At 64.4% G+C, this 110020-nt stretch carries 108 protein-coding genes, 2 tRNA genes and 1 riboswitch (2 of these 111 only partly in view); of the genes, 60 read left to right on the top strand and 50 right to left on the bottom strand.

Annotated elements, in window-relative coordinates:
• Positions 1-646, bottom strand: the 5' portion of a protein-coding gene (locus AC1DUN_RS18870) for an MFS transporter (protein ID WP_477715297.1). It extends 551 nt beyond the left edge of the window; 646 of the gene's 1197 nt are visible here — the first part of the coding sequence; the start codon lies at positions 644-646; its stop codon lies off the left edge, out of view.
• A 124-nt stretch (positions 647-770) separates the two neighbouring features.
• On the opposite strand from AC1DUN_RS18870, the gene AC1DUN_RS18865 reads away from it, so the two are divergent.
• On the top strand, positions 771-1715 hold the full coding sequence (locus tag AC1DUN_RS18865; RefSeq protein ID WP_477715296.1) for a LysR substrate-binding domain-containing protein: 945 nt from the start codon (positions 771-773) through the stop codon (positions 1713-1715).
• A 137-nt stretch (positions 1716-1852) separates the two neighbouring features.
• Positions 1853-2341 carry an Lcl C-terminal domain-containing protein gene (locus tag AC1DUN_RS18860; protein WP_477715295.1) on the top strand — a complete coding sequence of 163 codons (489 nt, stop codon included), beginning with the start codon at positions 1853-1855 and terminating at the stop codon, positions 2339-2341.
• 3 nt (positions 2342-2344) lie between these two features.
• Here AC1DUN_RS18860 and AC1DUN_RS18855 read toward each other — a convergent pair whose 3' ends face one another.
• Complete coding sequence (locus tag AC1DUN_RS18855) at positions 2345-3379, bottom strand: NADP-dependent oxidoreductase (protein WP_477715294.1); 1035 nt, start codon at positions 3377-3379, stop codon at positions 2345-2347.
• Between the two features lie 226 nt (positions 3380-3605).
• On the opposite strand from AC1DUN_RS18855, the gene maiA reads away from it, so the two are divergent.
• Both maiA and pgeF read left to right on the top strand, forming a co-directional pair.
• The gene (gene maiA / locus AC1DUN_RS18850; protein WP_477715293.1) at positions 3606-4244 is read left to right on the top strand and encodes a maleylacetoacetate isomerase; all 639 of its coding nucleotides are present in this window, start codon (positions 3606-3608) and stop codon (positions 4242-4244) included.
• Positions 4245-4251: 7 nt separating this feature from the next.
• Complete coding sequence (gene pgeF, locus AC1DUN_RS18845; RefSeq protein ID WP_477715292.1) at positions 4252-5028, top strand: peptidoglycan editing factor PgeF; 777 nt, start codon at positions 4252-4254, stop codon at positions 5026-5028.
• Positions 5029-5038: 10 nt separating this feature from the next.
• Here the strand turns inward: pgeF and AC1DUN_RS18840 are convergent, their stop codons facing one another.
• Positions 5039-5305 (bottom strand): hypothetical protein, encoded by a 267-nt coding sequence (locus tag AC1DUN_RS18840; protein ID WP_477715291.1) that lies wholly within the window; start codon positions 5303-5305, stop codon positions 5039-5041.
• Between the two features lie 106 nt (positions 5306-5411).
• Between AC1DUN_RS18840 and phaC the strand changes: the two genes are divergently transcribed.
• The 3 genes from phaC to phbB all read left to right on the top strand — a co-directional run bounded on the left by phaC (position 5412) and on the right by phbB (position 9287).
• On the top strand, positions 5412-7160 hold the full coding sequence (gene phaC, locus AC1DUN_RS18835) for a class I poly(R)-hydroxyalkanoic acid synthase (RefSeq protein ID WP_477715290.1): 1749 nt from the start codon (positions 5412-5414) through the stop codon (positions 7158-7160).
• A 70-nt stretch (positions 7161-7230) separates the two neighbouring features.
• Positions 7231-8409, top strand: a complete 1179-nt coding sequence (locus tag AC1DUN_RS18830; protein WP_477715289.1) for an acetyl-CoA C-acetyltransferase — start codon at positions 7231-7233, stop codon at positions 8407-8409.
• A gap of 140 nt (positions 8410-8549) precedes the next feature.
• Complete coding sequence (phbB, locus tag AC1DUN_RS18825; RefSeq protein ID WP_007866947.1) at positions 8550-9287, top strand: acetoacetyl-CoA reductase; 738 nt, start codon at positions 8550-8552, stop codon at positions 9285-9287.
• A gap of 82 nt (positions 9288-9369) precedes the next feature.
• Here the strand turns inward: phbB and AC1DUN_RS18820 are convergent, their stop codons facing one another.
• On the bottom strand, positions 9370-10212 hold the full coding sequence (locus tag AC1DUN_RS18820; protein ID WP_477715288.1) for a hypothetical protein: 843 nt from the start codon (positions 10210-10212) through the stop codon (positions 9370-9372).
• Positions 10213-10478: 266 nt separating this feature from the next.
• Between AC1DUN_RS18820 and AC1DUN_RS18815 the strand changes: the two genes are divergently transcribed.
• Complete coding sequence (locus AC1DUN_RS18815) at positions 10479-12188, top strand: cation:proton antiporter domain-containing protein (RefSeq protein ID WP_477715287.1); 1710 nt, start codon at positions 10479-10481, stop codon at positions 12186-12188.
• A 4-nt stretch (positions 12189-12192) separates the two neighbouring features.
• Here the strand turns inward: AC1DUN_RS18815 and AC1DUN_RS18810 are convergent, their stop codons facing one another.
• The 6 genes from AC1DUN_RS18810 to AC1DUN_RS18785 all read right to left on the bottom strand — a co-directional run bounded on the left by AC1DUN_RS18810 (position 12193) and on the right by AC1DUN_RS18785 (position 17364).
• Positions 12193-12810 carry a DJ-1/PfpI family protein gene (locus AC1DUN_RS18810; protein WP_477715286.1) on the bottom strand — a complete coding sequence of 206 codons (618 nt, stop codon included), beginning with the start codon at positions 12808-12810 and terminating at the stop codon, positions 12193-12195.
• Between the two features lie 35 nt (positions 12811-12845).
• The gene (locus AC1DUN_RS18805; RefSeq protein ID WP_477715285.1) at positions 12846-13472 is read right to left on the bottom strand and encodes a DsbA family protein; all 627 of its coding nucleotides are present in this window, start codon (positions 13470-13472) and stop codon (positions 12846-12848) included.
• A gap of 37 nt (positions 13473-13509) precedes the next feature.
• On the bottom strand, positions 13510-14229 hold the full coding sequence (locus tag AC1DUN_RS18800) for a glutathione binding-like protein (protein WP_477715284.1): 720 nt from the start codon (positions 14227-14229) through the stop codon (positions 13510-13512).
• 24 nt (positions 14230-14253) lie between these two features.
• A complete protein-coding gene (locus AC1DUN_RS18795; RefSeq protein WP_477715283.1) occupies positions 14254-14763 on the bottom strand; it encodes a cupin domain-containing protein in 510 nt (169 codons plus the stop codon).
• A gap of 75 nt (positions 14764-14838) precedes the next feature.
• Entirely contained in the window at positions 14839-15234 is a 396-nt protein-coding gene (locus tag AC1DUN_RS18790; protein ID WP_477715282.1) for an RNA-binding protein, read from the bottom strand.
• 339 nt (positions 15235-15573) lie between these two features.
• The gene (locus AC1DUN_RS18785; protein ID WP_477715281.1) at positions 15574-17364 is read right to left on the bottom strand and encodes a M14 family metallopeptidase; all 1791 of its coding nucleotides are present in this window, start codon (positions 17362-17364) and stop codon (positions 15574-15576) included.
• Between the two features lie 219 nt (positions 17365-17583).
• Between AC1DUN_RS18785 and dusA the strand changes: the two genes are divergently transcribed.
• From dusA to AC1DUN_RS18760, 5 genes are all read left to right on the top strand, one after another.
• Entirely contained in the window at positions 17584-18642 is a 1059-nt protein-coding gene (gene dusA / locus AC1DUN_RS18780) for a tRNA dihydrouridine(20/20a) synthase DusA (RefSeq protein WP_477715280.1), read from the top strand.
• Positions 18635-19582 carry a DMT family transporter gene (locus AC1DUN_RS18775; protein WP_477715279.1) on the top strand — a complete coding sequence of 316 codons (948 nt, stop codon included), beginning with the start codon at positions 18635-18637 and terminating at the stop codon, positions 19580-19582. Before dusA ends, AC1DUN_RS18775 begins: the two co-directional genes overlap by 8 nt.
• 452 nt (positions 19583-20034) lie before the next feature.
• A complete protein-coding gene (locus tag AC1DUN_RS18770; RefSeq protein WP_477662973.1) occupies positions 20035-21957 on the top strand; it encodes a PrkA family serine protein kinase in 1923 nt (640 codons plus the stop codon).
• Positions 21958-22010: 53 nt separating this feature from the next.
• Positions 22011-23285 carry a YeaH/YhbH family protein gene (locus tag AC1DUN_RS18765; RefSeq protein ID WP_477715332.1) on the top strand — a complete coding sequence of 425 codons (1275 nt, stop codon included), beginning with the start codon at positions 22011-22013 and terminating at the stop codon, positions 23283-23285.
• A complete protein-coding gene (locus AC1DUN_RS18760; RefSeq protein ID WP_477715278.1) occupies positions 23282-24853 on the top strand; it encodes a SpoVR family protein in 1572 nt (523 codons plus the stop codon). The genes AC1DUN_RS18765 and AC1DUN_RS18760 overlap by 4 nt, the downstream gene beginning before the upstream one ends.
• Positions 24854-24870: 17 nt before the next feature.
• Here the strand turns inward: AC1DUN_RS18760 and AC1DUN_RS18755 are convergent, their stop codons facing one another.
• Entirely contained in the window at positions 24871-25506 is a 636-nt protein-coding gene (locus AC1DUN_RS18755) for a GntR family transcriptional regulator (RefSeq protein ID WP_477715331.1), read from the bottom strand.
• Between the two features lie 207 nt (positions 25507-25713).
• Between AC1DUN_RS18755 and scpA the strand changes: the two genes are divergently transcribed.
• The 8 genes from scpA (at position 25714) to AC1DUN_RS18715 (ending at position 35647) form a co-directional block, all read left to right on the top strand.
• Positions 25714-27879 (top strand): methylmalonyl-CoA mutase, encoded by a 2166-nt coding sequence (gene scpA, locus AC1DUN_RS18750; RefSeq protein ID WP_477662975.1) that lies wholly within the window; start codon positions 25714-25716, stop codon positions 27877-27879.
• On the top strand, positions 27842-28363 hold the full coding sequence (locus AC1DUN_RS18745) for a GNAT family N-acetyltransferase (protein WP_477715277.1): 522 nt from the start codon (positions 27842-27844) through the stop codon (positions 28361-28363). Before scpA ends, AC1DUN_RS18745 begins: the two co-directional genes overlap by 38 nt.
• Positions 28363-29391 (top strand): methylmalonyl Co-A mutase-associated GTPase MeaB, encoded by a 1029-nt coding sequence (gene meaB, locus AC1DUN_RS18740; protein WP_477715276.1) that lies wholly within the window; start codon positions 28363-28365, stop codon positions 29389-29391. Before AC1DUN_RS18745 ends, meaB begins: the two co-directional genes overlap by 1 nt.
• Entirely contained in the window at positions 29388-30260 is an 873-nt protein-coding gene (locus tag AC1DUN_RS18735; protein ID WP_477715275.1) for an alpha/beta hydrolase family protein, read from the top strand. The genes meaB and AC1DUN_RS18735 overlap by 4 nt, the downstream gene beginning before the upstream one ends.
• Before the next feature lie 29 nt (positions 30261-30289).
• A complete protein-coding gene (locus tag AC1DUN_RS18730) occupies positions 30290-31822 on the top strand; it encodes an acyl-CoA carboxylase subunit beta (protein WP_007866994.1) in 1533 nt (510 codons plus the stop codon).
• Positions 31823-31829: 7 nt separating this feature from the next.
• Positions 31830-32996: a serine hydrolase domain-containing protein gene (locus tag AC1DUN_RS18725; RefSeq protein ID WP_477715274.1), complete on the top strand. Its 1167-nt coding sequence runs from the start codon at positions 31830-31832 to the stop codon at positions 32994-32996.
• A gap of 120 nt (positions 32997-33116) precedes the next feature.
• Positions 33117-35168 (top strand): acetyl-CoA carboxylase biotin carboxylase subunit, encoded by a 2052-nt coding sequence (locus AC1DUN_RS18720; RefSeq protein ID WP_477715330.1) that lies wholly within the window; start codon positions 33117-33119, stop codon positions 35166-35168.
• Entirely contained in the window at positions 35165-35647 is a 483-nt protein-coding gene (locus tag AC1DUN_RS18715) for a VOC family protein (RefSeq protein ID WP_477715273.1), read from the top strand. The genes AC1DUN_RS18720 and AC1DUN_RS18715 overlap by 4 nt, the downstream gene beginning before the upstream one ends.
• A 16-nt stretch (positions 35648-35663) precedes the next feature.
• On the opposite strand, the gene rsxB is transcribed toward AC1DUN_RS18715, so the two are convergent.
• Both rsxB and AC1DUN_RS18705 read right to left on the bottom strand, forming a co-directional pair.
• Positions 35664-36347, bottom strand: a complete 684-nt coding sequence (rsxB, locus tag AC1DUN_RS18710; RefSeq protein WP_477715272.1) for an electron transport complex subunit RsxB — start codon at positions 36345-36347, stop codon at positions 35664-35666.
• 50 nt (positions 36348-36397) lie between these two features.
• Positions 36398-37771, bottom strand: coding sequence for a polyhydroxyalkanoate depolymerase (locus AC1DUN_RS18705; RefSeq protein ID WP_477715271.1), 1374 nt, complete (start codon positions 37769-37771; stop codon positions 36398-36400).
• Between the two features lie 283 nt (positions 37772-38054).
• Between AC1DUN_RS18705 and ygiD the strand changes: the two genes are divergently transcribed.
• Positions 38055-38909: a 4,5-DOPA-extradiol-dioxygenase gene (ygiD, locus tag AC1DUN_RS18700; RefSeq protein ID WP_477715270.1), complete on the top strand. Its 855-nt coding sequence runs from the start codon at positions 38055-38057 to the stop codon at positions 38907-38909.
• Positions 38910-38919: 10 nt separating this feature from the next.
• Here the strand turns inward: ygiD and AC1DUN_RS18695 are convergent, their stop codons facing one another.
• Together AC1DUN_RS18695 and AC1DUN_RS18690 are read right to left on the bottom strand one after the other, a co-directional pair.
• Complete coding sequence (locus AC1DUN_RS18695) at positions 38920-39498, bottom strand: nucleotidyltransferase family protein (RefSeq protein WP_477715329.1); 579 nt, start codon at positions 39496-39498, stop codon at positions 38920-38922.
• 5 nt (positions 39499-39503) lie between these two features.
• Positions 39504-40700: an amino acid aminotransferase gene (locus AC1DUN_RS18690; protein WP_477715269.1), complete on the bottom strand. Its 1197-nt coding sequence runs from the start codon at positions 40698-40700 to the stop codon at positions 39504-39506.
• 197 nt (positions 40701-40897) lie between these two features.
• Here AC1DUN_RS18690 and uvrB point away from each other — a divergent pair, with 197 nt between their 5' ends.
• The 11 genes from uvrB (at position 40898) to AC1DUN_RS18635 (ending at position 51094) form a co-directional block, all read left to right on the top strand.
• Complete coding sequence (gene uvrB, locus AC1DUN_RS18685; RefSeq protein ID WP_477715268.1) at positions 40898-43021, top strand: excinuclease ABC subunit UvrB; 2124 nt, start codon at positions 40898-40900, stop codon at positions 43019-43021.
• A 265-nt stretch (positions 43022-43286) separates the two neighbouring features.
• Positions 43287-43823 (top strand): Fe-S cluster assembly transcriptional regulator IscR, encoded by a 537-nt coding sequence (gene iscR / locus AC1DUN_RS18680; RefSeq protein ID WP_007867011.1) that lies wholly within the window; start codon positions 43287-43289, stop codon positions 43821-43823.
• Between the two features lie 101 nt (positions 43824-43924).
• Complete coding sequence (locus tag AC1DUN_RS18675; RefSeq protein ID WP_007867012.1) at positions 43925-45142, top strand: IscS subfamily cysteine desulfurase; 1218 nt, start codon at positions 43925-43927, stop codon at positions 45140-45142.
• 33 nt (positions 45143-45175) lie between these two features.
• The gene (iscU, locus tag AC1DUN_RS18670; protein WP_007867013.1) at positions 45176-45562 is read left to right on the top strand and encodes a Fe-S cluster assembly scaffold IscU; all 387 of its coding nucleotides are present in this window, start codon (positions 45176-45178) and stop codon (positions 45560-45562) included.
• 50 nt (positions 45563-45612) lie between these two features.
• Entirely contained in the window at positions 45613-45936 is a 324-nt protein-coding gene (gene iscA / locus AC1DUN_RS18665) for an iron-sulfur cluster assembly protein IscA (RefSeq protein ID WP_074575253.1), read from the top strand.
• Between the two features lie 76 nt (positions 45937-46012).
• Complete coding sequence (hscB, locus tag AC1DUN_RS18660; RefSeq protein WP_477715267.1) at positions 46013-46531, top strand: Fe-S protein assembly co-chaperone HscB; 519 nt, start codon at positions 46013-46015, stop codon at positions 46529-46531.
• A 30-nt stretch (positions 46532-46561) separates the two neighbouring features.
• Entirely contained in the window at positions 46562-48424 is a 1863-nt protein-coding gene (hscA, locus tag AC1DUN_RS18655) for a Fe-S protein assembly chaperone HscA (protein ID WP_477715266.1), read from the top strand.
• Positions 48425-48444: 20 nt separating this feature from the next.
• Positions 48445-48783, top strand: a complete 339-nt coding sequence (gene fdx / locus AC1DUN_RS18650) for an ISC system 2Fe-2S type ferredoxin (protein ID WP_007867024.1) — start codon at positions 48445-48447, stop codon at positions 48781-48783.
• Positions 48784-48894: 111 nt separating this feature from the next.
• Positions 48895-49602, top strand: a complete 708-nt coding sequence (gene dnaQ / locus AC1DUN_RS18645) for a DNA polymerase III subunit epsilon (RefSeq protein ID WP_477715265.1) — start codon at positions 48895-48897, stop codon at positions 49600-49602.
• Positions 49603-49673: 71 nt separating this feature from the next.
• Positions 49674-49748 (top strand) — tRNA-Val (locus AC1DUN_RS18640).
• A gap of 275 nt (positions 49749-50023) precedes the next feature.
• Positions 50024-51094 (top strand): acyltransferase family protein, encoded by a 1071-nt coding sequence (locus AC1DUN_RS18635; RefSeq protein ID WP_477715264.1) that lies wholly within the window; start codon positions 50024-50026, stop codon positions 51092-51094.
• A gap of 120 nt (positions 51095-51214) precedes the next feature.
• Here AC1DUN_RS18635 and AC1DUN_RS18630 read toward each other — a convergent pair whose 3' ends face one another.
• The 3 genes from AC1DUN_RS18630 to AC1DUN_RS18620 form a co-directional block, all read right to left on the bottom strand.
• Positions 51215-52894, bottom strand: a complete 1680-nt coding sequence (locus AC1DUN_RS18630) for a PhoH family protein (protein ID WP_477715263.1) — start codon at positions 52892-52894, stop codon at positions 51215-51217.
• A 168-nt stretch (positions 52895-53062) separates the two neighbouring features.
• Positions 53063-53539 carry a peroxiredoxin gene (locus tag AC1DUN_RS18625; RefSeq protein WP_007867029.1) on the bottom strand — a complete coding sequence of 159 codons (477 nt, stop codon included), beginning with the start codon at positions 53537-53539 and terminating at the stop codon, positions 53063-53065.
• A gap of 123 nt (positions 53540-53662) precedes the next feature.
• Positions 53663-54061 (bottom strand): Mth938-like domain-containing protein, encoded by a 399-nt coding sequence (locus AC1DUN_RS18620; RefSeq protein WP_477715262.1) that lies wholly within the window; start codon positions 54059-54061, stop codon positions 53663-53665.
• Between the two features lie 200 nt (positions 54062-54261).
• On the opposite strand from AC1DUN_RS18620, the gene AC1DUN_RS18615 reads away from it, so the two are divergent.
• From AC1DUN_RS18615 to AC1DUN_RS18590, 6 genes are all read left to right on the top strand, one after another.
• Complete coding sequence (locus tag AC1DUN_RS18615; protein ID WP_477715261.1) at positions 54262-55485, top strand: pyridoxal phosphate-dependent aminotransferase; 1224 nt, start codon at positions 54262-54264, stop codon at positions 55483-55485.
• A 98-nt stretch (positions 55486-55583) separates the two neighbouring features.
• Complete coding sequence (locus tag AC1DUN_RS18610; RefSeq protein ID WP_477715328.1) at positions 55584-56906, top strand: homoserine dehydrogenase; 1323 nt, start codon at positions 55584-55586, stop codon at positions 56904-56906.
• Complete coding sequence (gene thrC / locus AC1DUN_RS18605; protein ID WP_477715260.1) at positions 56906-58321, top strand: threonine synthase; 1416 nt, start codon at positions 56906-56908, stop codon at positions 58319-58321. Before AC1DUN_RS18610 ends, thrC begins: the two co-directional genes overlap by 1 nt.
• Before the next feature lie 33 nt (positions 58322-58354).
• Positions 58355-58903 carry a molybdopterin-guanine dinucleotide biosynthesis protein B gene (mobB, locus tag AC1DUN_RS18600; RefSeq protein ID WP_413330109.1) on the top strand — a complete coding sequence of 183 codons (549 nt, stop codon included), beginning with the start codon at positions 58355-58357 and terminating at the stop codon, positions 58901-58903.
• 71 nt (positions 58904-58974) lie between these two features.
• The gene (locus AC1DUN_RS18595; RefSeq protein WP_477715259.1) at positions 58975-60237 is read left to right on the top strand and encodes a molybdopterin molybdotransferase MoeA; all 1263 of its coding nucleotides are present in this window, start codon (positions 58975-58977) and stop codon (positions 60235-60237) included.
• Between the two features lie 22 nt (positions 60238-60259).
• Complete coding sequence (locus tag AC1DUN_RS18590; RefSeq protein ID WP_074575242.1) at positions 60260-60511, top strand: MoaD/ThiS family protein; 252 nt, start codon at positions 60260-60262, stop codon at positions 60509-60511.
• 9 nt (positions 60512-60520) lie between these two features.
• Here the strand turns inward: AC1DUN_RS18590 and dapA are convergent, their stop codons facing one another.
• On the bottom strand, positions 60521-61417 hold the full coding sequence (gene dapA / locus AC1DUN_RS18585) for a 4-hydroxy-tetrahydrodipicolinate synthase (protein WP_477715258.1): 897 nt from the start codon (positions 61415-61417) through the stop codon (positions 60521-60523).
• A 287-nt stretch (positions 61418-61704) separates the two neighbouring features.
• Between dapA and AC1DUN_RS18580 the strand changes: the two genes are divergently transcribed.
• Positions 61705-62181 carry a molybdenum cofactor biosynthesis protein MoaE gene (locus AC1DUN_RS18580; RefSeq protein ID WP_477715257.1) on the top strand — a complete coding sequence of 159 codons (477 nt, stop codon included), beginning with the start codon at positions 61705-61707 and terminating at the stop codon, positions 62179-62181.
• A gap of 3 nt (positions 62182-62184) precedes the next feature.
• Here the strand turns inward: AC1DUN_RS18580 and AC1DUN_RS18575 are convergent, their stop codons facing one another.
• Positions 62185-63090 carry an aminotransferase class IV gene (locus tag AC1DUN_RS18575; RefSeq protein ID WP_477715256.1) on the bottom strand — a complete coding sequence of 302 codons (906 nt, stop codon included), beginning with the start codon at positions 63088-63090 and terminating at the stop codon, positions 62185-62187.
• Between the two features lie 130 nt (positions 63091-63220).
• On the opposite strand from AC1DUN_RS18575, the gene AC1DUN_RS18570 reads away from it, so the two are divergent.
• Complete coding sequence (locus AC1DUN_RS18570) at positions 63221-63997, top strand: TetR/AcrR family transcriptional regulator (RefSeq protein ID WP_477715255.1); 777 nt, start codon at positions 63221-63223, stop codon at positions 63995-63997.
• A gap of 24 nt (positions 63998-64021) precedes the next feature.
• Here AC1DUN_RS18570 and AC1DUN_RS18565 read toward each other — a convergent pair whose 3' ends face one another.
• A complete protein-coding gene (locus AC1DUN_RS18565) occupies positions 64022-64594 on the bottom strand; it encodes a hypothetical protein (RefSeq protein WP_477715254.1) in 573 nt (190 codons plus the stop codon).
• A gap of 121 nt (positions 64595-64715) precedes the next feature.
• Between AC1DUN_RS18565 and clpB the strand changes: the two genes are divergently transcribed.
• From clpB to AC1DUN_RS18550, 3 genes are all read left to right on the top strand, one after another.
• Positions 64716-67316, top strand: a complete 2601-nt coding sequence (clpB, locus tag AC1DUN_RS18560; protein WP_477715253.1) for an ATP-dependent chaperone ClpB — start codon at positions 64716-64718, stop codon at positions 67314-67316.
• Positions 67317-67489: 173 nt separating this feature from the next.
• Complete coding sequence (locus tag AC1DUN_RS18555) at positions 67490-68332, top strand: hypothetical protein (RefSeq protein ID WP_477715252.1); 843 nt, start codon at positions 67490-67492, stop codon at positions 68330-68332.
• Positions 68329-68670, top strand: coding sequence for a hypothetical protein (locus AC1DUN_RS18550; protein WP_477715251.1), 342 nt, complete (start codon positions 68329-68331; stop codon positions 68668-68670). Before AC1DUN_RS18555 ends, AC1DUN_RS18550 begins: the two co-directional genes overlap by 4 nt.
• Before the next feature lie 5 nt (positions 68671-68675).
• Here AC1DUN_RS18550 and AC1DUN_RS18545 read toward each other — a convergent pair whose 3' ends face one another.
• The 5 genes from AC1DUN_RS18545 to AC1DUN_RS18525 all read right to left on the bottom strand — a co-directional run bounded on the left by AC1DUN_RS18545 (position 68676) and on the right by AC1DUN_RS18525 (position 72601).
• On the bottom strand, positions 68676-69389 hold the full coding sequence (locus AC1DUN_RS18545; RefSeq protein WP_007867079.1) for a YebC/PmpR family DNA-binding transcriptional regulator: 714 nt from the start codon (positions 69387-69389) through the stop codon (positions 68676-68678).
• Between the two features lie 144 nt (positions 69390-69533).
• Complete coding sequence (locus tag AC1DUN_RS18540) at positions 69534-70037, bottom strand: CreA family protein (protein ID WP_477663007.1); 504 nt, start codon at positions 70035-70037, stop codon at positions 69534-69536.
• A 121-nt stretch (positions 70038-70158) separates the two neighbouring features.
• Positions 70159-71259: a DNA alkylation repair protein gene (locus tag AC1DUN_RS18535; RefSeq protein ID WP_477715250.1), complete on the bottom strand. Its 1101-nt coding sequence runs from the start codon at positions 71257-71259 to the stop codon at positions 70159-70161.
• Between the two features lie 35 nt (positions 71260-71294).
• Positions 71295-71609, bottom strand: coding sequence for a chaperone modulator CbpM (locus tag AC1DUN_RS18530; RefSeq protein WP_477715249.1), 315 nt, complete (start codon positions 71607-71609; stop codon positions 71295-71297).
• Positions 71606-72601: a DnaJ C-terminal domain-containing protein gene (locus AC1DUN_RS18525; RefSeq protein ID WP_477715248.1), complete on the bottom strand. Its 996-nt coding sequence runs from the start codon at positions 72599-72601 to the stop codon at positions 71606-71608. Before AC1DUN_RS18525 ends, AC1DUN_RS18530 begins: the two co-directional genes overlap by 4 nt.
• Positions 72602-72787: 186 nt before the next feature.
• Here AC1DUN_RS18525 and AC1DUN_RS18520 point away from each other — a divergent pair, with 186 nt between their 5' ends.
• Positions 72788-74212, top strand: a complete 1425-nt coding sequence (locus AC1DUN_RS18520) for a coniferyl aldehyde dehydrogenase (RefSeq protein ID WP_477715247.1) — start codon at positions 72788-72790, stop codon at positions 74210-74212.
• A gap of 10 nt (positions 74213-74222) precedes the next feature.
• Here AC1DUN_RS18520 and AC1DUN_RS18515 read toward each other — a convergent pair whose 3' ends face one another.
• Positions 74223-75101: a CAP domain-containing protein gene (locus tag AC1DUN_RS18515; RefSeq protein WP_477715246.1), complete on the bottom strand. Its 879-nt coding sequence runs from the start codon at positions 75099-75101 to the stop codon at positions 74223-74225.
• Positions 75102-75264: 163 nt separating this feature from the next.
• Here AC1DUN_RS18515 and AC1DUN_RS18510 point away from each other — a divergent pair, with 163 nt between their 5' ends.
• Positions 75265-75483 (top strand): YgaP-like transmembrane domain, encoded by a 219-nt coding sequence (locus AC1DUN_RS18510; protein WP_477715245.1) that lies wholly within the window; start codon positions 75265-75267, stop codon positions 75481-75483.
• Positions 75480-76034 (top strand): RNA polymerase sigma factor, encoded by a 555-nt coding sequence (locus AC1DUN_RS18505; protein ID WP_477715244.1) that lies wholly within the window; start codon positions 75480-75482, stop codon positions 76032-76034. Before AC1DUN_RS18510 ends, AC1DUN_RS18505 begins: the two co-directional genes overlap by 4 nt.
• Before the next feature lie 638 nt (positions 76035-76672).
• On the opposite strand, the gene AC1DUN_RS18500 is transcribed toward AC1DUN_RS18505, so the two are convergent.
• Positions 76673-76755: transfer RNA gene (locus tag AC1DUN_RS18500), tRNA-OTHER, on the bottom strand.
• Between AC1DUN_RS18500 and AC1DUN_RS18495 the strand changes: the two genes are divergently transcribed.
• Positions 76756-76890, top strand: a complete 135-nt coding sequence (locus tag AC1DUN_RS18495) for a hypothetical protein (protein WP_477715243.1) — start codon at positions 76756-76758, stop codon at positions 76888-76890.
• Positions 76868-77227, top strand: coding sequence for a low molecular weight protein tyrosine phosphatase family protein (locus tag AC1DUN_RS18490; RefSeq protein ID WP_477715242.1), 360 nt, complete (start codon positions 76868-76870; stop codon positions 77225-77227). The genes AC1DUN_RS18495 and AC1DUN_RS18490 overlap by 23 nt, the downstream gene beginning before the upstream one ends.
• 44 nt (positions 77228-77271) lie before the next feature.
• Here AC1DUN_RS18490 and AC1DUN_RS18485 read toward each other — a convergent pair whose 3' ends face one another.
• Positions 77272-78099 (bottom strand): AraC family transcriptional regulator, encoded by an 828-nt coding sequence (locus AC1DUN_RS18485; RefSeq protein WP_477715241.1) that lies wholly within the window; start codon positions 78097-78099, stop codon positions 77272-77274.
• A gap of 103 nt (positions 78100-78202) precedes the next feature.
• On the opposite strand from AC1DUN_RS18485, the gene AC1DUN_RS18480 reads away from it, so the two are divergent.
• A complete protein-coding gene (locus AC1DUN_RS18480) occupies positions 78203-79462 on the top strand; it encodes an MFS transporter (protein WP_477715240.1) in 1260 nt (419 codons plus the stop codon).
• A 105-nt stretch (positions 79463-79567) separates the two neighbouring features.
• The gene (locus tag AC1DUN_RS18475; protein ID WP_477715239.1) at positions 79568-80344 is read left to right on the top strand and encodes a MipA/OmpV family protein; all 777 of its coding nucleotides are present in this window, start codon (positions 79568-79570) and stop codon (positions 80342-80344) included.
• 20 nt (positions 80345-80364) lie between these two features.
• Here the strand turns inward: AC1DUN_RS18475 and AC1DUN_RS18470 are convergent, their stop codons facing one another.
• The 11 genes from AC1DUN_RS18470 to AC1DUN_RS18420 all read right to left on the bottom strand — a co-directional run bounded on the left by AC1DUN_RS18470 (position 80365) and on the right by AC1DUN_RS18420 (position 91195).
• A complete protein-coding gene (locus tag AC1DUN_RS18470; RefSeq protein ID WP_477715238.1) occupies positions 80365-81243 on the bottom strand; it encodes a sugar phosphate isomerase/epimerase family protein in 879 nt (292 codons plus the stop codon).
• Positions 81240-82154, bottom strand: a complete 915-nt coding sequence (locus tag AC1DUN_RS18465) for an NAD(P)-dependent oxidoreductase (protein ID WP_477715237.1) — start codon at positions 82152-82154, stop codon at positions 81240-81242. Before AC1DUN_RS18465 ends, AC1DUN_RS18470 begins: the two co-directional genes overlap by 4 nt.
• A gap of 4 nt (positions 82155-82158) precedes the next feature.
• Positions 82159-82860: an SDR family NAD(P)-dependent oxidoreductase gene (locus tag AC1DUN_RS18460; protein ID WP_477715236.1), complete on the bottom strand. Its 702-nt coding sequence runs from the start codon at positions 82858-82860 to the stop codon at positions 82159-82161.
• An 11-nt stretch (positions 82861-82871) separates the two neighbouring features.
• Positions 82872-83837, bottom strand: coding sequence for a Bug family tripartite tricarboxylate transporter substrate binding protein (locus tag AC1DUN_RS18455; RefSeq protein ID WP_477715235.1), 966 nt, complete (start codon positions 83835-83837; stop codon positions 82872-82874).
• A 59-nt stretch (positions 83838-83896) separates the two neighbouring features.
• Positions 83897-85087, bottom strand: coding sequence for a dihydrodipicolinate synthase family protein (locus tag AC1DUN_RS18450; RefSeq protein ID WP_477715234.1), 1191 nt, complete (start codon positions 85085-85087; stop codon positions 83897-83899).
• 10 nt (positions 85088-85097) lie between these two features.
• Complete coding sequence (locus tag AC1DUN_RS18445) at positions 85098-86261, bottom strand: Gfo/Idh/MocA family protein (protein WP_477715233.1); 1164 nt, start codon at positions 86259-86261, stop codon at positions 85098-85100.
• Between the two features lie 21 nt (positions 86262-86282).
• Positions 86283-87713, bottom strand: coding sequence for an enolase C-terminal domain-like protein (locus tag AC1DUN_RS18440; protein WP_477715232.1), 1431 nt, complete (start codon positions 87711-87713; stop codon positions 86283-86285).
• Positions 87714-87736: 23 nt separating this feature from the next.
• Positions 87737-88516, bottom strand: coding sequence for an ABC transporter ATP-binding protein (locus tag AC1DUN_RS18435; protein WP_413330143.1), 780 nt, complete (start codon positions 88514-88516; stop codon positions 87737-87739).
• Positions 88517-88534: 18 nt separating this feature from the next.
• Positions 88535-89551 (bottom strand): ABC transporter substrate-binding protein, encoded by a 1017-nt coding sequence (locus tag AC1DUN_RS18430; RefSeq protein WP_477715231.1) that lies wholly within the window; start codon positions 89549-89551, stop codon positions 88535-88537.
• Positions 89552-89625: 74 nt separating this feature from the next.
• Entirely contained in the window at positions 89626-90399 is a 774-nt protein-coding gene (locus AC1DUN_RS18425) for an ABC transporter permease (protein ID WP_477715230.1), read from the bottom strand.
• 148 nt (positions 90400-90547) lie between these two features.
• A complete protein-coding gene (locus AC1DUN_RS18420; protein ID WP_477715229.1) occupies positions 90548-91195 on the bottom strand; it encodes a TetR/AcrR family transcriptional regulator in 648 nt (215 codons plus the stop codon).
• Positions 91196-91368: 173 nt separating this feature from the next.
• On the opposite strand from AC1DUN_RS18420, the gene AC1DUN_RS18415 reads away from it, so the two are divergent.
• Positions 91369-91677, top strand: a complete 309-nt coding sequence (locus AC1DUN_RS18415) for a hypothetical protein (protein WP_477715228.1) — start codon at positions 91369-91371, stop codon at positions 91675-91677.
• 99 nt (positions 91678-91776) lie between these two features.
• On the top strand, positions 91777-93486 hold the full coding sequence (locus AC1DUN_RS18410) for a thiamine pyrophosphate-binding protein (RefSeq protein ID WP_477715227.1): 1710 nt from the start codon (positions 91777-91779) through the stop codon (positions 93484-93486).
• A gap of 90 nt (positions 93487-93576) precedes the next feature.
• On the opposite strand, the gene AC1DUN_RS18405 is transcribed toward AC1DUN_RS18410, so the two are convergent.
• The 7 genes from AC1DUN_RS18405 to yedA all read right to left on the bottom strand — a co-directional run bounded on the left by AC1DUN_RS18405 (position 93577) and on the right by yedA (position 101214).
• Complete coding sequence (locus AC1DUN_RS18405) at positions 93577-95214, bottom strand: ABC transporter substrate-binding protein (protein WP_477715226.1); 1638 nt, start codon at positions 95212-95214, stop codon at positions 93577-93579.
• A 135-nt stretch (positions 95215-95349) separates the two neighbouring features.
• Positions 95350-96369, bottom strand: coding sequence for a peptide ABC transporter ATP-binding protein (locus tag AC1DUN_RS18400; protein WP_477715225.1), 1020 nt, complete (start codon positions 96367-96369; stop codon positions 95350-95352).
• Positions 96366-97382, bottom strand: coding sequence for an ABC transporter ATP-binding protein (locus AC1DUN_RS18395; protein ID WP_477715224.1), 1017 nt, complete (start codon positions 97380-97382; stop codon positions 96366-96368). The genes AC1DUN_RS18400 and AC1DUN_RS18395 overlap by 4 nt, the downstream gene beginning before the upstream one ends.
• A 10-nt stretch (positions 97383-97392) precedes the next feature.
• Positions 97393-98292 carry an ABC transporter permease subunit gene (locus AC1DUN_RS18390; RefSeq protein WP_007873180.1) on the bottom strand — a complete coding sequence of 300 codons (900 nt, stop codon included), beginning with the start codon at positions 98290-98292 and terminating at the stop codon, positions 97393-97395.
• On the bottom strand, positions 98289-99299 hold the full coding sequence (locus AC1DUN_RS18385; RefSeq protein ID WP_477715223.1) for an ABC transporter permease subunit: 1011 nt from the start codon (positions 99297-99299) through the stop codon (positions 98289-98291). Before AC1DUN_RS18385 ends, AC1DUN_RS18390 begins: the two co-directional genes overlap by 4 nt.
• 424 nt (positions 99300-99723) lie before the next feature.
• A complete protein-coding gene (locus tag AC1DUN_RS18380) occupies positions 99724-100182 on the bottom strand; it encodes an SWIB/MDM2 domain-containing protein (RefSeq protein ID WP_036840065.1) in 459 nt (152 codons plus the stop codon).
• A 108-nt stretch (positions 100183-100290) separates the two neighbouring features.
• On the bottom strand, positions 100291-101214 hold the full coding sequence (gene yedA, locus AC1DUN_RS18375) for a drug/metabolite exporter YedA (protein ID WP_477663187.1): 924 nt from the start codon (positions 101212-101214) through the stop codon (positions 100291-100293).
• Positions 101215-101306: 92 nt separating this feature from the next.
• Between yedA and AC1DUN_RS18370 the strand changes: the two genes are divergently transcribed.
• Entirely contained in the window at positions 101307-101798 is a 492-nt protein-coding gene (locus AC1DUN_RS18370; protein ID WP_007873193.1) for an Lrp/AsnC family transcriptional regulator, read from the top strand.
• A gap of 129 nt (positions 101799-101927) precedes the next feature.
• Here the strand turns inward: AC1DUN_RS18370 and AC1DUN_RS18365 are convergent, their stop codons facing one another.
• The 3 genes from AC1DUN_RS18365 to AC1DUN_RS18355 all read right to left on the bottom strand — a co-directional run bounded on the left by AC1DUN_RS18365 (position 101928) and on the right by AC1DUN_RS18355 (position 103677).
• The gene (locus AC1DUN_RS18365) at positions 101928-102743 is read right to left on the bottom strand and encodes a sulfite exporter TauE/SafE family protein (protein WP_007872126.1); all 816 of its coding nucleotides are present in this window, start codon (positions 102741-102743) and stop codon (positions 101928-101930) included.
• Between the two features lie 365 nt (positions 102744-103108).
• Positions 103109-103441, bottom strand: a complete 333-nt coding sequence (locus tag AC1DUN_RS18360; protein ID WP_477715222.1) for a cell division protein ZapA — start codon at positions 103439-103441, stop codon at positions 103109-103111.
• On the bottom strand, positions 103438-103677 hold the full coding sequence (locus tag AC1DUN_RS18355) for a DUF904 domain-containing protein (protein ID WP_074575200.1): 240 nt from the start codon (positions 103675-103677) through the stop codon (positions 103438-103440). The genes AC1DUN_RS18360 and AC1DUN_RS18355 overlap by 4 nt, the downstream gene beginning before the upstream one ends.
• A gap of 46 nt (positions 103678-103723) precedes the next feature.
• Positions 103724-104012: riboswitch (cobalamin riboswitch) on the top strand.
• A gap of 83 nt (positions 104013-104095) precedes the next feature.
• Between AC1DUN_RS18355 and AC1DUN_RS18350 the strand changes: the two genes are divergently transcribed.
• The 6 genes from AC1DUN_RS18350 to AC1DUN_RS18325 all read left to right on the top strand — a co-directional run.
• The gene (locus AC1DUN_RS18350) at positions 104096-106036 is read left to right on the top strand and encodes a TonB-dependent receptor domain-containing protein (protein ID WP_477715221.1); all 1941 of its coding nucleotides are present in this window, start codon (positions 104096-104098) and stop codon (positions 106034-106036) included.
• An 18-nt stretch (positions 106037-106054) separates the two neighbouring features.
• Positions 106055-107395, top strand: coding sequence for a cobyrinate a,c-diamide synthase (locus tag AC1DUN_RS18345; protein ID WP_477715220.1), 1341 nt, complete (start codon positions 106055-106057; stop codon positions 107393-107395).
• A complete protein-coding gene (locus tag AC1DUN_RS18340; protein ID WP_477715219.1) occupies positions 107392-108243 on the top strand; it encodes an ABC transporter substrate-binding protein in 852 nt (283 codons plus the stop codon). The genes AC1DUN_RS18345 and AC1DUN_RS18340 overlap by 4 nt, the downstream gene beginning before the upstream one ends.
• The gene (gene cobU, locus AC1DUN_RS18335; RefSeq protein ID WP_477715218.1) at positions 108240-108824 is read left to right on the top strand and encodes a bifunctional adenosylcobinamide kinase/adenosylcobinamide-phosphate guanylyltransferase; all 585 of its coding nucleotides are present in this window, start codon (positions 108240-108242) and stop codon (positions 108822-108824) included. Before AC1DUN_RS18340 ends, cobU begins: the two co-directional genes overlap by 4 nt.
• Before the next feature lie 137 nt (positions 108825-108961).
• Positions 108962-109819 carry an ABC transporter substrate-binding protein gene (locus AC1DUN_RS18330; protein ID WP_477715327.1) on the top strand — a complete coding sequence of 286 codons (858 nt, stop codon included), beginning with the start codon at positions 108962-108964 and terminating at the stop codon, positions 109817-109819.
• Positions 109816-110020: the 5' portion of a FecCD family ABC transporter permease gene (locus AC1DUN_RS18325; protein ID WP_477715217.1), read on the top strand. The gene runs 887 nt beyond the window's last position; only the first 205 of its 1092 coding nucleotides appear in the window; its start codon is at positions 109816-109818; the stop codon falls past the right edge of the window. Before AC1DUN_RS18330 ends, AC1DUN_RS18325 begins: the two co-directional genes overlap by 4 nt.

Here is a 110020-nt window from a genome sequence, read left to right as displayed (position 1 = left end):
TCATCAACAGGCCCAGCATGACTTGCGGGCGGGCCAGCCCGGCCAGTTCCTGGCGCAGCGAGGCGCCGCCGTTTTCCGCCGCGCTGCGCGGCACAAACACCGCCAGCACCAGGAAGGCCAGCAGGCCTATCAGCGCCACCACCCAGAAGGTGGCGCGCCAGCCATGGTGCAGGCCCAGCCAGGCGCCGGCCGGCACGCCCAGCAGGGTGGCCAGCGACAGGCCGCTGAACATGATGGCAATCGCCGAGGCCTTGCGCTCGGGCGCGACCAGGCCGGTGGCAACGATGGAGCCCACGCCGAAGAAAGTGCCGTGCGCCAGCGAGGTGATCACGCGCGCCGCCATCAAGCTGGCGTAGTCGGGCGCCAGCGCGCAGGCCAGGTTGCCCAGCGTGAAGATGGCCATCAGCGCCAGCAGCACGGTTTTGCGCGGCAACTTGCGCGTGGCCAGCGTCAGCACCGGCGCGCCCACCGCCACGCCCAGCGCATAGCCGGAAATCAGCAGCCCGGCCGAAGCGATGCTGACGCCGAGGTCGGCGGAGACCTGCAGCAGCAGGCCCATGATGACAAACTCGGTCGTGCCTATGCCGAAGGAGCCGACGGTGAGGGCCAGCAGGCCTAGAGGAAGTGAAGGTGATTTTTGCGCCATGAACGTCGCCAGAAAAAGTGGGGATGCGGCTAGTGTGGAGACGCAGCGGCATCTTGACTAGAATGGCCTGGAGACAATCATTTGTGAATTCAATTCACAATAATCCAGTCAAAATAGCCCCACCATGCCCCGCATAGACGTCAACCGCTCCGGCGAAATGGAGGCCTTTGTCCAGGTGGTGGACAAAGGCGGGTTTTCAGCCGCCGCGCGCCAGCTGTGCATGACGCCCTCGGCCGTCAGCAAGCTGGTGACCCGGCTGGAGGCGCGCCTGGGCACGCGCCTGGTCAACCGCTCCACCCGCAAGCTGCAGCTCACGCCCGAGGGCACGACGTTTTACGAACAAAGCACACGCGTGCTGGCCGACATGGACGAGGCCGAGCGCGGCGCGGCCGCCGGCGCCATGCCACGCGGGCGCGTCAGCGTCAACGCCAGCATGCCGACCGCGCACTGCCTGCTGCTGCCGCTGGTCCCAGCCTTCCACGAGCGCTATCCCGACATCACGCTGGACATCACGCTGACCGACCGCGTGGTCGACCTGCTGGACGAACGCACCGACGTGGCGATACGCTGGGGCGCGCTCGCCTCGTCCCAGCTGGTGGCGCGGCACCTGGGCGATACGGCGCAGCACATCGTCGGCAGCCCGGCCTACCTGGCGCGCCACGGCACGCCGCGCACGCTGCAAGACCTGGAGGCGCACCAGCGCCTGGCCCATACCTTCAAGCGCAACATGCATTACTGGCCGGTGCGCGTGGACGGCCAGATCCAGCAATTGCCCATCACCGGCTATGCGCGCGCCAGCGACGGCGAGGCGCTGCGCCACCTGGTGCTGGCCGGCGCGGGCCTGGCCCGCATGTCGCTGTTCCATATACGCCGCGACCTGGACGCGGGCCGCCTGGTGGCCGTGGCCGAAGACCTCAACCCGGGCGAGCGCGAACCCATCCATGCGGTGTTTGTCGGCCGCGGCGGCCGCCTGCCGGCGCGTGTGCGCGTGCTGCTGGATTTCCTGGTGGAGCAGGTCACCCAGGAAGTGCTCGATGCCGGCGGCGTGGGGCCGGATTACCTGCCCTGACCGCCCCGGTGGCGGGTAGCTGGCGCCAGGTAATACTCCGCTAGGTACAAGCCACTAGATAGCTTTCCCTATGGTTGCCTGCCCTGGACCTGCCTAGTATTCCCATATGGGGCCGCTCCCGGCCATGGAGAATTGCTATGCACCGCCTTTCGTTTCGCACCCTGGGATTTGCCTTGTTGCTGCTGTCATCAGCCGGCGCCAGCCTGGCGCAGGATCGCTTCACGCCCTCCGCCGACGGCCAGGAAGTCACCGACAGCCGCACCGGCCTGATCTGGAAGCGTTGCGCCGAAGGCATGGTCTTCAAGGGTAAAACCTGCACCGGTCAGGCGGTTTTCATGAACCATCCCGATGCGGCCGCGCGCGCCAAGGCAGCTTCGGCGCCGGATGCCGAATGGCGCATGCCCATCCTCAAGGAGCTCTCCAGCATTGTTTCGGCGCGCGAGGCGGAGGAAAACAAGGCCGCGATAGATCCCAATGCCTTCCCCGCCACGCCGGTGGCACGCTTCTGGACTTCCAGCAGCACCGGCCCGGGCTATTTCACCTTTGTCGGTTTCAGCGACGGCAGCGCCGGTGAAGCCCCGCGCGCCACCTCCGCCGCGGTGCGCCTGGTACGCGGCGGGAAGTAAGAACTACTCTTTCGCCACCTGCAGCACCAGCTTGCCGAAGTTCTCGCCGTTAAAGAGCTTGAGCAGGGTTTCGGGGAAGGTGTCCAGGCCGACGACCACGTCTTCCTTGCTTTTCATGGTGCCGGCCTTGAGGTAGCCCGCCATCTCGGCCACACCGACGTGGTAGCGGTCGGCATAGTCGAACACCACAATGCCTTCCATGCGGGCGCGGTTCACCAGCAGCGACAGGTAGTTGGCCGGGCCCTTTACCGGCGTGGTGTTGTTGTACTGGCTGATCGCGCCGCAGATGATGATGCGGGCGCCGCGCGCCAGGCGGGCCAGCACCATGTCCAGGATCTCGCCGCCCACGTTGTCGAAATAGATGTCTATGCCCTTGGGGCAGTGTTCCTTGAGCCCGGCGCGCACGTCGCCGTTTTTGTAGTCGATGCAGGCGTCGAAGCCCAGCTCATTGACCACCCAGTCGCACTTGGCCTTGCCGCCGGCGATGCCGACCACGCGGCAGCCCTTGAGCTTGGCGATCTGGCCCACGGTCTGGCCCACGGCGCCGGCTGCGCCCGACACCACCACGGTTTCACCGGCCTTGGGCAGGCCCACTTCCAGCAGGCCGAAATAGCCCGTCATGCCGGGCAGGCCCAGCACATTGAGCCAGGACGTGAGGCCCAGGCGCGGGTCTATCTTGAACATGCCGCTGCGCTTGACCTGGTCGGCCGGGATCAGGCAGTACTCCTGCACGTCGAGCGCGGCATTCACATAGTCGCCCACGGCAAATGCCGGGTTTTGCGAGGCGATCACCTTGCCCACGCCGCCGGCGCGCATCACCGCGCCGATTTCCACCGGCGGGATATAGCTCTTGGCGTCGTTCATCCAGCCGCGCATGGCCGGGTCCAGCGACAGGTACAGGGTTTTGACGAGCACGCCGCCCGGGCCGGGTTCGGCCACGGGTTCGGTGGTGAAGCTCCAGTTGTCGCGTGTGGGCAGGCCGACGGGGCGGCTGGCCAGGCGAATCTGGTGGTTGCTCAGGCTGGTGATGGCGCTCATGGGGTGTCTCCGCTGGATCTGTTGAGAGGGGTGTCGCAGGCATGGTAGCGGCGGGCCGGCCTCGCGTCAGTCGCGCAGGCGATTGAAGTGAGCGACGGCGGGGATGTATTTAACCCAGCCGGGGCCGCGGAACCGGCTTTGCCGGGCCGCAGGCGCAGCGGCCCCCTCGGGGGGCAGCGAAGTACACGAAGTGACGAGCGTGGGGGCCATCGTTTATGCTTTAGAGATGAAACTCCACAACTATTTCCGCTCGTCCGCATCGTTTCGTGTACGCATCGCGATGGAGCTCAAGGGCCTGCGCTACGACTACATTCCCGTGCACATCGCCAAGGGCGAACACAAGCAGCCTCCCTATGCCGGCCTGTCCGCAGACACCCTGGTGCCGCTGCTCGAGGTCGATGGCGAAAAACTCTCGCAATCCATGGCCATCATCGAATACCTGGACGAAAAACACCCCACACCGGCCCTGCTGCCGGCCGATGCGCTGGGTCGCGCCAAGGTGCGCGCGCTGGCCCAGTCGATTGCCTGTGAAATCCACCCTGTCAACAACCTGCGCATCCTCAAATACCTGGTCAAGGAACTCAAGCTCGACGAGGCGGCCAAAAACGCCTGGTACGTCCACTGGTGCCGCGAAGGGCTGGAGGCCTTCGAGCGCCAGCTGGCGCAGTTGCCGGCATCGACCTATTGCTACGGCAACACCCCCACGCTGGCCGACTGCTGCCTGGTGCCGCAAATCTTCAATGCCAAGCGCTTTAATGTGAGCTTTGACGGCCTGCCGCGCACCATGGCCGCGTTTGACGCCTGCATGGCGCTGCCGGCCTTCCAGAAGGCCCAGCCTTCGGCTTGTCCCGACAACGAGGCTTGATCTGCCTGTGCATGCGGATTGGCTGATTCCCGACTGGCCGGCGCCAGCCGGCGTGCGCGCGGTGTTTACCACCCGGGCCGGCGGCCTGTCGGCCGCGCCTTATGACAGCCTGAACCTGGGCGACCATGTCGGCGACTTGCCGGCCAGGGTCGCGGCCAACCGCGCCCTGCTGCGCCAGGCCCTGGGCAGCCGCGCGGTCTTCCTGCAGCAGGTGCATGGCAGCGAGGTGCTCGCGCTGGACGCCGCCGCGGAAGACGGCCTGCAGGCCGATGCCTGCGTGACGAAAGAGGCCGGTGTGGCTTGCACCATCATGGTGGCAGACTGCCTGCCGGTGCTGCTGGCATCAGCGGACGGCGCCATGGTGGCCGCCGCGCACGCGGGCTGGCGCGGACTGGCGGGGCAGGGCGGGCAAGGCGTGCTGGAAGCGGTTCATGCCGCCATGAAGGCCGACGCCCGCACCCTCGCATGGCTGGGGCCTTGCATTGGGCCCTCGGCCTTCGAGGTCGGCGCCGAAGTCAAGGCCGCCTTCGAAGCCGCCCAGCCTGAAGCCGCCCGCCTGTTTGTACCCACCGGCGCCGGCAAATACCTGGCCGACCTTCCGGGCCTGGCGCGGCTGCGTTTGCAGGCGCTGGGCATTACCCGCATCTATGGCAATGACGGCAGCGATGCCTGGTGCACCGTGCGAAACCCCTCGCGGTTTTTCTCGCACAGGCGCGACGCCGGGCCGGCGGGCAACGGCTTTGGCACGACCGGGCGCATGGCCGCCTGCATCTGGCGCGCCTGAAGCGCTGCGGTCAGGGGCTCTTGGGGGGGTCTTGCGCCGCTTTCTCGCGGGCTGCGTCCTCGGCTGCAGTTTGCTGCAGGAGTTCCTGCGCCGCGCGCTTTTTGAGGGCCTTGCTGCGCGCGGGTGCGCCCATCAGGTAAACCACCAATGCCACAGGCCCCAGTCCATAGAGTACAAAGGTAAACACCGCCCCGAGGACCGTGCCGTTGCTGTTTGTCGCTTCGGCAACGCTCATCATGAGCACAACGTAAATCCAGGCGATGACAACCAAATACATAAATACTTGAAACTGGGCGTGCAGTCGGAAATTTTTAAAGCAAATCCTACGATACTGGTGGTGTGCTCAAAAGAGTCACCGAGACTCAACATGATCGGGGATATAAATGGATTCTGACGCAAACCGGGCCCAGGCGGCCCGTCAGATGCAAGAGACTTTTGCCGCGGGCCTGCAACAGGCCATGGGGGCCATGGCAAGCGGCATGCCGGCGGGCTTTGGTTTTCCCAACGGCGTGAGTGGCGCGAACGGTGCCCAGGGCCAGCCCCTGCTGCAGTTCGACCCGGCCAAGCTCCAGGAACTGCAGCAGCGCTACATCGCGGATGCCTCGGCCCTGTGGAACCAGGGCCTGCAGGACGGTGACTACACCCTGGTGGCCTCGGACCGCCGCTTTTCCAATGAGGCCTGGAAAGCCAACCCGGTCTCGAAATTCTCCGCCTCCACCTATTTGCTCAATGCCCGCACCCTGATGGAGCTGGCCGAGGCGGTGCAGGCCGACACCAAGACGCGCGCGCGCGTGCGTTTTGCCGTCGAACAATGGATGGCGGCCACCGCGCCCAGCAATTTTCTGGCGCTCAATGCCGAGGCCCAGCAAAAAGCCATCCAGAGCCAGGGTGAAAGCATTGCCCAGGGCATCACCAACCTGCTGCACGACATGAAGCAGGGCCATGTGTCCATGACCGACGAGCGTGTGTTCGAGGTCGGCAAGAATGTCGCCACCACCGAAGGCGCGGTGGTATTTGAAAACGAATTCTTCCAGCTGCTCGAATACAAGCCGCTCACGGCCAAGGTCTACGAAAAGCCCTTTTTGCTGGTGCCGCCCTGCATCAACAAGTTCTACATCCTGGACCTGCAGCCCGAGAACTCGCTGATCCGCTATGCGGTCAGCCAGGGCCACCGCACTTTTGTGGTCAGCTGGCGCAACCCCGACGAGTCCATGGCCGGCAAGACCTGGGACGACTACATCGAGCATGCCGCCATCAAGGCCATCGAGGTAGTGCAGGACATCACCGGTGCCAAGACGCTGAACGCCCTGGGTTTTTGTGTGGGCGGCACCATCCTGGGCACGGCGCTGTCGGTGCTGGCAGCGCGCGGCAAAAAACCGGTGGCCAGCGCCACCTTGCTCACTTCCTTCCTGGACTTCACCGACACCGGCATCCTGGACATCTTCATCGACGAGACCTCGGTCAAGTACCGCGAGGCCGAGATGGGGCAGGGCGGTTTGCTCAAGGGCCAGGACCTGGCTTCGACCTTCAGCTTTTTGCGGCCCAACGACCTGGTCTGGAATTACGTGGTGGGCAACTACCTCAAGGGCGAAACGCCGCCGCCCTTTGACCTGCTCTACTGGAACAGCGATTCCACCAACCTGCCCGGGCCTTTTTACGCCTGGTACCTGCGCAACACCTATTTCGAGAACAACCTGATCAAACCCGGCAAGGCCGTGGTCTGCGGGCAGAAGGTCGACCTGCGCAAGGTCGACATCCCGGTCTACCTCTACGGCTCGCGCGAAGACCACATCGTGCCGATTGGCGGCGCCTACGCCTCCACCCAGCACCTGCCGGGCCCCAAGCGTTTTGTGATGGGGGCCTCGGGCCACATCGCCGGCGTGATCAACCCGCCGGCCAAGAAAAAACGCAGCTACTGGACCCGCGACAAGCTGCCGCAGGGCAAATTTCCGGCCACCCAGGCCGAATGGCTCAAGGGCGCGACCGAGCATCCCGGCAGCTGGTGGACCGACTGGTCGGACTGGCTCAAAGGCCATGCCGGCAAGCAGGTCGCCGCGCCCAAGGCCTACGGCAGCCGCAAATACCCCGTCATAGAGCCCGCGCCTGGCCGCTACGTCAAGGCCAAGGCCTGAGCGCCGGCACGCGCGGTCCTGTCATCACAGTTTAAAAACCACTCCAGAAACTTCAAAAAGGGAACACACCATGGAAGACATCGTTATCGTTGCAGCCGGCCGCACCGCGGTGGGCAAATTCGGCGGCTCGCTGGCCAAGATCCCCGCGACCGAACTCGGCGCGGCCGTCATCAAGGGCGTGCTGGAGCGCTCCGGCCTGAGCGCTGACCAGCTTGGCGAAGTCATCATGGGCCAGGTGCTCACGGCCGGCGTCGGCCAGAACCCGGCGCGCCAGTCCGTCATCAAGGCCGGTTTCCCCAACGGCATCCCGGGCCTGACCATCAACGCGGTCTGCGGCTCGGGCCTCAAGTCGGTCATGCTCGCCGCCCAGGCCGTGGCCACCGGCGACAGCGAAATCGTGATCGCCGGCGGCCAGGAAAACATGAGTGCGGCGCCGCACGTGCTCAACGGCTCGCGCGACGGCCAGCGCATGGGCGACTGGAAGATGGTCGACTCCATGATCGTCGACGGCCTGTGGGACGTCTACAACCAGTACCACATGGGCATCACCGCCGAGAACGTCGCCAAAAAATACGGCATTGACCGCGCCGCGCAGGACGCGCTGGCCCTGGCCAGCCAGACCAAGGCGGCCGCCGCCCAGGACGCCGGCAAGTTCAAGGATGAAATCATCTCCATCACCATTCCGCAGAAGAAGGGCGACCCGGTGGTGTTCGCCGCCGACGAATTCATCAACCGCAAGACCAGCGCCGAAGGCCTGGCCGGCCTGCGCCCGGCCTTCGACAAGGCCGGCGGCGTGACGGCGGGCAATGCCTCGGGCCTTAACGACGGCGCCGCCGCCGTGATGGTCATGACGGCCAAGAAGGCCGCCGCGCTGGGCCTCAAGCCCCTGGCGCGCATCGCCAGCTATGCCACCACCGGCCTGGACCCGGCCTACATGGGCATGGGCCCGGTGCCGGCCTCGACCAAGGCGCTGCAGCGCGCGGGCTGGAAGGCCCAGGACCTGGACCTGCTCGAGATCAACGAAGCCTTCGCGGCCCAGGCCTGTGCGGTCAACAAGGAAATGGGCTGGGACACCAGCAAGGTCAACGTCAACGGCGGCGCCATCGCCATCGGCCACCCGATTGGTGCGTCCGGTTGCCGCATTCTGGTGACGCTGCTGCACGAGATGGCGCGCCGCGACGCGAAAAAAGGCATTGCCAGCCTGTGCATAGGCGGCGGCATGGGGGTAGCCCTTACCCTGGAGCGCTGAACCAGGGATCACAATGTTCCAACCGGCACACATCGTGCATATGCTGTGACAGGCGTTGTGGCACGCGTTGGGACATTCAACGGTATTCAGACAGTTAAAAAAGTCAAAGACAGTTCACAAAATCAATCAAGGAGATCGCAATGGCAAAAAAAGTAGCGTACGTCACGGGCGGCATGGGCGGCATTGGAACCGCCATCTGCCAGCGCCTGGCTAAAGACGGTTTCACGGTGATCGCGGGCTGCGGCCCCACGCGCGACTATGCCAAGTGGCTCGATGAGCAGAAGGCGCTGGGCCACACCTTTTATGCCTCGGTGGGCAATGTCGGCGACTGGGACTCCACCGTCGCGGCCTTCGACAAGGTCAAGGCCGAACACGGCCCGGTGTCGGTGCTGGTCAACAACGCCGGCATCACGCGCGACGGCCAGTTCCGCAAGATGAGCAAGGCCGACTGGGATGCGGTGATTTCCACCAACCTCAACAGCATGTTCAACGTGACCAAGCAGGTCATTGAGGGCATGATAGAAGCGGGCTTCGGCCGCATCATCAACATCTCCTCGGTCAACGGCCAGAAGGGCCAGTTTGGCCAGGTCAACTACTCCACCGCCAAGGCCGGCCTGCACGGCTTCACCATGGCGCTGGCGCAGGAGGTCGCGGCCAAGGGCGTGACGGTCAACACGGTCAGCCCGGGCTACATCGGCACCGACATGGTGAAAGCCATCCGCCCCGATGTGCTGGAAAAAATCGTCGCGGGTGTGCCAGCCAAGCGCCTGGGCCAGCCCGAAGAAATCGCCTCCATCATTGCGTGGATTGCGTCCGAAGAAGGCGGCTATGCGACCGGCGCCGACTTCTCGCTCAACGGCGGCCTGCACATGGGCTGACCGCCTTCTGGGCGCTTGGTAAAAAACCCGCCTCGGCGGGTTTTTTTATGGCTCAGCGCAAAGAGGTAAGGACGCGAAAAACTCAGGGCAGGGGCTCGAAAGAAACATAACGTCCCTTCACGTCCAGCACGGTGCCGGGCTTCTCGGCCGCTTCCCCCGCCTGCTGGAATCCCAGCGACAGGAAGATGCCGTGCTCCGGCAGCCAGACATAGTCCGAGCGGCGCTCGGCGGACTGCTCGCTGGTATGGCTGGTGCAGCTGACCTTGGCATAGGAGCCGGTGAAGCCGGTGCCTATCGCCGCACCGTCCAGCTGACCGGAGCGTTCGCAGTGCCGGCTGCTCTGGTAGCGCGTGGTCTGCAGCGTCAGGCTCTTGCCGTCGGTGTCGGACAGCCGGTCCATGGTGAGGTCCAGCTTCCATGCGGCTGCGTCGGGCGCTCCGCCTTCCTGCGTGCTTTTGAGGGTTTGCACCGAATCGTTGTACCAGCCGACCCGGCCCATCAGGTCGTGCACCAGTGGCGCGACCTCGCGGCTGCGCGTGTGCACCGAAAACAGGTTGCGAAACAGCACATAGCGCTCCTGGTAGACCACGCTGCGGCCCCCCAGGTCGAACCAGTCGTCCTGGCGCATGACCAGGCCGCTGCCCATGGGTTGCAGGGTCACGCGAATTTCCACCTCCAGCTGGCCGGACGGTGAGGAATAGCTGCGCCGGGTGGCGTACTTGAATGAGCGCGTGACGGGTTTGCCGAACGAAGCGTCCAGCGCGGCCGCGTTGGCGACCACCTGGGGCGAAAGATCCGAGAGCGCCAGAGGCTGGTAGGGATGCAGGTAGGCGATCACCGCCAGCGCCAGGGCGACCAGCGTCAAGGGTGCCCACCAGTAGCCAATCCACCGGTTTCGTTTGACGGAAGAGGTGGGGTTCGGCATGCGGCCATTGTAGGCAGGGGGCCTGCGGCCGTGCCCCTGGTTTTACCCTCAATGCAAGCGGCTCAAGGTGGCCGCCCAGGGCCTGCCAGGAGCCAGGCCTCGCAAACATCCTGCGGGCGCGTGGGGATTTGGCGGGTGGGCGCCCAGGCAACTGTAGTAAATTAAACCAACGTGTTCTACGGGGACAGCCCGCCTGCCGGGCTGCGTCGCAGGCCTTCCTTGGAGTCAGAACGGCTCTTAACCCTCTCTGAAGGAATCCCTCTCGCATGCCCCATAGCGTCTCCCTGATCAGCACCATCGCCGCCGGCCTGGGCCTGGCCCTTGTTTTTGGTTTTCTTGCGGTGCGGCTGCGTTTGCCCGCACTGGTGGGCTATCTGCTGGCGGGCGTGATCATCGGGCCCTTCACGCCCGGCTTTGTGGCCGACGCGGAGATCGCCAGCCAGCTCGCTGAAATCGGCGTGATGCTGCTGATGTTCGGCGTGGGCCTGCATTTTTCGCTCGACGACCTGCTGGCGGTGCGCAAGATCGCCGTGCCCGGTGCCGTTGTGCAGATGACGGTGGCCACCGCGCTGGGCATGGGCCTGGCGCACTGGTGGGGCTGGAACCTGGGCGGCGCGCTGGTGTTCGGCCTCTCGCTTTCCGTGGCCAGCACCGTGGTGCTGCTGCGCGCGCTGGAAAGCCGCGGCATCCTCGATTCGGTCAACGGGCGCATTGCCGTGGGCTGGCTGGTGGTCGAAGACCTGGCCATGGTGCTGGTGCTGGTGCTGCTGCCGCCGCTGGGCGGCTGGCTGTCGGGCAAGGTCGATGCCGACGTCAACGCGCTGTGGAAAACGCTGGGCATCACCTTGCTGCAGGTCGGCGGCTTTGTGGCCTTGATGCTGGTGGTGGGGCGCCGTTTCTTCCCCTGGGTGCTGTGGCAGGTGCAGCGCACCGGCTCGCGCGAGTTGTTCACGCTGTGCGTGGTGGCGGCCGCCGTGAGCATCGCTTTCGGCGCCACGGCGCTGTTCGGCGTGTCTTTCGCGCTGGGCGCCTTCTTTGCCGGCATGGTGATGCGCGAGTCCGAGTTCAGCCACAGGGCCGCCGAGGAGTCGCTGCCCCTGCGCGACGCTTTCGCCGTGCTGTTCTTCGTGTCGGTGGGCATGCTGTTCGACCCCTGGGTGCTGCTGGAGCGGCCGCTGCAGGTGCTGGCCGTGGTGGCCATCATCATTGTCGGCAAGACGCTCGCGGCCGGCGTGCTGGTGCTGGCCTTTCGTTACCCGCTCAACACGGCGCTCACGGTCTCGGCCAGCCTGGCGCAGATCGGCGAGTTCTCCTTCATCCTGGTCGGCCTGGGTGCCTCGCTGGGCCTGCTGCCGCCCGAGGGGCAAAGCCTGGTGCTGGCCGGCGCCCTGATCTCCATTGCGCTCAACCAGCTGGTGTTCAAGGCGGTGCAGCCGCTGCAGCAATGGATACTGGCGAAGTCGCCGCTGGCGCGCAAGCTTGAGGCGCGCGACGACCCGACCGCCGAACTGCCGGCCAGCACCGACGAAAAATATCTGTCCAACCACGTGGTGCTGGTGGGTTATGGGCGGGTGGGGCGGCGCATTGCCGAGGCGCTCAAGGCGCACCACGTCCCCTTTGTGGTGGCCGAGCAGAACCGCGAGGCGGTGGAGCGGCTGCGGGCTGAGGGCATGGCCGCCGTGTCAGGCGACGCGGTGGAGGCCGAAGTGATGGTGCAGGCCCATATCGCGCAGGCGCGCATGCTGGTGATCGCCACGCCCGACACCCTGGACGTGCGGCAGATGGTGGCGACGGCGCGCACGCTCAACCCCGCCATTGAAATCGTGGTGCGCACCCATAACGAGGCCGAAGCGCGATTGCTCGACAGCGAGAAGGCCGGCAAGGTCTTCCTTGGCGAGCAGGAGCTGGCGCAGTCCATGACGCGCCATGTGCTGGAGCGCTCCGGCGCGGCCGCAGCGCCGGGCGCAAGCCACTAGTGCCTCAGGCCGTGGCGAGCGGCGTGTCGATGAAGGGCCTGATATTGCGCATCGCGCGCGCGACGTAGTCTTCCTTTTCTCCCACGGGTGCGACGTAATGCATCGCGCCGTGCGCCTCCGCCAGGCCCACCAGGCGGGCAATGACCCAGGCGGCCAGGTATTGCGAGGCCAGGCAGCCGCCCGCTGTCGCCACATTGCCCTTTGCCACAAAAGGCTGGTTCAGCACGGTGACACCGGCTTCCTCGACCCAGGGTTTGGTCGTCAGGTCGGTGCAGGCCGGCACACCGGCAAGCAGCCCGAGTTTTGCCAGCACCAGCGTGCCCGAGCACTGCGCGCCCAGCAACTGCCGCGAAGGGTCCAGCCGCAATTGCGCCATCAAGGCCGAATCGGCCACCACCTCGCGCGTACGCATGCCGCTGCCGACGATGACCGCGTCGGCGGCGCTCGCGTCGGCCAACGATGCTTGCGCTTCAAGCACCACGCCGTTCATGGACTTCACGCGCGCGGTGGGGCTGGCAATCGACACCCGCCAACCCGGCTTCTTGACGCGGTTGAGGATGCCGAGCGCGATCAGCGAGTCAAGTTCATTAAAGCCTTCAAAAGTGAGGATGGCGATGTGCATGGTGGTGGTTTCTCCGTGCCGGGTTGAGGTTCAGTTCAGCCAATCGCAGTCGCCCTGGCCCGCAGCACGGCCGAGCGCACCAGCGCCAGCCTGTCGTTGCCGAAGTACATGTCCTCCCCCACAAAAAAGGTGGGCGAGCCGAAGGCGCCGCGGCGTATGGCTTCGTCGGTGTTGGCCTTGAGCTGCTCCTTGATGTCGGGCCTGGCGATGCCGGCGAGAAACGCTTCGGCATCAATGCCCACCTGCCGGCCAATCGCGGCCAGTACCTCGTCCTGCGAGATGTCTTCCTCACGCGTGAAATAGGCCGCGAAAGTGGCTTCGATGAACGCCAGGTAGTGCGGCTGCGCCGCGGCATCCTGCGCAATCCACAGGCAGCCGCGCATGGCCTTGACGCTGTTGACCGGGAATATTTTGGGCGGGAAGGCGATCTTCAGGCCGGCTTCGCGCGCGTTGTCGCGCACATCCTTGAGCATGTAGCGGTTCTTGGGCGTGTCCATGTCTTCGCGCGCCGCGTAAATGCCTTTGTTGACGCTGTTGAAGATGCCGCCCACCAGCACGGGCTTCCAGTTGATGGTCTCCTGGAGTTCGGCCGCCAGCGGCTGGATGTTGCGAAAGGCGATATAGGTCCAGGGGCTGGAGCAGTCGAAGAAAAATTCAATCATGGTGTGTCTCTTGGGGGCTGTTCTTTTTTGGGGGAAGTCAGGACATCTTGTGCGCGCCCTCGCGCACGCTTTGCGCGGTCTGGCCGAACAGGGCTTTGCGCGCCTCTTCGGTCAGGGCCGGCGCGCGCAGCTCCTTGCCCAGGTCCAGCCCGCGTTTGACGGCCAGCCTCTCGAACAAGGCGTCGTACCAGCGCTGCACATGCGGAAACTTTTGCAGCTCCACCTGCTGCGCCTTGTGGGTGCGCACCCAGGGGAAGATGGCCATGTCGGCAATGGAGTAATCGGCGCCGGCCACAAACGCGCCCGTGCGCGCCAGCTGCGCATCGAGCACGCCGTAAAGCCGGTCTACTTCCTTGCCGTAGCGGTCTATGGCATAAGGGATTTTCTCGGGCGCGTACAAAAGAAAGTGGCCGTTCTGCCCGGCCATGGGGCCCAGCCCGCCCATCTGCCACATCAGCCACTGCAGGGCCTGGTAGCGCTCGCGCAATTCCGTGGGCAGGAAGCGGCCGCTTTTTTCGGCCAGGTAAAGCAGGATGGCGCCGCTTTCAAATACCGCCACGGGTGCGCCGCCGCCGGCGGGTGCGTGGTCGACGATGGCCGGCATGCGGTTGTTGGGGCTGATGGCCAGGAAGTCTGGCGCGAACTGCTCGCCCTTGCCGATGTTGACGGGGTGCAGGCGGTAGGGCAGGCCGCATTCCTCCAGCATGATGGAGATTTTCCATCCGTTGGGCGTGGGCCAGTAATGCAGGTCAATCATGGGAATCCTCAAAAGTGAAGTGCGTCAGATCAGGTGCGCCAGCTGCGGGTGGCCGGCGGCGAGACGCCGGGCTTCGCTGCCGCCCGGCGCCATCATGCTGAAGTCCGAAAAATCAAAGCCCGGCCCGACCATGCAGGCCACCAGTGTGTAGCCCGCGGCATCAGCGGCCCGGGGCCTGGCGGCTTGCCACAAGCCGGCCGCCACGACATGTTGGGGCAGGGTGGCGGTGCCCACGGGGCCCAGGATGGCGCTGTGCAGGCGGCTGTCCGCCGCGTCCCAGGTCCAGAGCTCCAGCGGCGTGCCTTCCAGGTGCACCCACACCTCGTCGGACAGCACGCGGTGCCAGCGCGAGTGCTGCGCGGCTTCGAGTAAAAAGTAAATGGAGGTCAGGGCGCTGCGCGCGGGCCTGCCGTCCTGCGGCATGACCTGGCCCGCGGAGCGGAACACCTCGCGGTACCAGCCGCCTTCCGGGTGGGGCTGCAGCCGCAGCTGTTCGATCAGTTGCCGGATGCGGGGCGTCGGTGTGGATGGCATGAGGCGCAGTGTGCCTCAAAGCCGGGCTGGTTTTCAATCGCCGGCGATTGCCCCTTGACCCCCGTGGGACAGGCCTTATTCCAGGTCTTCGATCGCCAGGCTGTGGTACTTCTGTGCGTAAGAGAACGGCACCTTGCGCACCACCTCCATGATGCGCTCCGTGGCGTCCTTGTTGGGCACGGGAATCATCAGCGCATGGTGGCCTTCGCGGGCCAGGTCCACATACTTGTGGACGGTGGCGCCTTCGGTGCCGACGCGCGGCAGGCGCACGTCCGAATGGCCGTCGGCGCGGCTGATGTCGGCGATGATGTCTTCGGGCGTCAGCAGCATGACGCCGTCGCTGGCCACTTCCAGCTCATGCGCCACATGTCTGGCGTCGTCGGCGTCCGGGAACATGATGAAGGCGTATCCGGTGGGGTAAAACACACCGCCCATACTGAGCATTTTTTTGGTCAGCTCAAAGTGCTTCATGGCGAGTCCTTTCATGCATTGCGTTGCAACAACGAATCATTAAGGCGCGGAAACTGGGTATTTCCGGTCAGCGCTTACATCCTCTTCCTGTAAGACGTGAACGTCAATCCCCCCGTCCAGGCTCACTGCGTGTAGCCTGTTCCCCCTCAAGGGGCGGCGCCTGGGGCCGGCAAAGCCGGACCCGTGGCCCCCGCTGGCAAGACACTCCATCGCCGATCGCGATCAAAGAACTCTTCAACTCAGCATGAGCCGCGGGACTGGCTTTGCCAGACCGCAGGCGGGCGGCCCCCTCGGGGGGCAGGGAGCTACACGCAGTGAGCGACCGTGGGGGCCTGATTCCTAGTTCAGCTCTTCAAGCTTGACACTGGGCTCGGCCATCACGCGCACCGTGCTTTGCAGCCCTTGCAGGAGCTGGTTGGCGAAAAAGCTGCTCTGGGTGTCGGGCTCCAGCGCCGCGATCACGAGATTGGCCATGGGCTGGTTGAGCGGCACGTAGTAGCTGCCGCGCGGCACGTCGACCACGCCGCGCGCCAGGCTGACCTGCACCTTGATGATGGCGTTGCCGTCGGCGATGGTACCGCGCACGTCCTGGCGTTCGCCCGAGGTGCTGGCCGTTTCGCGGTAGCTGTCGCCCAGCATGGAGCCCTGCTCGGCCACACGCATGACCTGCACGCCGTGCAGACGCAGCCTGTCGACGGCCACGGTGGACGCGGCCGACAGCCAGTAGCCGCAGGGACGGGCCCGGGCTTTCAGCGTGCGCAGCGCGAGCGCGGAATCCCAGTCCACGCTGAGGGCCTTGTCGACGCCGGTGACAGGGTCCAGCATCAGCAGTTCGTACTGGGCGGCGGTGGGGGCGGCTTCGACGATGGCCTGCTCTTTGCAGGCCTGAGCGCTGACTTCCTTGTCGAGGTAGGGGCGCAGCTGCTGCAATTCATTGGCGCGCTGGGCGGTGCTGGCCAGCACGCTGGTGATGGCCGTGACCTGGGTGTGCACGCGCCGCTGGATGTGCAGCCGGCCTATGCCGACGCCGCGCGTCTCGACCAGCAGGCTGATGGCGTTTTTCAGCCCGTTCACGTTGCGGCCGGTGTCGGGCTGCGTGCCGCCCATGGAGATTTTTTTGTCGGCCAGGTCGCCGGAGGTGGTGTAGTACCACTCGCTGCTGAGGTTCTGGCCCTTGAGCGCGGCCAGCAGCGGGCGGCGGTACCACTCTTCGGCGGCCTTGGTCAAAAACTCGGGCAGGTTGGCGGTGGTGGCGTACTGGAACAGCGCGTCGAACTTCTGCACCGCGCCGAATTTCTGCAGGTAGCGGCCCACCACCGTGTATTCATGGGCATCGACCACCACGGTCGGCTTGTAGTCGCGGGCCAGCCGGGCCAATGCCTGGGCTTCGGGTGTGTTCAGCAGCAGGTGGTCGCGGTTCATGTCCAGGCCGCCGCTGGTGGCGCGCTGGTCGATGGCGGCGCCGTCGGGATTGCCGCGCGGAACGATGACCACGTTGATGCGCTCGAGCGCCGGCTGTAGCAGGCCCTGCGCGAGTTCGCGCGCAATCACCAGCAGCGCCTCGCTGCCGGCCGGCTCGTCGCCGTGCTGCTGGCCGACCAGCAGCACCGTGGGCTTGCCGGCAGCCTGCATGACGGCCGGGTCCGTGCCGCCGGCGCGCGTCAGGACCAGCGCCTCCAGCGTTTCGCCGCGTTGCGAGCGGCCTATCGGCAGCACGCTGGCCCGCAAGCCCGGGGTGCGCGTGGCGGCGGCCGCCTGTTCGCGCAGCCAGGCCTGGATTTCGGCCTGGGTGGTGAAGCTGCTGCGGCCTGCCTGCAGGCCGGGCGTGTTGTAAGTCACCGAAGGCGCCGGGAAGCGGGCGGCAACGGCGGCGCTGTAAGGGGCGGGCGCCTCGCCCTGGGCGGCGGGCGAGGAGGGCTGCGCGGCCGGGGCTGCCGGTACGGGCGTTACCTGCACGGCAGCCGGCGGGGCAGGGCGCGACGCGGCAGGAGCCGGAGCGACAACGGCGGGCTGTGCCGAAGGCGGTGTCCACGGCGGCAGCGGAACCGAGGTGCAGGCTGCCAGCAGGGCCAGCGGCGCGAGCAGGGCCAGTGGGCGCAGGCGGTGAAGGTAGGGGGCGGGGCGGGGCATTGTCTGGGTTCGCGGCATGGTGGTCGTCATGGATTTTTGCGTCTCAAGCATGGCCTGTTGCTACAAAGAATGGAGCGCTCATATATTACCCGGCTTGCCGCCCCGGCCGCACGGCGGTTTGACGAAAACGGCGGAGTGTTCGCACATGTAACGGTGGTGCCGGCTGCGCCGCAAAACCCTTGCCGCCGCGGGCCGCGGCCTTTCTGGGAAAATGTCGCCATGCCTCTTGCGGTTTCCACCCCTTCTTTCTCGCACTCTCCGGACGCCGGACATCCCTGGCGCCTGAGCGTGGCCCCCATGATGGACTGGACCGACAGGCATTGCCGCCACTTCCACCGGCTGTTGTCGCGCCATGCCCTGCTTTACACCGAGATGGTGACCACGGGCGCGTTGATCCACGGCGACGTGGAGCGCCACCTGCGCTTCAATGCCGAAGAGCATCCCGTGGCCTTGCAGCTGGGCGGCAGCGAACCGGCCGACCTGGCGCAGTGCGCCAGGCTGGGCGAGCAATGGGGTTATGACGAAATCAACCTGAACTGCGGCTGCCCCAGTGAACGCGTGCAGCGCGGCGCCTTCGGCGCCTGCCTGATGGCCGAGCCGCAATTGGTGGCCGATTGCGTGAAAGCCATGGTCGACGTGGTAGCCGTGCCGGTCACGGTGAAGCACCGCATCGGCATCGACAAGGGCGAGAGCTACGAATTTGTGCGCGACTTTGTGGGCACGGTCAGCGAGGCCGGCTGCAAGGTCTTTATCGTGCATGCCCGCAACGCCTGGCTCAAGGGGCTGTCGCCCAAGGAAAACCGCGAGGTACCGCCGCTGCGTTATGAACTCGTGCACCGCCTCAAACGGGAATTCCCGCACTTGGGGATCTGCATCAACGGCGGCATCAACACCGAGGAAGAGGTGGCCGGGCACCTGGCCGCGCTTGACGGCGTGATGATTGGCCGCGAGGCCTACCACAACCCCTGGTGGCTGGCTTCCTGGGACAGCGCCTTCTTCGGCGCCGCCGAATCCCCGCTGAGCCGCGAGGCCGTGGAGTCGCAGATGTGCGACTACATGGTGCGCGAGGCCGCCGAGCACGGCACGCCCAAGAGCGCCATCGCGCGCCACATGCTGAGCCTGCGCAACGGCCTGCCAGGCGCGCGGCGCTGGCGCCAGGTCTGGAGCGACCATCGCCTGCGCGACATGCCGCCGCATGCCGTGATGGCGCTGGCGCATGAAATGCCGGCTGTATCGCCATCGGCGCTGGCCGATGCCACCACCATGGCCCATGCCTGATTCCGCGCAAAAACAGGCGCGCCGGGCGCTGGCCTTGCTCTGGCTGGTGCCGGCGCTCTGGACGGTCAACTACATTGTGGCGCGCAAGGCGCCGGGCGTGATAGGCCCTTATCTGCTGGCCTTTGGCCGCTGGGGCCTGGCGGCGCTGCTTCTGCTGTTGCTGACCCGGTCCGAGCTGTGGCGCCAGCGGGAGCACATCGCCAAGGTCTGGTGGCAGTACCTGGTCTTGGGCACCCTGGGCATGGTGATTTGCGGCGCCTGGGTTTACCAGGGGGCGCGTTCCACGGGCGCGATGAACATCGCACTGATTTATTCGGCCTCGCCGGTGCTGATAGGCCTGGGCGCGGTGGTCTGGCTGGGCGAGCGCCTGAGCCTGCGCCAGGGCCTGGGCGTGGTGCTGGCCATCGCCGGCGTGGTGCACGTGGTGGTCAAGGGCCAGTGGACCGCGCTGGCTGCAGTGCAGTTCTCGGCCGGAGACCTGTGGATCGTGGCCGCCACGGTGTCCTGGGCGGCTTATGCCTTGCTGCAAAAGCAGTGGCCCAGCCCGCTGGGCGCCACGGCCCGCCTGGCTGCCATCTGCATAGGCGGCACGCTGGTGCTGCTTCCCTTGACGGTGTGGGAAATGTCGCGAGCCGAGGCCTTGCCCTTGAGCGGCTACGGCCTGTGGCTGATTGTGGTCGCCGCGATTGTGCCGGGACTGGGCGCTTACTGGATTTACGGCTGGGCGCAAAAAATCCTGGGCGCCAGCCGCGTGGCGGTGTCGCTGTATCTCGGGCCTTTGTATGCAGGGCTGGCCGCCTGGGGTGTGTTGGGCGAACCGTTGGGCTGGCACCACGCAGTGGGTGCCGCATTGATCTTGCCCGGCGTATTTTTTGTAACGGGCGCCGGCAAGGGGCTGACGAAAAAACATTCAAGGCCCATACTGACAGAAGGAACTTGAAATTCCTGACACGCGTTGGCGACTTCGGCTTGCGTCCTGCAGTTTGTTCGCGCAACGTGTGTGCATGAGTTTTGTCTTTTGAATGCGGCCGCATCTTGAAATGGATAGCGGCAAGCAAATCGCGTTCTCAACAAAACCTCCCGGAGCTGTCTGATCACCTGCATGATCAGCTATTGAAAATATAGCAAGCTCAACGGCCGGCATGACAAGCACACACCGTTGCCGGCATGTGCACAGAAGCACACACATCATTCGCATTCGTTAAAAAATACGCTGTACCTATTCGCACATTTGGAAAATAATGGAGTCGATAGTTCGTTGGAACTTTCCATTGAAGTCGCGATCTATCAGTCACCTGGTGTGAGACAAAAGTTCGATGCATAGCGCGGAATCTGGAGCAGGTTTCCATCTCGAGTCGGGGTTCTTCGGTACCCGCGCGCATAGGAGGATTTATGGATGTCGTCCGTAATTTTCTGACGCGTTATGAACAGACGCGAGAAGAGGAACTGTCCATCGAGGACTACCTCGATGCCTGCAAGCGAGATCCTCTCGTCTATGCCACCGCGGCCGAGCGCATGCTCGCCGCCATCGGCGAGCCGGAGCTGCTGGACACCCGGCATGACCAGCGCCTGTCGCGCGTGTTCGGCAACAAGGTCATCAAGATCTACCCGGCATTCAAGGACTTCTACGGCCTGGAGGATCCCATCGAGCAGGTGGTTTCCTACTTCCGCCACGCCGCGCAGGGCCTGGAAGAGAAAAAACAAATCCTGTACTTGCTGGGCCCCGTGGGCGGCGGCAAGTCGTCGATCGCCGAGCGGCTCAAACAGCTGATGGAGCAGGTGCCTTTTTATGCGCTGAAAGGCTCGCCGGTCAATGAGTCGCCGCTCAGCCTGTTCAACAATACCGAGGACGCTCCCCTGCTGGAAGCGCAGTACGGCATCGCGCCGCGCTACCTGCAGCGGGTGATGTCGCCGTGGGCGGTCAAGCGCCTCGAGGAATACGGCGGCGACATCCGGCGCTTTCGCGTGGTCAAGCGCTTTCCTTCCATCCTGAAGCAATGCGCCATTTCCAAGACCGAGCCCGGCGACGAGAACAACCAGGACATTTCTTCGCTGGTCGGCAAGATCGATATCCGCAAACTGGAAACCTATGCCCAGGACGACCCCGACGCCTACAGCTATTCCGGCGGCCTGTGCCTGGCCAACCAGGGTTTGCTGGAATTTGTCGAGATGTTCAAGGCACCCATCAAGGTGCTGCACCCCTTGCTGACCGCCACCCAGGAGGGCAACTTCAAGGGAACGGAAGGCTTCGGCGCCATTCCCTTCGACGGCATCGTGATGGCGCACTCCAACGAAAGCGAGTGGAAGGCCTTCAAGAACAACAGGAACAACGAGGCTTTCCTGGACCGGATTTACATCGTCAAGATTCCGTACTGCCTGCGCGTGTCGGAGGAAATCCGGATCTATGAAAAACTGATCCACAACTCCTCGCTGCGCGAGGCCATCTGTGCGCCCGGCACCTTGAAGATGATGGCGCAGTTTGCCGTGCTGACGCGCCTGAAGGAGCCCGAGAGTTCCAGCATCTTCAGCAAGCTGCAGGTGTACGACGGCGAAAACCTCAAGGACACCGACCCGAAAGCCAAGAGCTACCAGGAGTACCGCGACTATGCGGGCGTCGACGAGGGCATGAACGGCATCTCGACGCGATTCGCTTTCAAGATTTTGTCCAAGGTGTTCAACTTCGACTCCACCGAGATCGCGGCCAACCCGGTGCACCTGATGTATGTGTTGGAGCAGCAGATAGAGCGCGAGCAGTTCCCGCCGGAGACCGAGCAGAAGTACCTGGCCTACATCAAGGAAATCCTGGCCATGCGTTATGCCGAGTTCATCGGCAAGGAAATCCAGACGGCCTACCTGGAGTCCTATTCGGAATACGGCCAGAATATTTTCGACCGTTACGTGACCTACGCCGACTTCTGGATCCAGGACCAGGAATACCGCGACACCGATACCGGGGAAATTTTCGACCGCTCGGCGCTCAATGCCGAACTCGAAAAAATCGAGAAACCGGCCGGCATCAGCAACCCGAAAGACTTCCGCAACGAGATTGTCAATTTTGTGCTGCGCGCGCGCGCCAACAACGCCGGCAAGAATCCGCTGTGGACCAGCTATGAAAAGCTGCGGACCGTGATCGAGAAGAAAATGTTCTCGAATACCGAGGACCTGCTGCCGGTGATTTCCTTCAATGCCAAGGCCAGCGCGGACGAGCAGCAAAAGCACGAGGACTTCGTCAACCGCATGGTCGCCAAGGGCTACACCACGCGCCAGGTCCGCCTGCTGTGCGACTGGTACCTGCGGGTGCGCAAGAGTTCCTGAGTCCATGGCGCGCCGCGGCGGACGCGCCATGTGTCATGTGTATCTGACCGGAGATCACCGTGCTCCAGCAAGTCATTGACAGGCGGTTGTCGGGCAAGAACAAGTCCATAGGCAACCGCGAGCGTTTCCTGCGGCGCTTTCGCGAGCAGATACGCGATACCGTGCGCCGCGCCGTCGCCGGCCGCAGCATCCACGACATCGAACAGGGCGAAGACGTCACCCTGCCGCGGCGCGACGTTTACCAGCCGGTGTTTGAGCACACCGGCGGCACGCGCGAGAGCGTGCATCCCGGCAACCGTGAATACGTGCGCGGCGACCGCATTGCCAAGCCGCAGGGCGGCCGCGGCGGCGGCTCGGGCGGCGAGGCCAGCCCCGACGGCGTGGGCGAAGACGACTTTGTCTTTCGCATCACGCGCGAAGAGTTCATGCAGTACTTCTTTGACGACCTCGCGCTGCCCGACCTGATTCGCACCCAGCTTCTGCCCGATGCGCCGGAATGGAAGTCACGCCGCGCCGGTTTCATCTCGGACGGAACGCCGACCAACCTGCACGTTGTGCGCTCGCTGCGGGTGGCGCTGAGCCGGCGCATCGCCATAGGCGGGGAAACCCGGCGGCAATTGCATGAGATGGAAGCGCAACTGGCGCTGGCCGAGCGCGGGGCGCCCGGCTTGCCGGGCGAGATTCTGGCCCTGAAAACACAGATCGAGGCGCTTCGCCGGCGGCTCAAGACCATCCCGTTTTTTGATCCCTTCGACCTGCGCTACCGCAACCGGGTCAGGGTGCCGCAGCCCAGCGCCAAGGCGGTCATGTTCTGCCTGATGGATGTCTCAGGTTCCATGGATGAAACACGCAAGGACATCGCCAAACGGTTTTTTATCCTGCTGTACCTTTTCCTCAAAAAGCATTACGAGAGGACCGACGTCATCTTCATCCGCCACCACACCCAGGCGACCGAGGTGTCCGAAGAAGAGTTTTTCCAGTCGACCGAGACAGGCGGCACCGTGGTGTCCAGCGCCCTGGCCTTGATGCACCAGATCATCCAAGAGCGCTACCCGCCCGGCGACTGGAACATATACGGCGCCCAGGCTTCGGACGGCGACAACTGGCACCAGGATTCGGCCCGCTGCCGCGAACTGCTGGTCGGCAAGCTGCTGCCGGTGTCGCGCTATTTCGCCTATGTCCAGGTCGGGGAAGAAGACCAGAACCTCTGGGAGGAGTACACCCAGGTGCAGGAGGAGCACCGGAACTTCGCGATGCGCAAAGTCGCCGCCGCCGACGAGATCTTTCCGGTGTTCAGGGAACTGTTCAAAAAAGGCGTCAAGCCATGACAAAGACCAGTGCGAAAAAGCCTGCCGAAGTCGCGGCCCCGAGCTTGTCCGGTGTATCCGGTACAGGGCGCCGACGCGCCTGCCTGCCCAGCCCGTCCGACTGGTCCTTCGAGTTGATCGAGCTCTACCACGGCGAGATTGCGCGGACGGCGAAGTCCTTCGGCCTGGACACTTACCCGGTGCAGCTCGAAGTCATCACCGCGGAGCAGATGATTGATGCCTATGCGTCCGTGGGCATGCCGGTCAATTACCGGCACTGGTCCTTCGGCAAGCAGTTCATCTCGACGGAAAAAAATTACCGCCGCGGCCAGATGGGGCTGGCTTACGAAGTCGTGATCAATTCCAACCCCTGCATCGCCTACCTGATGGAAGAAAACACCATGCCCATGCAGGCGCTGGTGATGGCCCATGCCTGTTACGGCCACAACTCTTTCTTCAAGGGCAACTACCTGTTCCAGATGTGGACCGATGCCGCCGCCATCATCGATTACCTGGTCTACGCGCGGGCCTACATCAGCGAATGCGAGGAGCGCCACGGCTGGGAGCCCGTCGAGCAGTTGCTGGACTCCTGCCATGCACTGATGAGCCATGGCGTGGACCGCTACCAGCGCTCGCAGAAGCTGTCGCTCGCGGAGGAAGAGAGCAGGCGCAAGGACCGCGAGGCCTATTTGCAGCAGCAGCTCAACGACCTCTGGCGCACGGTGCCCAAGCCCGCCGACAAGCCGGCCGAAAAACCCAATCGCCGCTTCCCGCCGGAGCCGCAGGAAAACATCCTGTATTTCATCGAGAAAAACGCGCCCCTGCTGGAGCCCTGGCAACGCGAGGTGATCCGCATCGTGCGCAAGATAGGCCAGTACTTTTACCCGCAGCGCCAGACCCAGATCATGAACGAAGGCTGGGCCACGTTCTGGCATTACACGCTGCTCAACAGCATGTATGAAGAGGGCTTGCTGACCGACGGCTTCATGATCGAATGCCTGCGCTCCCACACCAATGTGATTTACCAGCCGCCGGTGACGCACCCGGCCTATAGCGGCGTCAATCCCTATGCGCTGGGTTTTGCCATGTTCACCGACCTCAAGCGCATTTGCGAGTCCCCCACGGATGAAGACCGGCTGTGGCTGCCGGATGTCGCGGGCTCCGATTGGCGGGAGACGCTGGATTACGCGATGCGGCATTTCCGCGATGAGAGTTTCATCGGGCAATACCTGTCGCCCCATTTGATACGCGAGTTCCGCCTTTTTTCAGTGGTGGACGATGCCGGCCAGCCCGAGCTGGAGGTGGCGGCCATCCACGACGCCGACGGCTACCGGCATGTGCGCGAGGCGCTGTCGCGCCAGCACGACCTGAACTACCGCGAACCCAACATCCAGGTCTGGGACGTGGATGTGCGCGGGAACCGCTCACTGACGCTGCGCCACAGCCGCCACAACGACAGGACGCTCACCGACGACGTCCAGGAAGTCATCAAGCATGTCGCGCGCCTCTGGGGTTTTCGCGTGCTGCTTGAAAGCGTGGACAAACACGGCAAGGTGGTGCAGCACTGGGAGGCGCAGCCGCACGCCTGACACCAGCCATGGGCTTGTCAGGCTGCCGCTTCCAGCCCGTTCTTGAAGTGTTCGCGCATGCGCTGCGCGGTGGCCTCGGCGTCGCGCGCGGCCAGGGCCTGCATGATGGCGCGGTGTTCGGCCAGCGACTCTTCGATGCGGCCGCTCTTGAGCAGCGAGTTGTGGCGGTTGAGCTTCATCACCTTGCGCAGGTCGGCCACCATCTGGTCGCGCCAGCGGTTGTTGGCGATTTCCAGCAGCCGCATGTGAAAAGCCTCGTTGATCTCGAAAAAGCGCTCGCGGTTGCCGGCGGCTTTTTCAAGTTCCTCGTGCAGGCCCTGCAGCTCCTTGAGCTGGGATGGCGTCGCCTGGGCGGCCACCACGCCGGCCGCGTCACTCTCGAGCAGGGCCAGCAGGTGGTAGACGTCGGCCAGGTCGCGCTCGGACACTTCCGTCACATAAGCGCCGCGCCGCACCTTCATGGTGACCAGGCCCTCGGTGGCCAGCACTTTCAGGGCCTCGCGCAGCGGCGTGCGGCTGATGCCGTATTCCTCGGCCAGCTTGAGCTCGTCTATCCAGCTGCCCGGCGCCAGCTCGCGGCTGAATATGCGCTGGCGCAAGAGCTCGGCGACTTCTTCATAAAGCGCTCGGGGAGTCAGGGACACGGCGGCCATGGGCATAGGTGTTTTTTGGAGAGGCAAGAAGCTTCAGGCGGGCGCTGCTTCCTGTCAGCGCTGGCGCTATCTTAACTGAAACTGAATTTTGCATCAATAATTATAAATGATGTAAACTTGGCTTCGATTCATGTATTCACCTCGGCTTGAGCCTATGCTGCTTGCATCGCAGCCCCGGCCTGAAGCCTTGTACGGTAACAACATCCCATGTCCAAGCCCCATCCCGAACCTGAATTTCCCGCCGCCAGCCTGGAGGCCTGGGCCAAGGCAGCCGCCAAGTCGGCGCCCGGCGGCGATCTGGGCGCGCTCAACTGGCAAACGCCGGACGGCATCAGCGTCAAGCCGCTTTACACCGCCGAGGATGTCAAAGACCTTCCCCATACCAACACGCTGCCGGGCTTTGAGCCTTTCATACGCGGCCCGCAGGCCACCATGTATGCGGTGCGGCCCTGGACGATTCGCCAGTACGCGGGCTTTTCCACGGCCGAAGAGTCCAACGCCTTCTATCGCAAGGCGCTGGCCGCCGGCGGCCAGGGTGTCTCGGTGGCCTTTGACCTGGCCACGCACCGCGGCTACGACAGCGACCACCCGCGCGTGACCGGCGACGTGGGCAAGGCCGGCGTGGCCATCGATTCAGTCGAGGATATGAAGATATTGTTCGACCAGATCCCGCTGGACAAGGTCAGCGTCTCCATGACCATGAACGGCGCGGTGCTGCCGGTGCTGGCCGGTTATGTGGTGGCGGCCGAAGAGCAGGGCGTGAGCCAGGACAAGCTGAGCGGGACCATACAGAACGACATTCTCAAGGAGTTCATGGTCCGCAACACCTATATCTTCCCGCCCCAGCCCAGCATACGCATCATCGGCGACATCATTGAATACACGGCGCAGAACATGCCCAAGTTCAACTCGATCTCGATTTCGGGCTACCACATGCAGGAAGCCGGTGCCAACCAGGCGCTGGAGCTGGCCTTCACCCTGGCCGACGGCAAAGAGTACGTGAAGACCGCGCTGGGCAAGGGCCTGGATGTGGATGAGTTCGCCGGGCGCCTGAGCTTCTTCTGGGCCATAGGCATGAACTTCTACCTGGAAGTCGCCAAGATGCGCGCCGCGCGCCTGCTGTGGTGCCGCATCATGAAGGGCTTCAACGCCAAGAGCCCGAAAAGCCTGATGCTGCGCACGCACTGCCAGACCTCGGGCTGGAGCCTGACCGAGCAGGATCCCTACAACAACGTGGTGCGCACCACCATAGAGGCCATGGCCGCGGTTTTCGGCGGCACGCAAAGCCTGCACACCAATTCCTTTGACGAGGCGATTGCCCTGCCCACCGAGTTCAGCGCCCGCATCGCCCGCAACACCCAGCTCATCATCCAGGAAGAAACCCACATCCCCCAGGTGATAGACCCCTGGGCCGGCAGCTACATGATGGAAAAGCTGACCCAGGACATGGCCGACGCCGCCTGGGCCATCATCGAGGAAGTCGAGGCCATGGGCGGCATGACCAAGGCCGTGGACAGCGGCTGGGCCAAGCTCAAGATCGAGGCCGCGGCGGCTGAAAAGCAGGCGCGCATCGACAGCGGCAAGGACGTCATCGTCGGCGTCAACAAATACAAGCTCAAGACCGAAGACGCCATCGAGGCGCGCGACATCGACAACGTGGCCGTGCGCGAGGGCCAGATCAAGAGGCTCAAGGCCATCAAGGCCGGCCGCGACAATACGGCGGTGCAGGCCGCGCTGGACGCCCTGACGGCGGCCGCCGAGAATAACAACGGCAACCTGCTGGACCTCAGCATCAAGGCCGTGCGCCTGCGCGCCACGGTGGGCGAAGTCAGCGATGCCCTCGAGAAAGTCTACGGGCGCCACCGCGCCGATACACAAAAGGTGACCGGTGTGTACGCTGCCGCTTATGACTCGGCCGAAGGCTGGGAAACCCTGAAGACCGAAATCAATGCCTTTGCCGAAGAGCAGGGCCGCCGACCGCGCGTGATGATCTCCAAGCTGGGTCAGGACGGCCATGACCGCGGCGCCAAGGTGGTGGCCACGGCCTTCGCCGACCTGGGCTTTGACGTGGACATGGGGCCGCTGTTCCAGACGCCCGAGGAGTGCGCGCGCCAGGCGATTGAAAACGACGTGCATGCCGTGGGCGTTTCTACGCTGGCAGCCGGCCACAAGACGCTGGTGCCGGCCATCATCGCCGAGCTCAAGAAGCAGGGCGCCGACGACATCATCGTGTTTGTGGGCGGTGTGATCCCGCGCCAGGACTACGACATGCTTTACGAAGCCGGCGTCAAGGGCATTTACGGCCCGGGCACGCCGATCCCGGCCAGCGCCAAGGATGTGCTGGAACAAATCCGCGCCGCTGTTGCGAAGTGAGCCGGTGGTGACCGACATCAGTGTGCGCCTGTCCCTGCAGCCGGTGCTTGCCGGTGACTTTGAGGACATGCTGGCCTTGCGCATAGACGCGATGCGGCCCAGCCTGGAACGCGTCGGCCGGTTTGACCTCGCACGCTCGCGCGAGCGCTTGTCTGCAGGATTTTTCCCGCAGTACATGCAACACATCCTGCTCGACGGCGAGCGCATCGGTTTTTTCACGCTCAAGCCCGAAGGCGCTGAAGGTGAAATGGCCCTGCGGCTTGACCACCTTTACCTGCGCAGCAGCGCCAGCGGCCAGGGCATAGGCTCCTGGGTGCTGCGCCAGGTGCTGGCCCAGGCGCGTGAACGCGGCCTGGCCGTGAAGCTGACCGCGCTCAAGGAAAGCGACGCCAACCGCTTCTACCTGCGCCACGGTTTTGTGCTGCAAGGCGAAGAAGGTGTGGACCTGCACTATGAATGGCCCGCGGTGGAGCGCGTGGCGTGATGGCCGCGCCTGACTTCCTCCAGGCTATCCTGGGCCCGGACGCGATGGTGCAGCGCCGCGCCATCGCCAAGGCCATCACGCTGCTGGAGTCCACGCGTGCCGACCACCGCGCCCAGGGCGACGAGCTGCTCACGGCCCTGCTGCCCCACACCAGCAAAGCCCTGCGGCTGGGCATCAGCGGCGTGCCCGGCGTCGGAAAGTCCACCTTTATCGAGGTGCTGGGCCTGTACCTGATTGCGCAGGGCCATCGCGTCGCGGTGCTCACCGTCGATCCTTCTTCCTCCGTCTCGGGCGGCTCCATCCTGGGAGACAAGACCCGCATGGAAAAGCTCTCGGTACATGAGCGCGCCTACATACGGCCCAGCCCATCGAGCGGCAACCTGGGCGGTGTGGCCGAAAAAACGCGCGAAGCCATGCTGGTCTGCGAAGCCGCCGGCTACGACGTGGTGATCGTGGAAACCGTGGGTGTGGGCCAGAGCGAAACCGCTGTGGCCAACATGACCGACATGTTTGTGCTGATGCAGCTGCCCAATGCCGGCGACGACCTGCAGGCCATCAAAAAGGGCGTGATGGAGCTGGCCGACCTGGTCATCATCAACAAGGCCGACATTGACGCCGACGCGGCCATGCGGGCCGAAGCCCAGATTACCTCGGCCATGCGCCTGTTCGGCCTGGTCAACAACGCCATGAGCAGCGAGCAGGCCGCCAACTTCGACAAAAACTGGCATCCGCAGGTGATACAGCTCAGCGCGCTGCACAACAAGGGTGTGGACGTGTTCTGGAAAGCGGTGACGCGGTTCAAGGACTTGCAGACCGCCAACGGCCAGTTCGCCGAGCGGCGCAGGCAGCAGTCGCTGGCCTGGATGTGGGAGCGTATAGATGCGGGCCTCAAGCAGGCCTTCCGCCAGGACCCGCAGGTGCGCGAGCGCCTTCCCGGCCTCATCGCCGAAGTGGCGCGCGGCGAAGTCGCGGCCTCTACCGCCGCACGCAGCTTGCTGGCCCTGGCTGCCAAAGGAGGGAAGCCATGAAAAAGACAATCGTTCTTTGCGCGCTGCTTCTACAGGCCTGCATGGCCTGGGCCGGCGGCCTGGCGGCCGGCGAGCCGGGCAGCTTTGTCTTCACCGACAAAGGCTTTTTCGCGGACAAGCCCGTCACCGTGTATTACTACAAGGCGCGCAGCGCCGGGCCCGATGCCAGGGTCATGATGGTGATCCACGGCGCCGAGCGACAGGGCTCGCGCATGCGCGACAACTGGCTGCCTTTTGCCGAGAAAAACAAGCTCATCGTGCTGGCCCCGGAATTTGACGAGGCGCGGTTTTCCTCGCGGCTGTTCAACATGGGCGGCATTGAAAGCCGCGACCGCAGCCAGTGGTCCTTCCAGATCGTCGAGCACCTGTTTGATTTTGTCCGCGCCGATGAGGGGTTGTCGGCCACCGACTACCTGCTGTTCGGCCATTCTGCGGGCGGGCAGTTTGTGCACCGCTTCATGCTGCTGGCGGAGGCGCCGCGCGTGTCCGTCGCAGTGGCGGCCAATGCCGGCAGCTACACCATGGCCAGCTACCCCGGCCTCATGGAGGATAAGTTTCCTTATGCGCTCAACGAGAGCATCGTCAGCCCCGACAAGCTCAAGCAGGTTTTTGCGCGCAAGCTGATCGTGCTGCTCGGCGAGGCCGATATCCAGACCGACGCGGCCAACCTGCCCAAGGCCAGACAGGCCACGGCGCAGGGCGTGAACCGGTTCGAGCGTGGTACCAATTTCTTTATGCAGGCACAGATGCAGGCGCAAAAGCTGGGCACACCGCTGGCCTGGGAGCGCGTCACCGTGCCGGGCGTGGGGCACGACTCGCGCCGCATGAGCCAGGCCGCCGCGCGGCTTTTGTTTGAACCAGCCCGGTAAATTTTTTCGTCCAAATAGCGGAACACACCATGCAAGAAATCCTTGAACAACTCGAAAAAAAACGCGCAGCGGCCCGCCTGGGCGGCGGCCAGAAGCGCATAGACGCGCAGCACGGCAAAGGCAAGCTCACGGCGCGCGAGCGGCTGGAGCTGCTGCTGGACGAGGGCACGTTTGAAGAGTGGGACATGTTTGTCGAGCACCGCTGCACCGACTTCGGCATGCAGGACAACAAGATCCCCGGCGACGGCGTGGTCACCGGCTACGGCATGATCAACGGCCGCCTTGTGTTTGTCTTCAGCCAGGATTTCACGGTGTTCGGCGGCGCCTTGAGCGAAGCCCATGCCGAGAAAATCTGCAAGGTGATGGACCAGGCCATGAAGGTCGGTGCGCCCGTCATAGGCCTGAACGATTCGGGCGGTGCCCGCATCCAGGAGGGCGTGGCTTCGCTGGGCGGTTACGCCGACGTGTTCCAGCGCAATGTGATGGCCAGCGGCGTGATTCCGCAGATCAGCATGATCATGGGGCCCAGCGCCGGCGGCGCGGTGTATTCGCCGGCCATGACCGACTTCATCTTCATGGTCAAGGACAGCTCCTATATGTTTGTCACGGGCCCCGAGGTCGTCAAGACCGTGACGCATGAAGAAGTCACGGCCGAGGAACTGGGCGGCGCCACCACCCACACCACGCGCAGCGGCGTGGCCGACCTGGCCTTCGAGAACGACGTCGAGGCGCTGCTGATGCTGCGCCGCCTCTACAACTACCTGCCGCTGAACAACCGCGAAAAAGCCCCGGTGCGCCCCAGCGCCGACCCGGCCGGCCGCATGGACCTGAGCCTGGACACCCTGGTGCCCGAGAACCCGAATAAGCCGTACGACATGAAGGAGCTCATCGTCAAGACGGTGGACGACGGCGACTTCTTTGAGATACAGCCCGAATACGCAAAAAACATCATCATCGGCTTCGCGCGCATGGAAGGGCAGACCGTGGGCATCGTCGCCAACCAGCCGCTGGTGCTGGCCGGCTGCCTGGACATCAAGAGTTCCATCAAGGCCGCGCGTTTTGTGCGCTTTTGCGATGCCTTCAACATCCCGGTGATCACCTTTGTCGACGTGCCCGGCTTCATGCCCGGCACCAGCCAGGAATACGGCGGCATCATCAAGCACGGCGCCAAGCTGCTGTACGCATATGCCGAATGCACCGTGCCCAAGATCACCGTGATCACACGCAAGGCCTACGGCGGCGCCTACGACGTGATGGCCTCCAAGCATTTGCGCGGCGACGTCAACTTTGCCTGGCCCAACGCCGAGATCGCCGTGATGGGCGCCAAGGGTGCGGTGGAAATCATCTTCCGCGAAGACAAGGGCGACCCGGCCAAGCTGGCCGCCAAGGAAGCCGAATACAAGGCCCGCTTCGCCAACCCCTTTGTGGCCGGCGCGCGCGGTTTTATCGACGACGTGATCCTGCCGCATGAAACACGCAAACGCATCTGCCGCTCGCTGGTGATGCTGCGCGACAAGAAGATTGAGAACCCGTGGCGCAAGCACGGGAATATCCCCCTGTGAAAACACCATGAAAAGCAAAGTGCGTATGGCCAGTTTGGCGCTGGTCTTGTTGGTGTTTGTTTCTGCGGCGCAAGCGGCAGATGGCGCTTGCGATACCCCCGTCGGCAAAGACTTCACAAGTGCACCACCCAGCCAGGTCGCCTTGTCTGCCACACGCCTGGACGGCATGCTCGATTCATTGGACGAGTCGAAACTGGAAGTGCGGGCCTTGTTGGTGCTGCGCGACTGCAAGCTCTCGCTCGAACGCTACAAAGACGGGCTGAGCCGCCAGTACAACCATTCGATGTGGTCGGTCACCAAATCCTTCTCTTCCACACTGGTCGGGGCCTTGTTGTATCAAGGAAAGCTCAAGTCGGTGGATCTGCCTATCGCAGATCTTGTGCCCCAACCCTCGCGCCTCAACGACAAGGATTGGGACAAGGCAAAGGAGATCAGCTTGAAGAACGTGATGCAGATGAGCTCGGGCTTGAACTACAAGCACGATCCTTGCTGTCATCCCATCTACGACCCTCTGAACGACCGCCTGGCTTTCGCGCTTTCGCCCTCGTTCGTCGCATCGCCGGGCACCCGGTTCAACTATTCCGATGCCGATGTGTCGATGACGGGCGCGGTCATCGCCGCCGTAGCGGGCAATGACTTGCTGAGCTTTGGCAAGGCCACGCTGTTCGAGCCTTTGCAGATGAGCAACTACGACTGGATGTTTAGGGACCGCGCAGGCCGCTATCCCGGTGGTTGGGGTTTGCGCGTTCGACCGATGGACATGCTGAAGCTGGGGCAGCTCTATGTGCAACAGGGCGAGTGGAACGGCAAGAGAATCTTCGATGCAAGTTATGTGCAAGACGCGACTCAGCCTGGGCCCAACAAGAGCTATGCCCTGCACTGGTGGATCGGAGATGCCAAGTTTGCTGGCACGCCTTATTTCTATGCCAGCGGCTTCAAGGGGCAGCGCATTTTTGTCTTTCCCGCGTGGCATCTGGTCGTCGCATTGGTGGCCAGTGTTGACGACGAAAGAACCTTGGTCGGCATTGTGGTGCGTGGTGTCATCGATGCGGTCGCCAAGGGGGCGGATGCGGATTCCGGGAGCGATGCGGTGTTGAAAAAAAAGGAAGCTGTGGGCTTTCACGGCAGCATCCAGGCCAAGCAAGCCAATCAGGATGCACCTCGGCGATTCTGATGAACTTCTCTCTTCAACTGTCCTATGTGCACTCCATGAACGGTGGTGCCGTCAAGCCCTGGTGGGCTTTTAATGAGCAGTACAAGCTGCTCCTCGTCGATAACCAATGAGAGCTTCATGATGTTCAAAAAAATACTGATTGCCAACCGCGGTGAAATCGCCTGCCGCGTCATCAAGACCGCCCGCAAGATGGGCATCCAGACCGTTGCCGTGTATTCCGATGCCGACAAGGACGCACGCCATGTCGAGCTTGCCGATGAGGCCGTCAACATAGGCCCGGCGCCCAGCCGCGACAGCTATTTGCAGGCCGACAAGATCATCGCGGCCTGCAAGCAGACGGGCGCGCAGGCGGTGCACCCCGGCTACGGCTTCCTGAGCGAGAACGCGGGTTTTGCCAAGCGGGTGGAGGAAGAGGGCATCATCTTCATAGGCCCCAAGCATTATTCGATTGCCGCCATGGGCGACAAGATCGAGTCCAAAAAGCTGGCCGGCGCGGCGGGCGTCAACTGCATCCCGGGCGTGAACGACGCGATTGAGAGCGCCGAGAAAGCCGTGGAGATCGCCAAAGGCATTGGCTACCCGGTGATGATCAAGGCCAGCGCGGGCGGCGGCGGCAAGGGCTTGCGCGTGGCTTTCAACGACAAGGAGGCCCTGGAAGGTTTTACCTCCTGCCGCAACGAGGCGCGCAACAGCTTTGGCGACGACCGCGTCTTTATCGAGAAGTTTGTCGAGGAACCGCGCCACATCGAAATCCAGCTGCTGGGCGACAGCCACGGCAACGTGGTGTACCTCAACGAACGCGAATGCTCGATACAGCGGCGCCACCAGAAGGTAATTGAAGAGGCGCCGTCGCCTTTTATCAGCGACGCGACCCGCAAGGCCATGGGCGAGCAGGCGGTGGCATTGGCCAAGGCCGTGAAGTACCAGAGCGCCGGCACGGTGGAATTTGTGGTCGGCAAGGACCAGAGTTTTTATTTCCTCGAAATGAACACCCGGCTGCAGGTCGAGCACCCGGTGACGGAGTGCATCACCGGGCTGGACCTGGTGGAACTGATGATCCGCGTGGCTGCCGGCGAGAAGCTGCCGATTGCGCAGAAAGACGTGCAGCGCAATGGCTGRGCCATCGAATGCCGCATCAACGCCGAGGACCCGTTCCGCAGCTTCCTGCCGTCCACCGGCCGGCTGGTGCGTTTCCAGCCGCCCAAGGAGACCATGTTCGCGGCCGACACCTCGCAGCTGTACGGCGTGCGTGTCGATACCGGCGTGGAGGACGGCGGCGAGATCCCGATGTTTTACGACTCGATGATCGCCAAGCTCATCGTGCACGGCAAGGACCGCAAGGAGGCGATTGCCAAAATGCGCGAGGCGCTCAATGGTTTTGTGATCCGCGGCATCTCGAGCAACATTCCCTTCCAGGCGGCTTTGCTGGCGCATCCCAAATTCGTTTCGGGCGATTTCAACACCGGCTTTATCGCCGAGAACTACGCCAAGGGTTTTCATGCCGAAGATGTGCCGCATGAGGACCCGTCCTTTTTGCTGGCGCTGGCGGCTTACGTGAATCGCCGCATGCTGGGCCGCGCGGCCGGCATCAGCGGCCAGCTGCCGGGCCATGGCGTCACGGTGGGCGAGGAGTTCGTTGTCGTCAGCCTGGGCACGGCGGGACAGAACACGCCGCACCCGGTGACGGTAGGCAACTACCAGGCGCAAACCGGTTCGGGCACGGTGGAGGTGGGCGCAAAGCGTTATGAAATTTGCAGCAACTGGCACCTGGGCGGCGCGCGCATACGCGGCACCGTCAACGGCCAGCCTTTTGCCGCGCAGGTGGAGCGCGGCGTCGGACGCAATCCGCTCGCGATCCGCATCGCCCACAACGGTACCCGGCTTGATGCCTTGGTGCTGACGCCGCGCGCAGCGCAGCTCCATGCCCTGATGCCTTACAAGGCGCCGCCCGATATGAGCCGCTATGTGCTCTCGCCCATGCCGGGCCTGCTGGTGGACGTGGCGGTGCAGGTGGGCCAGAAGGTGCAGGCCGGCGAGCGCGTGGCGGTGATTGAGGCCATGAAGATGGAGAACGTACTGTTCGCTGTGGCCGACGGTGTGGTCGGCAAGGTGCTAGCCACCAAGGGCGAATCGTTAAGCGTGGACCAGCCGATTGTGGAGTTCCAGGCATGAACGCGAACCCTGGCCGGCCTTTCAAGGTGCTGGGCATCCAGCAGATCGCCATTGGCGCCACCAGCAAGGATCGCCTGCGCACGCTGTGGGTGGACATGCTGGGCCTGGAAGTGACCGGCAATTTCGTCAGCGAACGCGAGAACGTGGACGAAGACATCTGCGCCATGGGCAGCGGCCCCTTCAAGGTCGAGGTCGACTTGATGCAGCCGCTCGACATGGACAAGAAGCCCGCGGTGCACACCACGCCGCTCAACCATGTGGGCCTGTGGATAGACGACCTGCCCAAAGCCGTGGAATGGCTGACGGCCAAAGGCGTGCGCTTTGCGCCTGGCGGCATACGCAAGGGCGCGGCGGGTTTTGACATCTGCTTTCTGCACCCCAAGGCCAGCGAGGAGTTTCCGATCGCGGGTGAGGGCGTGCTGATCGAGCTGGTGCAGGCGCCGCCCGAAGTGGTCAAGGCGTTTTCCGCCCTGGGCTGAAAGCCGGCTACCCGGTTTACTCTTTTGTGCGCTGTGCCCGGGCCCGGGCCAGCGCGGCTTCGATCACGGCGCGTTTGCGGTCCGCCACGGCGGGGTCGGTTTCAGGGCGTGCGGCTGAGGCTACCGGCGCCACGGATGTTGACCCGGCGGGCTTGCCGGCATCCATGCCGCCGGGAGGCTTGCCTTCTTCTCTCTTGTTCCGGGCCTTATGGCCTTCATAGCGCGCCTTGGCCGTGTCGGCCTCTTGCTGCGACCAGGCTTGCCAGCCGGTGCGCGCGCCGGTGACGTTTTCCAGGCTGATGCAATCGACTGGGCATACCGGGATGCACAGCTCGCAGCCCGTGCACCAGGGCTCGATCACGGTGTGCATCATCTTGTTGCTGCCCATGATGGCGTCGGTCGGGCAGGCCTTGAGGCACAGGGTGCAGCCTATGCACCAGTTCTCGTCGATGACGGCCAGGGCGCGCGGGCCTTCGGTACCGTTGGCGGGATTCAGCGGCAGGGCGGGCAGGCCGGTGATGGCCGAAAGGCGCTGTACACCTTCGGCGCCGCCCGGCGGGCATTGGTTGATGGCGGCCTCGCCCGAGGCCATGGCCTGCGCGTAGGCCGCGCAGTCAGGGTAGCCGCAGCGGGTGCACTGGGTTTGGGGCAGGGCGGTGTTGAGGCGCTCGAAAAGGCGCAAGTCGGTGGGGGAGCTCACCGGCCTATTGTCCTACCAGTCACGGCCTGCCGGCCGTGACGCGCAGGCCTTCAGGCTTGCTTGCCGCGCGCCGTCTTTTTGGCCGCAGGCTTTGCACTGGATTTGGCCGTGGATTTTGCGGTGGTTTTTGCCGCCGCTGCCCGTTTGGCCGGAGCCGAAGGCCGGTTGTTCGCCTGGATAAAGGCCTTGACCTGCGGGTAGACGATCTCACGCCAGCGGCGGCCGCTGAAGATGCCGTAGTGGCCCGCGCCCTTGACTTCCAGGTGCTTTTGCAAGGCCTTGGGGATGTTGTGGCAAAGGCTGTGGGCGGCCTCGGTCTGGCCTGAGCCGGAGATGTCGTCCAGTTCGCCTTCGACGGTGAAGTGGGCGGTGGTCTTGATGTCCTGGGGCCGCACGCGCTCCAGTTCCCCGTCCACGTTCTTGACGTCCCAGGTGCCGTTGACGAGCTTGAACTCCTGGAACACCGTCTTGATGGTGTCCAGGTAGTAATCGGCGTCCATGTCGAGCACCGCGTTGTATTCGTCGTAGAACTTGCGGTGCGCCTCGGCGCTGGCGTCGTCGCCCTTGATCAAGTCCTTGAAGTAGTCGTAGTGGCTGCTGGCGTGGCGGTCGGGGTTCATCGCGACGAAGCCGGTGTGCTGCAAAAAGCCGGGGTAGACGCGGCGCCCGGCGCCCGGGAAGTTGCTGGGCACGCGGTAGATCACATTGTTCTCAAACCACTCGTAGCTCTTGTTCATGGCCAGGTTGTTGACGGCGGTCGGCGACTTGCGCGCGTCGATGGGGCCGCCCATCATGGTCATGCTCAGCGGTGTGGTCTCGCCGCGCGAGGCCATCAGCGACACCGCCGCGAGCACCGGCACGGTGGGCTGGCACACGCTGATGACGTGGCAGTTGCCGTAAATGCCCTGGATGTGGCGGATGAATTCCTGCACGTAGTTGACGTAGTCGTCCAGGTGGAAGGAGCCGTCGGACAGCGGCACGGTGCGCGCGTTTTTCCAGTCGGTGATGTAGACCTTGTGGTCTTTGAGCATGGTGCGCACGGTGTCGCGCAGCAAGGTGGCGTAGTGGCCGGACAGCGGGGCGACGATCAGCACCGCGGGTTCGCCCTTCAGGCCCGTCAGCGTGGCCGGGTCGTCGGTGAAACGCTTGAAGCGGCGCAGCTCGCAAAAGGGTTTGTCGATTTCCACGCGTTCGTGGATGCTGACCTCGGTGCCGTTGACGTCAACGGTGCGGATGTCGAAGGCCGGTTTTTCGTAATCCTTGCCCAGCCGGTAGATCAGGCTGTAGCCGGCGGCCACGCGCTGGGCAAAGGGGTTTTGCCCGAGGGGCGACAGGGGGTTGCCGTAGAGCTTGGCGGCGGCCTGCGCGAAGTCGACAAAGGGCTCCATCAAGGTGCGCTGGGTTTCATAGACTTGGTACAGCATCGGGGGTCAACCTTGGGTTATGTCGTTGTGATGTCGTTATGACAGGTAAATCGTAGTATGTTGCAGTGCAATATAACAGGGGCTGGCCGCACTGTTTTGAGGAAAACCACCAATTCCGGGCTCTTTTCACGGCTTTGGTGCCAAAGCACCACGAGGCGGCGGCCGGGCTTGTTTTGGCGATTAACCGCCGCCACCTGCGGAATTGAAGGAACACTTACCATTTTGCCTTCCGGCCGGCGGGTTTGCCCGCCCTGGTGCCGCTCCCCGAACAGGAAACAACACTATGCTCCCGACTATCGACGCCTCCGCACTGGACCGAATCGCCTCCCTGAAGAAATCCGACAGGATGCCGGTGGTTTTTGTGGGCCACGGCAGTCCCATGAACGCCATAGGCGACAACGAATACCGGCGCAGCTGGCAGGCGCTGGGCGCCGAATTTGGGGCCAAATACCCCAGGCCGCAGCTGATTTTGTGTATTTCGGCGCACTGGCTGACCGAAGGCTGGTGGCTGACCGCCATGGACAAGCCCAAAACCATCTACGATTTCGGCGGCTTTCCGCAGGAACTGTTCGACCAGCAGTACCCGGCGCCCGGCGATCCGGCCGCCGCGCAGGCCATCAGCCAGCTGGTACGCCAGCGGGCCTCGGCGCCGCTGGGGCTGGATGAGTCCGAGTGGGGCTTGGACCATGGCGCCTGGTCAGTGCTCAAGCCCATGTTCCCGGATGCGGACATCCCGGTGATCCAGCTCAGCATGGACTACGGCCGCGCGCCTGAGGACCACTATGCGCTGGCCAGGCAGCTCAAGGCCTTGCGCGAGCGCGGGGTGCTGGTCGTCGCCAGCGGCAATATCGTGCACAACTTGCGCCAGATGCAGCGCGGCGCGACCGGCAGCCAGGCCTATGACTGGGCGCTGGAATTCGACCAGATCACGGGCGGCTATATGCAGCAGGGCAACCTCGATGCGCTGCAGAACTTCCAGAAGCTGGGCCAGGTCGCCAAAATGGCGCACCCCACTTATGAGCACTACCTGCCCTTGCTGTATGCGGCCGGCGCCGCCGACGGCAAGGAGGCCATGCGCTTTTTCAACACCAGCTTCCAGGCCGGTTCGATTTCGATGCGCTCCGCGGTCTGGGGCTGATCAGCCCGGATCAAGCCTGGATTTGCAGCCAGGGCCAGCGCTCCTGGTAGGCGCTGGCTTTTTTCTCAAACAGCGGCCGATGCGGGCACAGCGGGTTCGGGCTGAGCCGGCCCTGGTAGAGCGCGTCCAGGCCGTTGGGTGCGTAAAGCGCCAGGCCTGAAGCGCCGGCTTGCAGTCCCACGCAGGTGCTGGTGACCAGGAAACGGTCTATGCCGTCCCGGGAACTGCGCAGGGCAGAGTAGGGAAAGCCGAAGTAGTCCTGGTACCAGGTGTGGACGCGAGCCTGGTTTTTGGCTTCCACCGTGATGCCCAGGCCGGCAAAGGCGGACTGGACCCGCGCATGGACCCGGGCCTCGGCCGCCTCCGAAAGATCGGCGGGGTCGAAGTAGAACAGGTCATAGTCCTTGATATGGGCTTCGGGCGGATTGCCCGAACGCACATTCCAGACCGTCTGGAAGAGGCAACCCGCGACCAGCCAGGCATCCGGCAGGCCCAGGGTGGGCAATTGCTGCAGGATGCGCTGGTTGTGGCGGTTTTGCAGGGCGTCCCGGATGAAACCATCCGGGCTGGGAGGCAGAGAGATCGACAGGGAAATCAGACGACCTTGGCGATAGACGCGCAGACGTAGTCGATGTTCTTGCTGTTGAGCGCGGCCACGCACATGCGGCCGGTGTCGGTGCCGTAGACGCCGAACTCATTGCGCAGGCGCACCATCTGGTCCTTGCTGAGGCCGGAATAGCTGAACATGCCGATCTGGGCGGTGATGAAGCTCATGTCCTGCTTGACGCCGGCGGCCTTCAGGCCGTCCACGAGCTTTTGGCGCATGGCCTTGATGCGCACGCGCATTTCCGCCAGTTCCTGCTCCCACTGGGCGCGCAGTGCCGGTGTGTTGAGCACCGTGGCCACCACCATGCCGCCGTGGATCTGCGGGTTGCTGTAGTTGGTGCGAATGACCAGCTTGAGCTGCGACAGCACGCGGTCGGCTTCTTCCTTGGATTCGCAGAGCACCGACAGGGCGCCCACGCGCTCGCCATAGAGGCTGAAGCTCTTGGAAAACGAGGTCGACACAAAAAAGCTCAGGCCGGCAGCCACAAATTTGCCGATGACGGCGCCGTCTTCGGCAATGCCGTGGCCGAAGCCCTGGTAAGCCATGTCGAGGAAAGGCGTGAGCTTGCGCGCCTTGACGGCGGCGATCACCTGGTCCCATTGGGCCGCGGTGATGTCGTAGCCGGTCGGGTTGTGGCAGCAGGCGTGCAGCACGACGATGGTGCCTTCGGCTGCGGCGTTCAGGGCGGCGAGCATGCCGTCGAAGTTGACGCCGCGCTTGGCGGCATCGTAGTAAGGATAGCTTTCAACGGCAAAACCGGCCTGGCTGAACAGCGCGCGGTGGTTTTCCCAGCTTGGGTCGGAAATCAGCACCTTGGCGTTGGGGCTGAGCTTTTTGAGGAAGTCGGCGCCCACCTTGAGGCCGCCCGTGCCGCCTATGCCTTGCACGGTGGCGACGCGGCCGCTCTTGACGGGCTCGCTGTCGGCGCCGAAGACCAGGCCCTTGACGGCCGCGTCGTAGGCGGCGATGCCGTCAATCGGCAGGTAGCCGCGGGCCTTGGGCGATTCCATCATGATCTTTTCGGCCGCCTGCACGCATTGCAGCAGGGGCAGCTTGCCGTTGTCGTCGTAGTACACGCCCACGCCCAGGTTGACCTTGTTGGGATTGGTGTCGGCATTGAACTGCTCATTCAGGCCCAGGATGGGGTCACGCGGGGCCATTTCGACAGCGGTAAACAAAGACATGAAATATCCTCAGAAAAAGTGAAAAAAGGCGAAAGCGAGGCTAGGAAAATTTAGGTCACAAGTTGACCGGAAAAAAGGCTACAAGAGGTATCAACACGGCGGTCGAAGGGCGATGGGGGATTGCAATTCCCATTTTCGGCCGAATGTCGTATTCTGTTTGGTTGCCCCGAATTTTAACGGGGCTTGATCGAGGTTTTATGCCAGAAGCTATTGAAGTCATAACCGAGGTGGTGGATCCGGCCCCGCGTGAGGGCCAGTTTGTCCGTTTCCCGGATTCGCCGTTCGAGTTGTTCCAGCCCTATCCGCCGGCGGGCGACCAGCCGGTGGCGATCGAGCAACTGGTCGAGGGCGTCAGGGACGGCGAGGTGTTCCAGACCCTGCTGGGCGTGACCGGCTCGGGCAAGACCTTCACCATGGCCAATGTGATCGCCCGCCTGGGCCGCCCGGCCATCGTGTTCGCGCCCAACAAGACGCTGGCGGCGCAGCTGTACAGCGAATTCCGCGAGTTTTTCCCGAAGAACGCGGTCGAATATTTCGTCAGCTATTACGACTACTACCAGCCCGAGGCCTACGTGCCGCAGCGCGACCTTTTCATCGAAAAGGACTCGGCCATCAACGAGCATATCGAGCAGATGCGCCTGTCGGCCACCAAGAGCGTGCTGGAGCGGCGCGACACCATCATCGTCGGCACCGTCAGCGCGATTTACGGCATAGGTGCGCCCGAGGATTACACGCAGATGCGTTTTATCGCCCGCATAGGCGACAAGATGGGCCAGCGCGACGTGATCGCGCGGCTGATCCGCATGCAGTACACGCGCAACGAGCAGGATTTCGCGCGCGGCACCTTCCGGGTGCGTGGCGACGTGATCGACGTCTTCCCGGCCGAGCATTCCGAACTCGCCATACGCATAGAGCTGTTCGACGACGAGATCGAGTCGCTGCAGCTGTTCGACCCGCTGACCGGCCGCATCCGCCAGAAAATCCCGCGTTTTGTGGTCTACCCCAAGAGCCACTACGTCACGCCGCGCGACAAGGTCATGGCGGCGGTGGAGACCATCAAGCTGGAGCTGTCCGAGCGGGTGGCCCAGTTCGTGGCCGACGGCAAGCTGGTGGAGGCCCAGCGCATAGAGCAGCGCACCCGCTTCGACCTGGAGATGCTCAGCGAAATCGGCCACTGCAAGGGCATCGAGAACTATACCCGCCACCTGAGCGGCTCGCCGGCGGGATCGCCGCCCTCGACGCTGTGCGACTACCTGCCCAAGGACGCGCTGATGTTCCTGGACGAAAGCCACGTCATGATCGGCCAGCTCAACGCCATGTACAACGGCGACCGGGCACGCAAGACCACGCTGGTGGAGTACGGCTTTCGCCTTCCCAGCGCGCTGGACAACCGGCCGCTCAAGTTCGAGGAGTTCGAGTCCAAGATGCGGCAGGCCATCTTCGTGTCGGCCACGCCGGCGGCTTACGAGCAGGAGCATGCCGGCCAGGTGGTGGAGCAGGTGGTCAGGCCCACGGGTCTGGTCGACCCGCAGGTCGAGGTGCGGCCGGCCACCCATCAGGTCGACGACGTGCTGCAGGAAATCCGCATTCGGGTCGAGAAGAACGAACGAGTGCTGATCACCACGCTGACCAAGCGCATGGCCGAACAACTGACCGATTACCTGAGCGACAACGGCGTCAAGGTGCGCTACCTGCACAGCGACGTGGACACCGTCGAGCGCGTGGAAATCCTGCGCGACCTGCGGCTGGGCGCTTTTGATGTGCTGGTGGGCATTAACTTGCTGCGTGAGGGCCTGGACATTCCCGAGGTCTCGCTGGTGGCCATCCTGGATGCCGACAAGGAGGGCTTTTTGCGCGCCGAGCGCAGCCTGATCCAGACGATAGGCCGGGCCGCCCGAAACCTCAACGGCCGCGCCATCCTGTATGCCGACCGCATCACCGACTCCATGAAAAAAGCCATGGGCGAGACCGAGCGGCGGCGCAACAAGCAGATCGCCTTCAACCTCGAGCACGGCATCACGCCGCGCAGCGTGGTCAAGCGCATCCGCGACCTGATCGACGGCGTCTATAGTGAGAAATCCGGCAAGGAAGCCGAAAAGCTCGAGATGCAAAAGGCGCTGGTCGAGGACATGAGCGAAAAAGACATTGCCCGCGAAATCAAGCGCCTGGAAAAGCAGATGATCGAACACGCCAAGAACCTGGAGTTCGAAAAAGCCGCCCGGGTGCGGGACCAACTGCACAGCCTCAAGGAACAGGCTTTCGGCGCCCCCGGCGTCGACAACGTGCTGCCTCTGCCCGCTGCGGGCCAAGCCCGGGCTTGAGTTGAAATGTCCCTCATTCGTCAAGTGCACCATATCGGTGCATTTGACGACCAGGGCTACGGGTTAGTCCTCATGTTTTTGGGGCGCCCAGCGGGAAAACCCCTGTCTGTGTTAAACTTGACGAAAACAGTCAAGAACAATACCAGAACAACAAAAAGCCCCCGCGATACCGGTTGACTGACCTGGGCGGCTGGAGGAAGAGTTCCCTGTAAGCCACAAGTTTTCAGGGTGAAAACGACAGTCAAGCCATTTAAAGGAGCTTGTTATGCGCCTCACAACCAAAGGCCGCTTTGCGGTCACTGCGATGATTGATTTGGGACTGCGCCAGAACAACGGCCCGGTCACCTTGGCCGCTATCAGCCAGCGCCAGCAGATTTCCCTATCCTATCTCGAACAGCTGTTCGGCAAGCTGCGCCGCCATGAGCTGGTGGAGTCCACCCGTGGTCCCGGCGGCGGTTATACCCTGGGCCGCAAGGCTTCGGAGATCACCGTGGCCGACATCATTGTTTCGGTGGACGAGCCGATCGACGCGACCCAGTGCGGCGGCAAGGAAAACTGCCTGGGCGAGGGCGGCCGCTGCATGACGCACGAACTGTGGGCATCGCTGAACAGCCGCATGGTGGAGTTCCTGGATTCCGTGACCCTGCAAAAGCTGGTGGAAGACCAGCTTGCCAAGGGCGTGGTGATCGAAAACACCCCGCAGGTCAAGAAGGCCATCTTCACGGCGCCGGCCGTCAAGCCGGTACGCGTGAATGCGCCCAACTCGGTCTTCGCACTGGGCAATGCGTTCTCCAAATCCTGATGGAACCGGGCCGGCATTTGCCCGGCCCATCCCTTTGCGAACTGATTGCATGACCCTGGATCGCGCTGCCAGCCAGCCCGTGAATAAAAAGAGCTAGCCACATGGACACCCCACACTTTCCCATCTACATGGACTACAGCGCCACGAACCCCTGCGACCCGCGGGTGGTGGACGCCATGATCCCCTGGTTGCGCGAACATTTCGGCAACCCCGCTTCGCGCAGCCACGCCTGGGGCTGGGAGGCGGAAGCCGCGGTCGAAAAGGCGCGCGGGCAGATTGCCGACCTGATTGGCGCCGACCCGCGCGAGATCGTCTGGACCAGCGGCGCGACCGAGTCCAACAACCTGGCGCTCAAGGGGGCAGCCCATTTCTACAAGACCAAGGGCAAGCACATCATCACGGTCAAGACCGAGCACAAGGCCGTGCTGGACACCTGCCGCGAGCTGGAGCGCCAGGGTTTTGAGGTGACTTATATGGATGTGCAGGCCGACGGCCTGCTGGACCTCGAAGCGCTCAAGGCCGCCATCCGTCCCGACACCATTCTGGTCAGCGTCATGTTCGTCAACAACGAAATCGGCGTCATCCAGGACATCCCGGCCATTGGCGCCCTGTGCCGTGAAAAAGGCATCATCTTCCATGTGGACGCCGCCCAGGCGACCGGCCGCATCGATATCGACCTGGCTACCTTGCCGGTCGACCTGATGAGCTTGACCTCGCACAAGACCTACGGTCCCAAGGGCATAGGCGCCCTGTACGTGCGCCGCAAGCCGCGCGTGCGGCTGGAAGCGCAGATGCACGGCGGCGGCCACGAGCGCGGCATGCGCTCGGGCACGCTGCCCACCCACCAGTGCGTGGGCATGGGCGAGGCTTACCGCATCGCCAAAGCCGAGATGCACGAAGAGAACAAGCGCATACGCGCCCTGCACGAGCGCATGCTCAACGGCCTCAAGGACGTCGAAGAGGTGTTCCTCAACGGCCACGCCGACAAGCGCGTGCCGCACAACCTGAACATGAGCTTCAACTTCGTCGAGGGCGAGTCGCTGATCATGGGTATCAAGGGCCTGGCGGTTTCCAGTGGTTCGGCCTGCACCTCGGCCAGCCTGGAACCCAGCTATGTGCTGCGCGCCCTGGGCCGCAGCGACGAACTGGCGCACAGCAGCCTTCGCATGACGATTGGCCGCTGGAGCACCGAAGAAGAAATTGACTACGCGGTCGCCACCATCAAGGAAAACGTGGCGAAACTGCGCGAACTGTCTCCCCTGTGGGAGATGTTCAAGGATGGTGTCGACTTGTCCACCATCCAGTGGGCTGCACACTGAGCAGCGCCCCGACAGCTTAAAGAGGTAAACAAAATGGCATACAGCGAAAAAGTGGTGGACCACTACGAAAACCCCCGTAACGTCGGCTCTTTTGAAAAAGGTGACGAATCGGTAGGCACCGGCATGGTCGGCGCGCCGGCTTGCGGCGACGTGATGAAGCTGCAGATCAAGGTCAACCCGGTGACGGGCGTGATCGAAGATGCGCGTTTCAAGACTTATGGCTGCGGTTCCGCGATCGCTTCCAGCTCGCTCGTGACCGAATGGGTCAAGGGCAAGACGCTGGACGAAGCGGCCAGCATCAAGAACAGCGCCATCGCCGAAGAACTGGCCTTGCCGCCGGTCAAGATTCACTGCTCCATCCTGGCGGAAGACGCCATCAAGGCCGCCGTGAACGATTACAAACAAAAGCACGCGCACTGATCAAGCTCAACCGCATTACCCGTCACCTGTTTCATTTCCGAGTGATTTAAATGTCCGTAACCCTCACTGATGCAGCCGCAAGGCACGTGACCCGCTACATGACCAAGCGCGGCAAAGGTGTTGGCGTGCGCCTGGGTGTCAAGACCACCGGCTGCTCCGGCCTGGCTTACAAGCTGGAATACGCCGACGAGATCGCGCCGGAAGACGTCGTGTTTGAAGACAACGGCGTCAAGGTGCTGGTCGACCCGAAAAGCATGGCTTACATCGACGGCACCAAGCTGGACTTTGTGCGTGAAGGCTTGAACGAGGGCTTCAAGTTCATCAACCCCAACGAGCGTGACCGTTGCGGCTGCGGCGAAAGTTTCCGGGTTTGACGGGCCGGCGGTCTTACGCGCGCCGCACCCTGACCCAAGCCGCCTCCACTGATGGTGCTGGCGGCTTTTTCTCGGCATGAATCTTCAATCCACTGATTTCGAGCTTTTCGGCGTGCCCCAGCGCTTCGCGCAGGATCGCGCCGCGCTGGACGCGCGCTGGAAGGACCTGCAGCGCGAGGCGCATCCCGACAAGTTCGCGGCCCAGGGCCCGGCGGCGCAGCGTGTGGCCATGCAGTGGTCGGTGCGCATCAATGAGGCCTACCAGCGCCTGAAGGACCCGCTGAAGCGGGCGAGCTATCTGTGCGAGCTCAATGGCGCGCCCATCGACGCCGAGAAAAACACCGCCATGCCGCACGATTTCCTGGTGCAGCAGATGCAATGGCGCGAAGCGCTCGACGACGCTGAGACCACAGAGGATTTCGAGGAAATAGTCTCGCAGTCCCTGTCCAGCATGAAAAAGCAGTTATCCAAAATAGAGCACCTGCTGGACGTGGACAAAGACTTTTCCGCAGCGGCCCAGCAGGTCAGAAGCCTTATGTTTATTGAGCGCTTTGCCAGTGAGGTTGATGCCCGCATCGACCAACTGGGACAATAAAGCATTACAGAAAAAGTACGACACCCGCGCATGGCACTCCTGCAAATCTCCGAACCCGGCCAGACGCCCGACCCGCACCAGCGGCGCATCGCGATCGGCATTGACCTGGGCACCACGCACTCGCTGGTCGCCAGCGTGCGCAACGGCGTGTCCGAATGCCTGCCGGACGAGCAGGGAAGGGTGCTGCTGCCCAGCGTGGTGCGCTATCTTGAGGGCGACAAGCGCCAGATCGGTTATGAGGCCCTGGCGGCGCAGGTCGAAGACCCGCGCAACACCATTTCTTCGGTCAAGCGCCTCATGGGCCGCGGCATTGACGATATCGGTAGCCGCACCCAGTTGCCTTACGAGCTCAACGACAAGCCGGGCATGGTCACGCTGCAGACCGTTGCCGGCGAGAAAAGCCCGGTCGAGATCAGCGCCGAGATCCTGGCCACCTTGCGCTACCGCGCCGAAGATACTTTCAACGACGACATCTACGGCGCCGTGATTACCGTGCCGGCCTACTTCGACGACGCCCAGCGCCAGGCCACCAAGGACGCCGCGCAACTGGCGGGCCTCAATGTGCTGCGCCTGCTCAACGAACCCACGGCGGCCGCGATTGCCTACGGCCTGGACAACGCCAGCGAAGGCGTTTACGCCGTCTACGACCTGGGCGGCGGCACTTTCGACATTTCCATCCTGCGCCTGACGCAAGGCGTTTTTGAGGTGGTGGCGACCGGCGGTGATTCGGCGCTCGGCGGTGACGATTACGACCGCGCGCTGGTCGATTGGGTGCTGGCCAAGGCGGGCCTGGCGGCCGACACCCTCGCGCCGACAGACAAAGCCGCCCTGCAGCGCACCGCGCGAAACTGCAAGGAAGCGCTGTCGGCCGCCGACCTCGTGCCTTTTTCGGTGCAACTGGCCAAGGCCCTCGTCAATTTCGAGATGAAGGCCGAAGACTTCGAAACCGCGACGGCCCACCTGACCCAGCGCACATTGACGGCCGTTCGCAAGGCGCTGCGCGATGCCAGACTCGCCAAGGAGGATATCCAGGGCGCGGTGCTGGTGGGGGGCTCCACGCGCATGCCCCAGGTGCGCAAGGCGGTGGCCAGTTTCTTCGGCCGTGAGCCGCTGGTCAACCTCAACCCCGACGAAGTGGTGGCGTTGGGCGCGGCCATTTCCGCCAACCAGCTGGCCGGCAACAACAGCGGCGATGAGTTGCTCTTGCTGGACGTGATCCCGCTGTCGCTGGGCATAGAGACCATGGGCGGGCTGGTCGAGCGCATCGTGCCGCGCAACCAGACCATTCCCACGGCGATGGCGCAGGACTTCACCACCTACCAGGACGGCCAGACCGCCCTGGCCCTGCATGTGGTGCAGGGCGAGCGCGATCTGGTCGCCGACTGCCGCAGTCTGGCCCGTTTCGAATTGCGCGGCATTCCGCCCATGGTGGCCGGCGCCGCGCGCATCCGCGTGACTTTTACGGTCGATGCCGACGGCTTGCTCAGCGTCAACGCGAAAGAGCAGGTCAGTGGCGTCGAGGCGCGCATTGACGTGAAGCCTTCCTACGGCCTGTCCGACGAAGACATCGCGCGCATGCTGCAGGACAGTTTTTCGACCGCCCAGCAGGACATGAATGCCCGCGCCCTGGCCGAGGCCAAGGTCGACGCGGACCGCATGATCCTGGCCACGCAAAGCGCGCTGGCCGCGGACGCCGACCTGCTGAGCCCCGATGAACGCGCACAGATCGACAGCCTGATCGCCGGCCTGGCCGACACGCGCGCGCACGGCGACGCAGCCGCGATAGAGGCGGCCACCCAGGCCCTGGCCAAGGGTACGGAAGCCTTCGCCGCCCAGCGTATGAACCGGGGTATCAAACAGGCCCTGGCCGGTAAAAACATCGAGGCGGTTTGAGCCGACCGACTGAGACAACCATGCCCATCATCAAAATACTGCCTCACCCCGAATACTGCCCGCAGGGCGCCGAAATCAGCGCGCCGGCCGGCACCTCGATTTGCGAAGCCCTGCTCGACAACAAGATCAACATCGAGCACGCCTGCGACCTGAGCTGCGCCTGCACCACCTGCCACGTTGTCGTGCGCGAGGGTTTCAACTCGCTCAACGAGCTCGACGAAAGCGAAGAAGACCTGCTGGACCGCGCCTGGGGCCTGGAGCCCAATTCGCGCCTGAGCTGCCAGGCCGTGCTGGCCCAGACCGACGTGACGGTGGAAATACCTAAGTATTCGATCAACCACGCCAAGGAGAATCATTAGCCCCCACGCTTGCCACTGCGTGTGCTGCGCTGCCCCCCGAGGGGGCGCATTTTTCCTTGGGGCGGCCCGGCGGAAAAACATCCACTGACCCAGCGAAGCGATAATCGAGCCATGCGCCAAATCGTTCTTGACACCGAAACCACCGGTCTTTCCGCCGAAAACGGCGACCGCATCATCGAAATCGGCTGCGTGGAGCTGGTGGCCCGCAAGCTCACCGGCAACAACCGCCACTTCTACCTGAACCCTGAGCGCGACAGCCATGAGGACGCGCTCAAGGTCCACGGCATCAGCAACGAGTTCCTGAAGGACAAGCCCAAGTTCGCCGCCGTGGCCGACGAGCTGCTGGAATACCTGCAGGACGCCGAGATCATCATCCACAACGCGCCCTTTGACGTGAGCTTCCTCAACAAGGAGCTCGAACTCATAGGCCGCCCGCCCCTCAAGCACTGCGTGGCCAAGGTCACCGACAGCCTGATGATGGCCAAGGAGCTGTTTCCGGGCAAGCGCAACTCGCTGGACGCGCTGTGCGACCGGCTGGAAGTCGACAATTCGGGCCGTACCCTGCACGGCGCCTTGCTGGATGCGGAACTGCTGGCCGACGTCTACATCAACCTGACTCGCGGGCAGAACGCGCTGGTCATGGATGTGGGCGACACGGCCCAGGAAGGCGACAACAACGCACCGCAGATAGACCTGAGCGTGTTTGAACTGCCTTTGCTCGCGGCCAATGAGCAGGAAGCCGCCGAACATGAAAAATTGCTGGCCGGAATCGACAAGGCCAGCAAGGGAAAAACGGTCTGGCGCGCCCTGGCGGCTTGAACTGAAACGCAATTCCGGGCATGGGCCGGAAAATCGGCCCAAAACAGCTTATAATCGTAGGCTGACCGATAGGGCGGTTAGCTCAGGGGTAGAGCACTGCATTCACACTGCAGGGGTCGCAAGTTCGAAACTTGCACCGCCCACCATTACAGGTAATGGTTTTTTTGCTATTAATTCTGTAGCAAAGCGGATTCCGGTGTAAATCCTGGTGCAATGCCAGGCAGCCGATGAACCACATCACGAATATTTTCAAGGCTTCCGGCCGCTGATGCTCTATTGGTGGGTGTAGCGCTGCATGGTCTGGGTATTGCTGCGGCTCAATATCCTGGACGCTGTGTGCGGATTACACCCAAGCCCACCGGGATGCTGGCGGTGGCCCCGCTGATTAAGTGAACCCTGCTTTCGTACTGTAGCATTCGGCATGATCGGAAATCTTCAACTCCTGCGCGGCATCGCTGCTTTGGCCGTTGTTTTCTATCATACGAACTACCTAATCTTCGGTGGAGTTCACACTGATTTCCAGGGGGTAGCGCTTTTTTTTGTAATCAGTGGGTTCATCATGACCCTGATTTCCAGGAAGAGCGCTGACCTGTTCATGGTTCGACGGATCATAAGAATCGTGCCGATCTATTGGTTCGCAACGCTCGCTTTCTTTTTCATCGAAATTTGTACCTTTTCTGGGTCACACGCCGTTGCTTGGTGGAACTATCAAGACAACTCCACGGCGCTACTCAAGAGCCTGCTGTTCATCCCTTACTTGAATGACGCCGGCAACATGCACCCGTTGCTACCGGTGGGCTGGACATTAAACCTGGAGATGTTTTACTACCTGTTGTTCTATATAGCACTCAAAATCCATGAGAAATATGCCCCAATCCTGACGCTGGCGGCTTTAACGGCGCTCTGGACCGCCACGCCAAACAGCCCTACGCTGGCGTTCTATGCCGGCTCTTACACCCTGCATTTTTGCTTTGGCATCATTGCTTATTACCTGTGCGATTTTCTGAGCGGCAGAATGTCGGCAAAGTGGGCGGTACCGCTTGCAGTCATCACTATCGGGTACGCGGTGTTTTATGTCGCCTACCACGTCGATCCAAGCGTGAGCGCGGCCCTCAATCGGGTGGTTGCATGGCTGCTACCGGCCGGGTTGATTGTTCTGGCGTTGCTGCTGCATAGCGCATCCTTGCGACTCATATGGCGGCCGCTGCTGGCGTTGGGGGATGCCTCTTATTCCCTTTATCTTGTGCACCTGATTGTGCTTCAGCAGTGGGCTATGCTGTTTGCCGGCGTTCCGTTGCTGGATTTCAAGCAAAGCCTATTTGGGGCGGCTGCAGCCTGTGCGGCGGCGGTCGGCGTTTCTTTGGCGATGTTCTATTTGCTCGAGCGCCCGGTAACTAAATCGCTCAATCACTGGCTTCACCGCAGCTTCGGCGGCAATGGCGCTCAGGCAGCGCGTCTGACCCGGAACGGAATACAAAGCCGCTCCCGCTGACAGCTCCACTGCAGGGCTCGCAAGTTCGAAACTTGCGCCGCCCACCAGAATTTGACGAAGAAAAAGGCCAAGTCTTGCGACTTGGCCTTTTTTCATTGGGGGCGCTGTTTTTTCGCGGACTTAGAGCACTTCGCTCGCGAAATCAGCCAGGCGCGAACGCTCGCCGCGTGCCAGCGTGATGTGCCCGCCATGCGGCCAGCCCTTGAAGCGGTCGACGGCAAAGGTCATGCCCGAGGAGCCTTCGGTCAGGTAGGGTGTGTCAATCTGCGCCAGGTTGCCCATGCAGATGATCTTGGTGCCCGGGCCGGCCCGTGTGATCAGCGTTTTCATCTGTTTGGGTGTCAGGTTTTGCGCCTCGTCGATGATGACGTACTTGTTCAGGAAGGTGCGGCCGCGCATGAAGTTCATGCTCTTGACCTTGATGCGCGAGCGGATCAGCTCATTGGTGGCGGCGCGGCCCCATTCGCCCGAGCCGCTGTCGGTCTTGCCCAGTACTTCCAGGTTGTCGTCCAGCGCGCCCATCCAGGGGCCCATTTTTTCCTCTTCGGTGCCCGGCAGGAAGCCGATGTCCTCCCCGACGCTGACCGTGGCCCGCGTCATGATGATTTCGGTGTAGCGCCGGTCGTCAAGCACCTGCGTGAGGCCGCTGGCCAGCGCCATCAGCGTTTTGCCGGTGCCCGCCGTGCCGGCCAGCGTGACGAAGTCGACTTCCGGATCCATCAGCAGGTTCATCGCGAAATTCTGCTCGCGGTTGCGCGTGGTGACGCCCCAGACGGCGTTTTTGAGGTGGTTGTAGTCCTTCAGGGTCTTGAGCACCGCGGTTTTGGCCCGGATTTCCGTCACACGGGCATACAGCGGCGGCTCACCGGGGGCCTCAAAGAACACGAACTGATTGATCAGCAGGCTGCCCACGATGGGGCCGGTGATGCGGTAGAAGGTATGGCTGCCCTGTTGCCAGCTCTCGATGGTCTTGCTTTGGCGCGTCCAGAAATCCGCCGGCAGGGCGAGCGAGCCGGAATACAGCAGGTCGCCGTCCTCCAGGGTTTTGTCGTTCTGGTAGTCGTCGGTCGCCAGGCCCAGGGCGCGGGCCTTGACGCGCATGTTGATGTCCTTGGACACCAGGACCACCTCGCGCGGCGCATATTCCTTGCGCAGGGCCTCGACCACGCCCAGGATCTGGTTGTCGGCCTTGCCCTGCGGCAGGCTCATGGGCAGCGTGTAATCGAGCGGCTTGGTCTGGAAAAACAGGCTGCCGCCCGCTTCGGGGTGGCCGGTGGTGTCCAGCTTCAAGCCCTTGCCGATATCGGCGCCCTGGGCGCCCGCCAGCGCGTCCAGCGTGCGGCTGGTCTGGCGGGCGTTGCGCGCCACCTCGGTCATGCCCTTTTTGTGGCCGTCGAGCTCTTCGAGCACGATCATGGGCAGGAAGATGTCATGTTCCTCGAAGCGGAACAGGCACATCGGGTCGTGCATCAGCACATTGGTGTCCAGCACGAACAGCTTGGCCGGGCCCGTGCGCTTGGGTTTTTTCGGCTTGGCCGGCTCAGGCAGGACGATGCTTTCTTTTTTACGGCTGTTCGCGGGGGTTCTGTCCGGGTTGGCGGGCTCTTTGCCTTTGAAGGCCACCGGGTGGCTGCCTTCTCCTGCCGCGCGGCTGTCAAACAGGTCCATTACCGGGGGTTTCTGGGCGGATTCGGTGCGCTCCGTTTTCCGGGCGACTTTCGAAGGCGAGCGGGCAGGCGCGTCGAGCGCATCAGGCGAGAGCAGGGCGGCACGTTTGGTCGGGGCGGGGGGGAGGGGCATAGTGCTTAAAACTCTCTAAAAAAGAGGGATTCCAGAAGCGAAAAAGCCGCCTTGAAACCAGGGCGGCTTTTTCTTTTGGCGCAGTTGCGAAGGTCAACAGCATGAGTTCATTATGCACAACTCAAGTGACAGGGCAATCCTTTGTTGCTAACTGGCCTCAGTGGGGTTTCAGGCGGCTTTTTTGAGGGCTTTGACGGCCTTGAGCACGTCGTCCACATGGCCTGGCACTTTCAGGCCGCGCCATTCCTCTTTGAGCAGGCCATCGGCGCCCACCAGGAAGGTGCTGCGCTCAATGCCTTTGACCTTTTTGCCGTACATGATCTTGTTCTTGACCACGCCGAACATATGGCACATTTTTTCCTCGGTGTCCGCGATCAGCTCGAACGGCAGCTCAAGCTTGGACTTGAACTCGTCGTGGGATTTCATGTTGTCGCGGGAGACGCCGAAGACCGTCGCGCCGGCCTTCACGAAGTCCTTGTAGCGGTCACGGAACTGCATGGCTTCGGTGGTGCAGCCAGGCGTGTTGTCCTTGGGATAGAAGTACAGCACCACGACTTTGCCGAGGTGGGACTGGTTGGAAACCTTGATGCCGCCGGTGGCGATCGCTTCAAATTCGGGGAGTGGTTTATTGACGACGACTGCCATACTGAGTAGACCCTGACGAAAGTAGTTGTAATTGGCCGCGCCTTTTGACAACCGACCCGGGACGTCATCCCGGGATGTGGTGCCAAGTGCAACCCTAGATTTTACCCTGAAAGAGAGGTCATTTCAGGCTTCTGTTCCTTCTGTTTCAATCAGCAAGGCGGCAATCACCTGGCGGCCTTCACCCGCGAGGATGTTGTAGGTACGGCAGGCGGCGAGCGTGTCCATGGTTTCAACGCCTATGCGTTGCTCCATCAGGGCGCGCAGAAACGCGGGGGGCACAAAGCGCAGGCGGGCGCCGCTGCCGAAAATCACGAGTTCGGGCCGGGTTTCGGCCAGCCGGGCGAAATGCTCGGCGGTGAGCTGCTCAAAGCGTGTGCAGTTCCAGTCGAATTTCTCGCCGCGCGAGCCGATCACGACGCTGTGCTCGATTTTTTCGGCCACACCCTCGCGCCCCAGGCCCACCCAGCCGGGCCCGTAGCCGAGGATGGACTGGACGTCGAGGCGGTCTGGCTGAAGTTTCATGCGGAAAGGGTCCGGGCGTTGTGAGGTGTGGCGCGGCTGTGCGCGGAGGGCTTGTGCGCGGCCGTTTTGCCAGCGAAAAGCCTCTTTTATGTGGTCAAATTATAGATTCCGCCCGAATTCCACGCCGCAATGCGCCGTATCGCCCCGGTTGGCGGCAGGGTGAGCGGCGCGGCCTCCGTCCAAAGTCTTCCTAACGTTTCATGAAACCGATCAACAAATCCGCCAAGCTTGCCAATGTGCTGTACGACATCCGCGGCCCGATCATGGACGCCGCCAAGCAGATGGAGGAAGAGGGCCAGAAGCTCATCAAGCTCAATATCGGCAACCTCGCGGTGTTCGGTTTTGACGCGCCCGAGGAAGTCCAGCAGGACATGATCCGCAACCTGCCCGCCTCGGCCGGTTATTCGGACAGCAAGGGCATTTTTGCGGCGCGCAAGGCCGTGATGCACGAAACCCAGAAGCAGGGCATCAAGGGCGTCACGCTGGACGACATTTACCTGGGCAACGGCGCGAGCGAGCTGATTTCCATGGCGACCAACGCCTTGCTCGACGACGGCGACGAATTGCTGCTGCCGGCGCCAGACTACCCGCTGTGGACCGCCTCCACCAGCCTTTCGGGCGGCACGCCGGTGCATTACCGCTGTGATGAAAGCAATGGCTGGATGCCCAACCTGGACGACATCCGCGCCAGGATCACGCCCAGGACCAAAGCCATCGTGGTCATCAACCCCAACAATCCCACGGGCGCGCTGTATTCCGACGAGCTGCTCAAGGGCATCATCGGCATCGCCCGCGAGCACGGCCTGGTCATCCTCGCCGACGAGGTCTACGACAAGGTGCTCTACGACGGCGTCAAGCACACGGCGATTGCCAGCCTGTCGACCGACGTGCTCACGCTGACCTTCAATTCGCTGTCCAAAAGCTATCGCTCCTGCGGCTACCGCGCCGGCTGGCTGGTGGTGTCCGGCCCCAAGAAGCAGGCACAGGACTACATCGAGGGCCTGAACATGCTGGCCAACATGAAGCTGTGCTCCAACGTGCCGGGCCAGTGGGCCATACAGACGGCACTGGGCGGCTACCAGAGCATCAACGACCTGACCTGCGAGGGTGGGCGCCTGCGCCGCCAGCGCGACATAGCCTATGAGCTCATTACCGCCATTCCCGGCGTCACCTGTGTCAAACCCAGCGCCGCGCTCTACATGTTTCCGCGGCTGGATCCCGAGGTCTACCCGATCAAGGACGATCGCCAGTTTTTCCTGGAACTCCTCAAGGAGACCAAGGTCATGCTGGTGCAGGGCACGGGCTTTAACTGGGCCGAGCCTGACCACTTCCGCATCGTCTTCCTGCCGCATGAGGAAGACCTGCGCGAAGCCATAGGCCGCATTGCGAAGTTCCTTGAGAACTACCGCAACAACCGAACTTGACCCTGTATTCGGCCTCCCTCTCTTTTTCGCACCTCTTGGGGTGCGGGCATCCAAGATCAACGTAAAGCAAGACCCGAGCGACTATGAAACCGACGAATTTGAGCCCCATCCGCGTAGGCCTCCTGGGCATAGGTACCGTGGGCAGCGGCACCTACAACGTATTGCAGCGCAACCAGGAAGAGATCCGCCGCCGCGCCGGCCGGGGCATTGAAATCACCATGGTCGCCGACCTTGACGTGGCGCGCGCCAAGGCGGCCGTCGGCGCGGGCGTGCAGGTGGTGGACGATGCGCGCAAGGTCGTGGCCAGCCCCGACGTCGACATCGTCATCGAACTCATAGGCGGCTACGGCATCGCCAAACAACTGGTGCTGGAAGCCATCGAGGCCGGCAAGCACGTGGTCACCGCCAACAAGGCGTTGCTGGCCGTGCATGGCACCGAGATTTTCGCGGCGGCCCACCGCAAGGGCGTGATGGTGGCGTTTGAGGCGGCCGTCGCCGGCGGCATCCCCATCATCAAGGCACTGCGCGAAGGCTTGACCGCCAACAGCATCCAGTGGATCGCCGGCATCATCAACGGCACCACCAACTTCATCCTGTCCGAGATGCGCGACAAGGGCCTGGACTTCGACGCCGTGCTCAAGGAAGCGCAGCGCCTGGGCTACGCCGAGGCCGATCCCACCTTCGACATCGAAGGCGTGGACGCCGGCCACAAGGTCACCCTGATGTCGGCCATCGCCTTCGGCATCCCGGTGCAGTTCGACAAGGCTTATGTTGAAGGCATCACCGGCCTGGCCGCTCAGGACATCCGCTATGCCGAGCAGCTCGGCTACCGCATCAAGCTGCTGGGCATCACCAAGCGCGCCGCCAACGGCATCGAGCTGCGCGTGCACCCCAGCCTGGTGCCGGCCAAGCGCTTGATCGCCAACGTGGAAGGCGCGATGAATGCCGTGGTGGTGCAGGGCGACGCCGTCGGCACCACGCTGTACTACGGCAAGGGCGCGGGCAGCGAGCCCACCGCCAGCGCCGTGATCGCCGACCTGGTGGACATCGCCCGCCTGCACACGGCCGACCCCGAGCATCGCGTGCCGCACCTGGCCTTTCAGCCGGACGCCATGAGCGACCTGCCCGTGGTGCCCATGTCCGACGTCGTCACCAGCTACTACCTGCGCCTTAAAGTCGCCGATGAGGCCGGCGTGCTGGCCAAGGTCACCGGCATCCTGGCGAGCGCGGGCATCAGCATAGACGCCATGCTGCAGCGCGAAGCGGATGAAGTGGGCGGCGAGGGTTCCACCCACACCGACCTCATCATCCTCACGCACGATTGTGTGGAAGCGAAGATGAACAACGCCCTGGCGCAAATGCAGGCGCTGCCCACGGTGCTGGCGCCCATCACGCGCATCCGCAAGGAGGAACTGGCCTGATGCAGTACCTCTCCACCCGCGGCCATGCCGACCGCAAGCGCTTTTGCGAGATCCTGCTCGAGGGCCTGGCGCCGGACGGCGGCCTGTATTTGCCCGAAAGCTATCCGCAGGTTAACGAAGCGACCCTGGCCAAATGGCGCGGCCTGGCCTATGCCGACCTGGCCTTCGAAATCCTCTCGCTGTATGTCGACGACATTCCCGCCGCCGATCTTAAGGCGATCTGCCGCAAGACCTACACCGAAGAGGTGTTCGGCACAAAAGCCATCGTCCCGCTGAAGAAGCTCGAGGATGGCTTGTACCTCGAAGCCCTGTCCAACGGCCCCACGCTGGCCTTCAAGGACATGGCCATGCAGCTGCTGGGCAACCTGTTCGAATACGAGCTGGCTCGCCGCGGCGAAGAGCTCAACATCCTGGGCGCCACCAGCGGCGATACCGGCAGCGCGGCCGAATACGCCATGCGCGGCAAAAAAGGCGTGCGCGTCTTCATGACCTCGCCGAACGGCCGCATGAGCCCCTTCCAGCAGGCGCAGATGTTCAGCCTGCAGGACGAGAACATCCACAACATCGCGATCGAAGGTGTGTTCGACGACTGCCAGGACATCGTCAAGGCCGTGTCCAACGATCTGGCCTTCAAGCGCCAGTACAAGATCGGCACCGTCAACTCCATCAACTGGGCGCGTTTGATGGCGCAGGTGGTCTACTACTTCGCCGGTTACTTCCAGGCCACGAGCAAGAACACCGAAAAAGTCGACTTCACCGTGCCCTCGGGCAACTTCGGCAATGTCTGCGCCGGCCATGTGGCCCGCATGATGGGCCTGCCTATAGGCAAGCTGGTGGTGGCCACCAACGAAAACGACGTGCTCGACGAGTTCTTCCGCACCGGCGTCTACCGCGTGCGCAGCAGCGCCGACACGCACGAGACCTCCAGCCCCTCCATGGACATTTCCAAGGCCTCGAACTTCGAGCGCTTTGTGTTCGACCTGCTGGGCCGCGACGGCGCCAAGACTAAGGCCTTGTTCCACGACCAGCTCGGCAGCCAGGGCCGCTTCGACCTGAGCGCCGAGCCGGCTTTCAAGTCGGCCGCGCAGCGCTACGGCTTTGTCAGCGGCAAGAGCATCCATGCCGACCGCCTCGCGACGATTCGCGACACCCACAAGCGCTTCGCCACCACCATAGACACACACACCGCCGACGGCGTGAAGGTGGCGCGCGAGCAGTTGCAGCCCGGTGTGCCCATGGTTGTGCTGGAGACCGCGCTGCCCATCAAGTTCGCGGCCACGATTGAAGAGGCGCTGGGCCATGTGCCCGAGCGGCCCGCGAAGTTCGAAGGCATAGAGGACCTGCCCAAGCGCGTCAAGCTGCTGCCCGCCGATGCGGCCGTGATCAAGCGCTACATCGCCGACCATGTGCATTGATCCGGGTCGCGGTCCCGCCTGGAAAGCCCGGCCATGAACGTCATCGGCTTTGCCGGCTATTCCGGTTCGGGCAAGACCACGCTGGTCGAAAAGCTGATCCCCGCGCTCAAGGCGCGCGGCCTGCGTGTGTCGGTGGTCAAGCATGCCCACCACAAATTCGACATCGACCACCCCGGCAAGGACACCTTCCGCCACCGCGTGGCCGGCGCCTTTGAGGTGGTGGTGGCTTCGCAAAACCGGATGGCGCTGATGCGCGAGTTTGAAAAACCAGCCGAGATGACGGTGCACCAGCTGATCGCCGAGCTCTACGGCGGTGTGGACTGGGTGCTGGTCGAAGGCTTCAAGAGCAGCGACCTGCTCAAGATCGAGGTCTGGCGCGGCCCCTCGGCCGATTACGCCGGCAAGCCCTGCCTCTACATGGACGACGATTTCATCGTCGCCATCGCCACCGACGCCCCCGGCCAGCTGCCCCAGGCAACCTTGCGCCCTGTGCTGGATTTGAACGACGGCGACGCCGTGGCCGAGTACCTGGTCAACAATCAGGAACGCTTTGCCTATTCCTTTGAAGACCGTTTCGGCTAGGCCCGGGTGAAGGCCAGCCCCAAGCCTGCCAGCTTTGTTCTGTTCATGCCCTTGTTCCGGACACCCCGACCATGAGTTCTGCCTCCACCACCACGCCCGTCAGCCCCGCACCTCAGCCCGGCCGCGCGCCCCTGAAACCGCTGGACCAGGCGCTGGCCGAATTGCTGGCCCGCGCGGCGCCTTTGCCCGGCCTTGAGGCGGTCTCCACCTTTGATGCGGATGGCCGTGTGCTGGCCCAGGACCTGGTCTCCAGTCTCGATGTGCCGGCGCACGACAACAGCTCCATGGACGGTTATGCCGTGCGCGCTTCCGACTGGGCCGAGGGCGCCGTGCTGCCGGTCGGCCAGCGCATTCCGGCCGGAAGCAGCGGCCATGCGCTGGCGCCGGCCTCGGCGGCGCGCATCTTCACCGGCGCGCCCATTCCGCCCGGCGCCGACGCCGTGGTCATGCAGGAAGACTGCGAGGCCGTGGATGAGGGCGTGCGCATCAAGGCCCAACCCCAGCCCGGCCAATGGATTCGCCGCCGCGGCGAGGACGTGGCCGCCGGCGCCGCGGTGCTGCGCCGCGGTGAACGCCTGACACCCGCCTCGCTGGGCCTGGCCGCCAGCATAGGCTTTGACAAACTGCAGGTCGCGCCCCGCGTGCGCGTCGCCTTGTTCTCGACCGGCGATGAACTCGTCATGCCCGGCGAGGTCGCACCGGCCGACATGAAGCCCGGCGCCATCTACAACTCCAACCGTTTCTTTTTGCGCGCCTTGCTGCTGCGCCTGGGCTGCACGGTGACCGACCTCGGCATCGTGCCCGACCGGCTTGACGCCACCATCGCCGCGCTCAAGGGCGCGAGCCAGGCGCACGACCTGATACTCACCAGCGGCGGCGTGTCCGTCGGCGAGGAAGACCACATCAAGCCGGCCGTGCAGGCGCTGGGCGAACTCGCCCTCTGGCAGATCGCGATGAAACCGGGCAAGCCTTTCGCCTACGGCAAGCTAGGTGGCGCGCATTTCATCGGCCTGCCGGGCAACCCGGTGTCCAGCTTTGTGACCTTTCTGGTGCTGGTGCGTCCCTTTTTACTCAAGCTGCAGGGCGCGGCCGAGGTGGCCCCCAGCCGCATTGCATTGCCCGCGCATTTCGACTGGCCCAAGGCCGACAAGCGCCGCGAGTTTTTGCGCGCCAGGCGCAATGCCTCCGGCGGGCTGGAGCTGTTCGGCAACCAGAGCTCGGGCGTGTTGACCTCGGCCGTCTGGGGCGAGGGCGTGATCGACAACCCGGCCGGCCAGGCGATTGCCCATGGCGACATGGTGCAGTTCATCCCGTTTTCGGCGCTGATGGCCTGACGCGCCGCATCAAGGCCTTTGCATGAAAGTCACCGTCAAATACTTTGCCTCCATCCGCGAAGCCATAGGGCAGGGCAGCGAGCTGCGCGACACCCGCGCCACCACGCTGGCGGCCCTGCGCGACGAGCTGCTCGCGGCCACGCCCGCGCACGCCGCCAGCCTGGCGCGCGGCCGGTCGGTGCGCATGGCGCTCAACCAGGTCATGTGCGATGAAACCGCCGCCCTCAGCGAGGGCTGCGAAGTCGCATTCTTTCCGCCTGTGACCGGCGGCTGATCCCGCCCTTCAGGCGGCCAGCAGCGCGTCCAGCCCCTGCAGACGCTCGGCCAGTTCCGCGGAGGCCCGTGTCATCGGGCTGCGCAGCTCATTGCGAAGCAGGCCTTGCCCGGCCAGGACGGCCTTGAGCGGCCCCGGGTTGGGCTCGGCGAACAGGCCTTCAATCAGCGGCTGCAGCGGCGCCCACAAGGCTTCGGCCCCCGCCAGGTCGCCCGCCTGGATGCGCTTCAACACTTGCACAAAACGTTCCGTGTGCAGATGGGCCGCCGCCGCAATCGCGCCCCGGCCGCCCTGCGAAGCGGTCGCGAAAATATTCACATCCTCGCCCGCCAGCACCTGCAAGCGCCCATCGGCAATCAGCGCCCGCGTTTTCGCCGGGTCGCCGCCGCAGTCCTTGAGCGCCTGGATGCGCGGGTGGTCGGCCAGCGCCAGGATAGTCTCAAGCTCCATGCGGCTGCCTGTGCGATAGGGAATGTCATAGAGGATCACCGGCACGGCGCTCACGTCGGCCAGCGCGGTAAACCATTCGATCAGCCCGGCCTGCGACGGCCGTATATAGCTGGGTGCCGGCAGCAGGATGCCAGCCAGGCCCAGCGTGCCCAGGGCCTTGATGCGCGCCGCCATCTTGCCCAGGTGGTAGCCCGACAGGCCCATGACCACCGGCAGGCCGGTGGCCTCGGCCATCACGGTTTGCAGTGTTGCCAGCTGCTCGTCCTCGTCCAGGGCGGCAGCTTCGCCGGTGGAGCCGCAGACCACCAGCCCGGCAATGCCGCTGCCCTTGTAATGCTCCACCAGGCGCTTGAGTGCGCCGTGGTCGACCTTGCCCTGGTCAAACGGGGTGACAAGAGGGATCCAGAGACCCGAGAAATCGGTATTGGCCTGATCGGCACTGAGCGCTGTTTGCATGAAGACACATCCCAAAAAACTGACCGGCTTGGAAGGCCGCCATCAGAACAAGAGAAGGGTGTCCGCAAAAGACTGTGAGAAGTAAACAGCGGTTCCATCGCTCATTCGACGACGGAACCGCAGCCCCGGTCAAATGAGCAACGGTTTTTTCGATTTGCTGGCGCACGCCCCAAAGCCGCGGGCGCTGTCGTGCGTCCGGGTGGCGAAGGAGTGGGGGCGGCCAGTCATGCGGCAAATCTTACCGTAGGCGGCTGCTTTGAGGGTGGACGAGTGGCAAAATTGCCACTATGGCTTCACCGCGCGTCCTGATCACCACCGATGACTTCAACCTTGCCGAGGAGGTGGCCGCACTGCGCACCGGCGACAAGCGGGTGGGCGCCGTCTGTACTTTCACCGGCACGGTCCGTGACCGCAATGACGGCCTGAGCGTCAGCAGCATGGAGCTGGAGCACTACCCCGGCATGACCGAAAAAGCCATAGACGCCATGATCGACGAGGCCATGGCGCGCTTTGACATCTTCGGCGCGCGCGTGATCCACCGCGTCGGCCTGCTGCAGCCCCTGGACCAGGTGGTGATGGTGGCCGTGACCTCCGCGCACCGCGGCGAAAGCTTCAGGGCCTGCGAGTTCCTGATGGACTACCTCAAGACCCAGGCGCCGTTCTGGAAAAAAGAACAAACGCCCGAGGGCGCGCGCTGGGTCGATGCGCGTGTTGCCGACGACGCGGCGCTGGCCAAATGGGGCATCACGGCGCCCAATGCCTGATGTTCAGTAGCTGACCGGGTCCCGGTACGCCGCTTCGTCGTGAATCGCCCAGTAGGCCTCATACAGCCGTGTCGTGATGGGGCCGGGGAACTGCGGCAGCGGCACGCCATCGAGCTTGGCGATCGGCAAAATGCCGCCGCCGGTCGAGCTTAAAAACACCTCGTCGGCACTGCGCAGCAGCGCGGCAGGCACCGGTCCGGTCTTCAGCGGGATGCCCAGGCGCGCGCACAGCTCCATCGCGGTGCGCCGCGAAATCCCCTGGAGCACGCCCTGGTCGGCCGTGTACACGGTGCCATCCTTGGCCATGAACACGTTAAAGCCCGGGCCTTCGGTGATGTTGCCGGCGGCGTCCACCACGCAACTGGTGTCGCGCCCGCGGTCGTAAGCATCGAACATGGACTGCACCATGTCCATCCAGTGGTAGTTCTTGACGGTCGGGTCGACCGAGGCCGCCGGAATGCGCTGGCGGTCGCTGATGTGCAGGTCCAGTCCGGCCAGCTGCTTTTCGCGCGAGGCGATCCAGACATAGGGCAGGGCATAGGCGTAAAACCGGTTCTGCGCCAGGCGCGGGTCGCGCGCGCCGCGCGGCGGTACACCGCGGGTGCAGACCATGGCGACGTAGGCGTCCTGCAGGCCGCCGGCGCGCACGCAGGCGTGCAGGATGTCCCGCAGCTCGCTGCGGCTGTAGGGGATGGCCAGGTGCATTTTTTCCATGCTGGCGAAAAAGCGCTCGATATGGTCGCCGAGCCGGAAAAAAGCGCCTTGCCAGGTGCTGGCCACGTCATAGGTCACGTCCGAGCGAGTGAAGCCCCAGTCAAACAGGGAGATCTTGGCTTCCGACAGGGGAACGAATTCGCCTTCGACAAAGGCGCAGCCGCCTTCGAATTCACCGGTTTTGACCTTACGCATGGAGATTTCCTTGAGTTAGCTTGGGGGATGAAAGAGGCTGTCGAGAATTAATTGTACAAAGTTCAATATTAATTGAACGCTTTTCAATAAGCCATAAAATGGCGCATTATTTCTGCTTCTGGAAACCGCCTTGCCCACCAAACCGCCTCCACCCCGCCGCGCCGGGCGTCCGCGCAAAACCGGGGACGCGGCGGACGGCGCGGCACTGAGCCGCGAGTCCATCCTGCAGGCCGTGCTGGCCCTGATAGACCGCCAGGGCCCGCAGGCCTTCAACATCCGCGAGCTGGCCCAGGCGCTCAAGGTGTTTCCGTCGGCGATTTACTGGCATGTGCCCAGCCGCAATGAACTGATTTCGGGGGCGGTGGCGCTCGCGATGAACGGCGTGGCCGACGACCTGGTCATGGGCCGTTGGCAGGACCGCCTGGTTGCCTTGCTGCGCCGCTACCGCGAAGTGCTCAGGCGCCACCCCAGGCTGGCCCCGCTGGTGGCCAGCGAACTGATCTACAACGCGACCTTCGACGCCACCATGCTGGACCACCTGGTGCAATTGCTCGAAGACGCCGGTTTTGCCGGCGCCGACCTGGTTGATGCCTACAACGTGGTGTTTGCCGCCATGTGCGGTTTCGCGACCATGGAGCTGTCCACCGCGCCGGCAGAAGACGCCCAGGCCTGGGAAAGCGCCTGCCGCGCCCAGATCGCCCGCGTCGATGCCGTTCGCCAGCCCGCGCTCGCGCGGCACCTGGGTGCGATGCAGAACCGGGCCTTTGTGCTGCGCTGGTCCAGCGGCGACGGCCAGCCGCTGGACAGCGGCTTTGAAGCCTGGGTCGACGTGATTGTGCGCGGCGTGGAGTCGCGGGCGAGGGCCTTGCGCACCGCGGCGAAAGCTTCAAGGCCTGCGGGTTCCTGACGGACTACCTCAAGACCCGGGCTCCTAGTTCAGGTACCGGGGTCTTTCCGCGGGGTCGGGCGTCTCGGGCTTGTCCGGGCTTTCCTGGATACCGGCGAGCGGCGGTGAGTTGAGCCACTGGGATTTTTTGAGGCACTTGTTCAGGAGCTGCAACAAACCTTGAGCAAGCTGGCTGCTGATGGCGATCCGCACATGGCGCCCCGGCTCCGGCCCTTTTTCGGTGAAGTCCAGCTGCAGCTTGCCGGATTTCAGCAAGGCCATCTTGACTTCCGTCACCAGCAGCGGTTCCTTGCCCAGCGGCAGCGCGGCATCCTTGGCCTGGTAGGGCGTCTTGAAATCGCCGGCATAGGTCTGGGCTTCTTTTTTGAAGTTCTCCACCATGCGCCGGCGCTGGACGTCCTGCGGCGCCGCCGGGTCTATCTCTTCAGCCTGCCGGGCCAACTGGTCGGTGGCGGTTTGGGTCAGGACCGGCATCAGGGAGAGTGTCATGCGGCGGGTCAGCCACAGGCGCAATTCCTCGCTGTCATGGCTGCTGATGCGCACCAGCAGCCTGTCCTGCTCCTGGTGGTAGGTCACCGAGACCTGGTGGATGTTCATGGGGCGATTTTAGGTGCGCCGGAAAAATGCTTGAAAACCAGCCCCGGCTCCCCAGATACTCTGCAACACCCATCCGGATGGGCTTGGAGCCAGGCCTGCCGGAATCCACGGAGCCCTATTCATGCGACAAGACAAACTCACGACCAAGTTTCAGGAAGCCCTGAGCGACGCGCAATCCCTCGCGCTGGGCAATGACAACGGCTACATCGAGCCCGTTCACCTGCTGGCCGCCATGCTGCGCCAGGAGGACGGCCCGCGCGCGTTGCTCGAAAAGGCCGGCGTCAACGTGGGAGGCCTCACGCAGGCCGCCGACGCCGCCGTCAAAAAGCTGCCCCAGGTGCAGGGCCAGGACCAGATCCAGGTCGGCCCCGAGCTCGCCAAGCTGCTGCAGGCCACCGAAAAAGAAGCCATCAAACGCAATGACCAGTTCATCGCCGGTGAGCTCTTTCTGCTGGCCGTGGCCGATAGCAAGAGCGACGTCGGCCGCCTGGCCAAAGAGAACGGCCTGACCCGCAAGGCGCTCGAAGCGGCAATTGACGCCGTGCGCGGCGGCCAGGGCGTGAACAGCGCCGACGCCGAAGGCCAGCGCGAAGCCCTCAAAAAATACTGCATGGACCTGACCGAGCGTGCCCGCCTGGGCAAGCTGGACCCGGTCATAGGCCGCGACGATGAGATCCGCCGCGCCATCCAGGTGCTGCAGCGCCGCACCAAAAACAACCCCGTGCTGATCGGCGAGCCCGGCGTCGGCAAGACCGCGATTGTCGAAGGCCTGGCCCAGCGCATCGTGGCCGGCGAGGTGCCCGATTCCCTCAAGGGCAAGCGCGTGCTCTCGCTCGACATGGCCGCGCTGCTGGCCGGCGCCAAGTTCCGCGGCGAGTTTGAAGAGCGCCTGAAAACCGTGCTCAACGAACTGGCCAAGGATGAAGGCCAGACCATCGTCTTCATCGACGAGCTGCACACCATGGTGGGCGCCGGCAAGGCCGAAGGCGCGATGGATGCCGGCAACATGCTCAAGCCCGCTCTTGCACGCGGCGAACTGCACTGCGTGGGTGCCACCACACTCGACGAATACCGCAAGTACATCGAAAAAGACGCCGCGCTGGAGCGCCGCTTCCAGAAAATCCTGGTCGGCGAGCCCACGGTGGAGGCCACCATCGCCATCCTGCGCGGCCTGCAAGAGAAATACGAAGTGCACCATGGCGTGCAGATCACCGACCCAGCCATCGTGGCCGCGGCCGAACTGAGCCACCGCTACATCACCGACCGCTTCCTGCCCGACAAGGCGATAGACCTGATCGACGAGGCCGCCGCCAAGATCAAGATCGAGATGGACTCCAAGCCCGAGGTCATGGACAAGCTGGACCGCCGCCTGATCCAGTTGCAGATCGAGCGCGAAGCCGTGCGCCGCGAAAAAGACGAAGCTTCGCAAAAACGCTTTGACCTCATCGAAGAGGAAATCACCAAACTGCAAAAAGAGATCTCCGACCTCGACGAAATCTGGCAGGCCGAAAAGGCCCAGGCGCTTGGCTCCAAGGACGTCATGGAAGAGATCGACCGCATCCGCTTCCAGATCGAGGAGTTCACCCGCAAGGGCGACTTCAACAAGGTCGCCGAGCTGCAATACGGCAAGCTGCCTGAGCTCGAAAAGCGCCTTAAAGAAGCGCAGGACAGCGAAGCCAGCAAGGGCAAGTCCAACGCGCCCACGCTGCTGCGCACCCAGGTCGGCGCCGAAGAGATCGCCGAGGTCGTGGCGCGCGCCACCGGCATCCCGGTCAGCAAACTCATGCAGGGCGAGCGCGACAAGCTGCTGCAGATGGAGGGCAAGCTGCATGAGCGCGTGGTCGGCCAGGACGAGGCCATCAGCGCGGTGGCCAACGCCATACGCCGATCCCGCTCGGGCCTGAGCGACCCGAACCGCCCGACCGGCTCCTTCCTGTTCCTGGGCCCCACGGGCGTGGGCAAGACCGAGCTGTGCAAGGCGCTGGCCGGCTTTTTGTTCGACAGCGAAGACCACCTGATACGCGTCGACATGAGCGAGTTCATGGAAAAGCATTCGGTGGCCCGCCTGATAGGCGCGCCTCCCGGCTACGTGGGCTATGAAGAGGGCGGCTACCTGACCGAGGCCGTGCGCCGCAAGCCCTACAGCGTGCTGCTGCTCGACGAGGTCGAAAAAGCCCACCCCGACGTGTTCAATGTGCTGCTGCAGGTGCTGGACGACGGGCGCCTGACCGACGGGCAGGGCCGCACGGTGGACTTCAAGAACACGGTGATCGTGATGACCAGCAACATCGGCTCGCCCATCATCCAGTCCATGGTCGGCAAGCCGACGGAAGAGATCAAGGACGCGGTGACGGATGAGCTCAAGAACTACTTCCGCCCCGAGTTCCTGAACCGGATTGACGAGACCGTGGTCTTCCACGCCCTGGATGCGAAGAACATCGAGTCCATCGCTCGCATACAGCTCAAGGTGCTCATCGCCCGGCTGCAGAAGATGGACCTTACGCTGGACGTGTCGGAAGCGGCGATCGCCGAGCTTGCCAAGGTCGGCTTTGACCCGGTGTTCGGCGCCAGGCCGCTCAAGCGCGCCATCCAGCAGCGCATAGAGAACCCGCTCAGCAAGCTGCTGCTCGAAGGGCGCTTTCCGCCCAAGAGCACGATACCGGTGGACGTGGACCCTATCCGCGACCCGGGTGTGTTCAGGTTTGAATCGACGGTTCACTAGAGGCCTGTTGACAGGCTCCAGGCCACCGTTTTCATGGTGAGCCTCACAACCCGTCCTGGCTCGCGCCGGGGCGGGTTTTTTTTACGTCTGTGCCGTGGGGGAAATGCTGGAATCGTCCTACAGCTGCGCGGCCCTGCGCGGCCTACCATGGGCGTCTACCCATCGGATACGCCATGCCCAATCGCCTTGCCCGCGCCGCGCTGCGCACCGCCTGCCTGGCGGCTGGGCTGGCTGTTGCCCCGCAGGCCGGTGCCCAGGCCACTGGCACCCCGGACCCGGGCGTGCGCACCCTGCGGCCGGTGACGATCAGCGCCAAGGCCAACAGCGACCCGGTCGAGAAGTCCTACCGGAAAATGATTCGCGGCATGGACCTCTTTGAGCGCGAAAAAAGCCTGGCACCCAATGCCTCGCTGCGCTTCAAGCTGCTGCCGCGCCGGCGCGAGACCAATATGAACGCGATTTCCATCGAAGTGATTGGCACGACCATGGACTTTCCTGTGGCCATCGCACCCGACCGGACTTTCAGCCTGCCGCGCGACCCCAAGGCTTTCGCCGAAGATGCGCAGGTCATTCCGAACCGCAAGGCGCAGAGCATGACCTGGCGCACCGAGATCCGCACGCCGGGCCTGCCGCCGGGCATGCGGCGCCTGGGCGATTTGCGGCTGGAATGCAGGGTGGGCATGGAGGCCGGCCTGGTCTCGCGCAGCGGCGGTGTGGTGGACCGCATTGCCGGCGCCGTGTTCGACACGCCGGCCTATTGCGACAAGAAGGTGCCGCTCTACCTGTTCTTTTCCGAGCGGCCGCTGTTCAGCGTCACGCTGGCGGCCGGCGGGCGCCGGGAAGTCCTGCCCCTGGCCATGCTGTACGCAGCGGCGAGCGATGACCCCAAGCTGGATAAGGACCTGCCCGACTGCGACTGCGAGGTGCTGGTGGACCGCACCTACTTCCTGCCGCTGGGCGACCGCAGCTGGCCCGACGACACGCTGGTCGAGTTTGACTACATGGAGGGCGGATGATGGCGCCGGGCAAGCTGCTGGTTTGCATCAGCCTGGTGGTGCTGGCGGGTTGCGCGGCCATGCCCGAGGAAACACGCCCCCCTTTCCGCGACAGCCAGCTGTCCATGCAGGGCGCGCAGGCCATGGTGGTTCCCGGAACCAGCACCAAGGCCGACGTCACCGCCGCGCTGGGCCCCGCCACCGTGGTCCGCTTTGACAGCGGCTATGAGGTCTGGGCTTACCGGGAGAAGCCCCCCAAAAGCGAAATACCGGGCGCCGAGTTTGTGATCCTGTTCACGCCCTCAGGCATCGTGCAGAAAACCCGGATACGTCCGCGCTATGAGGTGCCAGCCAAGTAGCCGGCTCAGTCGCCCAGGCCCACGAAGATGTTCTGCACGTCGTCGTTGGCATCGACGGCCGCCAGGAAGGCTTCGACTTCTTCGAGTTCGGCGGCGCTCAGGCTGGCCGGGCTGATGGGGTTTTTGGCCTTGTAGCCCAGCTTGGCCGACAGCACGGTAAAGCCTTGCGCGGGCAGGGCGCGGCTCACGATGTCCAGGTCGGCATGGTCGGTCAGGAAAGTCGTCGTGCCTTCTTCATGGCCCGGCTCAAAGTCCTGGGCGCCCGCCTCAATCGCGGCGAGTTCGGGGTCGGCGCCGGCAGCTTGCGGCTCGGCTTCAATCATGCCGACGTGGTCGAAGTCCCAGGAGACCGAGCCCGAGGTTCCCAGATGCCCCTTACGGAACAGCACGCGGATTTCCGAGGCCGTGCGGTTGAGGTTGTCGGTCAGGCATTCGACCATGAGGGGCACGCGGTGCGGCGCGAAGCCTTCGTAGATCACGTGCTCGAAATGCACGGTGTCGCCGGTCAGCCCGGCGCCTTTCTTGATGGCCCGCTCCAGGGTGTCCTTGGGCATGGAGACCTTGCGGGCCTGCTCCACCACCAGGCGCAGGCGCGCGTTCGAGGCCGGGTCCGCGCCGTTGCGCGCGGCTACCATGATTTCCTTGGCCAGTTTGCCGAACAAGCGGCCCCTGGCATTCGCGGCCAGTTCCTTGCCTTTTGCTTTCCACTGCGCGCCCATGATGGGATTCCTTGCTGTTGCAGCGCTTCCGTGCGCCTGGTTGATTCGAGGAGGGCCGGGCAGGCGCGCCGCCGGCGAGGCGGGCGCGGGGACCGGGGGCTCTGGTTATACACCTACCGCGATGCGATTTCCCCAGTCCGGCGTTTATTTCACCGGGATGACCGTCCCGGCCGGCACCGGCACGGCTGTGACGCTGTTTTGCGGTGAGCCTTCAATGACGCGGTCCGAATAGGTCAGGTAGACCAGCGTGTTGCGTTTGGTGTCTATCATGCGCACCACGCGCAGCCTCTTGAAGACCAGCGAGATGCGCTCGCTGAACATCTCTTCCTGCTTGTCCAGCGGCTTGTCGCCAAAGCTGATGACGCCGGTTTGCCGGCAGGCGATGGAGGCCTCGGCTTTGTCCTCTGCCAGGCCGAACGCGCCCTTGAGGCCGCCGGTCTTGGCGCGCGACACATAACAGGTCACGCCGGCGACCTTGGGGTCGTCATAGGCGTCAACCACGATCTTGTGGTCCGGGCCTATGAACTTGAATACGGTGTCCACCGCGCCGATTTCCTCGCCGCCCGCGCCGCCGCAGGCCGACAGGAGCAGCAGCAGGCCCAGCGTGCTGAAGGCGGGGCGCAGGTGCCGTAGATATTGGGTGCTCATGGGATATCCCTCCTGATATACGTGTTGGATGCCGTGGGCTCGCTCGGCCCGGGTTTCTAATGTACAAAACCCGCGCGCCGTGCCAACCGCCCCTGTGCAAGAAGGGCAAGCAAATGTCAGTTCAAGGCTTTAAAAGCTCAAAAAAACCGCCGGCCAGGCGCTCGCCATTGACCATGATGTCCACCTCATGGCGGCCGGCATGGTGCACGCGTGTCGTGAAGTCGCGCACCACCTGGCTGCGCGAAAGCTGCAGGCTCTGGCCCGCCGCCAGGTCCAGTTCCTTGAGCTTGAAGACCTTGGCCGAACTGCTGCCGGCTTTTTTGACGTAGTGGATGGCGTAGTCCACCACCAGGCGCTGGCTCTGGCGCGAGGTGGACTGCAGCGTGAACGACAGCTCCAGGCGTTCGCCCAGGCTGAGTTTTTTCGGGCTGACGGAAAAATCACTGATGCTGACGGCCGCTTTTTTGCCGGCGCCAATCACGCCCAGCGCCCGTTTGTCGCCTTGTTTGATCAGCGTGCGCAGCGCATGCCGTGCGATCCACGCGGTATGCGGGTTCTCCAGCGGCCAGCTTTTCAGGCACTCCAGCACCCATGCCGGGTGCAGCTTGGTGATGTCGTTGAGGTGGTTGGCCACCGACTTGCGCACATAGAGGCTGCCGTCGGCCTTGAGCGTTTCCAGGATGGGTGCGGCCAGCTCCGGATCGGCCATCAAGGTATCCAGCCTGAAAGACCAGGGCAGGCGAGGGCGGCTGCCTTCGCTGGCCAGGCGCCGCACATGCTCGCTCTCGTCCTTGGCCCAGGTCTTCATCACGGCCAGCGTGCGCTCAGGGTCCTGGCGGATGAACTCGCGAATCGCGTATTCCGAGCTGCCGAAGGCGGTGAAAAATTTGAGCGCCTCCATGGAGGTGTCAAAGTCCTCGCGCCCATACAGGCCCACATAGTCCGGTAGCACCAGGGTCACAAAGCCGCTGTTGATGCGCGGCGCGAGCTTGCGCAGGATGGCGATGCTTTTGCGGTAGTCTGCGGGCAGCGTGGCGTGCAGGCATTCGCTGGTGCGTCGCAGGCGCTGCATCAATGAAAGCGCGTCCAGCCCGGGCAGCGCCAGTTTCAGAAATTGCTTGCCGTCAAAACGCGGGTAAACCGCCGCGGTCTCCGCCGCGATGTGGCGATAGCGCGCGGGATCGAAGATGTTTTTGAGGGCGGGTGCGGCGGTGTCGGGCATGGCGACCGATTCTGCCACCGCGCGCTTTTTCCGGCTTAAAGGCTTTCCAGCCGGCTTAGCTGCGCGCGCAGGCTGTCCAGTTCGTCCATCAGCTCCAGTGCCAGGGCCGCGCCGGCTGGGTTCACACCCAGGTCACGCTGCAGGCGCACGGCCACGGTGGCGCGGTGCAGATGTACGCCGGTGAAGCGCCACAGCTCCGGGGCCGGGCCAACAGGCGCCAGCAAGCCTTCGTGCACCAGGTCCACGATGAGGTCCGACTGCGCGGCGCAAGCCCGGCAGAGGTCGTCGAGCGTGAGTTCATCCTGCTCTTCCAGGATGAAACCGGCGAGGTAGTGGGTGGGGGTGTTCATGCCTTGCCTCCGGGGTTTTGCAGGCCGGCGCGCGGCCTGAAGGCCTTGAACGTCGCTGCCATGTCTTCATACGCTTTCTTTGCCGCGTCCGTGTCGGCGGCCGGCAGGACGACCTGCAGCACAAAATAAAAGTCCCCGGGTGTCTTGCCCGGCAACCCGCGCCCCTTGAGCCTGAGCTTTCGCCCGCTGGCCGAGCCCGGCGGGATTTTCAGCTCCACCTCGCCTGTGGGCGTGGGCGCTTCCACCTCGGCGCCCAGCGCGGCTTCCCAGGGCGCGACGGCCAGGGCCATGTAGACGTCGTGGCCCTCGGCGCGGTACAGGGCATGCGGCAGGAACTCGACGTCCAGGTAGAGGTCGCCGGCGCTGCCCTTGCCGATGCCTGGCGCCCCCTGGCCCGCCAGACGGATGTGCTGGCCGGCGCGTATGCCCTTGGGAATCACGAATTCGATGGTCCGGTCCTGCACCGTCACGCCGGTTTCGTCCTCCACCGGCATGCGCAGCTGCAGCTTGCGCGTCGCGCCGCTGTAGGAGTCGCCGATGTCGATCTGGATTTTGGCGTGCTGGTCCTGGCCGTGCATGTCAAAGCCGTGGCCGCCGCGCATGCCGCCAAAGCCGCCCCGGCCTTGCGGCTCGCCGCCCATGCCGCGGAAGATGGCGTCGAAAAAGTCGCTGTGGTCGAAACCTTCGGCTCCTCCAAAGTGGGGGCCGCCGGCGGTATCGCCCGAAGCCCGCCCCGGGTTCCAGCCCGGCGGCGGACGGAAGTCCTGCCCGGCCTGGTAGTCGGCGCCCAGCTGGTCGTAGGCGGCGCGCTTTTCAGGGTCGCGCAGCACCTCGTAGGCTTCGGCGATTTCCTTGAAGCGCGCTTCGGCGTTCTTTTCTTTGCTGACGTCGGGGTGGTATTTGCGCGCCAGCTTGCGGTGGGCCTTTTTGATCTCGTCGGGTGTGGCGCTGCGCTCCACGCCCATGATCTTGTAGTAATCCTTGAATTCCATGAAACACTTTCATCAGGGACGGTTGAGCTGCCAGCCATCTTGGCGCATCGGCGCTGGGCTGGCTGTCAGCCAAATGCGTCAGTTGCATCAGACCCATAAATAGGGGCGCTTGCCTCAGGGTCAACCCGGAGTCGCGCTGGAGTTGCGCCCCTACTGCGCGGGCCCGGCGCTCCCTATCATGGCCGGATGATTTCCAGCACCCCCCGGACACCGCTTCGCATCCTGTTTGACGCCCAGCACCAGGCCAGCCGCGCAGAGGCCGAAGTGCGGCTGGCACTGCGCCGGGACCGCCTGCTGCGCATACGCGCCTTGCTGGACCAGCACGGCGCCGAGCTGGCGCAAGCCGTCAATGCCGACTTCGGCGTACGCTCGCCGCAGCTCACCGAAATCGCCGATATTTTTGTGCTGCGCTCGCTGCTGTCCAGCACGCTCAGGCACCTGCCCCGCTGGATGAAGCCCGTCAAGGTGCGCACGCCGCTGTATCTGCAGCCCGCGCGCGCCTACCTGCAGCGCCAGCCGCTGGGCGTAGTGGGCGTGATCTCGCCGTGGAACTATCCGGTGCAGCTTTCGCTGGGCCCGGTCATCACGGCGCTGGCCGCAGGCAACCGCGTGATGCTCAAGCCCAGCGAACTGACGCCGCGCACCTCGGAACTGCTGGCTACGCTGCTGGGGCAATCCTTTGCGCCCGACGAGCTTTGCGTGGTGCAGGGCGATGGCCAACTGGCCGCCGAATTCGCCGGCCTGCCGTTTGACCACCTGTTTTTCACCGGCTCCACCGCCGTGGGCCGCAAGGTGGCCGAAGCCGCTGCCGCCAACCTGACGCCGACCACACTGGAGCTGGGCGGCAAGTCCCCCTGCATCATCGATGCCTCCTGTGACATCGACAAGGCCGCCATCAAGATCGCACACGGCAAGCTGCTCAACGCCGGCCAGACCTGCATCGCGCCCGACTATGTGCTGCTGCCCCGGGGCAGCGAAACGGCGTTCGGCGAGGCTTTTGCCCGCGCCGTGGCAACCCTGTTCCCGAGCATCACCGGCAACCCCGACTACGCGGCCATCATCAGCCCGCGCCACCTGGAGCGGCTGCAGGCGCTGCTGGCGCAGGCCGAAGGCGAGGGCGCGCGGCTGCAGACCATAGCCCCGGGTGCGGCCGGCGTGGGTGCGGCATCACGCCAGATGGCACCGGTGCTGGTGTTCGACGCCCCCGCCGGCTCGAAATTGCTCAGCGAGGAAATCTTCGGCCCCATACTGCCGGTGATTCCCTATACAGCCATCGACGAAGCGATCCGCTACGTCAACGCCAGGCCGCGGCCGCTGGCGCTGTACTGGTTCGGCACCGACACCGGCTCGCGCGACCATGTGCTGGCGCGCACCGTGAGCGGTGGTGTCACGGTGAACGACACGCTGATGCACATCGCCCACGAAAACCTGCCCTTTGGCGGCGTCGGCGACAGCGGCTGGGGCGCCTACCACGGCGAAACCGGCTTCCTGCGCCTCTCGCAGCAAAAACCGGTGATGCTGCAGTCCAAATGGGCGCGCGGGGATTTGTTCTACCCGCCTTATGGCAAGCGCTTCGAGCAAGTCATGGGCTTGCTGAAGCGCCTGATCTAGCGATGGGCGGTCAGGGCGCCGTCCCGAACACCTGCGTCCAATAAATCCCCGGGCCGCTCTGTCTGTTCACCACGAAGGCGGCACCCATTTCGCTGAAAGCCGGCGACATGATGTTGGCGCAATGGCCGGGGCTGTTCATCCAGCCGCGCATGGCCGCATCGGCGCTCAGCTGGCCGGCGGCGATGTTCTCGCCGATGGCATGCCAGGCGTAGCCGGCGCGCGTGGCCCGGCCGTCCACCGTGCTGCCGTCGCGGCCGGTGTGGCTGAAGTAGTCGTGGTGCGCCATGTCGCCCGCATGGGCGTTCGCAATGCTGTACAGCGTGGCGTTGAGCCGCAGCGGCGGCGCCGGCGTGAAAGCCTTGTCGCCGCAGTGCTGCGGCCGGGAGCGCGCCTGGTTGACCAGTGCCAGCACCCGCGCCTGCACCTCGCCCGCCTGCGCCGCCGCGGGCGGCGAAAAGGGCGCGGCCAGCACCACCCAGGTTTGGGTGCCGCGCTGGTGGAAGCCTGCCTCCAGCAGTTCAGCATGCATGGCCGCGCCGCAAGAGCTGCCTAGCGCTTTTTGTGTCAGGGCCGCGGCCCCGCCGGCGCCGCGCACCGTGATCTGCAGGGTGCTGACGGCGCGGTAGTCCACGGTTTTGAGCGCGCTGTCGAGCTTGCGGCCGTCCGCGACCAGCGCCGCGGCCCGCGACAGCGCGGCATTTTCACGCAGCGAGGCAGCCGGTCGGCTGCCTTTTGCGCAGCCTTGCTGGCGCAAGGCGTTCAGCGCGCGCAGCAGCGTCGGGTGGCCCTGCGCTGCGGGCTGCGCTTGCGCCGGGCCGGTGGCGGCCAGCAAAAAGGCCAGCGCCGCGCAGCCGGCGGCGCGCGGCCAGGCGCCCTGTGTTTTCCCCAAGCTGCTCCGGATAGGCATGGCCCATGATAGCCAGCCATGCCGCGCTCGCCGCGGGCTCCGGTATCAGCGTGGCAAAAGCCGATAAGATAATTTTCAAAAATCCGAACCCTTTTGGCGCCAGCAGGCCTCTTTGTCAGCATTCACCACAGCCAAGGAGTTCCTGATGTTTTTCCTGCAACGAAATCTTCCCGCCTGGGAGCGGGCCCTGCGCCTGGGCAGCGCGCTGCTGCTGGCCTGCGCCGGCCTGCTGTGGCTGCCGGCCGGCTGGCCCATGGCGCTTGCCCTGGCCAGTGCGGTGGTACTGGGCCTGACGGGTGTCGCCGGTTTTTGCCCCGCCTGCGCGCTCGTCGGCCGCAGGCCCGCAGCCAAAGGCAAGCCATGAAAGCCAGTGCCCAACTGGTGAACGCCGCCCGCGCAGGCGACACCCAGGCCATCGCCCAGTTGCTCACGCAGTGCCAGCCCGACCTCAAACGTTTTGCGCGCCGCACCTGTTCCAGCGCCGAGGATGCGGAGGACGCTGTGCAAGTCGCGCTGTGGCAGCTTTACCGCAAGATAGGCGCGCTGCGCACTGCGGCGACTTTCGCCGTCTGGCTGTTCCGCATTGTCGAGCGCGAATGCTTTCGCCTGTTTCGCGGCCGCAAGACCGCGCAGGGCCAGGAGGGCATTGATGTGGAGGCCGTCGCGGCGCAGGTGCTGCCGCTGGACCTGCGGCTGGATTTGAGCCGCGCCATCGCCGCTTTGCCCGAGGCCTACCGGGAGGTGTTGATCCTGCGCGACGTCGATGAACTCACGGCGCCCGAGGTGGCGCAGCAACTGGGCCTGGGCGTGGACGCGGTCAAGAGCCGGCTGCACCGGGCGCGCGCCATGGTGCGGGAGCGCCTGATGGCCAGCGGCTACTGGAACAAGGATGGTGGCATCGACGGCCTGCGATGAGCACCGGCTACCGATCGTCCCCGGAACCCCCACCGGCGGTCGAAAGCATGGGGTACCTGTCTTGGCACCCCCTTAGAATGGCCCCCAAAATAACCTGGAGGGGTGAGCCATGCCTTTTGTCGGACTGGGATTGCATTTCATTGTGGCGGTATTTTTTGCCGTTCACGCCCTGCGCAGCGGCCAGCAGCTGTACTGGCTGATCATCCTGTTCTCTTTCCCCTTGCTGGGCAGCATCGTCTACTTCCTGGCGGTCTATCTGCCGGACTCGCGGCTGGAACGCGGCGCGCGCAAGGTGGTGGCCGCCGCCGCGAAAACGCTCAATCCCACGCGCGAGCTCAAGGAGGCGCATGCCGCCTTCGACTACACGCCGACCGCGCAGAACCAGATGCGGCTGGCCGCGGCGCTGCTCGAAGCCGGCCAGCCCCTGGAGGCCGCCCGGAGCTACGACGCCTGCCTCAGGGGCCCGTTTGCATCCGACCTGGAGATCAGGATGGGTGCCTCGCGCGCTTATTTCGCTTGCGAGCGTTATGCCGAGGCCATCACCCACCTCGAGTTCATCCGCAAAACCGACCCTGCCTTCCGCGCGGAACAGGTTTCGCTGCTGCTGGCCCAGGCGCTGGCGGGCGCCGGCAGGGGCGTGGATGCCAGGGCGGAATTCGAATCCGCGGTAGAGCGTTTCGGCAGCTTTGAAAGCCGCGCTGAATACGCCATCTGGGCTGCGATGACCGGCGACACCGCCACCAGCGCGCGCCTGCAGATTGAACTGCAGCGCTCCATGGACCGCTGGAACCGGCACACCCGGGAGCTCAACAAGCCTTTGCTGCGCCGCTTGAATGCCGCATTTGAAGGGCGCTGAAGGCGAGGTGCTCCGCGTCCTGTTCCTTTGCAGCCTGAACCGGTGGCGCAGCCCGACGGCGGAACAGATTTTCTCGGAGCATCCCGGCCTGGAGTGTATGTCCGCAGGTCTCAACAGGGGCGCGGACAATCCATTGACGCCAGACCTTGTCGAATGGGCGGATCTGATCTTCGTGATGGAGCGCGCGCACAAGGCAAAACTGTCATCCGGCTTCAAGGGCCAGCTCAAGGGCAAGCGCGTCATCTGCCTCGGCATCCCGGACAACTACCCCTACATGGACCCGTCGCTCGTCCAACTGCTCAGAAGCAAGGTGACGCGATTTCTGCCGGGTATATAAGGCCGTCTTTCCGCCCGCGTCGCTACCGGTAGGCTGCACCGGTCCTACTTCTGGAAATGGCTGGGCGGCTGCCCCATCGCCGCCTTGAACATCGCGGTGAAGGCGCTGTCGCTGGCATAACCGCTGGCCGCCGCCACGGCGCTGACCGACAGCCCGCGCGTGAGCAGGGGCAGGGCGTGGGCCAGGATGGCCTGCTGGCGCCACTGCTGGTAGCTCAGGCCCAGCTCGTCGCGGAACAGCCTGGCGACGGTGCGCTCGCTGGCACCGGTGTCCGCCGCCCATTCGGCCAGGGTGGCCCGCTCGGACGGCGCGCGCAGCACCGCCTCGCACAGCGTACGCAGCCGCTTGTCGCCGGTTTGCGGGTGCGGCATGGGCACGCCCAGGGCCTGGATGTCGGCATGCGTGAGTTCGTCCAGCACCAGGCCGCTGAGCAGCTGTTCGCGCGAGGATGCCAATGGGCGTTCGGGCGAAGCGGCGTCCAGCGCACTGATCGATTCGCGCAGCAGCGGCGACACCACCAGCACGCGGCAGCCGCTCCAGCCCTTGGGCGTGGCGCTGGCATCGATGTAAAGCGTGCGGAACTCGGCGGCCTCCAGCACGGTGATGTGGTGCTGCGCGCCGGGCGCGATCCAGACCGCGCGCGAGGGCGGCACGATGTAGGTGATTTCGCCGCCCGCGCCGTCGCTCTCGGCCGTGACCTGCACGACGCCGGTGGCGCAGTAGGCCAACTGGGCCCAGGCATGGGAATGCGGCTCGAAGTGGGTGTCGGCCGGCATGGAGCGGGCGCGCACGCGCACCGGCCGCTTCGGGCTGGGCGTGAAGCTGTCGGTGTCACCCACCGGCATCAGGCGAAGAGGGGTACTACGCGGCATGCTGGATCGCGGTTTCGGTGGCTTGCATGGGTTTGTCTGAAATTCGATGAATCATGTCTATTTGTCGCATTTCAGCAGGCAAGGCCAATACTACGATAGCGCCATGAATACTTCAAGCACCGCGGCCGCGCCCGCCGGCAACGCGATTTCACTCAGGCAGGACGCCAGCGTGATCGGCCTGGTCGGCACCGCCCACCTGATCAGCCATTTCAGCCAGCTGCTGCTGGCGCCGCTGTTTCCCTGGCTCAAGGAAGCCTTTAACGTCAGCTATGCCGAGCTCGGCTTTCTGATGACCCTCTTTTTCGTCACCTCTTGCGCGGTGCAGGCCTTGTCGGGTTTTGTGGTCGACAAATTCGGCCCACGCCCCATCCTCTTCGGTGGCCTCACTTTGCTGGGCCTGGCGGCCTTCGGTTATTCCATCAGCACCAGCTACTGGATGATGGCCGGCTTTGCCGTGATCGCCGGCATAGGCAATGGCGTGTTCCACCCGGTCGACTACACGCTGCTCAACCGCAAGGTCAGCGCGCCGCGCCTGGGCCATGCCTACAGCGTGCACGGCATCACCGGCAGCCTGGGCTGGGCGCTGGCCCCGGCCATGCTGGTGCCGCTGACCTTCGCGTTTTCCTGGCGCGTGGCGCTGGCCTGCGCGGGTGTGCTGGCCTTCGCGGTGCTGGCGGTGCTGGTCGCCAATCGCGACAAGCTGACCTTGAGCGTCACGGCGCCGGCCAAGGGCGCGCCGGCGGCCGACAGTTCGCTGGGCTTTTTGAAGATTCCCGCGGTCTGGATGTGCTTTGCCTTTTTCTTCTGGTACGCGATCGTGCTCAGCGTGGTGCAGGCCTTCGCGCCCGAGGCCGCGCGCCACCTGCATGAGGTGCCGCTGCCGCTCGTCGCCATGTGCCTGACCATCTATATGGTGTGCAGCGCCGGCGGCATGGTGTTCGGCGGTTTTCTGGCGTCGGACCCGGCGCGCTGCGAGCGCATCGTAGGCGTGGGTTTTGGCGTGGCGGCCGTGTTCGCGCTGCTGCTGGCCTTGGGCAGCTACCCGGCCTGGGTGGTGCCTGTGCTGTTCGGCGTGATGGGTTTTGCCTCGGGCATCGCCGGGCCCTCGCGCGATTTGCTGGTCAAGCGCTCCACGCCCGAAAACGCCTCGGGCCGTGTCTACGGTGTGGTCTACGCGGGCCTGGACATAGGTCAGGCCGTCTCGCCGCTGGTCTTCGGCGCCATGATGGACCACGGCCAGTACCGCGGTGTGCTGCTGGGCCTGGCGCTGATGCAGGCCGTGCTGATCGCCAGCGCCTTCAATGTGCGCCGCGTGCGCCGCACGGCTCTGCCGGCCGCGGGCCGGCTGCCCACGGCCGTCTAGAAAACCGGGGCCAGGCCGTGGCCTGTGTGCGCGGCAGCAACGGTTTTTGGGGGGAGTTGCGCGCATCCATGGCTTGAAAAGGGGGCCAGGCCTATACTGATTTGCATGACCTTCAACCGGCATGCGATCACGCTTTCCACCCGCACTTTGCTGGCCGCAGGCCTGCTTTTGCCCACGTTGGCCGCCGCACAGATCGCGCCGCTGAAGTACGAATTGACCGGCGACCTGGGCGGCGCCGTCTACGGCACGCAAAGCGTGATCCGCAGCAAGGGCAGTGAAACCCGTTTGCTGCCCTACGGCTTTTTTGACTACGGCCGCCTCGCCGTGCGTGTGGACACCCTGAGCCTGAAAACCGTGAAATTCGGCTACGGCTACCTGGAGTTCGCGGGCCGCGTCAGCCAAGACGGCTGGCGCGCCGACACCGCCGCGCTGTCGGGCCTCAAAGACCGCAAGACCCCGATTCCGCTGGGCATAGGCACATTTCAGGAAACGCCTTATGGCGCCTTGTTCCTGAACGCCTTTGTCGATGCCAACAAGTCACACGGCAGCCTGCTGGAGGCCACGTACGCGGCGGAGTTCAAGGTGGGAAGCTGGTCCTTCTTCCCGCAGCTGGGGCTGGAGTACAGCAACGCCAAATACAACAACTACCTTTATGGCGTCAGCGCGGCGGAGTCCGCCGCCAGCGGGTTCTCGGTCTACAACGCCGGCGCCTCGACCTCCCCGGTGCTGGGGCTGGGCGTGGACGTTCCGCTGGGCGAACCCTGGACGCTGACCATGCAGGTGCGCCGCAAATGGCTGGATTCCTCGGTGCGCAACAGCCCGTTGCTGAGCCGCCGCACGCAGGATACCGGCTTTATCGCGGTGTCCTACCGCTTCAGGTAAGCGGTCCCTCAAGAGCCCTTCTAAACCGCCGACTTGTGCCGGGCAATGCAGGTATCCAGCACCTCGCCGCTGTCCCGCTGCCACCAGTTGCCTGCCGAAAAAATCTCCACCTCGCTATAGCCCGCGAAGCCCTGGGCTTCCACCCAGCCGCGGATTTTCGGGATGTCGATCACGCCGTCGCCCATCATGCCGCGGTCGTTGAGCAAATCGGTGGTCGGCGTCAGCCAGTCACAGACGTGAAAGGCCAATAGCCGTTCCTTGCCGGCGCGCTGGATCTGGGCTTGGAGCTTGGGATCCCACCAGACATGGTAGACGTCCACCGCCACGCCGAGCGCGCCGCTTCTGGCGGGGTCCAGCGCATCGCAGACGTCCAGCGCATGTTCCAGGGTGTTGATGCAGGCGCGGTCGGCCGCATACATGGGGTGCAGCGGTTCTATCGCCAGCGGCATGTTGCAGGCCCTGGCGTATTCCAGCAGGGCGGCGATGCCGTCAAACACCTGGCTGCGCGACAGCGCGATGTCCTTGTGCGCCGCCTTGCCGGCCAGCGCGCCGGGCAGGCCGCCCACCACCAGCACCAGGCAGGCGGCGTTCAGCTCGCAGGCTTCGTCGACGGCGCGGCGGTTGTCCTCATGCGCGGCTTTGAGGCCGGCCGCATCCGCCGCGGGAAACATGCCGCCGCGGCAGTAACCCGAGAGCTGCAGCCCATGGGTTTTGACCAGCTTTGAAATAAGCGGCAGGCCCGCGGCCGCCACCTGGTCGCGCCAGGGCGAGATGGCGCGTATGCCGCGCGCCGCGCAGGCTTCGAGGATGTCCGCCAGCGGCTGCTCGACGCCGCGGTGCTTGCGCACGGTCGCGGTGTTGATGGAGAGCCAGCGATGGTCTTGGGAAAAGTTTCTCATGGCGAAGTTTGATTCGGGTCGGTGGGAGGCGGCGCGGTTTTGCGCCGGCGCAGTTCGCGGACGATGGCCGCGTTGTCGAGTTCGCCGTCACCGGCGGCGACGGCCGCGCGCAGCAGGGCCGCATGCGTTTCGGACAGCGGCAGTTGCTGCCCGGCGGCCGCGGCGCTGTCAATCATCAAGGCAAGGTCCTTGAGGTGCTGGCGTATGCGCGACTGCGGCGCGAAGTCGCCATCCACCATCATCCGGCCCTTGGCCTGGGCCGCGCCGGACGTCGCCGGGCTGGCCAGCACCAGTGCCAGGAATTGTTCGGGCGCGATACCCAGGCTTTCGGCAAAGACCATCCCTTCGGCCAGCGCCGCGCGGTTCAGGCCCAGCACCAGGTTGGTGGCCAGCTTGGCCCTGGCCCCCATGCCGGCGCCGCCCACGTGGAAACGCTGGCCGGCCATGGCGGCCAGCACGGCTTCGCATTGCCGCAGTGCCTGGGTTTCACCGCCCAGCAGCAGCGTGGCCTCACCCGCGGCAATCTGCTGGCTGGAGCCCGAGAGCGGCGCTTCGATAAAGGCAATGCCGCGCGCGGCCAAGCGAGCGGCCAGCGCCTCAAGTTCATGCGGTGTGCCGGTGGAGCAATCGATGATGCAGCGAACGCCTGGAGCCGACAGCAGGCCACCAGGCCCCTCGACCACGCTGAGCACATCGGCGGTATCGAACACGGCCAGCACCACGCAGGAGGCCGCGCCGGCGACTTCGGCCAGAGATGCGGCGGCAAGCCCTCCCTGGCCCGCCAAAGCGGCACGGGCTTCTTCACGCAGGTCAAAGCCCGTGACCTTAAACCCGGCGGCGGCCAGGCGCCGCGCCAGTGCCGAGCCGACCAGGCCCAGGCCGACAACGCCTATGGAGTTTTCCTTTGCCATGGATTCACGCCGCGAGCGACGCGCCTCCGCAGATCTGGATGTCCTGGCCGGTGATGGCCGCGGCATCGGGCGAGAGCAGAAAAGAGACCAGCGCGGCGATCTCCGCCGGCCGTATCAGCCGGCCAAGCGGCGGCAGCTTGGGCGGGGTGTTGGCGCGCGCCGGGTCGGTGAGCATGGCGGTTTCGGTGGCAGCCGGCGACACGACATTGACGGTCACGCCCGCAGCCGCGGTTTCGGCAGCCCAGCTGCGCGCCAGGGCAACGAGCGCCGCCTTGGTCGCCGCATACTGGCTGCGGCCGGCCATGCCGCGCGCCACGCGGCTGCCGATTAGCACCACGCGGCCGGCGCCGGCCTGCGCCATGGCGGGGACCACCCGGTTGGCGATGCGCGTGACGGCATCGACATGGAGCTGCCACATCAGCTGCGAATCTTCGCTGGACAGCTCACCGAGCCGGCCCACACGCAGCACGCCGGCGGCATGGACCAGGGCCTGCACGGTGCCCGCCGAGCGCAGGGCGCGTTCCGTGGCCTCAGCCTGGCACAGGTTGACCTCGGTGGATGAAAACGCTGGGTGCACGATGCGCGCGGGCGCGACGTCCAGGCCAATCACGTCCCAGCCCCGGTCCAGCAGGGCCTGGGCGATGGCCAGGCCTATGCCCGAGCTGCTGCCCGTTACGAGTGCGCGTTTCACGTCTTCAGCGGCCATGGCGGGAAACCTTATTCGACACGGATGTTGCCGTCCGTGATGATTTTCTGCGAACGCGCCATGTCGGTGTTCTGGAATTTCGCGAAGTCCTCCGGCGTACCCGGCGTCAGCACCAGGCCTTGCTGCATGAGTTTTTCGCGCATCTCGCCGGCCAGCGCCTTGCTGGTTTCGGCGTTGAGCTTGTGCGTGATCTCGGCCGGCAGCTTGGCCGGCGCCCACAGGCCGTACCAGCTGTAAAACTCAAAGCCCGGAATCGTCTCGGCCACCGTCGGCACATCGGGCAGGCTGGGCGCGCGCTTGTCGCCGGTGACCGCGACGACGCGCAACATGCCGCTCTTGTGGTACTGCAGCGAGCCCAGGATGGGGTCGATGAAACCGTCGATCTGGCCGCCTATCAAGTCCTGGAAGGCGGGCGCCGTGCCCTTGTAAGGCACCACGGTGTATTCGATGCCGCCGGCGCGCTTGAGCAGCTCGGTTGAAAGATGGCCCGCCGAACCTATGGAGCCGACCGCGAAAGTCATTTTTCCGGGGTTGGCCTTGGCGTAGGCGATCAGCGATTTCACGTCGGTGACCGGCAGGTTTTTGTTGATGGCCACCGACAGCGGGGCCTTGGCAACCAGCGCGATGGGCGTGAAGTCCTTGACCACGCCATAGGGCACCGACTTCATGGTCATGGGCGCGGTCGTGAAGGTGGAGGCGTTGAAGAGCAGGGTGTAGCCGTCGGCGGGCGCCTGTGCCACGACGCCGGCGCCTATGGTGCCGTTGCCGCCCGCGCGGTTTTCCACCACAAAAGGCTGGCCCAGCTGTTCGCCCAGCTTTTGCGCGAGCTGCCGGCCCACCGCGTCCAGTGTGCCGCCGGGCGGGAAAGGGATGATGACCTTGACGGGGCGGCTGGGATAGGCCTGCGCCGCGGCGCCAAAGGCTGCGGCCGCGAGGCCGGCGGCCAGGCAGGCTTTGAGGATGGTGCGTGTCTTCATGCTTGTCTCCAGGTGATTTATTTATGAGTGATCCGGCAGGAATCGGGCAACGGGGGGCATCACTCCACCCCGTGCAGCGCAAGCAGGGTTTTCATGCGCCGCACTGCCAGCTCGGGCTGCTCCAGCAGGTTGGCCGCATCGGCCAGGCGGAACAGTTCCGCAAAGTGCTGCAGCGAACGCGTGCTTTGCTGCCCGCCCACCATCGTGAAATGCTTCTGGTGGCCGTTGAGCCAGGCCATGAAGACCACGCCGGTTTTGTAAAAACGCGTGGGCGCGGCAAAGATGTGGCGCGACAGCGGCACGGTGGGGCCGAGGATGGCGTGGAATTTCTCCACATGGCCTTGTGCCAGCTCACCGAGCGCCGCGCTCGCGGCCGGCGCGATGGCATCGAAGATGCCCAGCAAGGCATCGCTCTGGCCGTGCGTCGCTTCCTTGCCGAAACCGTCGCCGGCAATCAGCTCGGCGTAGTTGAAGTCGTCACCGGTGTACATGCGCACGCCGGCCGGTAGCCTGCGGCGCATGGCGATTTCCTTGTCCTTGTCGAGCAGCGAGATCTTGATGCCGTCGACCTTGGCGGCATGGGCATTGATGATGCCGAGCGCGGTGTCCATGGCTTTTTCCACATCGCCGCTGCCCCAATAGCCGGCCAGCGCCGGGTCGAACATGTCGCCCAGCCAGTGCAGCACCACGGGTTGCCTGGCCTGGCTCAGGATGCGGTCGTAGACACGTTCGTAGTCGGCCGGGCTTTTGGCCACGCGGGCCAGTGCGCGGCTGGCCATGAGGATCAGTTTGCCGCCCAGTTTCTCAATCGCGGCCATCTGCTCTTCGTAGCCGGCGATGACCTCATCGACGGTCTTGACGTTTTCCAGCACCAGGTGGTCGGTGCCGCAACCGGTAGCGACGAACGCGCCCGGAATGTCTTTGGCAGCGTCCAGCGAGCGGCGTATCAGTTCCAGCGAGGTCGGCCAGTCCAGGCCCATGCCGCGCTGCGCCGTGTCCATGGCTTCGGCCACGCCCAGGCCCAGCGACCACAGGTGGCGGCGGTAGGCGATGGTGGCGTCCCAGTCGATGGCGCAGGCCAGCCACGGGTCCACCGCCGCCAGCGGGTCGGCCACCACATGCGCGGCGGAATAGGCGATGCGGTTGAACGTCAGCCCCGCGGCGGGTTTGACGGGCGTGCTGCCGCGCAGCGTGTAGGGCTTGAGGCCGCCGCTATCGCCGGCATGGGGCAAGGTCAGTGTCAGTGCCATGGTGTGCCCCTCAGACCTTCAGCGGCGGCACGTCTATCCAGCGCCGCTCTTTCCAGCTTTGCAGGGCCGCCTCGACCAGCTGCACGCCCTTGGCGCCTTCGGGCAGCGTCCACTTGTAGGGTTCGTTCTCGACCACATGGCGTATGAAGTGTTCCCACTGGATCTTGAAGCCGTTGTCGTAGGTCTGCGAGTCCGGCACTTCCTGCCATTGGTCGAAGAAATTCATCATCTGCTTCTCGTCGGGGTTCCACACCGGGCGCGGCGTGGTCACGCGCGACTGGGCGCGGCAGCTTGAGAGGCCCGCCACGGCCGAGCCGTGCGTGCCGTCCACATGGAAGGTGACCAGGTCGTCGCGGCGCACGCGGGTGGCCCAGGACATATTCATCTGGGCGATGACCGGCTCACCGTTGTGGCCTGTGAGTTCGGCCGTGGCATAGGCCGCGTCGTCGGCGGTGGCCTTGTAGGGTTTGCCGGCTTCGTCCCAGCGCTCGGGAATGTGGGTGGCGCCTATGCAGGAAACGGACTTGACCTCGCCGAACAGGTTGTCCAGCACATAGCGCCAGTGGCACATCATGTCCAGGATCATGCCGCCGCCGTCTTCGCTGCGGTAGTTCCAGCTCGGGCGTTGTATGGGTTGCAGGTCGCCTTCGAACACCCAGTAGCCGAACTCGAGCCGCACCGACAGCATGCGGCCGAAAAAGCCCGCGCGGCGCAGCATGTCGAGCTTGCGCAGGCCGGGCAGGAAGAGCTTGTCCTGCACGGCGCCGTGTTTGAGGCCGGACTTTTCGGCCAGGCGGGCAATCTCGACGGCCTCGTTGAGGTTGGTGGCGATCGGCTTTTCGCAGTACACGTGCTTGCCGGCGCGTATGGCTTTGGCCAGCAGGGTGGGGCGCATCTGCGTGGTGCCGGCATCGAAGAAGATCGTGTCGTCCTTGTTTTTCAGGGCTTCGTCGAGATCGGTTCCCCAGCGCGAGAGGCCATGGGCCTTGGCCAGGGCCTCGATCTTTTCGGCGTTGCGGCCTATCAGGATGGGGTCGGGCATGACCTTGTCGCCATTGGAGAGCGTCACGCCGCCCTGTTTGCGTATCGCGACGATGGAGCGGATCAGGTGCTGGTTCATGCCCATGCGACCCGTCACGCCGTGCATGATGATGCCAAGCCGTTGTGTGCTCATAAGTACTCCTTGTTGCCTTGTTCAATAAGAGGAACGCATCGCGTCCCAGGAAATATGGCCGCCGGCCTGGCCGGTGCCGAAACCGGGGCTGTCGAGCGAGCCCAGCGCGATCTGCCCGCCCTTGATGCGCAGGCGCACCGCGTCGAAGCTGTATTCGTACAGCGTGTCGTGCGCCAGCAGCAGGTTTTGCTGTTCATCTTTGGGCGCCGCCATCAGGCCGTTGACGTAGTGGTGGCCGTTGCGCTCCACATGCTCCAGGCCCAGCCAGCCGACCAGCGCCAGGTCCTGCTGCACCCCCAGGCCGGCCTGCATGGTGAGGTCTTCCCCCGAGAGAAAATGGTGCGCGCCGGGCGTCTCGGCGTTCCACAGCGCGCAGCGCGCGGCGTTGATGACGGATTTGTAGAAACCTTTGCAGCTTTTGCTGGACACGCCGCTGTAGCCCAGCCGCCTGGCCTGGACAAAGGCGTCCAGCGTGGCGTCGGATTCATCGACCAGCAGGGGAATCTGCCTGGCCAGCGCGGAGACGTCCTGCGCCAGCGCCTGGTCGCGGCGCAGCGGCTGCTCCACAAATGCGGTGCGGGCCAGCAGCGGCGCGAGCTGGGGCTCCGAGCTGAGCCGCCCGAAAAAATCGGCAAAAGCGCCGGCGCTCGCGTATTGCTCGTTGCCGTCCAGCGTGATGACGCGCGCCGCGCCTTGCAGCACATGGCTGATGGCCGCCAGGCGCGCCATGTCGGCTTCGGTGTCGCCGCTGAGCTTGATCTTGAAATGGCGGTGGCCGTAGCGCTCGATGGCAGCCTCCAGCGAGGTGGGCAGGCCGTCCATGGGTTGCTGCGCCGGCTCGTCGGCATGGCTGATCGCGTCGGCCAGGCCCACGGTGTGCCGCGCGGCGATCTGTTTGCGCGGCATCTGCAGCGACATAAAGCGCGCCATGTCGAAGTCGCGCAGGTCGGCCGCCAGGCCGCTGCCGCGCAGCGCCACACCGGCCGCATTGGCGCTCATGCCGGCGGCAAAGCTGCAATCGAGTTTGAGCAGCAGCGCGTCCAGGATCGCGCGGTCCAGCAGGGCCGGGCCGTAGCCGGCGGCCAGCGGATTGAGGCCGGCGGCCGCGCCGCTGTCGAGCAGCGCCTGGTAGTGTTGCGCGAAATGCTGCCACGCGGTCCTGGCGGAATTGTCGGCGCAATAGGCCGCGCGGGCCGCCAGCAGGGCGTCGCGCAGTTGCTGGAAGTTGTCCTCGTTTGAGAGCGCCGGGTTTTTGTCGAACCACTTCGGGATCATCATCTCGGCCGCGCATCCCTGCGAAGTCGACCCGTCGGCAAAACGGATGCGGGCCTGCACAAAGACCTGGGGGCAGGCGTTCACGGTGGCCGCGCCGAAGCGAAATGGCAGGCGCAGCACCACGTCGCGCTCGGAAAAGCGGATTTCCTCGATCCGGAAACGAAGAGCCTGGTCCATGAGATTGACGCCCGGTGGCCTGTTCAGTGGTCCAGCGTGCCCTGCGAATAAAAATGCGCGCGCACTTTTTTGGTGTAGACCGCGAACTCGGGCGAGCCCATCATGTCCAGCGTGCGCGGGCGCGGCAGGTCTATGTCGTAGGTCGCGGCGATGGAGCCCGGCCGTTCACTCATCACGATGACGCGGTCGGACAGGAACACGGCCTCGGGAATGCTGTGGGTGATCAGCAGCACCGTTTTGCGCGAAGCCGACCAGATGCGCTGCAGCTCCAGGTTCATTTTTTCGCGCGTCATCGCGTCCAGCGCGCCGAAGGGCTCGTCCATCAGCAGCACCGAGGGATCGTGCAGCAGCGCCCGGCAGATCGAGGCGCGCTGCTGCATGCCGCCCGACAGCTGCCAGGGGTATTTGTTTTCAAAGCCCTTGAGGCCGGCCATCTCTATCAGTTGCTGCGCCTTGGCCAGGGCCTGCTCCTTGGGCATGTGGCGCATCTCGGCCTGCAGCAGGATGTTTTTGAGCACCGTGCGCCAGGCCAGCAGCACGGCGCTCTGAAACACGATGCCCACATCTTTCTGCGGCCCGTTGATGGGCTTGCCCGCCAGCGTCAGCGTGCCGCCCGAGATCGGCAGCAGGCCGGCCACCATCTTCAGCAGCGTGCTTTTTCCGCAACCCGAAGGCCCGACGACGGAGATGAATTCGCCCTCGCGGATCGAAAAATCCAGCGGCTTGAGCGACTCGACGGGGCCGTCCTTGGTCTGGTAGGTCTTGGAGACACCACGGGCTTCTATTAAATGGTCGTTGGGCATGAATGCGATGCGCCTTCTTCAGTTCGCCGGGAGAAAGTCAAGGCTGACGTAGTCTTCGGGCTTGCCTCGCGTCGAAGCGTCCATGCCGCCGTACTGCACCAGCAAGTCCAGCGAATCGCTGACGTTTTTCATGGTCACGCGGAAGGGGCGCTGGTTGGCGGTTTCCTTGGTGTGGTAGAGCGCCACGCTTTGTTTCATGCCCACGATCAGCGTGTCGCGCACGCCGGCCTTGGGGTTGGCTTTGAGCATCGCGTCGACGGCGGCCTCGGGGCTTTTCTCGGCGGCTTCGGCGGCTCGGGTGGAGGCACGCATAAAGCGTTTGACCAGGTCGGGGTTCTCGCTCAGCAGGTTTTTGTTGGTGATGATGCCGGAGCTGATCTGGTTGATGCCCGAGTCGGCGAAGCGGATCGGGTGGACCTGCTTGCCGGTGGCGTCCTGCAGTTTGATGGCCTGGTCCATCACGTAGCCGAGCAGCAGATCGGCCTGGCCGTTCATCACGGCATTGAGTTTTGTCTGGCCGTCGCCCGAGACGATCTTGACCTGGTCGGCCTGGATGTTGTTGGCCTTGAGGAACAGCGGCCACATCTGCGACATCGAGTCGCCCGGCGTGGTGGCCACCGTCTTGCCGATGATGTCTTTGGGTGTCTTGATGTTTTTATCCGCAAATCCCATGACCGACATGGGACTCACCTGGAACAGCACGCCGGTGGACTTGAGCGGCGCGCCCTTGGCGGCGGCCTTGATCATGGTGGTGACGTCGATGTAGCCGAAGGTCGCCGACTTGGCGGCCACGGCCTGGGCAGTGACGGCCGAGCCGCGGCCTTCCTGGATGTCCAGGTCTATGCCCTCCTCGGCGTAAAAGCCGCGTTCCTTGCCGAGGAAAAAGGGCGCGTGCTCGCTGTAGAGGTACCAGTTGAGCATCAGCGTGACTTTTTCGGGTGCCTTGGTCTGCGCGCGGGCGGGCGCGGCCAGGGTCAAGGCCAGCGCCAGCGCGCCCGCCGTGGCTGTCAGCAGGGAGGGAAAACGTTTTTTCATGGTGTGTCTCCTGGGGTTGCCGTGTTGGAACGTGGATAGGGGAACGTGAAACGGGCGAAAAGAACGCGAAGAACTCAGAACACCTGGCGCTGCGAGGCGTGCCAGGGAATCATCAGCCGCTCGACCAGGTCTATGGCCGCGAACAGCAGCACGCCTATGGACGACAGCACCACCAGCGCGGCGAACATCAGCGGCAGGTCGAAATTGCCGTTGGCTACTTGCAGCACATAACCGATGCCGGAGTTCGAGCCGACGAACTCGCCGACCACGGCGCCCACCACGGCCAGCGTGATGGAAACCTTCAGGCCGCTGAAGATGGCGGGCAGGGCCTGCGGCAGGCTGATCTTGAAGAAGGTCTGCAGTCGGCTGGCACCCATGGAGCGCGCCAGGTCCAGCATGTCGGGCTCGACCGACTTGAAGCCCATGACGGTGGACACCACGACGGGGAAGAAGCCCAGCAGAAAGGCCGAGATGATCTTGGGAAAGATGCCGAAGCCGAACCACACGACAAACAGCGGCGCGATCGCGACCTTGGGAATGCTTTGCGAGAACACCAGCAGGGGGTAGACGTAGGACTCGACGATGCGGGAGTAGGCGATCACCATGGCCAGCGGAATGCCGATCAGGATGGTGAGCGCGAAACCGCCCAGCGTGGCCTGCGTGGTTTTCCAGCTTTCGCGCAGCAGGCGGCTCCATTCGGACACTAGTTGCCCCACGACTTCCTCGGGACGGGGAATCAGGTAGGCCGGGATCTTGAAGACACGTATGGCGATATCCCACAGCACCAGCAGCAGGATGATCAGCAGGAAAGGCCTGAGCGCCGGTAACAGCAGCAACTTGCGCAGCATCGGATAAGTCTCCTGGTTGCCATGCGGCAGGGCGCCGCAGGCCGGCACGTCCGTATGTAACTATATGGTGAATTGTTGGGGCTGGACCGGGATGCTGTCAATCGCCCCTAGGGAAACCTCGGGGGTGGGCTGGCGGGGCCGCCGGCGCTCAGTGCATCACGTAGCCGAGCACCATGTCCGTCATATGCGACAGGCGCTGGGCCATGGCTTTGGGGGCGCGCAGATCGCGCCCGAAGATGGTCGAGAGCGTCTGGTTGTTGGAGAGGTAGAAGTAGCAGATCGAGGCGATGGAGATATACAGCTGGATCGGGTCTATGCCGGCGCGGAACAGCTCCTGGCGGCGCCCGCGTTCGAGCACCGTGTCCAGCATCTGCACCAGCGGCGAGTTCATTTCCTGGATGCGCGAAGACTTCTTCAAATGCGCCGCATTGTGCTGGTTTTCACTGTTGAGGAGCGAGATGAACTCGGGGTGCTCGAGGTAGTAGTGCCAGGTGAAAGAGACCAGTTCGCGTATCGCCTCAACCGGGTCCATTTCATCGAGGTGCAGTTTTTGCTCGGCCGCGCGTATGTCGGCGTAGGTATTCTCCAGCACCGCGAGGAAGAGGTCGTCCTTGCTCTTGAAGTAGTAGTAGATCAGGCGCTTGTTGATGTCGGCGCGCTCGGCGATGCGGTCGACCCGGGCGCCGGCCAGGCCGTAGAGCGCGAACTCGTCGCGCGCGGCCAGCAGTATGGTTTGTTGTGAGCGGTCCGCGTCGCGTGAGCGGGGTTCCTGCGCGGAAGAAGAAGTGGCTGCCATGTTGCAAATTTAACTGTTTGGTGAATTAATGCAAGCCTGTTAACCCTGAATGGGAAAGCGGCGGGACGCTGGATTGTGTGTGCACTACCGCTACACGCGCCGTCGCCGCATAATGAACGAAGCAGGCTTTGGCCATTCGCGCCCAGGCCGCACTGCAAGCCAAGGAGGCCGCCATGAGCAATTCAGACACCCCCAAAAACGGTGACTTCGCGCACTGGGTTGAAGAAAAATCCGAAGCGCTGAAATTCAAGCTTGGCGAAACGTTCCCCGTACCACCCACGATTCTCGTTTCACCCACGGTGCACGCGGAAACCGGCCGGCAAAAACTTGAGGAAGTGCTGCTGGAGCACGAAGAACCGACTCAGGAATTCCTCGACGAACTCGCCGCGCTTGAAGCGGCCCCGCCACTCAGCGACGAAGAGCTCGCCCGCCAGGCCCTGGCTGCCGGCGGCAGTGACGGCGACGCGGCAACACCGGAATAAGCGCAGCGTCGCGCGCGAGGCTGGGCTCTCTTCATTCCAGCAGGGGCCGCAGCGGCCCCCTAGGAGGAGCGTGGGTGTCGTATCCAGCACAATAGGCACATGACTGCACAACTTGCCGGCCACCTCCTTGTCGACTGCCTTCTGGCCCAGGGCGTCACCCACGCATTCGGCGTGCCCGGCGAAAGCTACCTGGCCGTGCTCGACGGCCTGCATGCGCGCCGGGACAAGATCCAGTTTGTCACCTGCCGGCAGGAGGGCGGCGCGGCTTTTATGGCCGAGGCCCACGGCAAGCTGACCGGCCGGCCCGGCGTGTGCATGGTCACGCGCGGCCCGGGCGCCACCAATGCCTCCATAGGTGTGCATACGGCCTTCCAGGACTCCACGCCCATGGTGCTGCTGGTGGGCGACGTGGCCAGCGACTGCCGCGACCGCGAGGCCTTCCAGGAGGTGGACTACTTCAACTTCTTCGGCCCCAGCACCAAGGGCTTTGCGAAACGCGTCGAGCGCATCGACGAAGCCGACCGCATTCCCGAGTACGTGGCGCGCGCTTTCGCCACCGCGATGAACGGCCGCCCCGGCCCGGTGGTGCTGGTGCTGCCAGAAGACATGCTGACCCGCATGACGGCCGCGCAGCCGCTGCCTCGCGTGGAGGCGGTGCAGGCCTGGAGCGACCCGGGCTCGCTGCGCACGCTGCGCGAGATGCTGCTCAAATCCGAGCGCCCGCTGATCATCGCGGGCGGCGGCGGCTGGACGCCGCAGTCGGCGCAGGCGCTGCAGCGCTTCGCCGAAAACTGGAAGCTGCCGGTGGGCAATGCCTTCCGCTTCCAGGACACCTTTGACAACCACCACCCGCTGTACGCCGGCGACGTGGGCATAGGCCTCAATCCCAAGCTGGCCGCGCGCGTCAAAGCCAGCGACCTGATCATCGCCATAGGCCCGCGCCTGGGTGAGATGACGACCGGTGGCTATACGCTGCTGCAGGCGCCGCGCCCCGCGCAGAAACTGGTGCACATCCACGCCAGCGCCGAGGAGCTCAACCGCGTCTACCAGGCCGACCTGGCCATCAACGCCACCATGAATGCCGCGGCGCGCTCGCTGGAGGTGCTGACGGCGCCGGTGAGCGTGGCCTGGGAGGCCTGGGCGGCGTCGGCGAACGAGGACTACCTGGAGAACCTGAAACCCACGCCCTCGGCCAACCTGCCGGGTGACATCGACATGCCGGCCATCGTCGGCCTGCTGCAAAAATATCTGCCGCTTGACGCGGTGCTGACCAACGGCGCGGGCAACTTCGCGAGCTGGGTGCACCGCTTTTTCAAACACCACGGCCTGGTCAAAGGCCACAAGACGCAGCTGGCGCCCACGGTGGGCGCCATGGGCTACGGCGTGCCGGCCGGCATCGCGGCGGCCATCACGACGGGCCGGGTGGCTTTCACGATTGCGGGCGACGGCGATTTTCTGATGAACGGCCAGGAGCTGGCCACGGCCGTGCAGCACGGCGCCAAAAGCATCATCGTGCTGCTCAACAACGGCATGTACGGCACCATACGCATGCACCAGGAAAGGGAGTACCCGCGGCACGAAAGCGGTTCGCGCCTGAACAACCCGGACTTCGCCGGCCTGGCGCGCGCCTACGGTTATGCCGGCGTGCGCATCACGCGCACCGCCGAGTTCGAGGCCGAGCTGCTGGCGGCGCTGGAACGCAAGGAGGGCACGGTGATCGAGGTGACGCTGGACCCGGAAGTCATCACCACGCGCGGCACGCTGTCGTCCATCACACAAAGCGCGCTGGCCAGGGCATCGCAGCAGTAGCCCTGCCTGTGGGCATAAAAAAAGGCCGGGGTGACCCGGCCTTTTTTGTGGGCGGCGGCTTCAGGATGAAGCCGCCTTGTGCACCCAGGATTACTCCTTGATGTCCACAGCGTAGAAGTTGTGGCGGCCGAAGGGGCTGTTCTTGTAGCCGATCACGCTCTTGCGCACGGGCTTGAGCTGCACCGCGTGGGCGATGGTGAACCAGGGAGCCTGTTCCTTGAAGATGACCTGGGCCTGCTGGTAGAGCTTGTTGCGCTCCGCGGGGTTGGTCACGGTCTTGGCTTTCAGGACCAGGTCTTCATAAGGCTGGTAGCAGAACTTGGCGATGTTGGAGCCGCTGGCGGACTGGGCCGAAGCGCAGCCGAGCAGGGTGTACATGAAGTTGTCAGGATCGCCGTTGTCGCCGGTCCAGCCCAGCATGCCCATCTGGTGTTCGCCGGCCTGCAGGCGCTTGCGGTACTCGCCCCATTCGAAGCTCTTGATCTCGGCGGTCACGCCGACCTTGACCAGGTCAGCCTGCATCAACTCGGCGATGCGCTTGGCATTCGGGTTGTAGGGGCGCTGCACGGGCATGGCCCACAGGTCGGTGGTGAAGCCGTTGGGGTAGCCGGCCTGGGCCAGCAATTTCTTGGCGGCTTCGGGGTTGTACTCGTCGTCCTTGATGGCGTTGTTGTACGCGGCCATGGTCGGCGGGATCGGGTTCTTGGCGGCAACGCCGGTGCTCAGGTACACGCCTTCGACAATGGCTTTCTTGTTGATCGCCATGTTGATGGCCTTGCGCACGCGCACGTCGTCAAAAGGCTTCTTGGTCGTGTTGTAGGCCATGTAGCCCACGTTCAGGCCAGCCTGCTCGACGATGGTCACGTTCGGGTCCTTGCGGATCGCGTCCAGGTCGGCGGGGTTGGGGTAGGGCATGACGTGGCATTCACCCTTTTGCAGCTTGGCCCAGCGCACCGATGCGTCAGGCGTGATCGAGTACACAAGGTCGTCGATCTTGGCCTTGCCGCCCCAGTACTGCGGGAAGGCCTTGTAGCGGATGATCGCGTCTTTCTGGTACTGCACCAGGTAGAAGGGGCCGGTGCCGACCGGGTCCTGGTCGATTTTTTCCGGCGTGCCGGCCTTGAGCATGGCGTCGGCGTATTCCTTGGACTGCACGGCCGCGTAAGGCATGGCCAGGTTGGCCAGGAAGGGCGCTTCAGGCTTGTCCAGCGTGATCTTGACGGTCATGTCGTTGACCTTTTCCACCGACTTCAGCAGCTTGGGCATGCCCATGTCGCTGAAGTAGGAGTGGTTGGGGCTGGTGACCTTGAAGAAGGCGTTGTCTTCTTTCCACTGGCGTTCGAACATGAACAGCACGTCGTCGGCGTTGAAGTCGCGCGTCGGCTTGAAGGCCTTGTTGGAGGCGTGCCATTTCACGCCCTTGCGCAGGTGGAAGGTGTAGGTCAGGCCGTCGGCGGAAATGTCCCATTTTTCGGCCAGGCCGGGGATGACCTTGGTGCCGCCGTATTCGAATTCGACGAGGCGGTTGTAGACGGGTTCGTTGGCATCGAACGAGGTACCCGTGGTGTTGACACCGGGGTAGAAGTTCTCGGGGCTGCCTTCAGAGCAGAACACCAGCGTCTTTGCGGAGACGGGTGAAAGTGCCAGCAGCGCTGGCAGGGCGACGGCGCACAGCAATGCGCGCTTGACCGGGCGTAGCCGGCTTGCACTTGGTTTGGTCTGAATCATTTGACGATCCCTTTGGAGGTTAATGCTGCTTCGCAGCGGGGCTTGCGGCCAGATTGCGCAACATTTGTGACGTTGAGCGTTCTGGTCATTAAAAAACGTGGCCTGGAAACCATGCAGGGTGTGCACGGTTTTGGGTCACGCAGTGAGAAAGTTTTCAGCATAGTGGCACGCAACCTGCCGGTCCGCCACTTCGCGCAGCTGCGGCCTTTCGGCGCGGCAGCGGTCGGTGACATGCGGGCAGCGGGTCGAAAAGACGCAGCCGGTGGGCGGGTTCAGCGGCGAGGGCAGCTCGCCCTTGAGCACGATGCGCTGCCTGACGCCGGTGCTGCCGGCGAGACCCGGCGTGGAGGCCAGCAAGGCCTGGGTGTAGGGGTGCAGGGGCCGGTTGAACAAGGCGTTTTTCTCGCCTTGCTCGACGGCGTGGCCCAGGTACATCACCAGCACGTCGTGGGCGATGTGGCGCACCACGCCCAGGTCGTGCGAGATGAACAGGTAGGCCAGGCCCATGGACTGCTGCAGGTCGGCCAGCAGGTTGAGCACCTGGGCCTGGATGGAAACGTCCAGCGCCGAGACCGGCTCGTCGGCCACCACCACGGTGGGATTGAGCATCAGCGCGCGCGCAATCGCGATGCGCTGGCGCTGGCCGCCCGAAAACATGTGGGGGTAGCGGTCGTAGTGCTCGGGGCGCAGGCCCACCATGGCCAGCATGGCGCGGGCCTTGGCGGCGCGTTCCTCGGCATTGAGGTTGGTGTTGATCTCCAGCGGCGCTTCCAGGATGGCGCCGATTTTCTTGCGCGGGTTCAGCGAGCCGTAGGGGTTCTGGAACACCAGCTGCACGGCCTTGCGCAGGCCCTTGCGTTCTTCCTGGGCGCCGTTCACCGCATCAATGCCGGTGATGGTCAATTCGCCACCGGTCGGGGTTTCGATCAGCGAGACCATGCGCGCCAGGGTCGACTTGCCGCAGCCCGATTCGCCGACGACGGCCAGCGTCTTGCCGGCATGGACCGAGAAGGACACGCCGCCCACGGCCTGCAGGTGGTCGGACTTGCGCATGAAACCGCGGCGGATTTCATAGACCTGCCTGAGGTTTTTGGCCTCGACGACGGGGCCGGTTGGCAGGTTAGCCGGAGTAGTAGTGGTGGCGGCGGTGCTCATTGCGCGGCCTCCACCAGCGGGGTGTCGTGTTCGATGTTGGCCTGCCGGCTGGGGTCGCCCAGCGGGTAGTGGCAGCGCACCATGCCGTCCTTCCAGGCGCGCAGCAGCGGGCGCTCGTTGCGCGAATGCTCGGTGGCGTAGGCGCAGCGCGGGGCGAACAGGCAGCCCTTGGGCCGGTCGTAGAGGCCGGGCACCATGCCGGGAATGGTCGCCAGGCGCGCACTGCCGTCGCTGCGCTCGGGCAGGGCCGACAGCAGGGCTTCGGTATAGGGGTGCTGGGGCGTGTTGAAGAGGGCGTGCGCGGCCTGCTCTTCCATGATCTGGCCGGCATACATGACCGCGATGCGCTGCGCCATTTCGGACACCACGCCCATGTTGTGGGTGATCAGCACCAGGGCCATGCCGCGCTCCTTTTGCAGGCTGCGCAGCAGGTCCAGGATCTGCGCCTGGATGGTCACGTCGAGCGCCGTGGTCGGCTCGTCGGCGATCAGCAGGCGCGGGTTGCAGGCGATCGCCATGGCGATCATCACGCGCTGGTTCATGCCGCCCGAGAGCTGGTGCGGGTAGGCCTTGAGCCGGCTTTCGGGCGAATTGATGCCGACCTGCTCGAGCAGCTCTATGGCCTTGCGCGTGGCGGCTTTTTTGTCCATGCCGAGGTGCAGGCGCAGGGTCTCGGTGATCTGGAAGCCGACGGTGAAGCAGGGGTTCAGGCTGGTCGTCGGTTCCTGGAAGATCATGGCCACGTCCTTGCCGATGAGCTTGTTGCGTTCGCCTTGCGACAGCTTGAGGAGGTCGTGGCCGGCAAAGCGCAGCTTGTCGGCCTTGACGCGGCCGGGGTAGGCCACCAGGCCCATCAAGGCCATCATGGTGACGCTTTTGCCGGAGCCGGATTCGCCGACGATGCCCAGGACTTCGCCTTCCTCGAGGGACAGGCTGATGCCGTCGACGGCGTGCATGACGCCGTTTTGCGAGGGGAACTCGACGGAGAGGTTTTCTATTTCTAACAATGCCATACGAAATCTTTCAGCGCTTCAGCTTGGGGTCGAACGCGTCGCGCAGTCCGTCGCCCAGCAAATTGAAGGCCAGCACAGTGATCAAAATTGCGAGGCCGGGGAAGGTGACCACCCACCAGGCGCGCAGCACGAATTCGCGGGCATCGGCCAGCATGGTGCCCCATTCGGGGGAGGGCGGCTGCGCGCCCAGGCCCAGGAAGCCCAGGGCGGCCGCGTCCAGGATGGCGGTGGACACGCCCAGCGAGGCCTGCACGATCAGCGGTGCCGTGCAGTTGGGCAGGATTTCGCTGAACATCAGGCGGATGCGGCTGGCGCCGCTCATGCGCGCGGCGGTCACGTAGTCGCGCGAGGTCTCGGCGATCACCGCGGCACGCGTGATGCGCACGTAATGCGGCAGCACCACGATGGCCACGGCCAGCATGGCGTTCATCAGGCCGGGGCCGAGGATGGCCACGATCACGATGGCCAGCAGCAGGCTGGGCAGGGTCAGGATGATGTCCATCAGGCGCATCACCGCGATCTCGAAGATACCGCGGAAAAAGCCCGCCAGCAGGCCCAGCACCGTGCCGACGATGACCGACAGCGCCACCACGGCCAGGCCTATGACCAGCGAGAGCCGGGCGCCGTACATCAGGCGGGACAGGATGTCGCGGCCTATGGCGTCGGTGCCCAGGGGGTAGGTCCAGGAGCCGCCCGCCTGCCAGGCCGGCGGCTTGAGGAACACCGAGTTGTCGGTGATGTTGGGCGCGTGCGGCGCCAGCAGCGGCGCGAACAGCGCGACCAGCAGCACGCCGACAACGATGGCCAGGCCGATCACGGCGCCGTTGTTGGCGCTGAAGTAGTTCCAGAATTCGCGCAGCGGGTGTGGCGGCGCGGGCGCGGTAGCGGGTTTCAAGGTGGCCGTGCTCATCGCTGGTGCCTGATGCGTGGGTTAATGATGCCGTAGGTGATGTCCACCAGCAGGTTGACGGCCATGACGATGGCGCCCAGCAGCAGGATGCCGCCCTGCAGCACGGGGTAGTCGCGGCGGCTGATGGCCTCGATCAGCCACTTGCCGACGCCCGGCCAGGAAAAAATGGTTTCGGTCAGGATGGCGCCGGTGAACAGCACGCCGACCTGCAGGCCGATCACGGTGATCACCGGGATCAGCGCGTTACGCAGCGCGTGCAGGGCCACCACACGCAGGTTGGAAAGCCCCTTGGCGCGCGCGGTGCGGATGTAGTCCTCGCCCAGCACCTCCAGCATGGCCGAGCGCGTCATGCGCGCGATCACCGCCAGCGGGTTGGTGCCCAGCACGATCATGGGCAGTATCAGGTGCGAGGCCGCCGACCAGAACGCGCCCTTGTCGTCCGAGAGCAGCGAGTCGATCAGCAGAAAGCCCGTGGTGGGCTCGATGAAGTACTGCACCGACAGCCGGCCCGAGACCGGCGTCCAGCCCAGTTGCACCGAGAACAGCAGGATCAGCAACAGGCCCCACCAGAAAATCGGCATGGAGTAGCCCGTGAGGGACACCCCCATGACGCCGTGGTCGAGTATGGAGTTTCGCTTGACCGCCGCCAGGATGCCGGCCGGTATGCCGATCAGCAGCGCGAACAGGATGGCGCACAGGGCCAGCTCGATGGTGGCCGGAAACAGCGTGAGGAACTCGCGCAGCACGGGCTCCTGCGTGATCAGCGACTTGCCGAGGTCGCCCTTGAGGACGCGGCCGATGTAAATGCCGTACTGCACCATAACGGGCTGGTCCAGGCCGTATTCCTTGAGCAGCTGGGCATGGCGCACCGGATCGATGCCGCGTTCGCCCGCCATGGTTTCAATCGGGTCTCCCGGCACCATGCGGATCAGGAAAAAAGCCAGCAGCGTCATCCCCAGGAAGGTGGGAATGATCAGGCTCAGACGGGTAAAGATGAAGCGCAGCATTATCGCGAGATGGAAAAACGCGGGATGCTAAAGCAGCGGTCAGCGCGTGCAGGGAGATTTGCGTCGCGAAGGCGACAGGTGGGGCGCGCGGAAATATCCGCCGCCCCGGTCTTCAAATGCAATGGCATCAACATGGGGAATCTTGTCTTGTCTAGTCAGGCCCGGGGCAGTGCCGCGGGGAATTTTTTATCTTAGCAACATTAGCTTCATTTTTCGGTATTGCCGCCGCCGGCGGGCTACCGAGTAACCCTATGGCATCAGCCTGCCTACAGTGGCGCTTGCGGCGCTAATGAAACATGCCTGGAAGGTAAAAAGAGTAATGCAGGATGCGTGCCAGAGAGCGTGTGCCGCGTCTCGATGCAGGAAGAAGCGGGCACAAAAAAAGGCCGGTGAAACCGGCCTTTTCGAAATCGGCAAAAGCCGATTACTTGACGTGCTTGCCGATCAGGCCAGCCATCTCGAACATCGACACTTGCGCCTTGCCGAAAACGGCGCGCAGTTTTTCGTCGGCGTTGATCATGCGCTTGTTGATCTTGTCCTGCAGGCCCTTGGATTTGATGTAAACCCACAGCTTGCTGACAATCTCGGTGCGTGGCAGAGGCTTGTCGCCCACCACGGCTGCCAGTGCGGGGCTCAAGGTCAGCGCTTTCATGAACGCTGCATTGGGCGTGCGCTTTTTGGCGGGCGCTTTTTTCGCTGCTGGCTTTTTGGCCGCAACCTTCTTGGCGGGAGCTGCTTTCTTCGCGGCTACCTTTTTCGCGGGCGCTGCCTTTTTCGCAGGAGCCTTCTTCGCTGGAGCTGCTTTCTTCGCAGCTACTTTCTTTGCCGGAGCAGCCTTTTTAGCAGGCGCTTTTTTAGCCGGAGCTTTTTTTGCAGTTGCCATGATTGATTTTCCTTCTAGAAGTTGATAAATCACCACCCGGATAACTACTTCCTTGTGGCAATGCGGATGCTACTGGAGAAAAACGCAGTTTCCTAGTGAAAAACCACTTTATTTGCGCCTGGATGTTGCAGATTTACCTCTGAAAATCAGGAAAACGCCCATGAGAATCACGCCGCAGGCGGCCCATTCGCCCCCTGTGACCCGCTCTCCGGCGAAAAAAGCACCCAGGAAAATCGCGATCAAGGGGTTCACAAAGGCGTAGCTGGTGGCCACCGCGGGCGAGGCATTGGCCAGCAAATACAGGTAGGCGCTGAAGGCGATCAGCGAGCCGAACACCACGAGATAGAGCCAGGCGAGCAGCGCCTCGGGCTGCGCTGGCCAGTTCGCGGCGGCCTCGCGATGCTCACCCAGTGCAAGAGAAATCAGCATCAACACCGCGCCGCCGCACAACATTTCGCTGGCAAAACCGGCGGGGCCGCTGGCCAGCGGCAAGCGCGTGGCGGACAGCACCGAGCCCAGCGACCACAGCAGCGTGGCCCCCGCGATGCAGGCGAGCCCCACCGGCGCCGCGCCGAAACTCGCGCCCCGCACCAGCATCAACACGCCCGCCAGGCCCACCGCCATGCCGATGAACTCCAGCCGGCTGGGCCGCTGGCCCAGCAGCAGGCCCCAGGCCGACACCAGCATGGGCACGATGGCGATGAAGGTGGCGATCAGGCCGGAGCCGATGTGGACCTCGGCCGAGGCCGTCAGCCCCATGCCGCCGCCCAGCATCAGCGTGCCGATGACGGCCGCGTGGACCCATTCGCGCCGGCTGGGCAGCTTGTGGCCGCGCGCCAGCACCCAGGCCATCAGCAGCACGCCGGCCGCCAGGAAGCGTGTGCCCATCTGGAAAAACGGCGGAAAGCTGAGCAGCGCGAAGCGTATCGCCAGGTAAGTCGAGCCCCAGACGAGGTAGCAGGCGAGCAGGGCGGGGATCAACAGCGCCGGCGCCTTGCCGGCGGCGGGGGAGGAGAGGGTGGTGGAAGTCATGCCGGGATGTTAGGTTGCCGTGCGCGCCCAAGCCATGCAAAATTAACGGCAAAACCGCAAGCAGCCTTTGAATTTAAAGCTTGAAACCCACTATGACCGAAACCACCGAATGGGACCACTACGACAGCCGCATCCTCGGCGAGCTGCAGCGCGATGCGCGCATCACCATGGCCGAGCTGGGCCGCCGCGTGCACCTGAGCCAGCCGGCGGTGACCGAGCGCGTGCGCAAGCTCGAGCTCGGCGGCGTGATCAAGGGCTACCGGGCCGAGGTCGACCTGGCGCGCCTGGGCTACGGCATACGCGCCATCGCCCGCGTGGGGCGGGTCGAATACGCCCGCGTCGTCAAGCTGATCGAGCAGACGCCCGAGGTCATCAATGCCTACAACGTCACCGGCGAGGACAGCTGGGTGCTCGAAATTGCGGTGATCGACGTGGCCCACCTGGACGCGGTGGTGACCAAGTTCTGCATCCTCACGGAGACCTCAACGTCCATCGTGCTCAACGCGCCACGTGAAAACGCCGTCGTGCTGCCGGCGCGGCGTGAAGACATCAAGCCCGTGATCAAGAAGGTTACGGGGAAATAGGCCCATCGGCCAAGCCGCCACCCATACCAGCCAGGGCCGCGGAACCGGCTTTGCCGGGCCGCAGGCGCAGCGCCCCCTCGGGGGGCAGCGCATTACACGGAGCCGAAGGCGAAGTGAAAAGCGTGGGGGCTAACCCCTTATGCCTTTGTAGAGCATGTAAGCCGCGAGCACATAAAGGATGCTCGCAAACACCCGCTTGAGCTTGCCCACGGGCAGGTTGTGCGCGGCCTTGGCGCCCAGCGGCGCCGTGAGGAAGCTGCACACGGCGATCACCAGCAGCGCCGGCAGCCAGATGTAGCCGAAGGAGTTGGCCGGCAGGTCCTGCACGCTCTGGCCGCTGATCACATAACCCAGCACATTGGCCACGGCGATCGGAAAGCCCAGCGCCGCCGAGGTGGCCACCGCGCTGTGGATGGCCACGTTGCACCAGGTCATGAAGGGCACGCTGATAAAGCCGCCGCCCGCGCCGACCAGGCCCGACAGAAAGCCGATAAAGCCGCCGGCCGCGAACTGGCCCGCCGTGCCCGGCATCTGCCGCGTCGGTTTGGGTTTTTTGTCCAGGAACATCTGCGTGGCCGAGAAGCTCACGAACAGGCCGAAGAAGATCGCCAGGTAGGAGCCCTTGAGCAGCGCGAACACGCCCAGGCTGCCGATGATGCTGCCGATCACGATGCCGGGCGCCAGCCGCTTGACGATGTCCCAGCGCACCGCGCCGCGCTTGTGGTGCGCGCGCACGCTGGAGATCGAGGTGAAGATGATGGTGGCCATGGAGGTGGCAATCGCCATCTTGACGGCCAGGTCCGGCGCCACGCCGCGGTTCGACATGATGATGGTGATGAAGGGCACCATCAGCATGCCCCCGCCTATGCCCAGCAGGCCGGCGAGAAACCCGGTGCCCACGCCCAGCAAGGCCAGTTCAACAATCAGGAGGGGTTCAAGCATCATGGGACGTCAGGCATGTGGCCGCGGGCCTGCCGCGCTTCGCGGGAAGCGCTGCGGCACACGGTGGGGTTGGAGGGGGGGACGGAGGGCGCAAGGCGATGGCGGGAATAAGGTGTCTGCGAGTGCCACTGGACCGTCATCCTGAACCGGGGTTCAGGTGGGCGAGGGCAGTCGGGTTTCGGGTTCGTCTGACGCGAGACGATCACACCTGCCGGACAATTTACCAAGCCCGTGCTCGTAGAGCATTGGTTCAAGGAAATATAAAGCCCAATACGCATCGCAGACGTCTTCATTGTAGGCCTTTGCGGCCTTGCCCGGGACGCGATGAAGGGATCTGCAACGGAATAGGTGGCGGCGCGCGCCCGCCTTCAAAGCAGGCGGCCGTCTATGCCCAGGGCGGTGTCCAGGCGCTGCAGCAGCGCCGCGAGCTGCGGGCTCTCGGCATTGCCGGCGGTGGTTGCCTCGGCCGGCGCGGCCGCCGGCACGGGGGCGGCGCCCGGCGTGCGCTCGGGAAGCTCGAAGGCCAGGTTCAATGCCGCCAGCACGGCGATGCGGTCGCGCGCCTTGATTTTTCCGGCGTCGCGGATCCGGCACATGGCCATGTCGACGCGGTTGACCGCGTCCAGCATGCGCGCGTCGCCGTTTTCGGGGCAGCCCAGCAAATAGCTTTGGCCCATGATCTGTACTTCGAGCTGCTTCATGACTCGCTTCCCGCGGTGGTTTTATGGCCGTGGCCGCTGCTTTCGGGCAGGCGCTCGAGCAGGGCATCGACACGGGCGCGGGCCGCGCCCAGGCGCGACTTGAGGGAGTCGCGCTCCTGCGTCAGCAGGCCGACCTGTTCGGCCAGCAGCTCGTTGGTGCGCTGCAATTCCTCGTAGCGCAGCAACAGGCGCTCGACGCGTTCGGTGATCTGGTCGATTTGGGTTTGGTTCGCCATGGCAAGCCCGATTGTAGGGTTTGCGGCCTGAACTGGGGAAGGGCCGCGTAGAATCGCCCCTGTTGGTGCCCGCAGTGTGGTTCACATGCTGCAGTTCAACGGGAAGCAGGAGAGCGTCAAAGCCAGGCATATCGGGCCAAGCCCGAAGGCCGGCGCCCAGACCTTCAACCTGCGCTGCCCCCGCAACGGTAAAACGGACGAATGCGCTTTCCCGGCCTCACGGCCAGGGCTCATTCAGCTTTCATCATCAGCCACTGAGCGCCTTGAACAAGCGTTTGGGAAGGCGATGGAGGCGGCTCCGTCAGCCCGGATACCGGCCAACAAGGTGAACGCGCACGTCCAGTCCCTGGACTGGGTGTTTGTAACGCTCACACACCGGCGGGGAAGCCGGTGAGGGCCCATTGCTGACTGTTGATTCATGAATATTGCTCCCCACGCACGCCTGGCCGTGCTCCCGACGGCGCTGGCCGCCGCATTCCCGCTGGCCTCTCTGGCTTTTCTGGCGGCTTCTCCCGCCCTGTCGCAGACCACCCCAGCCGCGCAAACCGTTGTTGCGCCGCAGCTCAAGGAAATGGTGGTGAGCGCCACGCGCAGCGCCCAGCCCATCGGCGACGTCGTTGCCGACGTCACCGTCATAGACCGCGAAACCATTGAACGCGCCGGCCCGGTCGGGCTGGCCGACATCCTGGTGCGCGTGCCGGGCATACAGATCACCCGCAACGGCGGCACTGGCGCGAACACCAGTGTGTTTGTGCGCGGCGGGGAAAGCCGCCACACCCCCGTCTTCATCGACGGCGTGCGGGTGGAGTCGCAGGCGACGGCCGGCGGGGCCTCCTGGAGCAACATTCCGCTGTCGCTGATCGACCGCATCGAGGTCTTGCGCGGCCCCAGCAGCGCCATTTATGGCTCGGACGCCGTGGCCGGCGTGATCCAGATATTCACCAAGCGGGGCGAAGGCCCTTTCTCGCCCTCCGTGTCGGTGGGCTACGGCTCCTACAACACCAGCCGGGTCGAACTGGCCGCCAGCGGTTCGGCGGGCGCTTTCGACTATGCGCTGGGCTTGAGCCAGAGCCAGAGCGACGGCTTCAACGCGCGGACCATCGCGGGCCAGAACCCCGATGCCGACGGCTACAAAAGCCTGGGCGCCAACGCCAAGCTCGGTTTGCAGGTCAATACTGACCACCGCATTGAAGCCAACCTGATGCAAAGCCACACGGACTCCCAGTACGACGGCGGCCCCACGCGTGACTACCGCCGCATCGCCGACCTGCAGACCCTGGGCCTGCAGTGGGAGGCCAAATGGTCCGATCGCTACAGCACCAAACTGGCCCTGACCCAGGGCACCGACTCCGGCGAAGAGGGCCTGAACGGCTCGACGCCCCAGATTTCCTACGACAAGAGCACCATCAGCACGCTGCTGTTCCAGAACGAATACCGTCTGGGCGCCCACCTGCTGAGCGCCGCGCTGGAAAGCCGCCGGGACGTGTTCCGCCTGGTCGGCTCCGCGGTCATACCGGGGGGCGCGAGTGTGCTCAACAAGAACCGTTCCCTGGACGGCGTGAGCCTGGGCTACGGCTGGAGCGGCGGCGCGCACACCGTGCAGCTCAACGCCCGCCACGACAGGGACAGCGAATTCGGCGGCAAGACCACCGGCTCCGCGGCCTATGCCTTCGCGCTCACGCCGGAGTGGAAGGTGTCCGCCTCCGCCGGCACGTCTTTCCGCGTCCCCACGCTGTACCAGCGCTTCAGCATTTACGGCACCTCGACCCTCAAGCCCGAGTCCGGCCGCAGCGTGGAGGCAGCGCTCAAATACAGCCAGGGCACATCGCAGTACGGCATCACGGTGTACCGCAACCGCCTGACCAACCTGCTGAGCTTTGTCACGGGCAACGGCCCTTGCGTGAACGGCGGGCCGCCGACGGTGCTGGCCAACCGCGGCTGCTATGCCAATACCGCGCAGGCCCAGTACACCGGGCTGACGCTCACGGCGTCCGAGACCGTCGGCAATGTCCGCATCCACGGCTCACTCGATTTGCAGAATCCCAAGAACCGGATCACCAACCGCACCCTGCAGCGGCGCTCGCGCCAGTACGGCACGCTGGGCGCCGAAATGCCGCTGGGCGGCTGGCAGCTGGCGACCGACCTGGTGATGGCCTCGCACGCCTTCGACAGCGAGACCAGCAACGTGGTGCTGCCCGGCTACTCGGTCATGAACCTCAGCGCCACGACGGCGCTGTCCCCCGACTGGAAACTGGTGGCCAAGCTGGAGAATCTGACCGACAAGATTTACCAGACCGCCAACACCTATGCCACCGCCCGGCGTAACCTCTACGTCGGTGTGACCTGGGCACCCCGCTAAACCTTTATCCCTCCATCCATGCCACAAACCGTCCGTTGTCCCGCCATCCTTGTCGCCGCCCCGGCCTCCGGCCAGGGCAAGACGACGGTGGCCTGCGCGCTGGCACGGCTGCATACGCGCCAGGGGCGGCGCGTGCGGGTTTTCAAGTGCGGGCCGGATTTCCTGGACCCGTGCTGGCACGCCCTGGCCAGCGGCGCGCCGGTGTACCAGATGGACCTGTGGATGACCGGCGAGGCCGATTGCCGGGCGCGCCTGCATGAGGCCGCGCAGGAGGTGGACCTGATCATTGTGGAAGGCGTGATGGGCCTCTTTGACGGCGAGCCCAGCGCGGCCGACCTGGCGCAGCGCTTTGGCCTGCCGGTGCTGGCGGTGGTGGATGCTTCGGGCATGGTGGCGACCTTTGGCGCGCTGGCCTTCGGCCTGCAGCACTACCGCCCCCACATGCCCTGGGCCGGGGTGCTGGCCAACCGCGTGGCCAATGCGCGCCATGCGGCCATGCTGCAGGCCAGCGTGGCGCCCGGGCAGTGGCTGGGCGCGGTGCTGCGCGATGCCGCCATGAGCCTGCCCAAGCGCCACCTGGGCTTGACCGTGGCCGCCGAGGTGACGGATGCCATGGAGCGCCTGGATGCCGCGGCCGACGCGCTGGCCGACACGCCGCTGGGCCGGATGACGTTGGAGGATTTGCAGCGCTGGGCGGTGGGCTTCGCGGCCCCCGAGACCCCTGCGCCCATAAATCTGGCGCTGAGCGGCAAGACGATTGCCGTCGCGCGCGACGCCGCCTTTTGTTTTATCTACGCCGCCAACCTCGACACCCTGCGCGCGCTGGGCGCCGAGCTGGTGTTTTTCTCGCCGCTGGCCGACGCGGCGCTGCCCGCCTGCGACGCGCTGTGGCTTCCCGGCGGCTATCCCGAGTTGCATGCCGAAACGATTGCCGCCAACACCGCGCTGCGAGCCAGCCTGGCTGCGCACGTCGCCGCGGGCAAGCCCGTCTGGGCCGAGTGCGGCGGCATGATGGCGCTGTTTGACACCCTGGTCACGCTGGACGGCCGGCGCCATGCGCAGTGGGGCGTGCTGGCCGGCGAGGTGAGCATGCAAAAGCTGCTGGCCGGCCTGGGCCCGCAGCAGCTGCAACTGGCCGGCGGCACCTTGCGCGGCCATACCTTCCATTACTCGACCACGGCCACGCCTTTGCAGCCCGTGGGCCGCACCTCGCGGCCTGGCACCACACCCGCGCCCGATGCGGGCGAGGCCGTGTGGCAGCATGCGGCGGTGCGCGCCAGTTATTTCCACGCCTGGTTTCCCTCCTGCCCCGAAGCCGTGGTGGAACTGTTTACCGCGCCCGCCGGAGTACCCGCATGAGCGCCGACCTGCTGCATTTCAATCCCGGCCCGCAGCGCATCGTCTGCCTGACCGAGGAGACCACCGAGTGGCTTTACCTGCTGGGCCAGGAGCGGCGCATCGTCGGCATCTCGGGCTACACCGTGCGGCCCAAACGCGCGCGCGACGAGAAGCCGCGCGTCAGCGCCTTCCTGAGCGCCAAGCTGGACAAGATCATGGCGCTGCAGCCCGACTGCGTGCTGGGCTTTTCGGACCTGCAGGCCGATATTGCAGCCGACCTGGTCAAGCGCGGCGTGCAAGTCACCATCTTCAACCAGCGCAGCGTGGCGGAAATTTTTTCCATGCTGTTCCAGCTCGCGGCCATGGTGGGCGAAGCGGAGCAGGGCGTCCGGCGCATCGCGCAGATGCAGGCCGGCTTGCGCGCCATGCAGGCGGCCGTGGCGGCCAGGGTGGCCGCCGGCGCGCGCCGCCCCAAGGTGTTTTTTGAAGAGTGGGACAGCCCGCACATCAGCGCGATCCGCTGGGTGTCCGAGCTGCTGGGCATGGCCGGGGGCGACGATTGTTTCCCCGAGCTCGCGGCGCAGTCCCTGGGCAAGAACCGCATCATCGCGGATGGCGCCGAGATCGTTCGTCGCAACCCCGACATCATCCTGGGCTCCTGGTGCGGCAAAAAATTCCGGCCCGAGAACGTGGTGGCGCGCGAGGGCTGGAGCGCCGTGAACGCCGTGCGCCACCAGCAGCTGTTTGAAATCAAGTCGCCCGACATCCTGCAGCCCGGCCCGGCCGCGCTGACCGACGGCGTGGCCAGGATGCACCAGATCATCCTGCAGTGGATGGATGCGGACCAGTCCGGAGCGTTCAAGCCATGAGCGAATTGCACATCGCCCGCAGCGAACTGGTCCTGGGCGGCCAGAGAAGCGGCAAGTCGCGTCGCGCCGAACTGCTGGCCCAGCACTGGCTCGCGCAGTCGTCCGGCCACCGTGCGGTCTTCATCGCCACCGCCAGGCCCTGGGACGAAGAGATGCGCGAACGCATACGCCGCCACCAGCAGGACCGCGCCGAACGCTTGCCAGGCATGGCCACCGTCGAAGAGCCGCTGGCGCTGGCCGAGGCCCTCTTGCGGCACAGCGCGCCCGATACCCTGGTGGTTGTCGATTGCCTGACGCTGTGGCTCACCAATCTGTTGATGCCCGCGCCGGGCCTGGAGCTCGATGAGCCCGCCAAGGCCGCGTGGGAACAGGCGGGCCTGCTCGTGAGCGCCATTGGGTCCGCCCCGGGGCCGCTGGTGCTGGTCGGCAATGAAATCGGCCTGGGCGTGATTCCGCTGGGCCGCGAAACCCGTGCCTTTGTGGATGCACTGGGCCAGCTCAACCAGCAGGCGGCCGGGGCCTGCGAGCGCGTGACACTGATGGCGGCAGGCCTGCCCCTCACCTTGAAGGATGCGGCATGAGGCTGTACCGATCAAAATGCCTTCGCGCGTTCATGCGGTACTTGCGGGGCGGAGTGCCAGGGTGTTTTGCGCAGGTAAAGGAGGAGCCCGCAACGCGGGCGGGGGACACGGAGCAAAACGGCCTGGCATTCCGCCTCCTGGCGCTTGTGTTTGTGGTCTCTTTCGCGGGTGCCGCACACGCCCTGCAGCTGACCGACGATCGCGGCGCGACCATCACGCTGCCCCGGGCGCCGCAGCGCATCGTCAGCCTGCTGCCTTCGCTGACCGAGACCGTCTGTGAGCTGGGCCGCTGCCAGAACCTGGTCGGGGTGGACCGCTATTCCAATTTCCCCGCCAGCGTGCAGAAGCTGCCCCAGGTCGGCGGCGGGCTGGACCCCAACATCGAGATGATCGTCGCGCTCAAGCCCGATGTGGTGCTGCTGGCCACCTCTTCGCGCGCGGGCGACAGACTGCAGGCTCTGGGCCTCAAAGTGGTGGCCCTGGAGCCCCGCAGCCATGCCGACGTGCAGCGCGTGATGCTCAAGCTGGGCCAGTTGCTCGAAGTGCCCGATGCCGCGCGCATCTGGCGCGCGATCGACGCTGGCGTTTCGGCCGCGGCCCAGTCGCTGCCGCCCAGCGTGCGCGGCACGCGGGTCTACTTCGAGGTCAACCAGGGCCCGTATGCGGCGGGGGAGTCGTCCTTTATCGGCGAGACGCTCACGCGCCTGGGCGTCAAAAACATCGTGCCGGCCAAGCTCGGGCCCTTTCCCAAGCTCAACCCCGAATACATAGTCCGCGCCAATCCCGACCTGATCATGGTCGGCCAGCGCAGCGCCGACGGCCTGCAGGCGCGGCCCGGCTGGCAAGGTATGCGCGCGCTGCGTGAGCAGCGCGTTTGCATCTTTCCGACCGAAGAGGCCGATGTGCTGGTGCGCCCCGGCCCGCGAATGGCCGAGGGCGCGCGCCTGATGGCCCGCTGTTTAGCCGATAAAGCACCCAAGGGAGCCAAACCATGATGCAGGCCCGCGTGTGGTGGCTGGTCTGGGCCGGTGTGCTGGGCGCGCTGGCCCTGGTGGCGCTGGGCATCTGCGTGGGCAGCGCCGGGCTGGAAAATTTGATCGGGCCTTTGCTCAATCCCGCGCAGGACCCGCCGCAAACCGCGATGGCGCAGCAAATCATCTGGCAAATCCGCCTGCCGCGCACCCTGGGCGCCTGGG

The organism is Polaromonas sp. P4_F6, from assembly GCF_056401275.1.
The sequence above is the reverse complement of the archived record's forward strand: the minus strand, read 5'-3'. Positions and strand labels throughout refer to the sequence as shown.

What these genes read in the sequence shown, in the direction of transcription:
- AC1DUN_RS18430 (WP_477715231.1), bottom strand. Translation starts at nt 89,551, where the DNA reads ATGAAAAAACGTTTTCCCTCCCTGCTGACAGCCACGGCGGGCGCGCTG.
- cobU (WP_477715218.1), top strand. Translation starts at nt 108,240, where the DNA reads ATGAGCGAATTGCACATCGCCCGCAGCGAACTGGTCCTGGGCGGCCAG.
- AC1DUN_RS18510 (WP_477715245.1), top strand. Translation starts at nt 75,265, where the DNA reads ATGTTTTTCCTGCAACGAAATCTTCCCGCCTGGGAGCGGGCCCTGCGC.
- AC1DUN_RS18555 (WP_477715252.1), top strand. Translation starts at nt 67,490, where the DNA reads ATGCCCAATCGCCTTGCCCGCGCCGCGCTGCGCACCGCCTGCCTGGCG.
- AC1DUN_RS18385 (WP_477715223.1), bottom strand. Translation starts at nt 99,299, where the DNA reads ATGCTGCGCTTCATCTTTACCCGTCTGAGCCTGATCATTCCCACCTTC.
- AC1DUN_RS18725 (WP_477715274.1), top strand. Translation starts at nt 31,830, where the DNA reads ATGAAAAGCAAAGTGCGTATGGCCAGTTTGGCGCTGGTCTTGTTGGTG.
- iscA (WP_074575253.1), top strand. Translation starts at nt 45,613, where the DNA reads ATGTCCGTAACCCTCACTGATGCAGCCGCAAGGCACGTGACCCGCTAC.
- clpB (WP_477715253.1), top strand. Translation starts at nt 64,716, where the DNA reads ATGCGACAAGACAAACTCACGACCAAGTTTCAGGAAGCCCTGAGCGAC.
- AC1DUN_RS18445 (WP_477715233.1), bottom strand. Translation starts at nt 86,261, where the DNA reads ATGAGCACACAACGGCTTGGCATCATCATGCACGGCGTGACGGGTCGC.
- AC1DUN_RS18395 (WP_477715224.1), bottom strand. Translation starts at nt 97,382, where the DNA reads ATGGCATTGTTAGAAATAGAAAACCTCTCCGTCGAGTTCCCCTCGCAA.
- AC1DUN_RS18580 (WP_477715257.1), top strand. Translation starts at nt 61,705, where the DNA reads ATGGCTTCACCGCGCGTCCTGATCACCACCGATGACTTCAACCTTGCC.
- dusA (WP_477715280.1), top strand. Translation starts at nt 17,584, where the DNA reads ATGCCTCTTGCGGTTTCCACCCCTTCTTTCTCGCACTCTCCGGACGCC.
- AC1DUN_RS18535 (WP_477715250.1), bottom strand. Translation starts at nt 71,259, where the DNA reads ATGCCCGACACCGCCGCACCCGCCCTCAAAAACATCTTCGATCCCGCG.
- iscU (WP_007867013.1), top strand. Translation starts at nt 45,176, where the DNA reads ATGGCATACAGCGAAAAAGTGGTGGACCACTACGAAAACCCCCGTAAC.
- AC1DUN_RS18590 (WP_074575242.1), top strand. Translation starts at nt 60,260, where the DNA reads ATGAAAGTCACCGTCAAATACTTTGCCTCCATCCGCGAAGCCATAGGG.
- AC1DUN_RS18630 (WP_477715263.1), bottom strand. Translation starts at nt 52,894, where the DNA reads ATGCCCCTCCCCCCCGCCCCGACCAAACGTGCCGCCCTGCTCTCGCCT.
- AC1DUN_RS18790 (WP_477715282.1), bottom strand. Translation starts at nt 15,234, where the DNA reads ATGAAGCACTTTGAGCTGACCAAAAAAATGCTCAGTATGGGCGGTGTG.
- AC1DUN_RS18470 (WP_477715238.1), bottom strand. Translation starts at nt 81,243, where the DNA reads ATGAGAAACTTTTCCCAAGACCATCGCTGGCTCTCCATCAACACCGCG.
- AC1DUN_RS18705 (WP_477715271.1), bottom strand. Translation starts at nt 37,771, where the DNA reads ATGCTGTACCAAGTCTATGAAACCCAGCGCACCTTGATGGAGCCCTTT.
- AC1DUN_RS18380 (WP_036840065.1), bottom strand. Translation starts at nt 100,182, where the DNA reads ATGGCAACTGCAAAAAAAGCTCCGGCTAAAAAAGCGCCTGCTAAAAAG.
- AC1DUN_RS18505 (WP_477715244.1), top strand. Translation starts at nt 75,480, where the DNA reads ATGAAAGCCAGTGCCCAACTGGTGAACGCCGCCCGCGCAGGCGACACC.
- AC1DUN_RS18410 (WP_477715227.1), top strand. Translation starts at nt 91,777, where the DNA reads ATGACTGCACAACTTGCCGGCCACCTCCTTGTCGACTGCCTTCTGGCC.
- AC1DUN_RS18465 (WP_477715237.1), bottom strand. Translation starts at nt 82,154, where the DNA reads ATGGCAAAGGAAAACTCCATAGGCGTTGTCGGCCTGGGCCTGGTCGGC.
- AC1DUN_RS18365 (WP_007872126.1), bottom strand. Translation starts at nt 102,743, where the DNA reads ATGATGCTTGAACCCCTCCTGATTGTTGAACTGGCCTTGCTGGGCGTG.
- uvrB (WP_477715268.1), top strand. Translation starts at nt 40,898, where the DNA reads ATGCCAGAAGCTATTGAAGTCATAACCGAGGTGGTGGATCCGGCCCCG.
- AC1DUN_RS18810 (WP_477715286.1), bottom strand. Translation starts at nt 12,810, where the DNA reads ATGCACATCGCCATCCTCACTTTTGAAGGCTTTAATGAACTTGACTCG.
- iscR (WP_007867011.1), top strand. Translation starts at nt 43,287, where the DNA reads ATGCGCCTCACAACCAAAGGCCGCTTTGCGGTCACTGCGATGATTGAT.
- AC1DUN_RS18690 (WP_477715269.1), bottom strand. Translation starts at nt 40,700, where the DNA reads ATGTCTTTGTTTACCGCTGTCGAAATGGCCCCGCGTGACCCCATCCTG.
- AC1DUN_RS18440 (WP_477715232.1), bottom strand. Translation starts at nt 87,713, where the DNA reads ATGGACCAGGCTCTTCGTTTCCGGATCGAGGAAATCCGCTTTTCCGAG.
- AC1DUN_RS18865 (WP_477715296.1), top strand. Translation starts at nt 771, where the DNA reads ATGCCCCGCATAGACGTCAACCGCTCCGGCGAAATGGAGGCCTTTGTC.
- thrC (WP_477715260.1), top strand. Translation starts at nt 56,906, where the DNA reads ATGCAGTACCTCTCCACCCGCGGCCATGCCGACCGCAAGCGCTTTTGC.
- AC1DUN_RS18415 (WP_477715228.1), top strand. Translation starts at nt 91,369, where the DNA reads ATGAGCAATTCAGACACCCCCAAAAACGGTGACTTCGCGCACTGGGTT.
- fdx (WP_007867024.1), top strand. Translation starts at nt 48,445, where the DNA reads ATGCCCATCATCAAAATACTGCCTCACCCCGAATACTGCCCGCAGGGC.
- AC1DUN_RS18350 (WP_477715221.1), top strand. Translation starts at nt 104,096, where the DNA reads ATGAATATTGCTCCCCACGCACGCCTGGCCGTGCTCCCGACGGCGCTG.
- AC1DUN_RS18795 (WP_477715283.1), bottom strand. Translation starts at nt 14,763, where the DNA reads ATGCCATCCACACCGACGCCCCGCATCCGGCAACTGATCGAACAGCTG.
- AC1DUN_RS18550 (WP_477715251.1), top strand. Translation starts at nt 68,329, where the DNA reads ATGATGGCGCCGGGCAAGCTGCTGGTTTGCATCAGCCTGGTGGTGCTG.
- mobB (WP_413330109.1), top strand. Translation starts at nt 58,355, where the DNA reads ATGAACGTCATCGGCTTTGCCGGCTATTCCGGTTCGGGCAAGACCACG.
- AC1DUN_RS18745 (WP_477715277.1), top strand. Translation starts at nt 27,842, where the DNA reads ATGTGCTGGAACAAATCCGCGCCGCTGTTGCGAAGTGAGCCGGTGGTG.
- scpA (WP_477662975.1), top strand. Translation starts at nt 25,714, where the DNA reads ATGTCCAAGCCCCATCCCGAACCTGAATTTCCCGCCGCCAGCCTGGAG.
- AC1DUN_RS18575 (WP_477715256.1), bottom strand. Translation starts at nt 63,090, where the DNA reads ATGCGTAAGGTCAAAACCGGTGAATTCGAAGGCGGCTGCGCCTTTGTC.
- AC1DUN_RS18635 (WP_477715264.1), top strand. Translation starts at nt 50,024, where the DNA reads ATGATCGGAAATCTTCAACTCCTGCGCGGCATCGCTGCTTTGGCCGTT.
- AC1DUN_RS18855 (WP_477715294.1), bottom strand. Translation starts at nt 3,379, where the DNA reads ATGAGCGCCATCACCAGCCTGAGCAACCACCAGATTCGCCTGGCCAGC.
- hscA (WP_477715266.1), top strand. Translation starts at nt 46,562, where the DNA reads ATGGCACTCCTGCAAATCTCCGAACCCGGCCAGACGCCCGACCCGCAC.
- AC1DUN_RS18435 (WP_413330143.1), bottom strand. Translation starts at nt 88,516, where the DNA reads ATGCCCAACGACCATTTAATAGAAGCCCGTGGTGTCTCCAAGACCTAC.
- ygiD (WP_477715270.1), top strand. Translation starts at nt 38,055, where the DNA reads ATGCTCCCGACTATCGACGCCTCCGCACTGGACCGAATCGCCTCCCTG.
- AC1DUN_RS18425 (WP_477715230.1), bottom strand. Translation starts at nt 90,399, where the DNA reads ATGCTGCGCAAGTTGCTGCTGTTACCGGCGCTCAGGCCTTTCCTGCTG.
- AC1DUN_RS18615 (WP_477715261.1), top strand. Translation starts at nt 54,262, where the DNA reads ATGAAACCGATCAACAAATCCGCCAAGCTTGCCAATGTGCTGTACGAC.
- AC1DUN_RS18755 (WP_477715331.1), bottom strand. Translation starts at nt 25,506, where the DNA reads ATGGCCGCCGTGTCCCTGACTCCCCGAGCGCTTTATGAAGAAGTCGCC.
- AC1DUN_RS18860 (WP_477715295.1), top strand. Translation starts at nt 1,853, where the DNA reads ATGCACCGCCTTTCGTTTCGCACCCTGGGATTTGCCTTGTTGCTGCTG.
- AC1DUN_RS18730 (WP_007866994.1), top strand. Translation starts at nt 30,290, where the DNA reads ATGCAAGAAATCCTTGAACAACTCGAAAAAAAACGCGCAGCGGCCCGC.
- AC1DUN_RS18820 (WP_477715288.1), bottom strand. Translation starts at nt 10,212, where the DNA reads ATGCCGAACCCCACCTCTTCCGTCAAACGAAACCGGTGGATTGGCTAC.
- AC1DUN_RS18450 (WP_477715234.1), bottom strand. Translation starts at nt 85,087, where the DNA reads ATGGCACTGACACTGACCTTGCCCCATGCCGGCGATAGCGGCGGCCTC.
- AC1DUN_RS18775 (WP_477715279.1), top strand. Translation starts at nt 18,635, where the DNA reads ATGCCTGATTCCGCGCAAAAACAGGCGCGCCGGGCGCTGGCCTTGCTC.
- AC1DUN_RS18785 (WP_477715281.1), bottom strand. Translation starts at nt 17,364, where the DNA reads ATGCCCCGCCCCGCCCCCTACCTTCACCGCCTGCGCCCACTGGCCCTG.
- AC1DUN_RS18675 (WP_007867012.1), top strand. Translation starts at nt 43,925, where the DNA reads ATGGACACCCCACACTTTCCCATCTACATGGACTACAGCGCCACGAAC.
- dnaQ (WP_477715265.1), top strand. Translation starts at nt 48,895, where the DNA reads ATGCGCCAAATCGTTCTTGACACCGAAACCACCGGTCTTTCCGCCGAA.
- phaC (WP_477715290.1), top strand. Translation starts at nt 5,412, where the DNA reads ATGGATTCTGACGCAAACCGGGCCCAGGCGGCCCGTCAGATGCAAGAG.
- AC1DUN_RS18760 (WP_477715278.1), top strand. Translation starts at nt 23,282, where the DNA reads ATGACAAAGACCAGTGCGAAAAAGCCTGCCGAAGTCGCGGCCCCGAGC.
- dapA (WP_477715258.1), bottom strand. Translation starts at nt 61,417, where the DNA reads ATGCAAACAGCGCTCAGTGCCGATCAGGCCAATACCGATTTCTCGGGT.
- AC1DUN_RS18840 (WP_477715291.1), bottom strand. Translation starts at nt 5,305, where the DNA reads ATGTATTTGGTTGTCATCGCCTGGATTTACGTTGTGCTCATGATGAGC.
- AC1DUN_RS18480 (WP_477715240.1), top strand. Translation starts at nt 78,203, where the DNA reads ATGAATACTTCAAGCACCGCGGCCGCGCCCGCCGGCAACGCGATTTCA.
- maiA (WP_477715293.1), top strand. Translation starts at nt 3,606, where the DNA reads ATGAAACTCCACAACTATTTCCGCTCGTCCGCATCGTTTCGTGTACGC.
- AC1DUN_RS18495 (WP_477715243.1), top strand. Translation starts at nt 76,756, where the DNA reads ATGACCGGCGACACCGCCACCAGCGCGCGCCTGCAGATTGAACTGCAG.
- AC1DUN_RS18545 (WP_007867079.1), bottom strand. Translation starts at nt 69,389, where the DNA reads ATGGGCGCGCAGTGGAAAGCAAAAGGCAAGGAACTGGCCGCGAATGCC.
- AC1DUN_RS18520 (WP_477715247.1), top strand. Translation starts at nt 72,788, where the DNA reads ATGATTTCCAGCACCCCCCGGACACCGCTTCGCATCCTGTTTGACGCC.
- AC1DUN_RS18770 (WP_477662973.1), top strand. Translation starts at nt 20,035, where the DNA reads ATGGATGTCGTCCGTAATTTTCTGACGCGTTATGAACAGACGCGAGAA.
- AC1DUN_RS18475 (WP_477715239.1), top strand. Translation starts at nt 79,568, where the DNA reads ATGACCTTCAACCGGCATGCGATCACGCTTTCCACCCGCACTTTGCTG.
- AC1DUN_RS18485 (WP_477715241.1), bottom strand. Translation starts at nt 78,099, where the DNA reads ATGCCGCGTAGTACCCCTCTTCGCCTGATGCCGGTGGGTGACACCGAC.
- AC1DUN_RS18345 (WP_477715220.1), top strand. Translation starts at nt 106,055, where the DNA reads ATGCCACAAACCGTCCGTTGTCCCGCCATCCTTGTCGCCGCCCCGGCC.
- AC1DUN_RS18360 (WP_477715222.1), bottom strand. Translation starts at nt 103,441, where the DNA reads ATGAAGCAGCTCGAAGTACAGATCATGGGCCAAAGCTATTTGCTGGGC.
- AC1DUN_RS18460 (WP_477715236.1), bottom strand. Translation starts at nt 82,860, where the DNA reads ATGGCCGCTGAAGACGTGAAACGCGCACTCGTAACGGGCAGCAGCTCG.
- AC1DUN_RS18370 (WP_007873193.1), top strand. Translation starts at nt 101,307, where the DNA reads ATGACCGAAACCACCGAATGGGACCACTACGACAGCCGCATCCTCGGC.
- AC1DUN_RS18565 (WP_477715254.1), bottom strand. Translation starts at nt 64,594, where the DNA reads ATGAACATCCACCAGGTCTCGGTGACCTACCACCAGGAGCAGGACAGG.
- AC1DUN_RS18390 (WP_007873180.1), bottom strand. Translation starts at nt 98,292, where the DNA reads ATGAGCACGGCCACCTTGAAACCCGCTACCGCGCCCGCGCCGCCACAC.
- hscB (WP_477715267.1), top strand. Translation starts at nt 46,013, where the DNA reads ATGAATCTTCAATCCACTGATTTCGAGCTTTTCGGCGTGCCCCAGCGC.
- AC1DUN_RS18815 (WP_477715287.1), top strand. Translation starts at nt 10,479, where the DNA reads ATGCCCCATAGCGTCTCCCTGATCAGCACCATCGCCGCCGGCCTGGGC.
- AC1DUN_RS18830 (WP_477715289.1), top strand. Translation starts at nt 7,231, where the DNA reads ATGGAAGACATCGTTATCGTTGCAGCCGGCCGCACCGCGGTGGGCAAA.
- AC1DUN_RS18455 (WP_477715235.1), bottom strand. Translation starts at nt 83,837, where the DNA reads ATGAAGACACGCACCATCCTCAAAGCCTGCCTGGCCGCCGGCCTCGCG.
- AC1DUN_RS18595 (WP_477715259.1), top strand. Translation starts at nt 58,975, where the DNA reads ATGAGTTCTGCCTCCACCACCACGCCCGTCAGCCCCGCACCTCAGCCC.
- phbB (WP_007866947.1), top strand. Translation starts at nt 8,550, where the DNA reads ATGGCAAAAAAAGTAGCGTACGTCACGGGCGGCATGGGCGGCATTGGA.
- AC1DUN_RS18530 (WP_477715249.1), bottom strand. Translation starts at nt 71,609, where the DNA reads ATGAACACCCCCACCCACTACCTCGCCGGTTTCATCCTGGAAGAGCAG.
- AC1DUN_RS18405 (WP_477715226.1), bottom strand. Translation starts at nt 95,214, where the DNA reads ATGATTCAGACCAAACCAAGTGCAAGCCGGCTACGCCCGGTCAAGCGC.
- yedA (WP_477663187.1), bottom strand. Translation starts at nt 101,214, where the DNA reads ATGACTTCCACCACCCTCTCCTCCCCCGCCGCCGGCAAGGCGCCGGCG.
- AC1DUN_RS18490 (WP_477715242.1), top strand. Translation starts at nt 76,868, where the DNA reads ATGCCGCATTTGAAGGGCGCTGAAGGCGAGGTGCTCCGCGTCCTGTTC.
- AC1DUN_RS18340 (WP_477715219.1), top strand. Translation starts at nt 107,392, where the DNA reads ATGAGCGCCGACCTGCTGCATTTCAATCCCGGCCCGCAGCGCATCGTC.
- AC1DUN_RS18525 (WP_477715248.1), bottom strand. Translation starts at nt 72,601, where the DNA reads ATGGAATTCAAGGATTACTACAAGATCATGGGCGTGGAGCGCAGCGCC.
- AC1DUN_RS18400 (WP_477715225.1), bottom strand. Translation starts at nt 96,369, where the DNA reads ATGAGCACCGCCGCCACCACTACTACTCCGGCTAACCTGCCAACCGGC.
- AC1DUN_RS18625 (WP_007867029.1), bottom strand. Translation starts at nt 53,539, where the DNA reads ATGGCAGTCGTCGTCAATAAACCACTCCCCGAATTTGAAGCGATCGCC.
- AC1DUN_RS18540 (WP_477663007.1), bottom strand. Translation starts at nt 70,037, where the DNA reads ATGAGCACCCAATATCTACGGCACCTGCGCCCCGCCTTCAGCACGCTG.
- AC1DUN_RS18805 (WP_477715285.1), bottom strand. Translation starts at nt 13,472, where the DNA reads ATGATTGAATTTTTCTTCGACTGCTCCAGCCCCTGGACCTATATCGCC.
- AC1DUN_RS18620 (WP_477715262.1), bottom strand. Translation starts at nt 54,061, where the DNA reads ATGAAACTTCAGCCAGACCGCCTCGACGTCCAGTCCATCCTCGGCTAC.
- meaB (WP_477715276.1), top strand. Translation starts at nt 28,363, where the DNA reads ATGGCCGCGCCTGACTTCCTCCAGGCTATCCTGGGCCCGGACGCGATG.
- AC1DUN_RS18735 (WP_477715275.1), top strand. Translation starts at nt 29,388, where the DNA reads ATGAAAAAGACAATCGTTCTTTGCGCGCTGCTTCTACAGGCCTGCATG.
- AC1DUN_RS18420 (WP_477715229.1), bottom strand. Translation starts at nt 91,195, where the DNA reads ATGGCAGCCACTTCTTCTTCCGCGCAGGAACCCCGCTCACGCGACGCG.
- AC1DUN_RS18800 (WP_477715284.1), bottom strand. Translation starts at nt 14,229, where the DNA reads ATGATTGACCTGCATTACTGGCCCACGCCCAACGGATGGAAAATCTCC.
- AC1DUN_RS18715 (WP_477715273.1), top strand. Translation starts at nt 35,165, where the DNA reads ATGAACGCGAACCCTGGCCGGCCTTTCAAGGTGCTGGGCATCCAGCAG.
- AC1DUN_RS18355 (WP_074575200.1), bottom strand. Translation starts at nt 103,677, where the DNA reads ATGGCGAACCAAACCCAAATCGACCAGATCACCGAACGCGTCGAGCGC.